The organism is Gardnerella sp. DNF01198P, from assembly GCF_049244165.1.
GTDB lineage: Bacteria > Actinomycetota > Actinomycetes > Actinomycetales > Bifidobacteriaceae > Bifidobacterium > Bifidobacterium swidsinskii.
The window spans coordinates 749,727-865,069 of record NZ_CP058382.1; the positions used below are offsets into that span (position 1 = coordinate 749,727).

Annotated in this window: 94 protein-coding genes, 1 tRNA gene, 1 other RNA gene, 2 pseudogenes and 1 riboswitch (2 of these 99 cut by a window edge); of the genes and pseudogenes, 70 read left to right on the forward strand and 28 right to left on the reverse strand. The window is 39.9% G+C overall.

Annotated features, from left to right (window positions below):
- Window positions 1–1,595, forward strand: partial view of a transcription-repair coupling factor gene (mfd, locus tag HXT44_RS03235; protein ID WP_421783165.1) — the final stretch only. 2,014 nt of this gene lie to the left of the window's left edge; the window shows 1,595 of its 3,609 coding nt (coding positions 2,015–3,609); its start codon lies off the left edge, out of view; it ends in the stop codon at window positions 1,593–1,595.
- A gap of 38 nt (window positions 1,596–1,633) precedes the next feature.
- Here the strand turns inward: mfd and HXT44_RS03240 are convergent, their stop codons facing one another.
- From HXT44_RS03240 to HXT44_RS03250, 3 genes are all read right to left on the reverse strand, one after another.
- Window positions 1,634–2,371, reverse strand: coding sequence for an ABC transporter ATP-binding protein (locus HXT44_RS03240; RefSeq protein WP_421783167.1), 738 nt, complete (start codon window positions 2,369–2,371; stop codon window positions 1,634–1,636).
- 150 nt (window positions 2,372–2,521) lie between these two features.
- Window positions 2,522–3,520, reverse strand: a complete 999-nt coding sequence (locus tag HXT44_RS03245) for an ABC transporter substrate-binding protein (protein WP_174182762.1) — start codon at window positions 3,518–3,520, stop codon at window positions 2,522–2,524.
- A gap of 154 nt (window positions 3,521–3,674) precedes the next feature.
- Window positions 3,675–4,490, reverse strand: coding sequence for an ABC transporter permease (locus tag HXT44_RS03250; RefSeq protein WP_076002797.1), 816 nt, complete (start codon window positions 4,488–4,490; stop codon window positions 3,675–3,677).
- A riboswitch (TPP riboswitch) is annotated at window positions 4,480–4,604 on the reverse strand. Its footprint overlaps the gene before it by 11 nt.
- Before the next feature lie 210 nt (window positions 4,605–4,814).
- On the opposite strand from HXT44_RS03250, the gene eno reads away from it, so the two are divergent.
- From eno to HXT44_RS03355, 21 genes are all read left to right on the forward strand, one after another.
- Window positions 4,815–6,110: a phosphopyruvate hydratase gene (eno, locus tag HXT44_RS03255; protein ID WP_004111411.1), complete on the forward strand. Its 1,296-nt coding sequence runs from the start codon at window positions 4,815–4,817 to the stop codon at window positions 6,108–6,110.
- A gap of 210 nt (window positions 6,111–6,320) precedes the next feature.
- Window positions 6,321–7,235 (forward strand): L-lactate dehydrogenase, encoded by a 915-nt coding sequence (locus HXT44_RS03260; RefSeq protein ID WP_033888758.1) that lies wholly within the window; start codon window positions 6,321–6,323, stop codon window positions 7,233–7,235.
- A 256-nt stretch (window positions 7,236–7,491) separates the two neighbouring features.
- Complete coding sequence (folK, locus tag HXT44_RS03265) at window positions 7,492–7,992, forward strand: 2-amino-4-hydroxy-6-hydroxymethyldihydropteridine diphosphokinase (protein WP_004119382.1); 501 nt, start codon at window positions 7,492–7,494, stop codon at window positions 7,990–7,992.
- 55 nt (window positions 7,993–8,047) lie between these two features.
- Window positions 8,048–9,187, forward strand: coding sequence for a dihydropteroate synthase (gene folP, locus HXT44_RS03270; protein ID WP_421783170.1), 1,140 nt, complete (start codon window positions 8,048–8,050; stop codon window positions 9,185–9,187).
- A gap of 190 nt (window positions 9,188–9,377) precedes the next feature.
- Complete coding sequence (locus HXT44_RS03275) at window positions 9,378–9,851, forward strand: FtsB family cell division protein (RefSeq protein ID WP_012914095.1); 474 nt, start codon at window positions 9,378–9,380, stop codon at window positions 9,849–9,851.
- Window positions 9,852–9,962: 111 nt separating this feature from the next.
- Entirely contained in the window at window positions 9,963–11,639 is a 1,677-nt protein-coding gene (locus HXT44_RS03280) for a DUF501 domain-containing protein (protein WP_421783211.1), read from the forward strand.
- A 42-nt stretch (window positions 11,640–11,681) separates the two neighbouring features.
- Window positions 11,682–11,765, forward strand: a tRNA-Leu gene (locus tag HXT44_RS03285).
- A gap of 233 nt (window positions 11,766–11,998) precedes the next feature.
- Window positions 11,999–13,030: a cation diffusion facilitator family transporter gene (locus HXT44_RS03290; protein ID WP_415697720.1), complete on the forward strand. Its 1,032-nt coding sequence runs from the start codon at window positions 11,999–12,001 to the stop codon at window positions 13,028–13,030.
- 112 nt (window positions 13,031–13,142) lie between these two features.
- Window positions 13,143–14,051 (forward strand): TrmH family RNA methyltransferase, encoded by a 909-nt coding sequence (locus tag HXT44_RS03295; protein WP_012914098.1) that lies wholly within the window; start codon window positions 13,143–13,145, stop codon window positions 14,049–14,051.
- A 70-nt stretch (window positions 14,052–14,121) separates the two neighbouring features.
- A complete protein-coding gene (pheS, locus tag HXT44_RS03300) occupies window positions 14,122–15,189 on the forward strand; it encodes a phenylalanine--tRNA ligase subunit alpha (protein WP_421783172.1) in 1,068 nt (355 codons plus the stop codon).
- A gap of 5 nt (window positions 15,190–15,194) precedes the next feature.
- On the forward strand, window positions 15,195–17,816 hold the full coding sequence (gene pheT / locus HXT44_RS03305) for a phenylalanine--tRNA ligase subunit beta (protein ID WP_004111426.1): 2,622 nt from the start codon (window positions 15,195–15,197) through the stop codon (window positions 17,814–17,816).
- A 256-nt stretch (window positions 17,817–18,072) separates the two neighbouring features.
- Window positions 18,073–18,612 carry an arginine repressor gene (locus HXT44_RS03310; protein WP_032842537.1) on the forward strand — a complete coding sequence of 180 codons (540 nt, stop codon included), beginning with the start codon at window positions 18,073–18,075 and terminating at the stop codon, window positions 18,610–18,612.
- Between the two features lie 274 nt (window positions 18,613–18,886).
- On the forward strand, window positions 18,887–20,101 hold the full coding sequence (locus HXT44_RS03315; RefSeq protein WP_285089365.1) for an argininosuccinate synthase: 1,215 nt from the start codon (window positions 18,887–18,889) through the stop codon (window positions 20,099–20,101).
- A gap of 38 nt (window positions 20,102–20,139) precedes the next feature.
- Window positions 20,140–21,657, forward strand: a complete 1,518-nt coding sequence (argH, locus tag HXT44_RS03320; protein ID WP_285089364.1) for an argininosuccinate lyase — start codon at window positions 20,140–20,142, stop codon at window positions 21,655–21,657.
- A 166-nt stretch (window positions 21,658–21,823) separates the two neighbouring features.
- Entirely contained in the window at window positions 21,824–23,143 is a 1,320-nt protein-coding gene (gene tyrS, locus HXT44_RS03325; RefSeq protein ID WP_004111437.1) for a tyrosine--tRNA ligase, read from the forward strand.
- A 153-nt stretch (window positions 23,144–23,296) separates the two neighbouring features.
- Window positions 23,297–24,937 (forward strand): hypothetical protein, encoded by a 1,641-nt coding sequence (locus tag HXT44_RS03330; protein ID WP_421783175.1) that lies wholly within the window; start codon window positions 23,297–23,299, stop codon window positions 24,935–24,937.
- 144 nt (window positions 24,938–25,081) lie between these two features.
- The gene (locus tag HXT44_RS03335; RefSeq protein WP_103014006.1) at window positions 25,082–26,182 is read left to right on the forward strand and encodes an HAD-IIA family hydrolase; all 1,101 of its coding nucleotides are present in this window, start codon (window positions 25,082–25,084) and stop codon (window positions 26,180–26,182) included.
- Complete coding sequence (locus HXT44_RS03340) at window positions 26,179–26,982, forward strand: TlyA family RNA methyltransferase (RefSeq protein WP_421783177.1); 804 nt, start codon at window positions 26,179–26,181, stop codon at window positions 26,980–26,982. Before HXT44_RS03335 ends, HXT44_RS03340 begins: the two co-directional genes overlap by 4 nt.
- 90 nt (window positions 26,983–27,072) lie before the next feature.
- Complete coding sequence (locus tag HXT44_RS03345) at window positions 27,073–27,996, forward strand: NAD kinase (RefSeq protein ID WP_421783179.1); 924 nt, start codon at window positions 27,073–27,075, stop codon at window positions 27,994–27,996.
- 54 nt (window positions 27,997–28,050) lie between these two features.
- Window positions 28,051–29,844 (forward strand): DNA repair protein RecN, encoded by a 1,794-nt coding sequence (recN, locus tag HXT44_RS03350; protein ID WP_004106806.1) that lies wholly within the window; start codon window positions 28,051–28,053, stop codon window positions 29,842–29,844.
- Window positions 29,828–30,508: an HAD family hydrolase gene (locus tag HXT44_RS03355; RefSeq protein WP_004106804.1), complete on the forward strand. Its 681-nt coding sequence runs from the start codon at window positions 29,828–29,830 to the stop codon at window positions 30,506–30,508. Before recN ends, HXT44_RS03355 begins: the two co-directional genes overlap by 17 nt.
- A 20-nt stretch (window positions 30,509–30,528) precedes the next feature.
- Here HXT44_RS03355 and rnpB read toward each other — a convergent pair.
- An RNA gene (rnpB, locus tag HXT44_RS03360) (RNase P RNA component class A) lies at window positions 30,529–30,902 on the reverse strand.
- 211 nt (window positions 30,903–31,113) lie between these two features.
- Here rnpB and hpf point away from each other — a divergent pair.
- Complete coding sequence (gene hpf / locus HXT44_RS03365) at window positions 31,114–31,785, forward strand: ribosome hibernation-promoting factor, HPF/YfiA family (protein WP_415685243.1); 672 nt, start codon at window positions 31,114–31,116, stop codon at window positions 31,783–31,785.
- A 187-nt stretch (window positions 31,786–31,972) separates the two neighbouring features.
- The gene (gene secA / locus HXT44_RS03370; protein ID WP_421783183.1) at window positions 31,973–34,768 is read left to right on the forward strand and encodes a preprotein translocase subunit SecA; all 2,796 of its coding nucleotides are present in this window, start codon (window positions 31,973–31,975) and stop codon (window positions 34,766–34,768) included.
- An 83-nt stretch (window positions 34,769–34,851) separates the two neighbouring features.
- Here the strand turns inward: secA and HXT44_RS03375 are convergent, their stop codons facing one another.
- Window positions 34,852–35,520: a hypothetical protein gene (locus HXT44_RS03375; RefSeq protein ID WP_004111457.1), complete on the reverse strand. Its 669-nt coding sequence runs from the start codon at window positions 35,518–35,520 to the stop codon at window positions 34,852–34,854.
- 75 nt (window positions 35,521–35,595) lie between these two features.
- On the opposite strand from HXT44_RS03375, the gene HXT44_RS03380 reads away from it, so the two are divergent.
- Window positions 35,596–36,303 (forward strand): lysophospholipid acyltransferase family protein, encoded by a 708-nt coding sequence (locus tag HXT44_RS03380; RefSeq protein WP_033888759.1) that lies wholly within the window; start codon window positions 35,596–35,598, stop codon window positions 36,301–36,303.
- 117 nt (window positions 36,304–36,420) lie between these two features.
- Here the strand turns inward: HXT44_RS03380 and HXT44_RS03385 are convergent, their stop codons facing one another.
- Entirely contained in the window at window positions 36,421–38,811 is a 2,391-nt protein-coding gene (locus HXT44_RS03385) for a protein kinase domain-containing protein (protein WP_421779264.1), read from the reverse strand.
- Window positions 38,812–38,908: 97 nt separating this feature from the next.
- Window positions 38,909–40,015: a polyprenyl synthetase family protein gene (locus HXT44_RS03390; RefSeq protein WP_421779265.1), complete on the reverse strand. Its 1,107-nt coding sequence runs from the start codon at window positions 40,013–40,015 to the stop codon at window positions 38,909–38,911.
- A gap of 194 nt (window positions 40,016–40,209) precedes the next feature.
- On the opposite strand from HXT44_RS03390, the gene HXT44_RS03395 reads away from it, so the two are divergent.
- The 8 genes and pseudogenes from HXT44_RS03395 (at window position 40,210) to HXT44_RS03430 (ending at window position 49,910) form a co-directional block, all read left to right on the forward strand.
- A complete protein-coding gene (locus HXT44_RS03395) occupies window positions 40,210–41,076 on the forward strand; it encodes a hypothetical protein (protein ID WP_012914115.1) in 867 nt (288 codons plus the stop codon).
- Between the two features lie 129 nt (window positions 41,077–41,205).
- Entirely contained in the window at window positions 41,206–42,675 is a 1,470-nt protein-coding gene (locus HXT44_RS03400) for an RNA polymerase sigma factor (RefSeq protein ID WP_174182808.1), read from the forward strand.
- Between the two features lie 106 nt (window positions 42,676–42,781).
- Window positions 42,782–45,172 carry a DNA gyrase/topoisomerase IV subunit B gene (locus tag HXT44_RS03405; protein WP_004111468.1) on the forward strand — a complete coding sequence of 797 codons (2,391 nt, stop codon included), beginning with the start codon at window positions 42,782–42,784 and terminating at the stop codon, window positions 45,170–45,172.
- Window positions 45,173–45,288: 116 nt separating this feature from the next.
- Window positions 45,289–46,476: pseudogene (locus HXT44_RS03410) on the forward strand (MFS transporter).
- A 144-nt stretch (window positions 46,477–46,620) separates the two neighbouring features.
- Window positions 46,621–46,863, forward strand: a complete 243-nt coding sequence (locus tag HXT44_RS03415; RefSeq protein WP_012914119.1) for a DUF3791 domain-containing protein — start codon at window positions 46,621–46,623, stop codon at window positions 46,861–46,863.
- Window positions 46,860–47,354 (forward strand): DUF3990 domain-containing protein, encoded by a 495-nt coding sequence (locus tag HXT44_RS03420; RefSeq protein WP_102155217.1) that lies wholly within the window; start codon window positions 46,860–46,862, stop codon window positions 47,352–47,354. Before HXT44_RS03415 ends, HXT44_RS03420 begins: the two co-directional genes overlap by 4 nt.
- Window positions 47,355–47,360: 6 nt before the next feature.
- The gene (locus tag HXT44_RS03425) at window positions 47,361–47,588 is read left to right on the forward strand and encodes a DUF3791 domain-containing protein (RefSeq protein ID WP_004111475.1); all 228 of its coding nucleotides are present in this window, start codon (window positions 47,361–47,363) and stop codon (window positions 47,586–47,588) included.
- A gap of 120 nt (window positions 47,589–47,708) precedes the next feature.
- Entirely contained in the window at window positions 47,709–49,910 is a 2,202-nt protein-coding gene (locus HXT44_RS03430) for an InlB B-repeat-containing protein (RefSeq protein WP_421783185.1), read from the forward strand.
- A gap of 36 nt (window positions 49,911–49,946) precedes the next feature.
- Here HXT44_RS03430 and HXT44_RS03435 read toward each other — a convergent pair whose 3' ends face one another.
- Window positions 49,947–52,610: a DNA gyrase/topoisomerase IV subunit A gene (locus HXT44_RS03435; protein ID WP_285089369.1), complete on the reverse strand. Its 2,664-nt coding sequence runs from the start codon at window positions 52,608–52,610 to the stop codon at window positions 49,947–49,949.
- A gap of 161 nt (window positions 52,611–52,771) precedes the next feature.
- On the opposite strand from HXT44_RS03435, the gene HXT44_RS03440 reads away from it, so the two are divergent.
- The gene (locus HXT44_RS03440) at window positions 52,772–54,031 is read left to right on the forward strand and encodes an alkaline phosphatase family protein (RefSeq protein WP_004111479.1); all 1,260 of its coding nucleotides are present in this window, start codon (window positions 52,772–52,774) and stop codon (window positions 54,029–54,031) included.
- 133 nt (window positions 54,032–54,164) lie between these two features.
- Here the strand turns inward: HXT44_RS03440 and sepH are convergent, their stop codons facing one another.
- On the reverse strand, window positions 54,165–55,373 hold the full coding sequence (gene sepH / locus HXT44_RS03445; protein WP_004111481.1) for a septation protein SepH: 1,209 nt from the start codon (window positions 55,371–55,373) through the stop codon (window positions 54,165–54,167).
- A gap of 158 nt (window positions 55,374–55,531) precedes the next feature.
- Between sepH and HXT44_RS03450 the strand changes: the two genes are divergently transcribed.
- The 3 genes from HXT44_RS03450 to HXT44_RS03460 all read left to right on the forward strand — a co-directional run bounded on the left by HXT44_RS03450 (window position 55,532) and on the right by HXT44_RS03460 (window position 58,779).
- Complete coding sequence (locus tag HXT44_RS03450) at window positions 55,532–55,825, forward strand: DUF4193 domain-containing protein (protein ID WP_004111484.1); 294 nt, start codon at window positions 55,532–55,534, stop codon at window positions 55,823–55,825.
- Complete coding sequence (dut, locus tag HXT44_RS03455) at window positions 55,826–56,305, forward strand: dUTP diphosphatase (protein ID WP_004111486.1); 480 nt, start codon at window positions 55,826–55,828, stop codon at window positions 56,303–56,305.
- A 122-nt stretch (window positions 56,306–56,427) separates the two neighbouring features.
- A complete protein-coding gene (locus tag HXT44_RS03460; protein ID WP_103014015.1) occupies window positions 56,428–58,779 on the forward strand; it encodes a RelA/SpoT family protein in 2,352 nt (783 codons plus the stop codon).
- Window positions 58,780–58,868: 89 nt separating this feature from the next.
- Here the strand turns inward: HXT44_RS03460 and HXT44_RS03465 are convergent, their stop codons facing one another.
- The 12 genes from HXT44_RS03465 to HXT44_RS03520 form a co-directional block, all read right to left on the reverse strand.
- Window positions 58,869–59,150: an HU family DNA-binding protein gene (locus HXT44_RS03465; RefSeq protein ID WP_004119480.1), complete on the reverse strand. Its 282-nt coding sequence runs from the start codon at window positions 59,148–59,150 to the stop codon at window positions 58,869–58,871.
- A gap of 206 nt (window positions 59,151–59,356) precedes the next feature.
- Entirely contained in the window at window positions 59,357–61,792 is a 2,436-nt protein-coding gene (locus HXT44_RS03470) for a lysylphosphatidylglycerol synthase transmembrane domain-containing protein (protein WP_004111489.1), read from the reverse strand.
- Window positions 61,793–61,807: 15 nt separating this feature from the next.
- Entirely contained in the window at window positions 61,808–63,250 is a 1,443-nt protein-coding gene (purB, locus tag HXT44_RS03475) for an adenylosuccinate lyase (RefSeq protein WP_004111491.1), read from the reverse strand.
- Window positions 63,251–63,312: 62 nt separating this feature from the next.
- Window positions 63,313–64,920 carry a hypothetical protein gene (locus HXT44_RS03480; protein ID WP_004111495.1) on the reverse strand — a complete coding sequence of 536 codons (1,608 nt, stop codon included), beginning with the start codon at window positions 64,918–64,920 and terminating at the stop codon, window positions 63,313–63,315.
- Window position 64,921: 1 nt separating this feature from the next.
- On the reverse strand, window positions 64,922–65,110 hold the full coding sequence (locus HXT44_RS03485) for a hypothetical protein (RefSeq protein WP_004111497.1): 189 nt from the start codon (window positions 65,108–65,110) through the stop codon (window positions 64,922–64,924).
- A 110-nt stretch (window positions 65,111–65,220) separates the two neighbouring features.
- On the reverse strand, window positions 65,221–65,811 hold the full coding sequence (locus tag HXT44_RS03490; RefSeq protein WP_033888760.1) for a DUF6466 family protein: 591 nt from the start codon (window positions 65,809–65,811) through the stop codon (window positions 65,221–65,223).
- Entirely contained in the window at window positions 65,808–66,923 is a 1,116-nt protein-coding gene (locus HXT44_RS03495; RefSeq protein WP_004111501.1) for a vWA domain-containing protein, read from the reverse strand. The genes HXT44_RS03490 and HXT44_RS03495 overlap by 4 nt, the downstream gene beginning before the upstream one ends.
- Entirely contained in the window at window positions 66,920–68,056 is a 1,137-nt protein-coding gene (locus HXT44_RS03500) for a vWA domain-containing protein (protein WP_004111502.1), read from the reverse strand. Before HXT44_RS03500 ends, HXT44_RS03495 begins: the two co-directional genes overlap by 4 nt.
- A complete protein-coding gene (locus HXT44_RS03505; RefSeq protein WP_004111504.1) occupies window positions 68,056–68,583 on the reverse strand; it encodes a hypothetical protein in 528 nt (175 codons plus the stop codon). The genes HXT44_RS03500 and HXT44_RS03505 overlap by 1 nt, the downstream gene beginning before the upstream one ends.
- A 1-nt stretch (window position 68,584) precedes the next feature.
- Window positions 68,585–69,526, reverse strand: a complete 942-nt coding sequence (locus HXT44_RS03510; RefSeq protein WP_004111506.1) for a DUF58 domain-containing protein — start codon at window positions 69,524–69,526, stop codon at window positions 68,585–68,587.
- Window positions 69,523–70,647: an AAA family ATPase gene (locus HXT44_RS03515; protein ID WP_033888761.1), complete on the reverse strand. Its 1,125-nt coding sequence runs from the start codon at window positions 70,645–70,647 to the stop codon at window positions 69,523–69,525. The genes HXT44_RS03510 and HXT44_RS03515 overlap by 4 nt, the downstream gene beginning before the upstream one ends.
- Window positions 70,648–70,737: 90 nt before the next feature.
- Window positions 70,738–71,454 (reverse strand): uracil-DNA glycosylase, encoded by a 717-nt coding sequence (locus HXT44_RS03520; protein ID WP_004106746.1) that lies wholly within the window; start codon window positions 71,452–71,454, stop codon window positions 70,738–70,740.
- 127 nt (window positions 71,455–71,581) lie between these two features.
- Between HXT44_RS03520 and HXT44_RS03525 the strand changes: the two genes are divergently transcribed.
- The gene (locus tag HXT44_RS03525) at window positions 71,582–72,250 is read left to right on the forward strand and encodes a LytR C-terminal domain-containing protein (RefSeq protein ID WP_004111511.1); all 669 of its coding nucleotides are present in this window, start codon (window positions 71,582–71,584) and stop codon (window positions 72,248–72,250) included.
- 200 nt (window positions 72,251–72,450) lie between these two features.
- Complete coding sequence (gene groL, locus HXT44_RS03530; RefSeq protein ID WP_012914136.1) at window positions 72,451–74,076, forward strand: chaperonin GroEL; 1,626 nt, start codon at window positions 72,451–72,453, stop codon at window positions 74,074–74,076.
- Window positions 74,077–74,182: 106 nt separating this feature from the next.
- On the opposite strand, the gene HXT44_RS03535 is transcribed toward groL, so the two are convergent.
- Window positions 74,183–74,476: a WXG100 family type VII secretion target gene (locus tag HXT44_RS03535; RefSeq protein WP_004111519.1), complete on the reverse strand. Its 294-nt coding sequence runs from the start codon at window positions 74,474–74,476 to the stop codon at window positions 74,183–74,185.
- Between the two features lie 51 nt (window positions 74,477–74,527).
- On the opposite strand from HXT44_RS03535, the gene HXT44_RS03540 reads away from it, so the two are divergent.
- From HXT44_RS03540 to HXT44_RS03565, 6 genes are all read left to right on the forward strand, one after another.
- Window positions 74,528–75,433: a hypothetical protein gene (locus HXT44_RS03540; protein WP_004111520.1), complete on the forward strand. Its 906-nt coding sequence runs from the start codon at window positions 74,528–74,530 to the stop codon at window positions 75,431–75,433.
- A gap of 78 nt (window positions 75,434–75,511) precedes the next feature.
- Complete coding sequence (locus HXT44_RS03545) at window positions 75,512–76,252, forward strand: response regulator transcription factor (RefSeq protein ID WP_004111521.1); 741 nt, start codon at window positions 75,512–75,514, stop codon at window positions 76,250–76,252.
- 2 nt (window positions 76,253–76,254) lie between these two features.
- Window positions 76,255–78,201, forward strand: coding sequence for a sensor histidine kinase (locus tag HXT44_RS03550; protein ID WP_421783188.1), 1,947 nt, complete (start codon window positions 76,255–76,257; stop codon window positions 78,199–78,201).
- Window positions 78,202–78,392: 191 nt separating this feature from the next.
- A complete protein-coding gene (locus HXT44_RS03555; RefSeq protein WP_012914139.1) occupies window positions 78,393–78,782 on the forward strand; it encodes a cold-shock protein in 390 nt (129 codons plus the stop codon).
- Between the two features lie 17 nt (window positions 78,783–78,799).
- The gene (locus HXT44_RS03560; RefSeq protein WP_421783190.1) at window positions 78,800–80,188 is read left to right on the forward strand and encodes a DUF3027 domain-containing protein; all 1,389 of its coding nucleotides are present in this window, start codon (window positions 78,800–78,802) and stop codon (window positions 80,186–80,188) included.
- A gap of 151 nt (window positions 80,189–80,339) precedes the next feature.
- Window positions 80,340–82,928 carry an ATP-dependent Clp protease ATP-binding subunit gene (locus HXT44_RS03565; protein ID WP_012914140.1) on the forward strand — a complete coding sequence of 863 codons (2,589 nt, stop codon included), beginning with the start codon at window positions 80,340–80,342 and terminating at the stop codon, window positions 82,926–82,928.
- A gap of 91 nt (window positions 82,929–83,019) precedes the next feature.
- Here HXT44_RS03565 and HXT44_RS03570 read toward each other — a convergent pair whose 3' ends face one another.
- The 4 genes from HXT44_RS03570 to HXT44_RS03585 form a co-directional block, all read right to left on the reverse strand.
- Complete coding sequence (locus HXT44_RS03570; RefSeq protein ID WP_421783192.1) at window positions 83,020–83,703, reverse strand: DUF4190 domain-containing protein; 684 nt, start codon at window positions 83,701–83,703, stop codon at window positions 83,020–83,022.
- A gap of 308 nt (window positions 83,704–84,011) precedes the next feature.
- Window positions 84,012–84,152 carry a type IIL restriction-modification enzyme MmeI gene (locus tag HXT44_RS03575; protein ID WP_012914143.1) on the reverse strand — a complete coding sequence of 47 codons (141 nt, stop codon included), beginning with the start codon at window positions 84,150–84,152 and terminating at the stop codon, window positions 84,012–84,014.
- A gap of 536 nt (window positions 84,153–84,688) precedes the next feature.
- Window positions 84,689–86,029, reverse strand: a complete 1,341-nt coding sequence (locus HXT44_RS03580) for a hypothetical protein (protein ID WP_421782901.1) — start codon at window positions 86,027–86,029, stop codon at window positions 84,689–84,691.
- The gene (locus HXT44_RS03585) at window positions 85,965–86,672 is read right to left on the reverse strand and encodes a cell wall hydrolase (protein WP_421782903.1); all 708 of its coding nucleotides are present in this window, start codon (window positions 86,670–86,672) and stop codon (window positions 85,965–85,967) included. Before HXT44_RS03585 ends, HXT44_RS03580 begins: the two co-directional genes overlap by 65 nt.
- Window positions 86,673–87,063: 391 nt before the next feature.
- Here HXT44_RS03585 and clpB point away from each other — a divergent pair, with 391 nt between their 5' ends.
- The 9 genes and pseudogenes from clpB to HXT44_RS03630 form a co-directional block, all read left to right on the forward strand.
- Entirely contained in the window at window positions 87,064–89,658 is a 2,595-nt protein-coding gene (clpB, locus tag HXT44_RS03590; protein ID WP_421782905.1) for an ATP-dependent chaperone ClpB, read from the forward strand.
- A gap of 281 nt (window positions 89,659–89,939) precedes the next feature.
- Window positions 89,940–90,101 carry a hypothetical protein gene (locus HXT44_RS03595; RefSeq protein WP_004136515.1) on the forward strand — a complete coding sequence of 54 codons (162 nt, stop codon included), beginning with the start codon at window positions 89,940–89,942 and terminating at the stop codon, window positions 90,099–90,101.
- A 26-nt stretch (window positions 90,102–90,127) separates the two neighbouring features.
- Complete coding sequence (locus HXT44_RS03600) at window positions 90,128–90,895, forward strand: ABC transporter ATP-binding protein (protein WP_421782907.1); 768 nt, start codon at window positions 90,128–90,130, stop codon at window positions 90,893–90,895.
- A gap of 533 nt (window positions 90,896–91,428) precedes the next feature.
- A complete protein-coding gene (locus HXT44_RS03605) occupies window positions 91,429–92,523 on the forward strand; it encodes a hypothetical protein (RefSeq protein ID WP_102155790.1) in 1,095 nt (364 codons plus the stop codon).
- Window positions 92,513–93,244, forward strand: a complete 732-nt coding sequence (locus HXT44_RS03610) for a hypothetical protein (RefSeq protein ID WP_421783195.1) — start codon at window positions 92,513–92,515, stop codon at window positions 93,242–93,244. Before HXT44_RS03605 ends, HXT44_RS03610 begins: the two co-directional genes overlap by 11 nt.
- 54 nt (window positions 93,245–93,298) lie before the next feature.
- Window positions 93,299–93,736, forward strand: a complete 438-nt coding sequence (locus HXT44_RS03615; protein ID WP_415693525.1) for a hypothetical protein — start codon at window positions 93,299–93,301, stop codon at window positions 93,734–93,736.
- A gap of 3 nt (window positions 93,737–93,739) precedes the next feature.
- Window positions 93,740–94,912 (forward strand): MFS transporter, encoded by a 1,173-nt coding sequence (locus HXT44_RS03620; protein ID WP_421783197.1) that lies wholly within the window; start codon window positions 93,740–93,742, stop codon window positions 94,910–94,912.
- Between the two features lie 229 nt (window positions 94,913–95,141).
- Entirely contained in the window at window positions 95,142–95,366 is a 225-nt protein-coding gene (locus HXT44_RS03625; RefSeq protein WP_004114701.1) for a hypothetical protein, read from the forward strand.
- Window positions 95,367–95,789: 423 nt separating this feature from the next.
- Window positions 95,790–96,591, forward strand: a pseudogene (locus tag HXT44_RS03630) (transposase); the annotation flags it as partial.
- A gap of 130 nt (window positions 96,592–96,721) precedes the next feature.
- On the opposite strand, the gene HXT44_RS03635 reads toward HXT44_RS03630, so the two are convergent.
- On the reverse strand, window positions 96,722–98,164 hold the full coding sequence (locus tag HXT44_RS03635; RefSeq protein WP_004114707.1) for a hypothetical protein: 1,443 nt from the start codon (window positions 98,162–98,164) through the stop codon (window positions 96,722–96,724).
- A 16-nt stretch (window positions 98,165–98,180) separates the two neighbouring features.
- Window positions 98,181–98,939: a hypothetical protein gene (locus HXT44_RS03640; RefSeq protein ID WP_004114709.1), complete on the reverse strand. Its 759-nt coding sequence runs from the start codon at window positions 98,937–98,939 to the stop codon at window positions 98,181–98,183.
- An 800-nt stretch (window positions 98,940–99,739) separates the two neighbouring features.
- On the opposite strand from HXT44_RS03640, the gene HXT44_RS03645 reads away from it, so the two are divergent.
- From HXT44_RS03645 to HXT44_RS03720, 16 genes are all read left to right on the forward strand, one after another.
- Window positions 99,740–100,372, forward strand: a complete 633-nt coding sequence (locus HXT44_RS03645; protein WP_421782479.1) for a sigma-70 family RNA polymerase sigma factor — start codon at window positions 99,740–99,742, stop codon at window positions 100,370–100,372.
- Between the two features lie 58 nt (window positions 100,373–100,430).
- A complete protein-coding gene (locus tag HXT44_RS03650) occupies window positions 100,431–100,652 on the forward strand; it encodes a hypothetical protein (protein ID WP_103084943.1) in 222 nt (73 codons plus the stop codon).
- 11 nt (window positions 100,653–100,663) lie between these two features.
- The gene (locus HXT44_RS03655) at window positions 100,664–100,972 is read left to right on the forward strand and encodes a hypothetical protein (RefSeq protein WP_410309497.1); all 309 of its coding nucleotides are present in this window, start codon (window positions 100,664–100,666) and stop codon (window positions 100,970–100,972) included.
- The gene (locus tag HXT44_RS03660) at window positions 100,965–102,095 is read left to right on the forward strand and encodes a DUF2800 domain-containing protein (protein ID WP_421782481.1); all 1,131 of its coding nucleotides are present in this window, start codon (window positions 100,965–100,967) and stop codon (window positions 102,093–102,095) included. Before HXT44_RS03655 ends, HXT44_RS03660 begins: the two co-directional genes overlap by 8 nt.
- 4 nt (window positions 102,096–102,099) lie before the next feature.
- Complete coding sequence (locus HXT44_RS03665; RefSeq protein WP_421782483.1) at window positions 102,100–102,648, forward strand: DUF2815 family protein; 549 nt, start codon at window positions 102,100–102,102, stop codon at window positions 102,646–102,648.
- A 227-nt stretch (window positions 102,649–102,875) separates the two neighbouring features.
- Window positions 102,876–105,779 carry a DNA polymerase gene (locus HXT44_RS03670; protein WP_421782485.1) on the forward strand — a complete coding sequence of 968 codons (2,904 nt, stop codon included), beginning with the start codon at window positions 102,876–102,878 and terminating at the stop codon, window positions 105,777–105,779.
- A 97-nt stretch (window positions 105,780–105,876) separates the two neighbouring features.
- On the forward strand, window positions 105,877–106,668 hold the full coding sequence (locus HXT44_RS03675; protein ID WP_420028014.1) for a phage antirepressor: 792 nt from the start codon (window positions 105,877–105,879) through the stop codon (window positions 106,666–106,668).
- 88 nt (window positions 106,669–106,756) lie between these two features.
- Window positions 106,757–107,029 carry a hypothetical protein gene (locus HXT44_RS03680; protein WP_421782487.1) on the forward strand — a complete coding sequence of 91 codons (273 nt, stop codon included), beginning with the start codon at window positions 106,757–106,759 and terminating at the stop codon, window positions 107,027–107,029.
- A 185-nt stretch (window positions 107,030–107,214) separates the two neighbouring features.
- Window positions 107,215–109,242 carry a phage/plasmid primase, P4 family gene (locus HXT44_RS03685; RefSeq protein ID WP_421782489.1) on the forward strand — a complete coding sequence of 676 codons (2,028 nt, stop codon included), beginning with the start codon at window positions 107,215–107,217 and terminating at the stop codon, window positions 109,240–109,242.
- Between the two features lie 397 nt (window positions 109,243–109,639).
- The gene (locus tag HXT44_RS03690; protein ID WP_421782490.1) at window positions 109,640–109,975 is read left to right on the forward strand and encodes a hypothetical protein; all 336 of its coding nucleotides are present in this window, start codon (window positions 109,640–109,642) and stop codon (window positions 109,973–109,975) included.
- Window positions 109,947–110,237: a VRR-NUC domain-containing protein gene (locus HXT44_RS03695; protein WP_421782492.1), complete on the forward strand. Its 291-nt coding sequence runs from the start codon at window positions 109,947–109,949 to the stop codon at window positions 110,235–110,237. Before HXT44_RS03690 ends, HXT44_RS03695 begins: the two co-directional genes overlap by 29 nt.
- Window positions 110,218–111,657 (forward strand): SNF2-related protein, encoded by a 1,440-nt coding sequence (locus tag HXT44_RS03700; RefSeq protein ID WP_421782494.1) that lies wholly within the window; start codon window positions 110,218–110,220, stop codon window positions 111,655–111,657. The genes HXT44_RS03695 and HXT44_RS03700 overlap by 20 nt, the downstream gene beginning before the upstream one ends.
- Window positions 111,617–112,045, forward strand: a complete 429-nt coding sequence (locus HXT44_RS03705) for a sigma factor-like helix-turn-helix DNA-binding protein (RefSeq protein ID WP_019260867.1) — start codon at window positions 111,617–111,619, stop codon at window positions 112,043–112,045. The genes HXT44_RS03700 and HXT44_RS03705 overlap by 41 nt, the downstream gene beginning before the upstream one ends.
- Before the next feature lie 143 nt (window positions 112,046–112,188).
- Window positions 112,189–114,399 carry a glycoside hydrolase domain-containing protein gene (locus HXT44_RS03710; protein ID WP_019260868.1) on the forward strand — a complete coding sequence of 737 codons (2,211 nt, stop codon included), beginning with the start codon at window positions 112,189–112,191 and terminating at the stop codon, window positions 114,397–114,399.
- A 67-nt stretch (window positions 114,400–114,466) separates the two neighbouring features.
- Window positions 114,467–114,916 carry a hypothetical protein gene (locus HXT44_RS03715; RefSeq protein ID WP_019260869.1) on the forward strand — a complete coding sequence of 150 codons (450 nt, stop codon included), beginning with the start codon at window positions 114,467–114,469 and terminating at the stop codon, window positions 114,914–114,916.
- A gap of 85 nt (window positions 114,917–115,001) precedes the next feature.
- On the forward strand, window positions 115,002–115,343 hold the 5' portion of the coding sequence (locus tag HXT44_RS03720) for an HNH endonuclease (protein ID WP_029600105.1). 18 nt of this gene lie beyond the right edge of the window; 342 of the gene's 360 nt are visible here — the first part of the coding sequence; the start codon lies at window positions 115,002–115,004; the stop codon falls past the right edge of the window.

Consider the following 115,343-nt stretch of genomic DNA (forward strand, 5'->3'; position numbering starts at 1 on the left):
CAGATATGGAAAACCCAATCCCAATGGATCGCTTAATTTGTGGAGATGTTGGTTTTGGTAAAACTGAAATTGCGTTACGTGCAGCTTTTAAAGCTGCGCAGGATTCCAAGCAAGTTGTTGTTTTAGTTCCAACGACCTTGCTTGTTCAGCAGCATTACGAGACTTTTACAAATCGCTTTGAAGGATTCCCTGTAAAAGTTGCTGCAATGAGTAGATTCCAAACTTCTAAAGAGATTGAAGAAACTTTAGCTGGATTGCAAGATGGAAGCATTGACGTTGTTATTGGAACGCATAAGCTTTTGAATCCTAGTATAAAGTTCAAAGATTTAGGTTTGGTTATTATTGACGAAGAGCAGCGTTTTGGTGTGGAACATAAAGAAACTCTCAAAGCTTTGCGCACAAACGTTGACGTATTAAGTCTTTCAGCAACGCCAATTCCTAGAACTCTTGAAATGGCTGTAACTGGTATTCGTGAAATGTCTACTCTTGCAACTCCTCCAGAAGATAGGCTTCCAGTGCTTACATACGTTGGTGCGTATGATAATTCTCAAGTTGCTGCGTGCATTAAGCGTGAATTGTTGCGTGGGGGTCAAGTTTTTTACGTCCATAATCGCGTTGAAGATATTAGTTCTGTTGCAAGTAAGATTCAGGAGCTTGTGCCAGATGTCCGTGTTGCTATTGCTCATGGAAAAATGGGCGAGAAGCAGCTCGATGCTGTTATTCGTGATTTTTGGCATAGAGATATTGATGTGCTTGTTTGTACGACGATTATTGAAACAGGTCTTGATATTTCTAATGCGAATACACTTATTGTCGATCACGCAGATAGATTCGGTTTAAGCCAGTTGCATCAGCTTCGTGGTCGAGTAGGTAGAGGTCATGAGCGTGCTTACGCTTACTTTTTGTATGATCCGTCTAAGTCTATGACACAACAATCTCACGATAGGCTCTCAACAATTGCTCAGCATACTGCGCTTGGTTCTGGTTTTGATGTTGCGATGAAAGATTTGGAATTGCGCGGAACTGGAAATTTGCTTGGAGATGAGCAAAGTGGACACATTGAGGGTGTTGGATTTGATTTGTATGTTCGTATGGTTTCTGAAGCTGTTGAAAAATATAAGGAACCTGAAAGAGTTGAGCCTGTTTGCGTAACTATTGATCTTCCCGTTGAAGCTTCTCTTCCAGTTGATTATATTGCTTCTGACAAGCTTCGTTTGGAAGCGTACAGGAAGCTTGCTGCTGCTAAGGATAATAGTGATTTGCAAGAACTTCACGATGAGCTTCTTGATCGCTTTGGTAATCCGCCTGAAGAGTTTGAGTCTTTGTGTGATGTTGCTCGTTTGCGTTTTAAAGCACGCGAGATTGGTATTACGCAAATCAGCTCTCAAGGAAAATCAGTACGAGTTGTTGGCATCGATCCAAAAGAGTCTGTGATGATGCGTTTGAAGCGTATTTATAGAGGATTGCAGTATCGTCCTCTTACTCATATGTTTATTGTTCCAGCTCCTTTTGAATCTTCACTCGGTGCTGGTTCAATGAGTGAATCAGATATTCTTAAGTGGTCTAAGCAATTACTTGAAGACTTAGCGTGGTGATTTGTAATATCTGTTGCAATATAAGTGTTAAAAAATATTTATTGCAATGCCATGCGTAGTTCGTCTTCTATTTCAACGTGATTATTTGGACGCTTTTGTGCATCAAGTTGGCTTCGATTAATATTCCAGTTTTTCTCGATGATTCCGTCTTTGATCATAAGAATTCTGTCAGAAAGTCTTACTGCTTCGGAAATATCGTGCGTGACCATTATTGTGGTCCAACCATGTTTCTGTCTTAGATTATCAAGCAAATCTTGCATGTCTAAACGAGTTAAAGCGTCTAATGCTCCGAAAGGCTCGTCTAAAAGTAGTAATTCAGGATTATGAACTAAAGCTCTAGCTAATGAGACTCGTTGGGCTTGACCACCTGAAAGTTCTGATGGCCATTTCGAACCATAATTATTAAGTTGCATATCGTTAAGAGCTTTTTCTGCAATAGATTTTAGTTCTGATTTGTTTCCTTGCATGCCGAAAACTACGTTCTTACTTACTGTTAGCCATGGTATTAATCTTGCATCTTGGAAACCTATTGCTTGATGTTGTGTGACGTTTATTGTTCCAGAATCAGGTTTGATTAATCCTGAAATAACTTTAAGAAGAGTGGTTTTTCCGCATCCTGAGCGTCCTATTAGAGATACGAATTCGCCTTTTTTAATATTTAGATTTATATCTCGTAATATTTTAGCGTTATTTTTAAAAGTCACGCCAATATGTTCTAGAGTAACGCAGTAAGAGTTATCTTTAGTCTCATAGTTTTCTTCTATTTGAGTGTTCATATTTACTCCTACTGCGTTGCTTTAAATCATGTTTATATAATCTTGTTATATAACTTTGTTTTAATTTTGATTAATCAGTTATTTATTATTTTATTTTGATATTTTATTTTGTTTTTTATGAATATGTGTTTTATGGATAAATGAATTAATTTACTTTGTGCAATCCATTACAGAATCTTTCAAATTCTTTGGAGCTTGCTTAATTAAACCATATTTCACGTATTCTTTAGCCTGAGTTTCCATCATTTTCAAACCTTTTTCATCGATTGGACGAATAGTTGGATTGTCAAACTTTTCAATTTGCTTAATAATAGTTTCGCTTGCTCCGAGCTGCTTGTAAGCGTTTCCAATAACATTGTTTTCTTTATGAGACTTTTCTGCTTCGCGAACAAGAGCCTTGTACATCTTCTTAACAAGATCTGGATGCTTTTTGGCAAAGCTCTTAGAAACAATGTGAATAGTAACGTTCATATTGCCGTACTTTTTAGCATTTACAAGCAATTTTGCGCCTGGAGTTGTCATTGCTGCAGCAAGATTCTGATCGAATGAGGAAATTGCATCAATCTGTCCAGAAGTAAATGCTGCCTGGAAGTTCTTAGGGCTCATCTCAACTTTGTTAACTTTAGAAACGTCTAAACCACTTTTATCGAATGCGCGGTGAAGCATGTAATCGCCAGTGTCACCGTTGTGAATAATAGCAACTTTTTTGCCGTATAAGTCTTTTAGTGTTTTCACTCCGCTTTTTGCGGATGCAACGATTCCTTGAGAATCACCATTGTAATATTCGAGCGCAAAAGCTACCCATGGTTGTCCTTCAGCAATCAAATCAATGAAGCGTCCAGTTCCAGTAGTTGTAGCATCTGCATTTCCGCTCATCACAGCAGTAAGACCGTCAACTGGAGTGTAAGGACCAGTGTAAACTACTTTAGATTTGCCAAATTCGTCTTGAAGGAATTTCTCATTTTTCAAAGTAGTTAAATAATTTGCTGTAGAAAGATAAGCAACTCTCATAGTTCCAGCATCTTCTTTTGAAGAAGCGTTGGATGATTTTTGTGAGCTTCCGCAAGCTGCAAGAGATACAGTTGCACAAGCAGCGCAGATTAATGCAATAATGCTCTTTTTAGAAAATCGCATTTTTAAATTAGCCATGATATACAGCTCCTTTTGTTGTTGTTTTGTTTATCTGTTGTTTGTTTGGTTGTTATTATTTGGTTGTTGAATCTAAATATTGACTAATTCTTAAAAAGCAATTTAATGCATTTTAAAAAGTAGTTAACTTTAGAAAAATGTTGATACTACTAGATTATTGGCGTGATTTTCTATCTAATCTGCGTTCGGGTATAAGAAGATACTCTAATATGTTTGCAGTAAGCTCAGATCCAAGACCTGCAATTGCGTACATAATAACGCATGCCATCATTTGATCTGGCCTAAAGAATTCTTGCGCTCTTGAAAGAATGTATCCAATTCCAATAGAAGAATTGACTGTTTCGCAAGTCACTAATGCAACCCATGCTACAGATATTGCAAATCGCAAACCTGTCATAAAACTTGGAAGTGTACCGCGAAGCAAAATAGATATAAAAATAGTAGATTTTTTAACGTGATAAACCTGCGCTAATTCGAGAAGTTTCGGATCAATATTACGCACTCCGTCGCGAATATTAACGTACATAGGTCCAAAAACGCCAACAGCTATAAGCGCTATTTTCATCGTTTCATCTATTCCGAGGAAAATTATTAATATTGGAGCTAAAGCCGGGAATGGAATTGACCTCAACATGTGGCTTGGTTTATCAACTACAATATTGCCAAGCTTACTGCCTCCCGCAAGTACGCCTGCAGGAACAGCAAAAATAATTCCTAACAAAAGTCCTAAAAGAACTCGTAAAATACTTATTCCTAAGGATTTTAATAATATGCCTTCGTTGTTTAAATCAATAAAAGCTTGTATTACTTCATATGGGGATGGCAAAGAACGGTCTTCGATTGGAGAAAGAGTTGTAAAAAACCACAAAACCAAAATGAGGATGGTTGAAATCCACACTTTACACGAAGATACCGCTTTAAATGCAATCTTCAATATGTTTTTCGCTTTATTAGGCGAACCGTAAGTCATGCGACAATCCCTTCGATAGTTTTAGCTATATCAGGTTCAACGAGTGTATTCTCAGCGCAACACTGTATGTATTGTTGTTTGGCACGATGTAGTTGCGCACCCCGTGTCTGTGGTCATTATCTCCCAAGGGTATGGACATCTATATTTGAAATCGATATTTATAAACGATATTGCTTAAAAATATACAATTGGCTAATATGACTCGAATTAAATCAAAATATTGTGAACGTTCACGGCATAAATACGCTGGTACTCAATATAACGTCCATAAAACGCACTAATCTTGGAAGAGTCATCACAACCCATAGGTATAAAGGAGTAGTTGTGGCAGCTATTGAAAGCGTATATGCACGCGAAATTTTGGATTCTCGTGGAAATCCTACTGTTCAGGTTTATTTGGAGACCGAAGATGGCGCTCAGGGTATTGGTTTAGTGCCTTCTGGTGCTTCTACTGGTGAAGCAGAAGCTTGGGAACGTCGCGATGGCGACAAGTCCCGTTATCAAGGCAAGGGCACGTTGGAAGCTGTTAAGGCTGTCAACGAGGTAATCGCACCTAAGGTTATTGGCATGGATGCCACCGATCAGCGCGCTCTTGATGAGACGATGATTGAGCTTGATGGCACGCCAAACAAGGGCAAGCTTGGTGCTAACGCAATTCTCGGCGTTTCCCTCGCTGCTCTCTACGCTGCTGCTGAATCCGCTCAGCTTCCGTTGTACCGCTACATTGGCGGCACCAATGGTCACATTCTTCCAGTTCCAAACATGAACATCATGAACGGTGGTGCTCACGCTGATTTCGCAACCGATATTCAGGAGTACATGATTTCTCCTTACGGTTTCGCGACCTACAGCGATGCTTTGCGCGCTGGTGTTGAGGTTTATCACACCTTGAAGAATGTTTTGAAGAAGGAAGGCTTGGCTACTGGTCTTGGTGACGAAGGTGGCTTCGCTCCAAAGATGAAGTCCAACGAGGATTCCTTGAAGTACATCATGGATGCAATTGCAGCCGCTGGCTATGAGCCAGGCAAGCAGATTGGTATTTCTCTTGACGTTGCTTCTTCTGAGTTCTACAACAAGGAAACTGGTAAGTATCGTTTCGATGGCGAAGAGCGCGAATCTGCTTACATGCTCGATTACTACGAGAAGCTCATCAACGAGTATCCAATCGTTTCCATCGAAGATCCATTCCAGGAAGAAGGCTGGGATGATTGGGCAGAAATCACCAAGCGTCTTGGTGATCGCTTGCAGTTCGTTGGCGATGACTTGCTCGTCACCAATCCAAAGCGTTTGGCTAAGGGTATTGAGCTTGGTGCAGCTAACTCCTTGCTCGTGAAGTTGAACCAGATTGGTTCCGTTACCGAAACCCTCGACGCTATTGAGCTTGCAACTAAGAACGGCTTCACTTCTATGGTTTCCCATCGTTCTGGCGAGACTCCAGATACCACCATTTCTGATCTTGCTGTTGCTAAGAACACTGGCCAAATCAAGACTGGTGCTCCTGCTCGTGGCGAGCGTATTGCTAAGTACAACCGCTTGCTTGAGATTGAGGAAGAGCTTGGTTCTACCGCTCAGTATGCTGGTTACAGCGCATTCAAGGCTTGCAAGAAGTATATGAAGTAATATGCTAGAGCTTTTATAAGTTCTACGTAAGTCTTGTTTAAGATCTAGACTGTAGCATAAATCGGTCAGTCGCATTCGTGCGATTGGCCGTTTTTCGTATATTTTAGCGATTTTTTGAAAAAATATATAAATTTTTCTAACATTACTTTTATTCTCATCAAAATAGTGCTATTTTTTATGGAAAACTAAAAACGGAAGGAGATGTTTCATATGAGAAAAGTCGCAGTTATAGGCATGGGAAACGTTGGTGCAGCAGTAGCGCATCAACTTGTTGTTGGCGGTCACGCTGATGATTTGTACCTTTATGATACAAACGAGGCAAAGGTGAATGCCGACGCATTGGATTTTGAAGATTCAATGGATAACGTGCCTTTTAACGTTAATATTACGGTTAATGATTATGAAGCATTAAAAGACGTAGAGGTAATCGTAAGTGCCTTAGGTCACATAAAGCTTTTAGACGTTCCTCATCCAGATCGTTTTGCAGAGCTTAAGTATAATCGTAAGGAAGTTGCAGAAGTTGGTGCAAAGATTAAGGCTTCTGGATTCCACGGTGTTTTAATCGACATAACAAATCCTTGCGACGCTATTTGCCAGCTTTACAAGGAAGCTACTGGTCTTCCTTACGAAAAGATTATTGGAACTGGCACTTTGCTTGATTCTGCGCGCTTGCATCGTGCAGTAGGCAAGTTCTTTGGCGTGCATCCAAAGGCTGTTAAGGGATATAGCTTAGGAGAGCACGGTGATTCGCAATTCGTTGCGTGGTCTACTGTTAAAGTCTTTGAGCAGCCTATAACAGAGCTTATTAAAGAAAAGAACATGAATTTAGACGCTATTGATGAGGAAACTCGTGAAGGTGGTTTTACTGTGTTCTACGGAAAGAAGTACACAAACTACGGTATTGCTGCTGCTGCAGTTCGTTTAGTGGATGCAGTTCTTTCGGATTCTAAAGAGCAAATGCCTGTTTCAAACTATCGCGAAGAATACCATTCTTATCTTTCATACCCAGCAATTGTTGGTAGAGAAGGAATTGTTAAGCAATGCCAGCTTGATTTGACTCAAGAAGAGTTGCAAAAGTTGCAGCATTCTGCAGATACAATTTTGAGTAAAGCTCAAGCAGAATAGATAAGTCAAAAATAAAATAACTAAAAAATACTACTTTTGAATCTAAAATATTTTTACAGATTTTAGATAAAAGCGTATTGAAAAATGTCGTTGTAGGTTTGATTGCTCTTCAAGAGTATTGAATTTACAGCGACATTTTTGTTATAAAAATTTTTGATATTAGATTATTTATTGTTTGAATTCATAAAGTTGGCTAGTCCTAATTGTTTATGATATATACTTTTAACTATAAATGACATTATTTTTTGGGGGAAATATGATTTCTAGTGCATACATAAGTGTTGGAAGTAATATAGGTGATAGATTACTTAATTTGCGTCAAGCTGTTTCGCTATTGAAGCAAAATTCGCATATAAGCAATATTATCGTTTCTTCAGTGTATGAAACTGAACCAGTTGGTGACGTAGTGCAAGACAGTTTTTATAACATTGCTTTACGCTTGGACACTGATTTAACAGCTTTTGAATTGCTTGATTTTATTCATGATATTGAACAGCGTCTTCACAGAAAGCGCATAGTTCGTTGGGGTCCTCGAACAATCGATTTGGATATTATTGATTTTGGTGGTCAAACTATAAAAAGTGAAAATCTTACGATTCCGCACAAAGAAAGAGATAATCGCAGATTTGTATTAGTTCCTTTGCTTGAAATAAGCGCAGACGATGCAAATTATCATGAACTTATACAAGATAAGCTTAATAAAACTAGCGACACTAATTGGATTAATATTATTGAAAGTAGTGAAGTTTTTAATTAGTTTGGAATATAAATTTAGTTTTTTAAATATGAGGTTTTAGAAAGAAAGACTACAAATGCGAATTATTGAAAGCAATTTGGAGAATGCGTCTTCTAAAAGTATTGCAGATATAGCGTTGCTGCAGGATCTTTGTGTAAATCAAAAAATTTTATGCACGTGGGAAAATATTAGCGAAAACGATTTAAGCAAAGTAGCTGATTTTCTCGATCATTTTGATACAGCTATCAAAGTTTCCGAGTCTTCTATTGACTTCATTTTGCCGCTTATTGCTCTTAAACCTTTTATGCAAGAGTGCGAAAAAGCATGGTACGAAGATCAAGAATTACTTGCAAGTTTGCGCTCGCTATTAAAGCAAAAAGCAATTGTGTGGAATGCAGGGCGATTCTGCTTTGATACACTTGACAAGCCGATAGTTTACGCGATTTTGAATATTACTCCTGACTCATTCTATGATGGCGGCAAGTACCAAAGTGAAGACGAAGTAAATAGCCATATTAAAGAAATAGTTGAAGCTGGTGCTGATGTTATAGAAGTAGGCGGTCAAACTACAAAACCTGGCGGTTATTTAGAAATTACTCCAGAAGAGGAAATAAGTCGCGTTATGCCTGCTATTAAGTATATTCACAAAAATTATCCTCAAATTGCTGTAGCAGTAGACACTTACAAGTTACCTGTAATGGAAGCTGCAATTGAAGCTGGCGTAGATATTATAAATGATGTTCGTGCGTTTGATTCTCCAGAAAAAGTAAAGCTTATGGCAGATTCTAACGTTGGATTAGTAACAATGCATAGCAATAGAGATACAGAATATGACAATTTAACAAAGGTTATGTGTCAATTCTTTAGCGATAATTTAAAAATGCTTGTTGATGGAGGAGTTGACTTAAATAGGATTATTCTTGATCAAGGAATTGGCTATGCAAAGGTTGCTGATGGTGAACAAGATTATGCAATGATGCGCAATATTAATCAATTGCATCGTTTTGGTCGACCAATACTGGTTGCGATTTCTAGAAAAGGCTTTGGTAAGAAGCTTTTTAATTTAGATAAAGAAGATCGTTTGCCTGTCACTTTAGTTGCAGAAACAGCGATGTTTATGGCTGGTGGACGTGTAATACGTGCTCATGATATTGCAGAAACAAAGCAATTAGTTGAAATGATCGATGTTATTAATAGAAATTACTGGTTTAAGTAGAAAAATTTGAATATTTTTTTGCAGTTTTGTTCGTCAGTTTTTTTAATTTTAATAACGAATAAATGTGAGTTACTGTAAATGTAGCGTGACTGTAAATGTGGCACAACAGCATTTTGCATCTAAAAGCGCGTAAGATACTAGCGGAATGTATGATGTTTTCACGTCGAATACATCAAGTAATTTAGAGAGTATGGTTATGAAAAAGCGTCGTAAAACAGCATTAGGTGAAGATGTAGCACCATTGCAACAGCGTCGACTACTTTCAGGACCACTTGTGTTTTTATTTATGGTTTTTGTAGTTACTGTTGGTTCAATTGAGTGCATTTCAACAGTTAGAAATTATGCGTTAAGCTTATCTGAGCTTCATGCACTTCAGCGTGAAGAAAGTGATTTACGTGAACAAAAACGTACGTTGGATAATAATATTGACCGATGGAAAGACAAAGCATACGTTACCGCTCAAGCTAGAGATCGTCTCGGCTTTATTTTTCCCGGTGAGCAGGCTGTTCGCGTAGAGCATCCTGAAGCAGTAACTGGAAAAGTTCCGAATGAATTTGCTCAAGAAAATAGCGAAACTAAGACTCATTCAGTCTTGCCTTGGTATAGTGACTTAATGTATGCAATACATAAAGCAGACAAACCAGATACTGTGCCATCCTTATAACATATAAACTGATAAAATATATAAACTGATAAAGTAAAAGATTATTTATTTGTAAAACAGCTTTAACAGGAGTAGAAACGCATGGCTAACAGCCAAGAAAGTTCAGATAAAATGCAGAACAGTAATAAGAAATATATTCCAGAAGAAGCTGTGAAACGTTTATTTACTACACCTGCAAGTGATGCTGAGCGTACAATTGTTGAAAAGCAACTTGGAAGATTCCCTAGAGGAATGGTAGCTGTTGGTGCGCGTTGCGTTTGTGGTAGACCTCTTGCTGTTATTACTAGACCATGCTTAGAAGATGGCACACCATTCCCAACTACATGCTACCTTACCAGTCCTGAAGCTGTAAAAGCGGTGTCTCGCGTAGAAGCAGACGGTATTATGCGAGAATATAACGAGCTATTACAATCGGACGAAGATCTGAAGAAACAATATGAGCGTGCGCATAAGTATTATTTGGAATTCCGTCATGAATTAGCTGTGTCTTTGGGGGATAGTGAAGAGCATATTAGTCAGATGAGCGCTGGTGGAATGCCAGTTCGTGTTAAATGCTTGCATGCTTTGCTCGCGCAAACATTGGTAATGGGCAAAGGTGTAAATCCGATTGGTGACATGGTGCTAGAGCGCATTAAAGATGAGTTTGATCCTAACGTGTGCCGTTGTACTACTCCGTGGAGCGATGATGCATATGCTACTGAAACGGAAGTTGTTGTGGAAGACGAAACGATTGCAAAAGATAAAACTGCAGAGGGCGAAGCTGTGAAAAGTGACACGACTACTTGTGCAGAAAAAACAGTACAGGTTGCCGCAATTGACTGTGGTACGAATTCTATTCGACTAAAAATTGCGCAAGTTTCTGAGCATGGGATGAAAGATATTGTGCCTCGTATGCTTCGCGTCGTTAGACTAGGTCAGGGAATTGACGAAACTCATCGTTTTGCAGATGACGCTTTGGAGCGAGTGAGGGATGCTGCGCACGAATTTGCGCAAGTTTTGAAAGAACATCCAGTTGATGCGATTCGTTTTGTGGCAACTTCAGCTACACGAGATGCTGAAAATCGTGAGATTTTTGAACAAATGATGATTGATGAGCTTGGTGTTCGTCCTGAAGTTATTAGTGGTACTGAAGAGGCAGCTCTTAGCTTCCTTGGTGCAACAAGCGTTGTGTCTCGCGATGAGTTGCAGCCACCGTATCTCGTAGTTGATTTAGGTGGAGGTTCTACTGAGTTAGTGCTTGGAGGGGATGGTGACTGCTTGCCAGCGCACAAGGTTTCTGCGGCGTACTCCATGAATGTTGGTTCCGTTAGAATGACGGAAAGGCATTTGCATACTGATCCTCCTACTGAAGAGGAAATTCAAGCTGCGATTGAAGATATTGACAAGCATATTGATGACGCTTTCAAAGTTGTCCCTGCAGGGCGAGCTCGTACTATTATTGGCGTTTCTGGAACTGTGACAACTATGGCTGCTTTGACTATGGGATTGCAGCATTATGATCATACTGCTGTCGATGGTGTGCGTATTGGATTAGAGCAGGCTTATGCTGTTAATAATCGATTTTTGCGTATGCCTAGGGACTGCAGGCGCACGTATGCGACGATTCACCCAGGGCGTGTGGATGTTGTCGGCGGTGGAGCAGTGATTTGGAGCCGTGTGTTGGAGAGATTAGCAAAAGCTGCGTATGAGGATCACGGTGGGGTTTTGGATACGTTTGTTGCAAGTGAGCATGGTTTGCTTGACGGAATTACGCTTGATTTGGGAAGAAAGTTACTCGCCACACGCTGAGCTTGTTCTTTGCTTAGATATATGGCATAATAAGTGATTGCTGCCTCTGTGGCGGAATTGGCATACGCATCAGACTTAAAATCTGACGCCCTTACGGGCTTGTGGGTCCGAGTCCCACCGGAGGCACAAACAAAGCGCTGCACAGTTTTTAGCTGTGTGGCGCTTTTGCTTTTCTGTTGGTTTTACCTATAACTCATAATGCATGCATGTTGACAGCTTGTGATTACATAGTCATAGACAAAGTAATTGATAATAGTGAACCCCGGCTTAGGCTGGGGTTCATTGCGTATAAGGCAAAATGCGAATGATATTGAGAAACAATATCGTCCAAATATTTTAATATTTTAGGAGGCTGGAAAGTGCATAATCATAACGATGTAATTCGAACTAGTGACACTGATTCACACTCAAGCAGTGCGAATGCAAATGCCAACTCTTTCGATACTAATTACAACAATGCCAACGCAGCTTCCCAAGCAGAAGCAATTCACGCAAGTCATGCGCATCAGCATCGTTTGCTTCTTACGCTTTCTCTTACTGCAACTGTGTTTTTTGCTGAGGTAATTGGTTCTTTCATAACCAATTCTTTGTCGCTGCTTATAGACGCAGGTCATATGCTTACAGACATTTCCGTTCTTGCAGCTTCAACAGTTACTGCAATTCTTATGCGTCGTCGTCCAAATAGTAAGCGCACGTGGGGTTGGGCGCGTCTTGAAGTTATTACAGCTGCTGCGGGAGCTCTTATTTTACTGCTTGTAGGAGTGTATGCTCTTGTTGAAGCTGGAATGCGTCTTTTTGGTAGTGGCCATCAAGGCATTCACGATGTAAATCAGCTGCTATTCTTTGGTATCCTTGGTTTAGCTGCGAATTTAGGTTCTCTTGTAATTCTTATGTCTCAATCGCAAGACAATATGAATATGCGTGCTGCTTTTCTTGAGGTTATGAACGATGCTCTTGGATCTGTTGCAGTTGTAGTCTCAGCTATTGTAATGATGAGTACAGGTTGGGCAGGTTTTGATGCTTTAGCTGGCGGTATTATTGCGCTTCTTATGATTCCTCGTGCGTTAAAGCTTCTTAAGAATGCTGTTAAGGTTCTTCTTGAGCAGACTCCTGAAGGTCTTGATTTAAACAAAGTTCGTGAACATCTAGAGCATGTTCCTCATGTTCTTGCAGTTCATGATTTGCACGCTAGTACTGTCTCTACTGGTATGCCGATTTTTATGGCACATGTTGTTGTGGATCCTAATATGACAATGTCTCAATGCTCTCATGTGCTTTCTCAGCTTCAGGACTGCTTACGCGAACATTTTCCTGTTTCTGTGTCTCACACTACTTTTCAACTTGAGCCTAAAGGCTATACAACTTCCAGTGCTTCAGAGCATCATGAATAGAGTTTATAAGGTTTTGCTTATAAGTTTTGTTGCAATGAATGTGGCAGGTTTGCATAAATCTGTGAATGTGTATTTCCTGTGTCGTAATCGTTTTTGAAGTAAAGTTATATTTATGCCGTTAAAAGAACTAATTGATAATACTCACAGTGAGCGCGTGCGCAGACTCGTTTCTTTAGGTCGCGCAAAGTCGCATGATTTGCAGCGTTTTTTAGTTGAAGGTCCGCAAAGTGTGCGCGAAGCTGTACGTTATGCCACAGATTCGTTATGTGATATTTATGTTACTAAAGATGCTTGTGAAGGTAATGAAAAGAAAAGTTCCCAATTTTCTTCTTTGCGGGAAATAGTTAAAGAAGCTTTATCTCGATCTTGTTATGTTCATCCTGTTGAACCGAGTATTATGCAAAAAATTAGTGCTGATTCACAGGGAATTGTTGCGGTTGCTAATTCGAAATCTTTAGATGATATCTATTTTAGTGAGTTTAAAAATTTGCAACAATCAGCACAAGTAAAATCAAAAAACGATTTTAAGCCTCTTCGTATTGCAGCTTGCTGGCAGGTAAGAGATCCTGGCAATGCTGGTGCTATTATTCGCGTTGCAGATGTTGCTGGATGCGATGCTGTTGTTTTTGTTGATGATTGCGTAAGTCGTTGGAATTCTAAGCTTGTGCGTTCGACTGCAGGTTCACTATTTCATCTTCCTGTAGTGCAATTAAGCGTTCAAGACTGGTTCGAATGCGCTGCAAAATCAAATATTCGAATTATTGCAGCTGATATTTACGGAACTGACAAGATTAAACCTGTGCCATTTCCAAAAATTTTAGTCAATTCCGAGGTTATTAGCAGTTCTTTGGCTATTTTATTTGGCAATGAAGCTAGAGGCTTACCTAAAGAAGTATTGCAACAGGTTGACGATATTTCAATAATTCCAATATATGGAAAAGCAGAATCAATGAACCTTGCAACAAGTGCAGCAGTAATGCTTATGGGCTTGGCTATGTCGAGTCATGAGCGAAAAATATAACTTTGGGCAATATTTTGCAATATCGTATATAAACAATGAATATACGTATAATACAGATAGGAAGGGTGCTGTGACCGATAATAAGCCATTCGATATTAAAGCTGTAACTAAAGCAGTAAAAGAAGGTATTGCTAGCGTTACAGCTGCTCAAACTATGGAAGAGCTGAAGGCTGTTAAAACTAAGTATGCTGGCGCGCAGTCAGTGATGACTGTTGCAAGCAAAGCAATTGGTTCTTTGCCTGCAGATCAAAAGAAGGAAGTTGGCAAGGTGATGTCAACTTTGCGAGCTGATTTTGGTCGAGCTTTTGCAGAAGCTACAGAGCGAATTAAAGCCGTTGAAGAAGCTAACATGCTTTCTGCAGAGACTGTAGATATGACTCTTCCAATTAATCGTAAGCCTTTAGGTGCTCGTCATCCTATTGCTCGTATTATTGAAGATTTTGAAGACTTCTTTGTGTCTATGGGTTGGCAGATTTCTGCGGGTCCAGAAGTTGAAACTGAATGGTTTGATTTCGATGCATTGAACTTTGGACCGGATCATCCTGCGCGTCAAATGCAAGATACTTTCTACGTTCAAGGAAATCAAGCTAAGGATGCCGCAGGCTTTGTTGGTTCAAATATGGTTTTGCGCACGCAAACTTCTTCTGACCAAGTACGTGCGTTAATTGAGCGTGGAGTTCCTCTGTATATTGCTTCTCCTGGTAGAGTGTTCCGCACTGATGAACTGGATGCAACGCATACTCCAGTTTTCCATCAATGTGAAGCTTTGGCTGTGGATAAGCATTTAACAATGGCTGATTTAAAGGGTGTTCTCGATCGTTTGGCTGTTGCTATGTTTGGTCCAGATGCAAAGAGCCGTTTGCGACCAAGTTACTTCCCATTTACTGAGCCTAGTGCTGAGCTGGATCTTTGGTTCCCGGATAAAAAGGGCGGTCCAGGTTGGATTGAATGGGGCGGATGCGGAATGGTGAATCCTAATGTCCTTAAATCTGCTGGTTTAGATCCAGAAGTTTATACTGGTTTTGCTTTCGGAGTAGGTTTGGAGCGAACTTTGCTACTTCGACATGACATTAACGATATGCATGATTTGATTGAAGGCGATAAGCGCTTCAGTGAACAGTTTGTGATGGGGGAGTAAAACTCATGCCAATGGTAGATATTGACTGGCTTAAAGATCATGTTGAAGTGCCAGAAGGTTTAACATACGAACAGCTTGCTAAAGATTTAGTTCGTGTTGGTTTAGAGGAAGAAGAAATTCATACTTCTCAAGTTACCGGTCCAATTGTTGTCGGTTACGTAGTTGACGCAACCCCTGAACCGCAGAAAAATGGCAAAACTATTAATTGGTGTCATGTTGATGTTGGAGATAAATACAACGATGTTGACGAGAACGGCAAGAAAGTTCCTCGTGGCATTGTTTGCGGTGCTCCTAATATGGCTGCTGGTGAAAAGGTTGTTGTGACTCTTCCTGGTGCTGTTCTGCCTGGAGATTTTAAGATTGAGCCGCGTAAGACTTACGGTCATATTTCTGACGGTATGTGTGCTTCAGAGCGTGAGCTTGGTTTGGGAGATAGCCACAATGGCATTATTTTGTTGCGTGAATATGGCTTCTCTAAGGCTGAATATGATGAGTTGAAGCCTGGCGACGATGTAATGGAGTTGTTGCATCTTAATAAGCCGATTTTGGAGATTAACATAACGCCTGATCGTGGATATGCTTTCTCTTATCGTGGTGTTGCTCGTGAATATCATCATTCAACTGGTGCTGTTTATACGGATCCTGTTTCAAAGTTGAATGAGCAGGTATCGCAAATTAATGATGAAGGTCACAAGACTTCAGATATTGACGTGAGTATTGAAGATACTAATCCAATTCATGGTGTACCTGGTTGTGATCGATATTATGCGCGTGCTGTACACGGTTTTGACTCCACTTGTGCAAGCCCACGTTGGATGCAGCGTCGTTTAACGCGTGCAGGTATGCGCAGTATCTCTCTTGCTGTTGATATCACTAATTATGTCATGCTTGATTTGGGTCAACCTCTTCATGCTTATGATTTAGACAAAATTGAAGGTCCAATTGTAGTTCGTCGTGCACATGAGGGCGAACATCTTACGACTTTGGATGGCAAAGATCATGAATTGCATGTTGAGGATTTAGTTATTTGCGATTCTCCTCGTGGAAACCATGGTTCACGCGTGCTTGGCTTGGCAGGTGTTATGGGCGGCATGTATGGCGAAGTTACGAGTGAAACGAAAAATATTTTGATTGAGGCAGCTCACTTTGATCCCGTTTCAATTGCTCGTACTGCTCGTCGACATAAGATTCCTTCTGAGGCTTCTCGTCGTTTTGAGCGTGGCGTTGATACCCAATTGCAGCCAGCAGCTGCACAAATGGCTGCAAATCTTTTGGAACAGTTTGGTGGAGCTAAGCCATCTACATCGCCGTGTGATGTCAATAATACTCAGTCGCGAAATGTGATTGTGTTTAAAGCTAATGAAGTGCAGCGAGTTGCCGGTTTGGATGTTGATTTGAATCGCATTAGCGATATTCTTACCGATATTGGTTGCTCTGTTGCTGGTGGTGGCAATGGATCCTTCTCCGTTCTTCCTCCAACTTGGCGTCCTGATTTGAATGAGCCTTGCGATTTAGTAGAGGAAATTGCTCGACTTGTTGGATATGATGAGATTCCTGTTAAGGTTCCTGCTGTTCCTGTTACTGGTCGAACTGGCTTAACTGCGCAACAGCAAACTAGACGAGCTATTGCTTATGAGTTAGCGGAAACTGGTTTTGTTGAATCTTTAAGCTATCCATTTGTTGGTGAGGAAGATATTAAAGCTTTCCGTCAAAATGTGGATGAAGTTGCTGAAGTAAGTGTTCGTATTGCTAATCCTTTAGCTGGAGACAGGCCTTGGCTTCGTCGTTCTGTTTTGATGACTTTGGCTGGTACTGTTCGACGCAATCTTCATCGTGGTTTAACAGATATTTCCATGTATGAGCTTGGTCATGTGTACTTTAGTGATCCAAATGCTCCTGCAATTCCTGCATTACCTGGTTCTGTTAGACCTTCTAATGCTGAGCTTGCTGCGTTGGATGCTGGATTACCGGAACAACCTTTGCATGTTGCTGCTTTGCTAACTGGTCATGCTGAAGAAACTGGTTGGCTTGGTACTCATAGAGATGTTGATTGGAGCGATGCTGTTGAAGCACTCCAGCGAGTTGGTAAGAGAATTGGTGTTAAGTTCATTCTCGAACAGTTTAAAGCTCAAGATGCTCCATCTTCTTGGCATCCTGGTCGTAGTGCTCAAGTTTGTGTTCTTGCTGAAGATGGTTCAAGCGTCAATCTCGGTGTTGTTGGCGAATTGCATCCACATGTTTGTGAAGCGCTAGATTTACCTAAGCATTCTGCAGCATTCGAGCTTGATTTAACTGAATTGTTTAAGAATATGATTATGAAGCCTGTTCAAGCTAAACCAATTTCGACTTTCCCTCCTGTAAAGCAAGATTTCGCTTTCACTGCACCAATTGAGTTGAAAGCGAATGAATTGCAGTCTGCTATTGAAAAGTCTGCTGGAGATTTGCTTGAATCTGTTGAGTTGTTCGATGTGTATGAGGGTGAGCAGCTTGGAGAAGGTTTGCGTTCTCTTGCTTATTCCGTAACGTTCCGAGCAAATGATAGAACACTTTCTGGCGAAGAGATGGAAGAAGTTCGTAAGAAGATTACGGATGCTGCTGAAGTCTTGCACGCAACTTTGCGAGTGTAAAATATAATATATTTTAGTTAATGCGATTGTGCATACGTTCTAATAGTAGTATGCATAATCGCATTTATTGTATTATTAACTCTTTTTCTTTTTATGTAAAGTAACATCTATTTTTTAAATAAAATATAGCATTTTCATGCATAATAGATATGTGTGACGAAGAACACATAAATAATTTTTTATGCATGTAGATATGTATACATATATTCGTATATATTTAATTGAAAATATGTTTATGAAAGGTTTTGATAAAATTATGATGAATCCAGAAACGGATGCAGAATCAAATAACGAAGTGTCAATAAAACAGCAACGTCCTGCAACAAAAGCAGCGCGTTTAAACGCTATTGAACAAGCGTTACTGGCAGAAGTGATTACTTCTCAATCTCAACTCGCTAAAGTGTTGGCGCGTCATGGTTTTAATGTTACTCAAGCTACTTTGAGCCGAGATTTAGATGAGTTAAATGCCGTTAAAATTCGATTGACGGATGGCAGGATTGCGTATGTGCTTGGCGATGGTACTGGCAATCGTCATGCTATGGATACTGTGCGAATTGATCAGCAAGTTGCTCGCACTTTAGCAGGTCTTGTCACTGAAGTTGGACATGCAAATAATATTGTTGTTATTCACACTCCATCAGGCGCTGCACAATATGTTGCAAGTGTTATAGATCGTCAGCCTTTGAAAGGTATTTTAGGATCAGTTGCTGGAGATGATACAGTTATTATGGTTTGCGTTTCAAATGAAGAAGCTGAAAATCGAGCAAATTGGATGCTTTCAGTAGCTTCTCGTTAAACAATTTATTAAAAAATATTGTGGCTATTTAATTAAATATTGTATTAAAAAATAATTTTGCAGTAACGAAAAGATTTATACGCGTGCAGTGCATTGTTGAGCTGCGCGCGTTTTTACATGTATAACTATAATTGATATATTTTTTATATTTTATAATAACTCTTCGAAGATGATAAAAATATAATAATTTTTTGGCGCATCTGTTGATTTTATTTTAGATGTATAATATGCTCTTTATTGTTTATTTATTCAATACATGACCTGGGAGGTCACAATGACTAATAAAAAACGTATTGTCTTGGCGTATTCAGGTGGCCTCGATACTTCGGTAGCAATTCCATACCTTAAAGAGCAAACAGGTCAAGACGTTGTAGCTGTGTCGCTAAATGTTGGTCAAGGCGGTGAAGCGCTTGAAGTAATTAAGAATCGTGCTTTGGCTTGTGGTGCAGTTGAGGCATATGTTGTCGATGCTCGCGAAGAATTCGCAGATAATTATTGCATGCTTGCATTAAAAGCTAACGCAATGTATGAAGACGTGTATCCATTGGTTTCTGCTCTTTCTAGGCCTTTGATTACTCGCCACTTAGTGAATGCAGCTCATCAATTTGATGCAGACACAATTGCGCATGGTTGCACCGGCAAAGGAAACGATCAGGTTCGTTTTGAAGTTGCAATCCAATCTTTGGATCCAGAATTAAAAGCTATTAGCCCAATTCGAGACTTGTCACTTACTCGTGATGTTGAAATAGAATTCGCTAACGAGCACAAGCTTCCAATTGAACAAAGCAAGAAAAGCCCATATTCGATTGACCAAAACGTGTGGGGTCGTGCAATTGAAACCGGTTTCCTAGAAGATCCATGGAATGCTCCGACTGAAGAGTGCTATTCTTATACGCAAAATCCTCTTGAATCTCAAGAACCGGATGAAGTTACAATTACTTTTGAAAAAGGTATTCCAGTCGCAATTGACGGTCATAGCGTAACGCCTTTGCAAGCAATTGAAGAAATGAATGCAAGAGCTGGAGCGCAAGGAATTGGACGAATCGATATTATTGAAGATCGTCTTGTAGGAATTAAATCTCGTGAATTGTACGAAGTTCCAGGTGCTCAAGCTTTAATTGTTGCACACCAAGAGCTTGAAAATTGCTGCCTGGAGCGTGAGCAGCATAGGTTAAAGCGTGCTCTTGATAAAAAGTGGACTGAATTTGTCTATGATGGTCAGTGGTTCTCTCCAGTTGTGCGTTCTCTTAACGCATTTATTAATGAAACTCAAGAGCATGTTTCTGGAGAGATTCGAATGACTATGTATGCTGGCAAAGCTGTAGTTACTGGACGTCGTTCTGAGGAATCATTGTATGACTTTAATTTAGCAACGTATGATTCTTCAGATACATTTGATCAGCGTGCTTCCAATGGATTCATTGAAATCTACGGATTGTCTAGCAAGGTTGCAGCAGCAAGAGATATGCGCGTTGCAAACAACAACTAATACGATATATATATAAAAAGATATAAAGGTAATAAACTATGCACGATGCAACAAAAGCAGCAGCCGCAGAACTAGAAAATAATGAAAGTAATAATACTAATCACCCTATTGCATTGTGGGGTGGACGATTTAGTTCAGGTCCTTCAGCAGAGCTGACGAAACTAAGCAAGTCCACACAATTTGATTGGCGATTAGCGGATGATGATATTGCTGGTTCTAGAGCTCATGCGCATGCGTTGCATCGTGCAGGTCTTCTTAACGAAAAAGAGTATGCTGATTTATCTTGTGCATTAGATGAATTGCAAAAGCATGTAGATGACGGAACTTTCGCACCCATTGAGGAAGATGAAGATGAAGCTACAGCATTAGAGCGCGGTTTACTTGAAATTGCTGGAAATGAGCTTGGCGGAAAGCTTCGTGCAGGTCGCTCTAGAAATGATCAAATTGCAGCTTTAATACGTATGTTTTTGCGTAGGCATGCGCGCATTATTGCATCATTATTGTTGTCAGTTTGCCAAGCGTTGCTGAATCAATCAAAAAATGCAAAAGACGCGGTGATGCCGGGTCGCACTCACATGCAACATGCTCAACCAATTTTGCTTGCGCATCAGTTAATGGCACATGTTTGGCCGCTTTTACGAGATGTAAATCGCTTCATAGATTGGGATTTGCGTGCAGATGAAAGCCCTTATGGAGCAGGAGCTTTGGCAGGCAATACTCTTGGTCTTAATCCAGAAGAAGTAGCTAAAGAGCTTGGTTTTTCTAAAGTTTGCGCTAATTCTATAGACGCAACTGCAAGTAGAGACTTAGTCGCAGAATTTTCATTCATCGCAGCAATGATTGGCGTTGATATATCACGATTAAGTGAAGAAATTATTATTTGGAATACTCAAGAATTTGCATTTGTTCGTTTAGATGATGCTTATTCAACTGGCTCATCGATTATGCCTCAAAAAAAGAATCCAGATATTGCTGAACTTGCTCGCGGTAAAGCTGGTAGATTAATAGGCGATTTAACTGGTTTAATGGCAACTCTTAAAGGTCTTCCTACTGCTTATGCTCGCGATTTGCAAGAAGATAAAGAAGCTGTTTTTGATCAAATTGACACTTTAGAAGTGCTTCTTCCAGCTTTTGCTGGAATGGTAGAAACTATGAAATTTGATCTAAATAGACTTTATGAACAGTCTTCTACTGGTTTCGCTCTTGCTACAGATATTGCAGAATGGCTTGTAAAAAAGGGTGTTCCATTCCGTAATGCTCATACTTTGTCTGGTTTGTGTGTAAAGCGAGCTGAGGAAATTGGGGGAGATCTTGCTGATTTAAGCGATGATGATTTTTTAAATATTCTAAGCGGTTTTGTTGATAGCGCAGAAATTGCGAATATTAGAACAATATTGACTAGTGCTGGATCTGTGTCTGCCAGATGCGGTCGTGGCGGTACAGCCTTCGCGCGAGTTAAAGAGCAAATTGTAGAGGCTGAAAATGCAATGGATAATTATTATAAATTTGCAAATTCAAAAAGCGATGGTTCTGCTTATATCTCGCCTATAAAATAATTTTAAAATTAGATTATTAGCTGTCACGTTATAGTGCCAAATATTGTACTTTATGATATTTGGCACTTTTTTATTATGCGTGTCGTCATGTGCTGCAAAAATTGAAAGGCTTGTGGACGCGCAAAGCGCCCGATATTTATCGGTATTCTGTATTAAGGAGATACGAATGGCTCAGGTCAGGAACTACAAGGAAGCAGGTTTTGCTTCTTTGTTTGAAGAGCTTAAGTGGCGTGGATTAATTTCACAATCTACTGATGAGCAGCAGCTTGCTCAAGCGCTTGACGGAGAACCATTAACGTATTATTGCGGTTACGATCCTACTGCTGCTTCATTGCATATTGGTAATCTTGTGCAGCTTATTAATATGCGTCACTTGCAGGCTGCAGGTCATCATCCTATTGCTTTAGTTGGTGGTGCTACTGGTTTGATTGGTGACCCTCGTCAAAGCGGAGAACGCACTCTTAATTCTAAGGATATTGTGGCTGGCTGGGCTGAACGCTTGCGTAAGCAGATTGGTCAAATCTTGCCTCTTGATGGTGAAAATCCTGTTCGTTTTGTCAGCAATTACGACTGGGTTTCTAAGATGTCTGCTATCGACTTTTTGCGCGATGTTGGTAAGAACTTCCGAGTTGGAACAATGCTTTCTAAGGATATTGTGGCTCGTCGCTTAAATTCCGATGAAGGTATTTCTTTTGCTGAGTTTAGTTATCAAGTTTTGCAAGGCAACGACTTCTTGTACTTGTTTGATAATTACAACGTAACTTTGCAACTTGGCGGTTCGGATCAGTGGGGTAATCTCACTTCCGGCATGGATTTGATTCGTAAGGTTCGTGGCACATCCGTAAACGTGTTTACTAGCCCGATTATTACAGATAATCAAGGTCGTAAGTTTGGTAAGTCAGAAGGTAATGCCATGTGGCTTGATCCTTCTATGCTTAGCCCTTATCGCTTCTACCAGTTCTGGTTCAATCAGCCTGATGATGAAGTTGTTAAGTTGCTTAAGGTGTTCACTTTCTTGCCAAAAGATGAAATTGAGCGTTTAGCTCAGCAAATTCAGGATGATCCTGGAAGTCGTGAAGCTCAGCGCGTGCTTGCGTGGGAAGTTACAAGTTTCGTTCACGGTGAAGATTTAACAAACCAGGCTATTGAAGCTTCTTCCGCTTTGTTTGGACGTGGTGATCTTTGCAATATTGATGAGCAGACTCTTGAAGCTGCTTTAGATGGTGTTAAGGTTAAGGCTGAAGACGGTAGTTTAGATTTCGCTAAGGCTAAAGTTGCAGATCGTGTTGTTGAGGCTGCAGTTGCCGCTGGTCTGTTCCGCACTGTTTCTGAAGCTCGTCGTGCTATTGAAGCAGGCGGTTTGTATCTGAATAATGAACGTGTAAGTGGTGTCGACGATGTGTTAAGTGAGGGCTCTTTCTTGCACGGTCGTTTCGCTTTGCTTCGCCGTGGCAAGAAAGCTATCGGTGCCGTAGAGCGCGCTTAATAAATGTTTGTGATGTATTAAAAAATACATCTGTTGTAAGCTTGCTGCTTGATGTATGCTATAGCTTGCTTCAGCAGATGTTTAGTTGTTTTATGAATATAATTAAAATGTGATTTTGTAATAAAATTGCACATAGATGAGAGGTATGCCAGAATGGGCGAAGAACGCGAACACTCGCGGAGTGGTAAGAAATCTTTTGGTGAACGTGGTGGATTTGGTCATCGCAATGGTGGTAAAAGTAGCGAGCGTCGCGGTGGTTTCCATAAGGATGGTTTCCATAAAGGCGGTTTTAAGAAGGGTGGTTTCCGCCGTAATGATGATGACCGTGAAGAGAGCTTCCACTCTGGCGTAAAGCGTGATGGTGATCGTCGTTTTAACCGTCATGACGATCGTAAAGATGACCGTCGCGGTGGTTTTAAGAAGAATGGTTTTAAGAAGGACGGATTCCGCTCAGAGAATCGCGATAATGATCGTCGCTTTGATCGTAACCGTCATTTTGATCGTATAGATGATCGTAAAGATGACCGTCGCTCTAGAGATTTTGAACATTCTGGTGAAGAAGGTGGCAACCCACGCTACAAGAAGTTTGATGGTGAACATCGTTTTGATCGTCGTGACAATCGCAGGGATAGTCGTCGTGAGAACCATCGCAATGGCGATTTCCATAAAGATTTCCATAAAGGCTCTAAGGGTGGCTTCCGTGATGACCGCAGAGACGATCGTCGCGATGAGCGCAGAGATAATGAGCGTCGTTTTGATCGTCGTGACGATCGCAGAGATGATCGTCACGCAAATTCGCGTAGTAACTTCCGCTTTGAAGATGGTCCACGCCGCAATTCTGACGGAACTGTTTCTTATCCATCTCAAAATCCTTATACAGCACGTCGCCCTGGTGAACCTAAGATGCCAAAAGGTTTGGAATGGGCAATGCTTTCTAAAGAAGATCGCGAGCGTTTGCGCGGTCTTTCAAAGGAACACGCTGAAAATATTGGTCTTCATATTCTTGCAGCTTATACTTTGCAAGAAGAAAATCCTGAACTTGCATTAGAACATGCAAAGTGGGCTGCTAAGCAAGCTTCTCGTATTGATTTTGCTCGCGAAACTTTAGCTTTTGTGGCCTATCGTCAGGGCGATTACAAGCTTGCTTCTAAGGAATTCCGCACTGCAATGCGAATGAATGGTTACCTTGATTATTTGCCATTTATTGCCGATTGCGAGCGCGGTATGGGCAATCTAGATAAGGCTTTAGAAATTTGCATGTCAGATGAAGCAAAAACCTTAAGGGGAGAAGTAAAAGCCGAAATGTTCCTCGTTTATGCAGGCGTTTTGGCTGATACTGGTCATGCTGATAAGGCTATTGAATTGGTTCATGCAATGGGTCGTTCAAAGGGTCTTCCTGGGGAGTATCGTATGCGTGCAGTTCAAGCAGAACAATACTTCTTGGAAGAAGCTGGTCGTAGTGACGAAGCAATTGAATTAGAGTCTTTGCTTGATAAGCTTGAGCAACAGTATGCTGATGTTGATGACGAAGATATAAATCCTGATGATATTGTTATCGACTATGATTTAGAGCATTTGAATGATGACATGATGGATGAAATTGGCATGAGTGAAGATGATGCTCAATTTGCTCCTGATGAAGAATCTGATGAATATGCTGATGAAGAATCTGAAGCAACTGAAGATTCTGAAGATTTAGAAGACTCAGAAGACTCAGAAGAGACAAGTAACTCTGAGAATGCGGATAATACGGATACAATCGAGATGAGTGCTGTTCACGCTGACGAAGAGTAGTTCGTAACATTTGAATATTTGCGCCCGGCTGCTTTTAAGTAAGCCGGGCACTTGCTGCTTTGAGAGTTGATATTTATAAAATATATTTGAAAAATTTGAATCTAAATTAAGTGCAGTGTTTAGCAAACTTAAATGAGGTATAGTATGCAAGTTGAAACGAAAAAGAATTTTTCTTCATGTAATCGTCCGTTAAGCGATGCATTTCGTTTAGCACTGCTTGATTTAGATGGTGTTGTATATCGTGGTGGAAATGCTGTTGAATATGCGTCTGATTCCATTTTGTTTGCGCAAAAAAATGGAATGGCAATTGAATATACAACTAATAATTCTTCGCGTTTCCAATCTGTTGTTGCAAAACAACTGGAAAGTTTTGGCTTAAAAGTAGAACCATGGCAGATTATAACGTCTTCTGTTGTTGCAGCAAGGATGGTAGCTCGCAATGTTGAGAAAGGATCTCAAGTTCTTGTTCTCGGCACTGAACATTTGCGTCAAGAAGTGCAACGCGTAGGATTACAACTCGTAGATTCGTGCGAAGATAATCCTAAAGCTGTTATTCAAGGCTGGTATCCTCAAATGACTTGGCAAGAAATGGCGGAAGTTTCTTTCGCTGTTGAGCATGGTGCAAAATATTTCGTTACTAACCGCGACTTAACTATTCCAAGAGAGCATGGTATTGCTCCTGGATGCGGTTCCATGATTCAAGCTGTTATTAATGCTACGGGTGTAGAGCCTATTTCGTCTGCTGGAAAACCAGAATCTGCAATGTATGATGAAGCAAGGTTTTTGGTTGCTGCTAATGCTAAGCATGATGATTCTGAATGTGAAGAATACACTGAAAAAGACGAGTATGGGAATCCTGTAATTAGTATTGAGCATTCATTAGCAGTTGGAGATCGTTTAGATACTGATATTGAGGCTGGAACAAGAGGAGGCTATGCTTCATTACTTGTTCTTACTGGAGTTACAGATCCTCGCATGCTTATGCTTGCGCCAAAACATTTGCGTCCAAGTTTTGTTTCTAAAGACTTGCGAGGATTAAACGAATCTCATAACGCTCCTGAACGCGTTAACGGTAGTACTTTTACTTGTGAAGATGCTATAGCAAGAGTTGTGAATAATAATATTATTGAAGTTAACAACACTAACGATTGCAATGCTTTAAGAGCTGCTTGTGCGCTGGCATGGAGCTTGCAAGATTGCGGTGAAAATATGGAAAATTATACTCTTCCGGAGTTTTCCTTATGACTGTGAATGAGGATTTAAGTAAACTTTCAAATAGCAATATTTCACAACGCTTAGATTGCGCTTTGGTTAGTCGTGGTTTAGCAGAAAGTAGGACAACTGCTCAGCGTTTAATTCATGCTGGCGTAGTGAGTGTTGACAATCGAAATATTACGAAATCCTCATTTTTAGTAAACAATTCACATACAATAACAATCGACGAATCAAAAAATACGCAATTTTGTATTAGATACGTTTCTCGTGGAGCACTTAAGTTAGAAGGTGCTTTCGAAGCGTTTTCTAAAAATGGTTTAACTACTTCCAAATCAACTAAAGCTCTAGATATAGGTGCATCAACGGGCGGTTTTTGCGACGTTCTTTTGCAAAGAGGTGTTCATTCTGTAATAGCTTTAGATGTTGGTCATGGTCAATTACATCCAAAAATAGCTAACAATTCACATGTAATTGAAATGAGCGGTGTAAATATTCGAAATGTGTACGAAGAAAACTTGCCATATAAGCCAAATCTTATAGTTTCGGACGTTTCTTTTATTTCTCTAACGCTTGTTATTCCAGTAATTTCTAGAATAGCTCAATTGCATGCAGATATTGTGCTTTTAGTTAAGCCGCAATTTGAAGTAGGAAAAGGAAACCTTGGAAAAGGTGGAATAGTAACTGACGAAACTTTAAAAATTAAAGCTTTAGAAACAATAAAAAGTTGTGCAAATCAAAATGGTCTAAAGGTTATCTCCTCTTGTGAATCTCCTATTGAAGGAACACATGGCAATACGGAGTATCTTCTTTATGCGCGTTACGAGAAATAAGTTAATCATTGAATGTTTAGCATTTTTCAATATGTATCCTAACAATTACAATAGTAGTAGTTGTGTTTAAACAGTACGAAGGGGCTGTATATGCAGGAACATTTCGATACTAATTCCGCTTCGGCGGCTCGTCGTGCTCTTGTAGTTACTCACGCTAGGATCGATGTTCACAGTGATGTGGTAAATCAAGTCAAGACTCAACTTATTAAAGCTGGATTCGTTGTTGACGTATTCAACAGTGCTTCTGTGTCTGATTTTGCTAAAAAAACTACTCGTATAGTTGACGAAAATACGGAAATAGTTGTGGTACTTGGGGGAGATGGCACCATGCTTCAGGCTGCTGAGTTAGTGCATTGTACTACTGTTCCAATTATCGGCATAAATCTTGGTCATGTTGGTTTTTTGGCAGAATTCGAAAGTTTTCAAATTAATGATGCTATTCGTAGAATTGCAAACAAGGATTACACTATTGACAGGAGAATGGAAGCTCATGTAGATGTTTGGCTTCCTGGTGAAAGTAAGCCTTTAAGTGATTGGGCGTTGAACGATATAACTCTTGATCGCGAAGACAGAGGTCGAATGGTAGAACTTTCAATACGAGTAGACGATGTTGAAATGTCATCTTTTGGTTGCGATGGTGTAATAGTTTCAACTCCTACTGGTTCCACAGCTTACGCATTTTCAGCAGGTGGATCAATTATGTGGCCAAATGTAGAAGCATTGCAATTAGTGCCATTAGCTGCTCATGCTCTTTTTGCGCGTCCTCTAATTATTGGTGCCGGTTCTACTTTTACTATTGACATTCTTAATGAATCGTCTTCTGGAGGTTGGATTTGTTGCGACGGTAGAAGACAGCGTGCGCTCCCTCAGGGATCAAGGATTCAAGTTCGTCAATCAAAAGATGAGCTATTATTAGCTAGACTTTCTGGCGCTCCTTTTACGAAGCGTTTAGTTACAAAATTTGATTTGCCAATAGTTGGATGGCGTGAGCACAATAATAATTCTTTAAACTGAATTATTTAAGTAGAAAATAATATTAAATATAGCATTTATAAAACGAGGTACAGCGTGCTTGAAGAGTTAGAAATACGTAATCTTGGGCCAATTTCACATGCGCTTATTACTCCTTCGTCTCACATGACAGCTATTACGGGCGAAACAGGTGCCGGAAAGTCAATGCTTTTAAGTGCTATCAAGCTTATTTCTGGATCCAAAGCAGAAGTTGCAAGGATTTCTCCAAATGCTAAAGAAGCGTGGGTCCAAGGCATATTTAGTATTCCTAAAACAAGTGAATTAGTAGATGCTGTTGGCAAATCCGGTATTGAATTAGAGCCTTCAGAAAATGACGAAAATAAATCAGATATGTATGTTTCTAGAACAGTACCACAAGAAGGTCGTTCAAGAGCAACAATTTCTGGTTTCGCAGTACCAAAAACAGTTCTTGAACAAGTATGTTCTCGATTGATAGTGATTCATGGACAAAGTGACCAATTACGCATAGCAACAAATTCAAAACAACGCGAATTACTTGATACTGTATCTAAAAATAGTGAATTACTTAAGCAATACGCATGTGCGTATCAAGCGTGGAAAGATGCTAAAGATGCATGTAACCGACTAGAAAATCAAGCGTCTTCTTCACGGCAACGTGCAGATTACCTTAGAGAATCATTAGCGCGAATACGAGATGTGAATCCTTTCCCTAATGAAGATAAGGAATTGCGCGCAAAAAGAGAAAGAATTGAGAATTCTGCTCAAATTGTCAAAGCAGTGAGCATTGCGCTCGCATCCCTTGATTCCAGTCAAATAGATTATGGTGCTTCAGAATCATCTGAAGATGCTTGTTTTCTTGTAGATAAAGCTTCTCAAGCATTACGAAATATTCGTGTAGATGATTCTTTCAATTCTATTGCAAATCAACTTGACGATATTCATGCTCAACTTGACGATATTGTAATGCAGCTTGCTCAACAGTTGGATATCGATGTAAGTGAAAAAGATTTAGATGATTTAAATTCTCGTATTCATGATCTTACTGATTTAACTCGTAGGTGGGGGCCAACATTAGATGATGTACTTGATTGGTCCGAAAAAGCTCAGTTTGAACTTGAAGATTTAGATGATTCTCCTGAAGCTATTGCCAAAGCGCGTGCTAAATGTGCTCAACGATATGATGATGCTCTTAAACTTGCTGAAGAATTATATAAAACTCGTTTAAATGCAGCTCATGATTTTGGCACTTTAGTTAGTGAAGAATTAAACTCTTTGGCTATGCCAGGTGCTCAATTAATTATCACTGTAAATAAGCGTTGCGAAGATTTATCTGGTTCTATTCCGCTTGATGCTAACGGATGTGATGATGTAGAGTTTTTGTTCCGACCATTTCCTGCTTCTTCAGATTTGCCGATGAGCAAAAGTGCTTCTGGTGGTGAATTAAGTAGGCTTATGCTTGCAATTGAGCTTGTTATTGCGAAGTTGACAGATTGCGACGAAGAAAATATGACATTTATTTTCGACGAAGTAGATTCTGGTGTTGGTGGTGTTGCGGCAGTAGAGCTAGGTAAACGTTTGGCTCAACTTTCTAAACATGCTCAAGTTATTGTTGTTACTCATTTAGCTCAGGTTGCTTCTTTTGCAGATGTACAATTTGCAGTACAAAAAAATCTTGTTGAAAATGGCGATAATAGCGAGAATAGCTCTTTTGCTAAAGTTGCAAATACTTCTGTTATTGAGCTTAATGATTTGATGCGTGAACAAGAGATTGCTAGGATGCTTGATGGAAGTGAATCAAAAACTTCACTAGAACATGCTCGTGAACTATTGAATGCAAGTAGGAAGATCATTGATGGATTTACAAAATAATTCGTCTATTGTTGCAGCGATTTTTGATTTTGACGGCACATTACTTGATTCTTTAAGCGTTTGGGATGATATTGATCGAGTAAGTTTTGCGAAACGTGGTATGAGCGTTCCCTCAATCTTTGCTAGTACAACTGCAACAATGAATCCTAGACAAATTGCAGAATATGTTATTAAAAATTACGGGTTCACTGATGCTCCTGAAGCTTTGATGAAGGAGTGGTCAGATATGGCTTTTGACGCTTATGCTAATCATCTTCCGCTAAGAAAAGGCGCGTATGAATATGTGCATTATTTGCATTCTAATGGTGTAAAGCTTTTTCTTGCCACAACCCTTTCTAAACGCTTGTGTATTCCAGCTTTAAAAAGAGTTGGTATTTTTGATTGTTTTGATTTTCTTCATTTTGGAGAAGATTTATCTGAAAAAGGTAAGCATAGTCCTAAAACTTATATCGATATAGCTAATCAACTTAAAGCAGATCCAGCTAAATGTGTAGTTTTTGAAGATTCTGCTACAGCTTTATGTTCAGCTCAGCAAGCTGGTATGCAAACATGCGGGGTAGTTGATAATTCAAACGTAAAAATTGATTTAGATTCGTCGTTTAATAAGTGTTTAGCAGTATTCTCTGATTTTTCTTTCGCTCCAAAAATCAGCGATATAAGTTGAAAATATGCTATTTGGTTGAGTTGATGAGGTTTCACATACCCCGGGTTTTGTCGCATACACAAGTGCATGCGGATGGCCATCCATCTCGATTTGACGTTACCGCCAAACTCTAGCAGTCTACCCGAAGACTTGAGCGAGCAGCTCTAAAGCGTCTTCTGCTTGACCTTGCTCCCAATGAGGCTTGCCATGCGGCTTACTGTTGCCAGAAGCCCGGTGGTCTCTTACGCCGCCGTTTCACCCTTACCCGAACGAAACGTTCAGGCGGTCTATTCTCTGTTGCGCTATCTCTCAGGTCGCCCTGGGCGGACGTTATCCGCCATTGTGCTCTGTGGAGCCCGGAAGTTCCTCAGCCACTCCGAATGAACATTGTGACCGCGGCCATCGTGAAACCTCAACCTTCCCAATTATAGCAGATGATATTAATATCGTAAAAAATTCGTTATTTTATAAGAAATTCCGTAATAAACGTTAATTTTTTTATTTTAATTTAATAAATCGCTAGGTTTGTATGGATTTAGCAGATATAATAGAAGAACCGACGGCATCGTGGCAGTCGGGTTGTACAAATCGAACTTAAGGTTCGAGTCTATATGGGGAGGTTTCGCATGGAAATCGTCATTACTGGTCGTCATACGCAGATTAATCAAAGGTTCCGTGACGTTGTAGAAAGTAAGATGAATCGTGTGACCGCCATTGCGCCTGATGCGCAGCGCGTGCAAATCGTGTTGACTCATGAAGGCAATCCAAGGCAGGCTGACACAGCAAAGCGAGTTGAAATTACTGTTGTTGCAGGAAGCACAGTGATTCGCGCAGAAGCTTCTAGCACTGATCAATTTAGTGCATTAGATATGGCGCTTGATAAGTTGACGCTTCGTTTGCGTCGCACTCGCGATCGTCGTAAGGATCATCGCCGTGGATATACGGAAATGACTCCTGTAGACATGGGTGCTGTAGAGCCTGAGATTGAGACTACTATTGAAGAGCCAGAAGAAAATGAGGTTAATAGCGCAGATGCTGCTGTTGCTTCTGATTTAGGTCCTGGTGAATCTGTGGAAGTAAGTGTTGGCGACACTCCTATTGTGATTCGTCGTAAGCTACATATTGCAGAGCCTATGAGCATAGATGAGGCTTTGTATGAGATGGAGCTTATTGGGCATGATTTCTTCTTGTTCGTAAACAAAGAAACTATGAGACCATCTGTAGTATATCGCAGACATGGTTGGAGCTATGGCGTATTTGAAATTGATACACCTGAAAATGTTGCTAAGCAAAAGTAATAATTAAAACACATCTAAAATGCGCGAATAAGTGCGCATGCCCGTCTAGCACAATGTTGGGCGGGCATTTTTATGTAGTAATCAGACGCGCTAACTTATAAAAATCGTAGCCGTCGCGTAATATAGGCACAGTTTACGTCTATGTTGGCTAGGCCGTCGTCATAGACATGACCTAAGGGAGCAAAACGTGGTAGATATCGTCGATAAAGCCTTGCGTATGGGTGAAGGCCGTCAATTGAAGCGCCTTGAGAACGTAGCAAAGGCTGTGAATGCGTTGGAAGATGAAATTTCCGCGCTTTCCGATGAAGAATTGAAGGGTCAAACTGCTAAATTCAAGCAGCGTTTAGACAATGGTGCAAAGCTTGATGATTTGATGCCTGAAGCTTTCGCTACTGTGCGAGAGGTTTCAAAGCGTACGCTTGGCCAGCGTCATTTCGATGTGCAGCTTATGGGTGGTGCTGCATTGCATTGGGGCAATATTGCAGAAATGAAAACTGGTGAAGGTAAAACATTGGTTGCTACTTTGCCAAGCTATCTGAATGCTTTGGAAGGCAAAGGTGTGCACGTTGTCACAGTCAACGATTACCTTGCTAGCTACCAGAGCGAGCTTATGGGTCGTATTTATAGATTCCTTGGCATGAGTGTTGGATGCATTATTACAGACCAGCAGCCGCCAGAGCGTCGTAAGCAATACAATGCTGATATTACTTACGGTACAAATAATGAGTTTGGCTTCGATTACTTGCGTGATAACATGGCGTGGGAAAAGAGCGAGCTTGTGCAGCGCGGTCATCACTATGCAATTGTCGATGAGGTCGATTCCATTCTTATCGATGAGGCTCGTACGCCACTTATTATTTCAGGTCCTGCTGAAGGTGATGTAACTCATTGGTATCGTGAATTTGCAAAGCTTGTTTTGAAGCTTACTCGCGATGTTGATTACGAGATTGATGAAAAGAAGAAAACCGCAGGTATTCTTGATCCTGGCATCGCAAAAATTGAGGATTACTTGGGCATCGATAACCTTTATGAGCCAAGCAATACAGCTCTTATTGGTTATTTGAATAACGCTTTGAAAGCTAAGGAGCTTTTCCTTCTAGATCGTGACTATGTTGTTACAAACGGCGAAGTTTTGATTGTCGATGAGCATACTGGTCGTGTTCTTCCAGGTCGTCGTTATAGCGAGGGCTTGCATCAAGCAATTGAAGCTAAGGAAAACGTGGAAGTCAAGGCAGAAAATCAGACTTTTGCTACTATTACTTTGCAAAACTACTTCCGCATGTACGACAAGCTTGCTGGTATGACTGGTACTGCTGAGACTGAAGCTGCAGAGTTCATGGGAACTTACAAGCTTGGTGTTCTTCCAATTCCTTCCAACCGTCCAGTAATTCGTAAAGATAAGGACGATTTGATCTTCCGCACAAAGAAAGAAAAGCTTACTGCTATTGTGCGAGATGTTGCTGAGCGTCATGCAAAGGGTCAGCCTGTGTTGCTTGGTACAGCTTCTGTTGAATCTTCTGAGATTCTTTCTTCGCTTCTTGACGTTGCTCGCATTCCTCACCAGGTTTTGAATGCTAAGCAGAATGCTAAGGAAGCTGCTGTTGTTGCTGTTGCAGGTCGTAAGGGTGCTGTAACTGTTGCTACTAACATGGCAGGTCGTGGTACCGATATTATGCTTGGCGGCAATGTTGAGTTCCTTGCAGATGCTAAGTTGAAGGCTGAAGGATATTCTCCAGACGATACTCCTGAAGAGTATGAGAAGCGTTGGCCAGGCGTTTTAGCTGAAGTTAAAGAGCAAGTTAAGGACGAGCACGAAGAAGTTAAGAATCTTGGTGGCTTGTATGTGCTTGGTACTGAGCGTCACGAATCTCGTCGTATTGATAACCAGCTTCGAGGTCGTTCTGGTCGTCAGGGTGATCCTGGCGAGTCCCGCTTCTACTTAAGCTTGGAAGATGATTTGATGCGCCTGTTCAACACTCAGCTTGTTGCTCGTGTTATGGCTAAGGGATTGCCAGAAGGCGAACCAATTGAGTCTAAGTACGTTTCTAACGGTGTGCGCACGGCACAGAAGACTGTTGAAGCTCGTAACTTTGAAATGCGTAAGAACGTTTTGAAGTATGACGATGTTATGAATAAGCAGCGTACTGTGATTTATGCAGAGCGTCAGATGGTTCTTAAGGGTGAAGATATTCACGAGGACATCTTGAAGTTCATCAGTGACACCGTAGAAAGTTATGTGCGTGGCGCAATGAACGGTTCTGATAAGCCAAAGAATTGGGATTTGGACGGCTTAAAAGATGCTCTTAACTCTGTAATGCCTGTACTTCTTGATTGGGATCAGGTGCGTGAAACGATTATCAATCTTAAGGGCGAAAAAGCTGTTTCTGCTTTGCGTGATTTGATTGTCGACAGTGTAGTAAAGGTTTACTCTCTCATCGAAGATCGTCTCGGCGCTGATCCACTTCGTCAAATTGAACGTCGCGTTGTTCTTTCTGTTCTCGATCGCAAGTGGCGTGAACATCTTTATGAGATGGATTATTTGAAGGATGGTATTGGTCTGCGTGGTATGGGTCAGCGTGATCCGCTCGTTGAATATCAGCGTGAAGGCTACCAGATGTACAATTCGATGATTGAGGCAATTAAGGAAGAAAGCATTCAGCTTCTATTCCACATTGATATCAATCAGATTGCTTCTACTGAAGATATTTCTTCTGACGATGAGCTTGATGAAGATGTTGCACAAGCTTCGTCTGAGGTAGAAGCTGAAGATCAGGCTGCTGGTATTGTTGGTCCTGCACCTTTGAGCCATGCTGAGGGAGATGTTCCGTTGAGCATGCGACCAAAGAATGAAGAATGGAAGACTCCATGGTCTGATGGTCGTACATTCCCAGGAACAAATAAGAATGACGAGTGCCCATGTGGTTCTGGTCGTAAGTACAAGCTTTGCCATGGTCAAAACGAATCTGAAAATGAAGCTGAGTAACTTGAAAGCTGCTAAGTAAAATAAATAAAAGGCGGTGTGATTATAATCATGCCGCCTTTTTATTATATTCGATTGATTATTAGCTATACTCGAGCACCATCTCCATAATCGCTGTAATCTTCTTTATACGGATCAGGTTTTTTGCGATTCATAAGTAATCCTGCTCCACTAAGTAGCATTAATAGGCCGCATATAATACCAACAATGTTTGCTATAGCAGGAATAAAAGCACTTACAATAACACCGAAGATACCTATAACAAATAGAATCCACAAAACTACATTAACTAAAGATACGTTATAAAATTGTGGATTTGGGGGCACAAAATCATCTCCATAGTCTTCCATAGTCTTATCTAAATCAAGCCAACTTGTGCGTGTATTATCACGAGGACCTTTAGCAGTTATGATCGTGTGAGGGTCTTGCATTCTAGTAGGAATAATATAGGATTTATGGCTGCTTAGATTTTTTAAGCTAAATTTATTTTTTATAGCATTTTTTTGATTTTTAGAATTATTATCGCTTGCTATACTGTTGCGTTCTTTCTTTTTTTCTTCTTTCTGAGCATGCTTTTCAAAGCTTTTTGCGCTATGTGAATTAGCAATATCATTCATATCGTCAGAATGCTCTGCAATAAAAGATGACCAATCATCATCAAAATTTCTATTGTTTTGTTTTTGATTATTCTTTAATGATTCTGACGTTAACTCGTCATCACGGCGAGGGTCGTTGGTATTCTTAGAAGAAGTCATGAACTATACTGTAGCAAGTCTTCCTGATTCTATGCTTAAAATGTTCGAAATTGGACTTGCAAGAAAGGATATGGTATGTTGTACTGGTTCTTCGTGAAGGGACTTGGGGGTATTGCCTGCATGAGGATTCATCCATCAGCGCAAGGTGTTAAAAATGTACCTAAAAAGGGTGGAGCTATTATTGCTGCAAATCATCTTGCTGTTATTGATGACGCGCTTCTGCCATTGACTTGTCCTCGTATGATTCACTTTATGGGTAAAGCAGAATATTTTGAAGGCAAAGGTTTAAAGGGTCGTTTCAAGAAGTGGTGGTTTACTTCTGTTGGCGTTTTTCCTGTAGATCGTTCTGGAGGCGCAAAATCGCTTGGTGCCTTGAATCATGCTCGTGAAATATTAGAAAAAGGTCAGCTTTTTGGTATTCATATTGAAGGTACAAGAAGTCCAGACGGTCGTTTATATCGCGGTCATACTGGTGCTGCACGTCTTGCTCTTGAAACAGGTTGCCCGATTATACCAGTTGCAATTATTGGAACTAGAGAATTGCAAGTGCATGGTCAAGTTATTCCTGCAAAGGGTAAAACTAAGGCGATTTATGGCGAGCCTATTCAAGTAGAGCGTGTTCGTGACGAAAGCGAGATTACCCACGAGCGTTTACGTGAAATTACAGATAAAGTAACTAAGTCTATTCAGCAAATGAGTGGTCAAGAATACGTTGATGAATATGCTCAAACTGTAAAAGAACGTATGCGTAAAAAACGTGAAGAAAGTAATGAAAATAAATAATATAATTCTAATGCTATTAGGCTAGCGTTATTAGATATTTAAATTTTATTTATATTCAAATATGTAAGCGGCGAAAGTTATTGAGCTTCCGCCGCTTTTATAATACTTAAAACACGCTTATATTACTGTAAGAGTGATAATAGAAGGATTTCCATTAGAATCCTTCAATGGTACTTCACTTCCAGCTCCAGGGGATTGGAAGCGCACTACGTGCATTAAATCACCAAGTGGAGCAGAAATACGAACTTTTAGCCCTAGATTTTCAATAATCCTTTTAGCTTCATTACTGTTCTTTCCGCAAACGTTTGGCAATGTAACAGTTTTTGGACCTTTTGAAACAACAACTTTAACACTATCGCCCCAATGTAAGTCAGAACCAGCTTCAACGGAAGCGCGGATAATCTTACCCTTTGCTACAGTATCGCTATTTTCTTCTTCGTACTTTACATCCAGCTTAGCGTCAGTTAAAGCTAAGTCAGCTTCACTCTTTGTTTTCCCAACAATATCTGGCATTTGCACAGGCTTAGGTCCCTTGGAAAGTAAAACACTTACTTCTTCGTTATGGTTCATGCGTGTGCCAGGTTTAGGGTTAATATCAATTAAGCTGCCAGCTGGTATGTCTATAGAATACGTATCTCCTGACTTATCGTGAACAATGTTAGTAAATCCTGCTTTACGCAATGTTTTCAAAGGATTTTTGCCATTGTAAGTCTTTGGATCTGTAATATCGTCCGGGATTGTAGCCTTACGAATTCCACGCGAAATCACAACATTAAGAGTGCTATTATTGTGCTTTTGAATATGGCTGCCGACGACATCAGGATTTGTTGAAACTACTTTTCCTTCTGGCACATCGTCACTATAATCTTTTGAAACTTTGTAAGGAATTCCAGCAATTTTAAGCGTGTGCTCATATTGTTGCCAATTGACATCAGTTATTTTGCAAGATGCATAATTTTTGCATTGAAGGTCGTCGGGCTTAGGCAGCGTCCAATAACTGCCAGGACCTAAGAAATACCAAAAACCACCAATAGCAGCAATTGTCAATACTCCAGCTGCGCTTAAACCTACAATAAGGAAAACACGCTTTTTAGAAGAACGATTAGGCTTGTTTCCTAAGTTTTTTTCCTTATTTGACATGCCAAACGGTTTTGCTGCATTTAAGTTGTTGTTAAAATTGCGAGAGCTAATAGCAATTGTTGGCATATTGCTATCGTCAAATTCTTCTAAAGGATTATCTTGCGAATTGTATGACACATCTTCTGTATTAGTAGCATGCCATTGCATAGCTTGTGTTTTTTGAAGATTATTCGCATCGAAAGCACTGTCGGACTTCGCTAGTGAATTGTCTATTGCTACATTATTGACTTCAGGATTATGTAGATCATTATTTGTGTGTGAATCGAGTTCACTTACAGAATTATCTCTAGGTATTGCAACAGTTTCGTCTGTAGCATTTTGCAATAAAGAGTTGGAATTAGCAGAAAAATTAGAGCCTGAAGTATTTATTGCTCGTGTAGCATCTGAGTCATTATTAGGATTCAATTTGTCCGAATAATTTGCTTCAGGGGAAACACGCAAATTATTAATAGGAGAAAAGTCTGTTTCTTCTGAAAACTCTTGTGGTTCTTCTGCTTTGTATTGCCAATCTTCAGAGTTTAATTGTGTAGAAAGTGCACGTAATTTTGCTAATGCTTCACTTGCATCTTTAGGTCGTTCGTTCATGTCGCGAGCAGTGAGGTTTGCTATGAATTGTGCAACTTTTTCGCTAATTCCAGGGCAAGCTGTAGCAATTGAAGGAGTGTTTTCATGCACATGCTTGAAAACAAGCGTAACAGGATTATCTGCAGTAAAAGGCACTCTTCCTGCAAGCATTTCCCAAGCCATCATGCCTGCTGAATACAAATCACCTTGAGGAGTCGCAAGATTATGCTCAATAAGTTCAGGAGCAAGATAAGCTGCTGTGCCAAGAAGTAATCCTGTAGAAGATAGTGTTGCTTGCGAAATTGCTCTAGCTAAACCGAAATCAGTAATTTGAACATGACCTCGATCGTTAATTAAAATATTTTCCGGCTTAATATCTCTATGTACAACTCCAGCATTATGTGCAGAAGCGAGACCATCCAAAGTTTCTGCAAGTAGACGCAGCGTATCTCGCACACTGAATGTGCCTTGCATATTCATTTCATAACGCAAATTAACGCCATGAACATATTCCATTACGAGATAATCGAGCCCGTCATATTCGCCTGTATCATAAACTTGTACAATATGTGGATTTGCAATTGCTGCAGCAGAAGTCGCTTCTCTGCGGAATCTAGCAATAAATTGCTGGCGATGCACCCCTTGAGCAAGTTGAGTGTGCATGATTTTAATTGCTACAGGTCTATCAAGGCGTTCATCTTCTGCTTGATACACAGTAGCCATGCCACCCTGAGCTATTTTGCGCACAATGCGATAGCGATTTTCAATGCGCATACCTGGCTGCGCCTGCGTAGCTTCATCCATTGTCACAATCCTTATACGCGTAAAACCATTTTTACTACTTACGAGTGTACAAGCAAGATAGTAAAGAAAGCTAATTTCGAGCGTTATTTGCTAAATATTATTGTACATTACGCCATGCTTCAGGTATAAATCGTTTGCTAATTTCATGCAAAATAGCTTTTCCACTGTCGCTCAATGTACTTGATTCGATTGCTTGTTGTGAATCATTCCACAGATTCTCAATTCGCTTTTTTGATTTTTCAATAGCACCAGAAGTATGGTAAATCTGTATTATTTTATTTACATCATCTTCGCTTCGAGTACTACTCGTGTAAGCTTTTAATAGTATTTCTCTTTCATTATCGTTTCCGTATTGCAAAGCATCTGCAAGAAGAACCGCACGCTTACCTTCTCTAATATCACCGCCAATAGGCTTACCTGTAATCTTGCTATCCGAAACAATATCAAGCAAATCATCAGCAATTTGGAAAGCAACACCTAACGAATTGCCAATAGAATTAGCAAGATTGTATGCTTCAGTTGGTTGCATATTTGCTGCAAGAAAGCCGAGAGTTAATGGAGCAACAGTAGTGTAACTGGCTGTTTTCCATCTAAAAACATTCAAAGATGATTCCGCAAGTTGTATTGGATTATCTAGTTGCATCATTTCTATTGACAAATCCAATACTTGACCAATACCAACATTTCTTTGCATAGACGCAAATGCTGCTAACAATTCCTCGCCATAAGTAAAATTCTTCGCACGATTTCTTGCAATATCGAAACTTTCTGTGGCAAGTAGATCTCCCAGCATTAAACCTAAGCCTGTGCCAATATGCTTATTATTGCAAGCTTTACTTAATGCACAATACGCACTAGGCTTTCCACGTCTTAAATAAGATTCGTCAATAATATCATCATGAATTAATGCAGCTGTTTGAAATACTTCTAGAGCACAAGCTATGTCAAATACAGACTGTTCATGGATTTTTTGAATATTGGTTTCTTTTGATGCAGCGCAAAATGCTGAAATCGTAAGAAGAGCTCTAAGACGTTTTCCGCCTTCGCTTGAAACAATAGCTTGCTTTATTACTTGCTGTAGTATTTGCGCACATGTGGATGAAAGATTATTTTCTAATCCCGTATTAAATTGCTGAGAAATTAAAAAAGTAATTCTAGATTCAATATCGTTAAGACTGTAATTGTTGCCTATAAATGTGCTCATATTATGAAAGTTATCCACAGGGCTGAACATTACAAAACGCAGTTATTATTATGGTTTAATAAGCTTTTCACCGCGGAAATAGTTTTTTATTGAATGCTGACTCATATCTTGAGAAACTTCAATATATCAAAAATGCTATTGCATAGTTTGATTATCAAAATAAAAAATCATGTAAAAAATGAGGGGGAGTATGCATGGAAATTGTAGAGGATGATTTGAAAACGAAGATATCGCATAATTGTATTGATGACTTTGATATGCAAAGTCTTATGCAAATTTATGGTGAAAGTGCTAATTCTTTTAATGGTTGTTTAGATTTTGCAGGTTCAGAAGATTTTGAAAGTTTTGCTGGAAGAGAAATTTCAGATATTAATGGGACTATATATCCTTCCAAAGAGTGCAGCTTTTTTATGACTTTTTCTAAGGAATATATTTACAACAACTGTAGTGATAGTGCGCAATGGATTAAAGGATTAGAATATTGGGTTCCGGCAGTTTCGGAAGCTTTTATAGAAAATGTTGATCAAAATGGCAAGCAATATGCTATTAGAGATATTGCAAGCAGAGCACTTATGCGATGGTACAACATGTTTGCTTACGATGAAAAAATGTTTGGATATGATTTAGTAAATCTGCCAATAGCAATGTTGCATAATATTAATGTTCGTGATGCAATGCTTATTTCTATTCTGGATGAAAATCAAGAATGGTATGACGAAAAAACTTTGTCGGAATTTGCTTGGTGCCCTCATACACCTGAAGTATCTCGTAATTTGCGGCATTGTTTAGAAGCAAAATTCACTCAAACAAATAATAAGCCTGATATAAAGAGAGCTATTTTCGCGTGCAAAATTTTAAAATCTATGGCTATTATTACTAGAAGCATTCCAAAATTATCTGTGCAAGTTTACGCTTTGTTAGCTTATATCAGCTGGTGGTTTAGGCTCGGAGAAGTAAAATATTATTGTGATTGTGCATTGCGCATTGATCCTGATTGTTCTATGGCAAAAATAGTGTGTGGAGCATTCGAAAATGGTCTTGAGCCAGCATGGATTGAATAATTCGCCACGCCGCAAAAATTAGTTGTGGAATAATCGTCTTGCTTAAATGGTTTACTACTTAAGGTAAAACTTGCCCTTGCATGAACTATGCCTATATGCGTTACAAGGGGATAATACAGGAGGAACAGTTTGACGAGTGAAGTTGGATTAACGGTCGACAGCGACGAAATGCAAGATGATACTAAGCCTGTAAAAACTCGCAAGGCTAGCGCTGCGCGTAAAACCAGTACTCGAACTTCGTCAGCTGATAGCAAGACGCGCAGTTCTCGCTCAAAGAAAACTGAAGACAACAAGATTGATACTGAATCAGTATCGGCTGATGCTGAACATGACGAAACTGAAGATAGCGTAGACATTGAATCTCAAGATCAATTATCTATTCACGATCCTTTAGATGACGATTCACATCTTGATGTTGATGATGAACATTTGAATCTTGATGATTTGGACGATATTCAGCCAGAAGATATATCTGATGTTGACGATTTAAGCGATATTGACGTTGCAGATGATCTTGATGATGAAGAGTCTGAAGATCTTGATGAAATTGATGATCACGACGAAATTAAGCATGATGCTCCGCAAGTGCCACAAGCAAAAGGCGCATTTGTTGTACGTGATGATGACGATGACGATAATCTAACTCCATCTGGTAATCCTAAGCGTCGTGTAATTGCTACAGGTGCTACTGCGGATCCTGTTAAGGATTATTTAAAGCAGATAGGTAGAGTTAGTTTGCTTAATGCTGAGCAAGAAGTTGATTTGTCAGAGCGTATTGAAGCTGGATTGTATGCTCAGCATTTGCTTGATACTCAAATTGATCAAATGGAGTTTAAGCGTAAACGTGAGCTTAAGTGGGCTGCAGCAGATGGCAAGAAAGCTAAAGATCATCTTCTTGAAGCAAACTTGCGTCTTGTTGTTTCTCTTGCTAAGCGTTATACCGGTCGAGGCATGCTTTTCCTTGATTTAATTCAGGAAGGTAACCTTGGTTTGATTCGTGCAGTTGAAAAGTTCGACTGGAAGAAGGGCTTTAAGTTCTCAACCTACGCAACTTGGTGGATTCGCCAGGCTATTACGCGTGCTATGGCAGATCAGGCTCGTACTATTCGAGTTCCAGTGCATATGGTTGAGGTTATTAATAAGCTTTCTAGGGTTCAGCGTCAAATGCTTCAAGATTTAGGTCGTGAACCTACGCCGGATGAGCTTGCTCGCGAACTAGATATGCCAGTAGAAAAGGTTCAGGAAGTACAAAAATACGGTCGTGAGCCAATTTCTTTGCACACTCCTCTGGGCGAGGATGGCGATTCCGAGTTCGGTGATTTGATTGAAGATACTGACGCAATCGCACCGTCTGATGCTGTTGCGTTCTCGCTCCTTCAAGAACAGTTCAGGCAAGTTTTGGAAACTTTGGCTCCTAGGGAGGCTGGAGTTATTAAGATGCGCTACGGCTTGGAAGATGGTCAGCCAAAAACTTTAGACGATATTGGTCGCGTTTATGGTGTTACTCGTGAACGTATCCGTCAAATTGAGTCTAAAACAATGTCTAAGCTGCGTCATCCTTCTAGATCGCAAACTTTGCGTGACTTCTTAGATCAGTGATTGTGTGAAGTTATATTACAAAGTGTCGTATTGTTGCTTTTGCGATAGTACGACACTTATTGCTTAAAATAATCGGTTGTAAGTTTAATAAGTGCAAGGGGTAGAAGTGGTCTCTCATAAAGAGCAATATGATGCTGATAGCTTGACTGTGCTTGAAGGCTTGGATGCTGTAAGAAAGCGTCCAGGCATGTATATTGGCACTACAGACAGTCAAGGCTTAATGCATTGCCTTTGGGAGATTATTGATAATGCGGTTGACGAGGCTTTGGCTGGTGCTTGTGACCATATTATTGTTACTCTTCACGATGATGGATCTATTGAAGTTGCAGATAACGGTCGTGGTATTCCAGTAGATGTTGAGCCAAAAACAAAGCTCACTGGCGTTGAAGTTGTTCTAACTAAGCTTCACGCTGGAGCAAAGTTTGGTAACGCTTCTTATAATGCTGCAGGCGGTTTGCATGGTGTTGGATCTTCTGTTGTAAACGCTTTAAGCTTGCGTTTAGATGTTGAAGTTGATAGAGACGGTAAAACGCATCATATGGCGTTCCATCAAGGGCATCCTGGTGTGTATAGCGATGCTGATCCAGAGCATCCATCTCCAGCCTCTCCATTTAAGCGTACGCGTAAGAACAAGCCTACTGAGCTTGAAATTATCGGCACTGTTTCGCCAAAAACTACCGGAACTCGTGTACGCTACTGGGCGGATCCAGAAATTTTTAATTCGACTGCGCATTTCAGCTATGAGCAGCTTATTGCTCGCGTGCGTCAAACAAGTTTCCTGGTTCCAGGCTTAAAAATTACTGTTATTGACGAGCATGTTCCTGAAGGCGAATCTGCAAATATTGAAGAAATTGATTCTACTAAAGATGATGTTGCAGAAGATAATCTTCTTGAAAACCAGTCTGATAATAGCGATAACTCTGTGTCTGAATTTGAAGAATTAGAATCTGAAACAACATTAGAAGATGAAGATGATTCTGAAGATAAGACTGAAAATATCGCGAATGAAGATGAGACTGAAGATGAGGTTGAAGATGCTGAATCTGAAGAATCAGTTGCACAATCTGTTGCAAATGCTCAGTCTGCTAACTCAATGCAAAATAAGCATCATCCTCGAGTAGTTGAATTTTTGCATAATGGTGGCGTTAAAGATTTCGTTGATTTTCTTTCAAAAGGTGAAGCAGTATCGGATATTTGGCGTATTTCTGGCGAAGATACATATGTAGAAGAAACGCAAGCTGTTGATTCTGCAGGAGATTTACACGCGCAGCAAGTAACTCGAAAATGCGGCGTTGACATTGCAATGCGTTGGGTAAACGGCTACGATTCAACGATTATTAGTTTCGTAAACGTTGTTGAAACTCCTGGCGGAGGTATGCACGTAGACGGATTCTTGCAAGGATTGACTAAGCAAATTCGTAAAGCTGTTGAAGACAACGCGCGCAAACTAAAAGTAAATCTTAAAGATTCGAATACGAAAATTGAGCGCGATGATATTACAGCAGGATTGGTAGCAGTCGTAACTGTTCGCATTGCTGAGCCTCAATTCCAAGGTCAAACTAAGGATGTTCTTGGAACTGCTCAAGTTAAGCCAATCGTTACCAAAATGACTGACGCTCAATTCGGTGAGATGATTACCGGTTCTAAGAGAGGATTCAAAGAGCAGTCTTCTAGAGTTTTGGAAAAAATTGTTTCCGAAATGCATGCGCGTATTCAAGCGCGTAAAACTAAGGAAGTTACCCGCAGAAAGAACGCTCTTGAGTCTGCTTCAATGCCGCCGAAACTTTCTGACTGCCAGCCTGGAAACGACGATGTTGCAGAACTTTTCATCGTCGAGGGCGATTCTGCACTTGGCACTGCAAAAGCTGCTAGAAACTCTGCTTTCCAAGCTCTTCTTCCAATTCGCGGTAAGATTTTGAACGTGCAAAAGGCAAGTCTTGCACAAATGCTTTCCAACAAAGAGTGCGCTGCAATTATTCAGGTTGTTGGAGCAGGATCTGGCGCAAGTTTCGATATTTCGCAAGCGCGTTATAACAAGATTGTTATGATGACTGATGCCGATGTTGACGGCGCGCACATTCGTATTTTGCTGCTGACGCTGTTCTATCGTTATATGCGTCCGCTTATTGAGCACGGTCATGTTTATGCTGCAGTGCCGCCTCTTCACAGAATTGCGCTCGCTGGAAAGCGCAAGGGCGAGTATATTTACACGTATTCAGACGACGAATTGGCTGGAAAGCTTGATGATTTGCAAGCTAAGGGCATTGATTTTAACAGCGATATTCAGCGTTACAAGGGCTTGGGTGAGATGGATGCAGATCAGCTTGCAGACACAACCATGGATCCTAGAACTCGCATGCTTCGAAGGATTCGTATGGAAGATGCTCAGCAAGCGAGTGAAGTATTTGATTTGCTAATGGGCGATGATGTTCCTCCGCGCAAGCAGTTTATTGTTGATAACGCAGACGACTTCGATCGTTCCAAAATCGATACCTGATATCGGCATGTTGTTTGCATTGCTTTATGTTGCCTTGTATATTTATATTCCTTTATATTGCTTTATAAAGTCGCGTTGGTATTACAAATATGAAGTACTAAGGTTGGGGAATTTTTATGGTTAACCTTCTTCTTGCTGTTATTTATCTTGCTTTTATAAGCTTGGGTTTGCCTGATGCTCTTCTTGGAGCTGCGTGGCCTACGATGAGTCATGATGTTGGTGCGCAAATTTCTTGGGCTGGCGGAATATCAATGGTTATTTCTGCAGGAACAATTGTTTCTGCGCTGCTATCTAATAGGTTTACGCATAAGTTTGGCCCTGGGAAGGTTACGCTTATTTCAGTTGCTTTAACAGCTTTAGCGTTACTAGGTTTTTCTTTTGCTCCGAATTATCTTGTGCTTATTTTTCTAGCTATACCATACGGTTTAGGTGCTGGAGGAGTGGATGCGGCTCTTAATAATTACGTTGCAATTCACTATGAAAGCTGGCACATGAGCTGGCTTCACTGCATGTGGGGAATTGGTGCTTCCGCAGGTCCTTATGTTATGGGTTTCGCACTTTCTCACGGTCAGCGTTGGCCTGCAGGCTACCAGTATATTGCTGTTATACAAATTGCTCTCACTCTTGTGTTATTCATAAGTTTGCCGCTGTGGAAAAATAATAATAAAAAGGCAGAGACGCATAATCTTACTGAGGTAAAGAAACAATCTTCTGGGATGCTATCTTATAAGGAAGTTTTGCGCATTCCAGGAGCTAAGAATATTCTTATTATGTTCTTTTGCTATTGTGCGTTGGAACAAACTGCAGGATTGTGGGCTAGTAGTTACATGGTTTTGCATGGAGGAGTTAGCCGCATTGTTGCGGCAGGTTGGGCAAGCTTGTTTTATGTTGGCATTACAGTTGGTCGTTTTATAAGCGGATTTCTTACTATGCGTTTTAACGATGCAACGATGATTCGTATTGGGCAGTGCGTAATGCTTATGGGCATTCTGGTATTGTTGCTGCCTTTGCCGAATCATATTTAGCTTATTGCAGGATTTGTAATTATTGGACTAGGCTGCGCTCCAGTTTACCCATGCATTATTCATTCCACGCCGCATTATTTTGGTGCAGATAAGTCTCAAGCTATTGTTGGCATGCAAATGGCAAGCGCATATATTGGGTCTATGGTAATGCCTGCGATTTTTGGACTAATTGCGCAGAATGTTTCTATGGTGCTTCTTCCGGCTTATTTGCTTATTCTTCTCGCTGTAATGACTTTTATGCACGTGCGCTTGCTTCGAACTTGCGTAACTCGAGTCTGAAAGTATTTGTGTGCGCGATTGCTTATATTTTTTTGATGTAGACTTGTGTTAGATGTGTTATGTGTGCTAGGTGTGTTAGAACTTGTTGTATACGCATTATCTAGTAGATGTATTTCTAATAATGTTTTTACAAAAGGAGGGGTTATGAATGATATTAAGCAAGAAGTCTTTGACAAAGATAAGCTTGATTTTGCAATATTTTGTATTGAAAATGTTGCTAAGAAGCTTAATCAAAACCCTCGCGATACGTATGATGCTTTGACTAAGAAGAGTAATATTCTTATGTCTTATATTGTTCCATCTTATGACGTTTTGCACACTCAAGGCAAAGAGTATATTACAAACGATATTATTTCCTTCATGCGCGAAAAAGGTGTAAAAGTATGATTGTTTATCACGGTTCTTTTATGCCTGTTGAATTTCCAGATGTATTGCATTCGCGTAAAGATGTTGATTTTGGCGCAGGATTCTACGTTACATCAATATGTAGCCAGGCTGATAATTGGGCGAAGAAATTTATTCGCAAGGACAAAGATGCTTTTGTTTCTTCTTATAATTTTGACAATAATGTTCTTAATGAATTATCTGTTCTTAAGTTTGATTCATATTCTGAAGAATGGCTTAATTTCATACTTAATGCTCGTTCTGGAAATGATGCAAGCAGTTTTGATGTAGTAATTGGCGGTGTAGCAAACGATAAGGTTTATAACACACTTGAATTGTTTTTTGATGATTTAATTACTAAGTCTGAAGCTTTAGGCAGACTAAAATATGAAAAACCTAATAATCAAATATGTTTTAGAAGTCAAAAAGCTATTGATTTGTGTCTTACATACATAAAAAGCGAGTGTGTAAATAGTAAGTTTTTAGGGGAGTGATGGATTTTGAAGGCGAATCCTATTTTGTTGCAAAAGAAGTATGCTAGGGTTGTAAGTCTTCTGGCTGAGCGTGCTGGGTTGAGTTATGAGCAGGCGCTTGACGTGTTTTACCATTCTGTTACTTACGATTTGATGCGTAATGGTATTTCGGATATGCATTGTATGAGCGACGGATATTTGGTTCAAGATTTGCTTGATGAGATGCATAATTCTAAAATGTGTGTTAATGCATGACTTTTGTAATAAATTAAACGATTGTGTGATATACCATGCTTGCATTTGTATTTCGACTATAAAGCGTACAATGTGTATACGTTTTTACATTATCTCGTTATCTATTTTTTAAGAGGGTAAATGAATAAGAGAACTGGTCTTATGTTGACTGCCACTATGATGGGTATTGCTACTGCTGCTTGTGCTTTCTGCATGGGGCAAAGTGCGAATGCTGCCGAAACTTCAGCTTCTTCTGGTGTTAATACGACTGTAAATTCTTCTACAAATAATTCTTTTACCACAGCTTCTAATACAGAAACTTCCTCTACAGAAGGTTCTTCTTCCGTAACTTCTTATAACGCAGCTTCTAATACGCCCAATGGGGGGGCTGCTTTAGATAGCACTTCCGCAAAACCTTCTGGAAATACTGTACCTTCCAAGTCTAGCGAAACTGCAAAAACTGCCGAAACCACAAAATCTACTAAATCTTCTAAAGCTTCTGAATCTGTAACTGATGCTGAAAATTCTGAAAATGCTAGACTTACACAAGCTCTTATAGATGTAAGCAATACTAATCTTCAAACAAATAATCGTGAAGATAGAAGCGTACACGCATCTGCAGAATCTAAAGCAGCATCAACTGATTCGGGTACTACAGATGATGCATCTTTAACTTGGACGAAGGACGACTTTAACATTTCTGACGATGGTACAACTATTGGAGGTAGGAAAAATGTTTATTATCCGGAGACCGGTCAAACGGTAAATGAGTATGTGGACGGACTTAGTGCCAAAGGCAAGGAGAAACTTAAGAAAAATCATCATGTTGTGATTCCTGAGGGTATTGAGGTAATTCATGAATGTGCTTTTACCGGTCAGGCTGACAAAGTCGGGAATAAGCATAAACACGTTGACGGCGAGACTTATATTGAGGGTGTCACTCTTCCGCAATCTCTTAGAATAATAGAATATGGAGCTTTTGGTTGGAATAAAATTAAAGGAACCGTTGTTATTCCAAAAAATGTGGCTTCAGTAAGCGATGCAGCCTTTGTTGCTAATGAAATTGAAAAAGTTGTGTTTGAAGGCGTGCTTGATGATAAGGGAAAAGAGCACGATACAGATACTAATCCGTATTATCTTGCTGGAGTTGGTAGTGTTGCTTTCCAAGGTAATAAAATTTCTGAAATTGTCGTAAAAGGTAATTTAGGACAATATAAGTTTCGCTCAGGGGAAAATGATTCACCGTTTGACAATCAAAATCCTGGACCTTTCACTATTGAAGTGGGAGAGGAATACAAAAGTCCTATCAAAATTACGCAAGAAAGCGCTGGTCATACAATCAGTGTTATGGAGGGTTTTGAGGAGAATGGAAATCCTGTAACGATTGACCTCTCACCATATTTTAAGAAAAATGCTGATGGCAAATATGTAGCTGTAAAAACTGGCACACTTGAAGGTCAGTGCATTTTTTATGACTTTGTTCAGCGTGTGCCTAGGATGATTGGTAGATCGCATTTTACGTACAACATTGTTCCTAAAGCTACGATTTACACAGTTACTTTTGTAAATGGCGCTAATTCTCATTATGCTTCTGTGCAAGTTAAGGAAGGCAAAAGCATAAACGATAAGAGTGTTGATAGTCAGTCTATGCCTAAAGATCCTACGAAGATTGGGTACACTTTTGAAGGGTGGAATGAAGATCAAGACGGTACTGGTGCAGTGTTCCTTGCCAGCACTAGTGTAAACAAAAATTTGAAAGTTTACTCTATTTTTAAGAATTACTTACCAGTTATTACAGTTCAGAATAAGACTATTACTGAGGGTGATTCACTCGATTTGAATAGTCTTGTTGTGTCTGTTAGTGATATTGAGGATAATTCTATAGCAACTAAGGTTAAGCGTATTAGTGACGGTGGTTTTAATAACAATGTTCCAGGTGTTTACACTATCACGTTTAGCGTAACGGACAATGGCGGTGCTACTGCAACAACAGTTGCAACAGTAACTGTTAATAAGAAGCCAACGCCTCTAATTCCACCAGCTCCTGCGCCGGAGCCGGAGCTAACTCCAACTCCTGTTCCACTTCCTGAGTCGTCGGCCCCTGTTGCTCCAGGTCCGATTCTGACACCCTCTGAGTCTGAGACAGAACCTGAGTCCGCTCCAGCTCTTTCGCAACCGGAGCAACCGGAAGCTAAGCGCGTTGTTAAGCATCTTCCTAAAACTGGCTCTTCAGTAGCTATGGTAATAAATTATTTGTTTGCATCTGTGACTGCAGGAATTTTTGCACTTGTAGAAGCTAGAAAATCACTTCGCAGATATTCCAAGCATGCTCGCAAAAACTAGCTTTAAAAAGTGTAAAACTAGCAAGCAAAAACATTACTACCCAATGTGCGCAATTGGGGAAACAAGCTCAGTTCCAGAAGCGTCCCTACGCATATCTGGTTTAGGTAACTCAACATTGCTTCCGCCTTCCGTAACTGCTTGCAATGGATAGTATCCAACATATGCGTGTATCAACGTATCTTGACCTTTAAGGAATCTTTGCGAGCGCACGCCACCAGTTGCGCGACCTTTTGTTGGGTACATGTCAAATGGAGTAATCTTTGCAGAACCGTTTTCGGTTCCAGGAAGAGCTTCACTGTCTCCAGCAACGGTGAATACAACTGTCCCAGAAGCGGAGAATAAACCATTTTCACCTTCTTCGTAATGCCACTCTATTGATTTTTCTGGCACTACTGCGAAGGTTGCAACTTTAGCACCTTCTGCTAAACGAATGCCTGCCATTCCGCCTGCTGTGCGTCCTTGTGGTCTAACTTGTTTAGCGTCAAAGGTAAGTAATGACGAATCACTACTAATGAACACGAGTCTGTCGTTGTCTTTTGCTGGAGCTGCGGCAATAACGGTGTCGTCGTCTTTTAAGTCAATTATGCTCCATGAATCCATGGTAGTTGGAGCTTCAAAATTCCATCTTTTAACTACACCGTTTCGTGTTCCAATTGCAAGTGGAGTAGCGTTTTGTGAGGCATCAAATGCTATTGCTGAAACTACGCGTTCTCCTCTTACTGGATCCGTGCTTTGTGTGGAAGTTAGCAGTTCTTGTGCTTTTACTCCGTGGTTGAGCAGCGCAGGTTTTCCTTCTTCATAGTTAAGTTGTGGCAAATCTGCAACATGAGCTAGAACTAGTCGACCAGATGAAGTAACAAGAGCACAAGTTGAACGCGTTGTTGTTGCAAACATTGTTTTACAAGGAGTGTTAAATACGTTGTTGTTGTGCGAATTCCAATGTTCTAACACTGCAATGCTTGTTCTGGCAATTAACCCTGAAGTGCTTAATGCTACTGCGCAAGGTTCGTCACTTAATTGCATTGCAACAGAAGATGCGTCAGCTTCTCCAGTTTTACGAGCTGCATTAGCTGCTGCAGCCAAATCTGCTTGAGTTGAAGTAATTTTATTTGCTGATTGCACAGCTTTAATCGCAATATCCTCACTGTTTTTATTTATGCTGGAGGCTACTGGAGTAAAACTACCATCTTCATTTTCGTCAAGCAAAATTGTTCTGCGTGGAGTATCCCATTGTTTAACTGCAGAATCCATATCTGCTATTACGACGTTGTCGAGTTTAGCTTCAGAACTTAATATTTGATTTAGCTCTTCAATTTTTTTGAGCAAATCGTCGCGTTCAGCTTCGAGCTCTATTCGGCTCATTTTAGTAAGTCTGCGAAGACGTAAGTCAAGAATATACTGTGCTTGAATTTCATCAAGATCGAATACTTTAATTAACTTAGTTTTTGCACTATCTGCATCTTCAGATGAACGAATGACCTGAATTACTTCATCAATATCAAGAAGTGCAAGAAGCAAGCCATCAACCAAATGTAAGCGTTCTTGAGCTTTTTTGCGCCTAAATTCGCTGCGTCTGCGTACCACGGTTCTGCGGTGAGAAATCCAAACGTCTAATAGCTCTCGCAAGCCCATTGTGTGAGGTCTACCGTCAACAAGTGCAACATTGTTAATAGTAAAGCTCTCTTGCAAAGGAGTGTGCTTAAAAAGTTGAGCAAGCACAGCGTTAGGATCAAAACCTGTCTTAATCTCAATAACAATACGAGTTCCGTTATGTCGATCTGTTAAATCAATAGCACCTGAAATACCGTCTAATTTTCTTGATTTAACTCCTTGAGAAATTCTTTCCAAAACTCGCTCTGGGCCAACCATAAACGGAAGTTCTGTAACAATAATAGCTTTTTTGCGAGCAGTAATATTTTCGATATGTGTTGTAGATCTTGTAGTGAATGCTCCGCGACCTGTTGCGTAAGCTTCGCGAATGCCATTTCTACCAATGATAATTCCTCCGCTAGGCCAGTCAGGTCCTGGAACTAGTTTCATAAGATCATCTAGGGTTGCATCAGGATGTTTCATAACATATTTTGCTGCAGCAACTACTTCTCCTAGATTATGTGTTGCCATATTAGTTGCCATGCCTACAGCAATTCCAGAAGCACCATTTACTAAAAGATTTGGAATAGCTGCAGGAAGCACAGTAGGTTCTTTTAGTTTATTATCGTAATTTGGTACGAAATCAACTGTGTCTTCGTTGATATCCGCGTTCATACCTAGTGATGCAGGAGCTAAACGTGCTTCGGTGTATCGAGAAGCTGCTGGACCGTCGTCAAGAGAGCCAAAATTACCGTGTCCGTCAACAAGCGGCAAGCGTAGGGAAAATGGTTGAGCTAGACGAACCATTGCCTCATAGATTGCAGAATCACCGTGAGGATGAAGTTTACCCATTACTTCACCAACAACACGCGCTGATTTCATATAAGCATGATCAGGACTCAAATTCATATTGCCCATTTGATACACAATGCGTCGCTGCACTGGTTTCATTCCGTCTCGTGCGTCCGGTAAAGCTCGAGCATAAATAACTGAATAAGCATATTCCAAGAAGGATTTGCTCATTTCTTCGTTTAATGGTGTTTCAACAATATGCTCTTTAACTTTTCTTGGGTCGAAAGCTTGCTGTGTTGAGTGATGGCGTGAGGGCATATTTAGAACTCCTTGAATGACATTACGGCTATCAATCTTACCAATTTATATGCACAAACAGCATGTTTTTGCTGAATTTTTCAGCAATTTGACTAGTTATTTATATAAATATTTGTTATTCGCGTTTTGTTCAATGCAATATAAGTGGTTCAATAGTAAGTATGAGTGCTGAAATACCGTCTGAAAATGATCTTTTGCAATTTGTTGGTAATGTTAAGTACGGTGATTTTTCTAATTCCGCAGTTAATGAAAATTTTTCTTACGATTTTAATGAAAAAAATCTTGGTGGAGCGTTACATATATCTTCGGTTCTTCCAGCTTTAAGTGATGCAATAGATGCTCCTGTTAAAACAGCTATTCATAACGATCCACACGCTTTGCGAGAAAGTCTTGGTTTCCCTAAATCTAATTCTGCAATTGTAGTGTTAATAGATGGTTTAGGATACTGGAATATTCTTATGCGCAAAGGTCACGCTCCTTATTTACGATCCTTGCTTAACGAATCAATAAATCAACGACCAATTAGCACGTGCGTTCCAAGCACAACTGTTGCTGCAATGGCTACTTTTGGAACAGGCACATGTCCTGGTCTTACTTGCATGACCGGTTACACGCAAAAGAATTCTCAAACTGGTAAACTTGCGCAGCTTATTCAATTTAATGATGCGCCTGATCCGCTAGTTTTGCAGCAAGAGCCGACTATATTTGAAAGTTTAGTTTCTAATGGAGTCCGTGCAGATAGCGTGGGATTACCAAAGTTTGAAAATACTCCTCTTACCAAAGCTGCTTTTCGTGGAGCAAATTATATTACTGCTGGAACTCCTAGAGCTCGCATTCTTAAGGCTGCTAATAACAGTAAAACTCCAGGTTTAACTTATATGTATTTACGTGACGCTGATAAAACCGGTCATAATTATGGTTGGGATTCTCAGCAGTGGGTTTCTGTTTTTGAGCAAATTGACGAGCAGTTGCGTCTTTTGCGAGCAAATTGTGCTCCTGGAACATTAATTGTTATTACTGCAGATCATGGGATGATTAAATCCGATCCCAATAAGCGAATTGATATTGCTAAACATGATGAGCTGATAAAAGGCGTATCGATGGTTGGCGGTGAACCTCGTTCTGTAATGTTGTATGCTAACAGTGACGCAAATCCTGAAGATATTATTTACCGTTGGCGTGAATATTTTGGAACTAATGCAATTGTACGCAGTAAAAAACAAGCCATTGACGATGGTATTTTTGGTTTAGTAAACAACAGGGCAGAGGATGTTATTGGCGATGTTATTGTGCAAGCTTGTGGAGCTTACACAATTGTTGATTCTCGCATTCAATCTGATAAAGCTATGAGTTTACCTAGCGTTCATGGATCGATGACTCATATGGAAATGGATATTCCGTGCCTCATAGATTTAGTGTAAGCGATTTTTGCTTCTATTATTGAAAATATTTTATAAATCGTAACTTAGCAAATAAAATGTGTGACACTCAAATTTTATTAAGAGTGTCACACATATTGTTAATAAGCGAAAAATTTATTTTTAAACTTCTTATTTAGCTTTCGCCAAATAATATTTCATCCCAGCTTGGTACTGCTGCTCTTCCAGCTTTACGTTTATTGTGCTCAGAAGATGATTTTTCTTGGCCATTAGTATTAATTTCTTGATTATTTTTAGCAGAATTTTGATTACTTTCAGCAGCATTTTTTTGCAAATTCGTACTAACAATATCTGCTTTTTCAGCATTTTGAACTTTCGCAGCCAATGATTTTTGTGCTTCATTAGACGCATTGACGATTTTGCTATTCGTTTCGTTTCTATTAATAAATTCAGCATCTGGTTGTATTAGCGAAGTCTGCTGAGGATTATCTTCTTTAATAAATTGCGTATTTGTTTCAGTAGAACGCTTAGAATAGCCTTTTTCTAATACTTGCTGTATGTCAGAATTATTGTCCTGATTTTCGAAGGAAGATTGGGCTTGTGCATCTGCAAGTTTGTCACTGTTTCTAAGTTCCCATTGAGAAACAGCTCGTTCGATTCTGGCAGAACGAATAGAATTTCCTGGAAGCTCTTCAGTGTTGAATGGGAAATTAATGCTTACAGTGTCTCTATAAGCTCCACCATATGGAGATTGTTTAGAAGTATCCGCTGCATTAACATCTTCACCAAGCAATAATCTAGACGAAGGGTTCGCGCATGTAACAGAGTTGTCATGCATGTTCCATGTCCACTCAGCTTTAATAGTGCGAGTAGCAGTTTTGAAAGTAGCAGTAATTCGCCATGGCTCTAATCCTCTGCGCGTTGCTTTCCATTGCACTGTTTCCATGCCAATATGTGCTTTAGCTAATGTTCTTTCAATTAAATCTGCAATAGTGCGCATATTGCTTTGTTTAGGAGCAGGTACTAGAAGGAACTGCTCAATTGCATACTGCTTTTCGGTTTCAACGCCTGCAGAAAAACGCCTAACTTGTGCTTCACTAACGTTGTATCTTTGCGCCACATGTGAAGGTGCAACTCCTGCGCGAATCAATGCCTGAATTTGCGAAATAGGCAATGTTGCATTAGATTGTATAGAATTTGTGCCAGCATCTGCTGAGTTATGTTCATCGCTGTTTTTACTCGTAATTTTATGTGAACCAGCGATGGCGCGTTCCAGCGTGTCGTCCACTTGAATACGTAACGGCGTGTTTTCACAAATGAAAATCAAATTACCGTCTGCGTCAATATGGTCGAAACTCGCCTCTTTTGGCGGATTTTCAAGCATTATGCACCACTTTCTTCGCTTTTAACAATACTATTTATATACTTTAGTCCATACACTGCATTCTTTACCATTTTATTTAAAATAAAAAATGTGTAATATACGGGGTAGCATTCGTGTATGCTATGCGCGTAAGTAGCTTTAAAAACGAAAGGACCATAATGGCACAGGATTATGATTCTCCTCGTAGCAAAGATGAGGACGAAGAGTCGTTGGAAGCTTTGAGTAAAGGTTCTCAAAATTCAAACAGCGATATTGACGATGATGAAAATGCTATTGCTGAAGACTACGAGTTGCCAGGTGCTGATTTAAGTAACGAAGATGCATCCGTAACTGTTATCCCTATGCAAGGCGATGAATTTATTTGTTCTGAATGCTTCTTAGTTAAGCATCGCAGCCAGTTAGCTGAAACTAATGCTGATGGTCAGCCTGTTTGCAAGGAGTGCGCAGCTTAAATGGCATATGACGAGACCTATACTGGCCCCGAACAGGTTGAGGTATTAATTAAGTATCTCGATGATGAAACATCTACATTACAGCCGCTTTGCTACGCGCATGCAGGTGATGCAGGTGCCGATTTAAGAACTACCCAAGATTTTACTTTGCGTCCTTTCCAGAGAGCGCTTGTTCCTACTGGAGTTGCTATAGCTTTACCTGCAGGTTATGTTGCTTTAGTGCATCCTCGTTCTGGTTTAGCAGCAAAACAGGGTGTGACTGTGCTAAATGCACCTGGAACAGTTGATGCCGGGTATCGTGGTGAAATTAAGGTTCCTCTTATTAATTTAGATCCTGAGAACACAGTGCAATTCCATAAAGGTGATCGTATCGCTCAAATGGTTATACAACGTTATGTAGAAGCACGATTTATTCCCGCATCTAAATTACCTGAATCTGATCGCTCTGATAAAGGTTTTGGCTCCACTGGCGTACAATAATCTTTTTATAAATATCCGACCGGTTTTTAAAACTGAGTCGGATTTATTGTATGTATTTTTTGTTTTGGTAGTGTATTGAGCGAATTGCAGGTAGGATAGTAAAAAGTACCAGGAGGTGCCAAATGGGTGAACTTCAAGAGGATATAAAAGGATCCAATAGGCTCGGATGTGAAATCAGCGAAGATTCTCAAAATCCATTATTGCCAATATTGAGCATGTGCAAATGGCATCATCCTAATGAGGATATGAGCATTCTTCATAGAGCTTATGATCGTGCTGTAAAGCAGCATACAGGTCAAAGACGCAAATCTGGTGAGCCATACATTATTCATCCTCTTGCTGTAGCTCAAATTCTTGCAGATCTTGGAATGGGACCAATTGTTGTTGCTTCAGGATTATTACACGACACTGTAGAAGATACAGATTACACGCTAGAAGAATGTCGAGCTGAATTTGGCGATACTGTAGCAGGTCTTGTAGATGGTGTTACAAAAATATCCAACATGGAATATGGCGAAAGTGCTCAAGCAGAAACTATTCGTAAGATGGTTGTTGCAATGAGCCGCGATGTGCGAGTGCTTGTAGTAAAGCTTGCGGATCGTTTGCATAATGCTCGTACTTGGAGGTATGTTAAGCCATCAAGTTCACATAAAAAAGCAAGAGAAACTCTTGACGTATATGCGCCTCTTGCTAACCGTTTAGGCATGAATGCAATTAAAACTGAACTTGAAGAGCTGAGTTTTAAAGTATTGTATCCAAAAATTTATAATGAAATTGTTGTTTTAGTTGCTCGTAGAGCAGGTCAGCGTGAAGTTTATTTACGACAAATTCTCGAAGAAATTAATGCAGATCTTGCAGAACAACATGTTAAAGCATCGGTAAAAGGTCGACCAAAAGATTATTTCTCTATTTACCAAAAGATGATCGTTCGAGGTCATGATTTTGCTAATATTTACGATTTAGTTGGTGTGAGAATAATAGTCGATTCTATTCGTGACTGTTATGCAGCATTAGGTGCAGTGCATGCTCGATGGAGCCCTGTTCCAGGACGTTTTAAGGATTACATTGCAACTCCAAAGTTGAATATGTATCAAAGCTTGCATACTACAGTTGTAGGCCCTGGTGGAAAGCCAGTAGAGATTCAAATACGCACATGGGATATGCATAGGCGTGCTGAATTCGGCATCGCAGCTCATTGGAAGTACAAAGCTAATGGTCAGGCTGGTCGCGCTTTAAGTAAGCCTGATAATGATGATTTAAAACGCGAAAATAATATTGATGACAAAAAAGAGCTTAGCGAAGCAGATAATCTTAAGTGGATTCAACAGCTTGCTGATTGGACTAGTGAGACTCCAGATTCAGATGAATTCTTAGGTTCATTAAAACAAGATCTTGGTGCTTCTGAAGTTTATGTTTTTACTCCAAAGGGGAGTATTGTTGCGCTTCCGCAGGATGCAACTCCTGTTGATTTTGCATATTCTGTGCATACTGAAGTTGGTCACCGCATGATGGGTGCGCGTGTAAATGGACGCTTGGTTCCTCTTGATACGAAACTTTCAAACGGTGACACTGTAGAGGTGCTTACTTCAAAGTCGGATACAGCTGGACCATCTCGCGATTGGCTGAGTTTTGTAAAATCTCCTCGTGCTCGAAATAAAATACGTCAATGGTTTAGCAAGGAACGCCGCTCTGAGGCGATTGAAGAGGGCAAGGATGAGCTAACTCGCGCTATGCGTAAACGTAACTTGCCTTTAACTACTTTGATGACGCAGCAGGCATTAATTGGCGTTGCTGATGAATTGAATTTGCCTACTAATGTTGAGTCTTTATATGCGGCTATTGGCGAAGGTCAAGTTTCTACACAGAATGTTATTTCGCGTTTAGTAAAAGATGCGGGCGCTGATGAAGTTGCAGAAGAAGTAGAACAAGAAGCATTGCCTTTACGCCATGTTGAGCGCAGCCATAAGTCTAACGGTGCTTTGGGAGTATCAGTTAAGGGTGTTGGAGACGTTTGGGTCAAGCTTGCAAAATGTTGCATGCCAGTTCCAGGAGATATGATTATTGGTTTTATAACACGAAACCAAGGTGTGTCTGTGCATAGGACTGACTGCCAGAACATGCTCGATTTGCAAAAAACTCAATCAGAGCGCGTTATTCCTGTTCAATGGACTAGCGATAAAGGCTTGTTCTTGGTTAAGGTCCAAGTTGAAGCATTGGATCGACAACATCTTCTTTCGGATGTTACTCGCGTTCTTTCAGATCATGGAGTAAATATTCTTTCCGGAACTATTGCTACAGGCGATGACCGTGTTGCAACAAGTCAATTTACCTTTGAAATGGCAGATCCTCAGCACTTAGCAACTCTACTTGCTGCTATCCGTAAAATTGAAGGCGTTTTTGACGTTTACCGCATTACGGGAGCAAAAGATAGCGCAGAGCCGCGTTTGCGAAAAATGGAACGAGGAAATCTATAAAAGATGGGCACCCCAGCTTTGGAGTGCCCATCTTTGTTTTTGCGCAAATAGTATTTGTTTAATGTAATAAATACGAAAAACGCTTAATTTCAGGCAGTAACAGCCTTCTTCAACAAGGAGCCAGCGGAAATACGTACACCGTAAGAAGCTGGAATCTTGATGGTTTCACCGGTACGCGGGTTGCGGCCAGTGCGCTCAGCACGCTTTACGCGTTCTGCGGAGAACAGACCAGTAAGCTTCAAACCTTCACCGGACTGTAAAGCCTCAACGAACACATCCTGGAATGCGTTGACGGCGGCTTCGGCCTGTGCCTTGGTCAGGTTGGACTTCTGTGCGATCTTAGAAACGAGATCAGACTTGTTGTATGCCATGCAGCATCCTTTGTGTCAGGGGACCTTCTCTTCAAAGGTCACGTTCATACTAGATATTAGTACATTTTCCCTACAAATGTAGCCATTTTTGCATTTTTTCTTAATATTTTTTATTTATTTTTTGCTGTTTTTTATTTAAAACGCACTTGCATAGAAACAGATACGATATTTGCTAATAAAAATACACAAATGTTTGTAAATCTCACTTATATAAGCTCATTATTGCTGAGCCACTTCATTGCAAACGCGCCTAACGGAATTCTCAACCAGTAGAACATAAGCCTATACAGAAGAGTGGCAGACAAAGCAACTGTTGGAGGAACACCTACAGATGTAAATGCGAAAGTAAGAGAAGCTTCAACAGCACCCAAGCCGCCTGGCGTAGGCACTGCCGATCCAGCAGCGTTAGCAAGTAAGAATAGTAAGATTGTTTCCCAAGGATTTGCGTAATATCCAAATGCAAGCAAAGAAATCCAATAACCCAATCCAATGCATGAAACAAGCACAATAGCACCAAAAGAGCCTGCAATAAGTTGCATAGGATGTGAAATAAGTTCCTTAATTTGATGGCCGTAATCAGATAATATTGGCAAATAATGCTTTCGAATTGCTTTACGAGCGGACGGAATAACCATTAAAACACAAACTATAAGTGTGATTATTCCAATGAAAGTAATGAGCATATGAGTAGGAATCATTCCAGAAAGCACATTTTTACCAGTGAAAACGCCTATAGAAAGTAATACTAAAGTTGTCATTAATGCTTGAATAAGCCATACTGCACTAGTAATTGCTGTAGCTTGAGCTGAAGTGTACCCGCTTTTCTTTAATAATTGCATATTTACAAATGCAGGACCAACACCAGCAGGCATAGAAACTGCTGTGAAACCAGTAGCTGCTTGAGATGCAAACAAAACATGTGCAGAAGGTTTTTGATCATCCATGAATGAGCCGAGAGTAATTGCAGATCCAATCCAAGCAAACATGCTGCAAGCAAAGCACATAAATACCATTACATTATCTGCGTGACGCAAGGCAGCAAATACTTCCTGAGGATGCCACTGTGTAGCAATAACAGCGACAGCAACAATCGAAAGAACCAAGCTAACAAAGAAACGTATATTGAAGCGCGCTAAACGCACAGTATCATAATCTTCTTCATCTGTGTGTAAAGCAACTATTTGACTTAACTTATTGCAAAGATTTTGGAAAACTTTTTTATTCCAAGATGGCAAAGATCTCGTGGAAGCAGGAATAGCAGCTTTCTGCATAAAAGGCAATAGTGCAGATAACTTTTCTGCACCCCATGTGTTAATAGCAGCTTTAAGAGCAGTGTCAATATCTGTGCAAGATGCAATAAGCGTTAAAAGCTGAACTTTATCAAGTGCAATATTTGTATCATCGCTGGCAACGTCGCCGTTTTGCCAACCTGCAATAACTGGTGTTCCGTCTTCAAGCCTAGCAATAGTTTCAGGAGTGATGCGTCTATGCGTAATACCGCGAGTGTTAGCAGCATCTACATAACGCATTAATTTTGCTGCATCATCAATAGTTAAAGTGTTCAAATTGCAAGGCAGTAGAGCGTTAGAAGCGTGAAAAACCATTATTGAAGATTTATCACTGTCGCTTACTCCATAAACATTCGCTGTTGGCAAATGCATATTTCGTAAAACAAGAAGCATAGAAAGGTGGTGATGAACAGAATGTCTAGCAGAACGATCTCTACGAGTTGGTATATCTACTAAACGCACCCACTGCCATAATTGATTTAAATAACCTGGTAAATGAACTTGATTATCTAATACTGAAATTACATAACGTATGCCGTGGATGTCTGTTGCATCATACAATCTTGAATTTTCAATTAAATCGTCATCAAGACTTGAACGAAGAACTCCAGTATGATCAGCTTGCTGAGTTCTACGAGTTAATTGAGTAAGATTATCTATGCCAATATTTTTTAAAGCAAGAACAATATCGTCACCCCAAGCACCCTTACTGCGTGTGCCTTTTGCGAAACGAATAAGCGTACCAATTGCTCTTCCTAAGCAACATGATACAAGAATAGCAGAGTAGGAATCCCAAGATGAAAATAGAAGTATTGCTGTAACAATGAATAAAGCATTCCAGCCCCACATTACATGCTTATATTCGCGTCTAGGACCACTAACTGTAAGAAAAGCAACCAGAACAGCATACATGTCTGGAAGCAAATCAGCCCAAGTGTTATTAGACCGCATTTGTAAAGATTCAATCAAAGCTATATTGTGTGTAGAAAATATCGCAATAGATAACAGCCATACTGAACCATAACTTATAAACAGCGTAATAACAGAAATAGCGGTATCAATCCAACGCCTGTCAGAAACCATGTGTGCAATAACTTCTGCAACAACAATAAGAGTAAGACCTTGCTGTATCAGAACAAATGAAAGATTATTAAAAGATAATCCTATAATTTGAGTAGCACTTCGTGCATCAATCTTCATAGCATCAGCCGTTGCTGATAAACACATTGACGACAACAAAGTAAAAACGCCAATTACAACTGATGATATTGCATACAACAAATCAGCCCAACTACGTACTAAGCTAGGCTGAGTATCTTCAATAACAAGATTTGGATTTATGCTAGATTGCATGGCTTTACCGTCTACTTAATCAATAAAGTCCACCAATTGTGAAGCAAATCCAGTGTAAGATTCTGGTGTCATTGCTTGCAAACGAGCTGCAGTATTGGCATCAAAGTTACGAGATTTAATGAATTCTTCTACGTCACTTTGTGAAATATGGTGACCACGCATTAATTCTTTTACTTGCTCATATGGTCGTTCCATACCAGGTACGCCAGCAATTTCTTCAGCACGCATTGCTGTTTGAATTGGCTCTCCAAGAACTTCCCAATTTTCGTCTAATTCTTTTGCCATAAATTCTTTATTAGGATGAATAGACTTCAAACCGCCTAAAAGATTATTCAAAGCAAGAAGAGCATAACCGAAAGCTGAGCCAACATTCCTTTGAGTAGTAGAATCTGTAAGATCACGCTGCCAGCGGCTTTCAGTAAGAGTTGCACATAATGTGTCAAACAGTGAGCAAGAAATCTCAAGATTAGCTTCAGCGTTCTCAAAACGAATAGGATTAACCTTATGAGGCATAGTAGAAGATCCTGTAGCTCCCTTCACAGGAACTTGCACAAAAATACCTCTAGAAATATACATCCATACGTCAACTGCAAGATTATGCAGAATATGGTTTATGTGACTTACAGTGCTATAAAGTTCAGCCTGCCAATCGTGGCTTTCAATTTGAGTCGTTAATGGATTCCATTGAAGACCCATTCTATTTTCAACAAACTCTTGAGATACGCTAATCCAATCAACTTCTGGGAAAGCAGCTAAATGAGCTCCAAAAGTTCCTGTAGCACCATTCAACTTTCCTAAATACTCTTGAGTATCAAGATGACGAAGTTGACGACGCAAACGATATGCAAACACTGCCAATTCCTTACCTAAAGTAGTTGGAGTAGCAGGCTGGCCATGAGTTAACGAAAGCATAGATAAATCTCTATATTCGTTAGCATTCTTAACTAAATAATCAACTATCGCTTCTAAATTCGGACGATAAACGTTTAAAACAGCTTGCTTTACGCAACGCGCAATAGAAAGATTATTAATATCTTCACTTGTGCATGAAAAATGTACTAAAGTTTTTAAATTTGAAAGCTCAGTAGCACGACCAAGCTTATTTTCTGCTTCGTCTAACGCATCGTCAATGTAGTATTCAACAGCTTTAACATCGTGATGAGTAATAGCCTCATGCGCAGCATGACGAGCAATTCCTTCAGCATCAAAATTTTCAGGAATAGAACGCAAATATGAGCATTCTTCATCAGTTAAAGGATTAACACCCTTAACAATTGGCTGGAATTGATTAGCTTCATAACCATTTGCGAGAAGAATCATCCACTCAACTTCTACACGCATGCGCTCGCGATTTAACGCAGGTTCGCTTAAATATTCAACGAGTGCGGATGTTTGATTATGATAACGCCCATCGAGAGGAGTCAGAGCTATTGCAGGAGAAATATCGGTAAGCTTCATAGTTTTAAGGTTACATCATGCTGCGAATTAGCTTAATTTTACTCAATAAGAATTTAATTATTTTATTTTTTCATTACTCCTTGCCACAATGTAGTACTTTGCAATTTGCCATTAATAGTATTCTGAAAATGTCGATCTTGCTCGCGCACACTTTTAGATCCGAGTTGAAGAGCATCTTCATAAGCTGCAGTATGGTAATGCAAATCATGAGTTAAAGTTCCTTCTTCTGGAACGTCATTAACGAATATTCCGTCATTATCGAATTTTTTAGTCGAATATTGTTTGCCAGAAAAACGCGTGACTCCAGGAGGTAAAGAACACTTAGATTCTTTAACATGAATTGCATGACCGTGAATAGTCACCCAATTATTTCTACGAGGATTCTCTTTGCCATCTAAAGAAGGCACAATCTCATCGTCCATCTCAATACTAGTAACCCAAGTTTTCTTAGGAATTGGATGATTTGCAATAGGAGATCCAGCAGTAACAACATGCTGTATGTTGTATTGCTTAGCGTAATCGCTTGCAATGCTTGCTGCAACAATACCTCCTTGAGAATGTCCTACTAAAGCAACAGGCTCGTTAGATTTAATTCCAGAACGTTTCATAGCTTCTACAACCATTCGAGTGCTATCAGCTTGTTTTCTAACTAAAGAACTATGACTCATTACTTCTGCGTTTTGTGCCCAACCAAAAGGAGAGTGTGCTTTACCGTCAGTTCCTGGAATTATTACTAACCATGACGAACTGCCATCGCTGCGCCTAAAACGTTGAATTGCAATAGTAGCAGCATCTGGATTAACAAGTGGTGGTCTAACGCCCAAATTTTCGCTTCCAAGTTCCGTTAAATTTTCTAAAGTTTCAAGCAGATTACGTCCAGGTCTAGCAAGAACAGATTCAGGTTTTCTCCACATCTCATTTACTTTAGTGAGAAGTAAATTATTACCTTGCTTTCGATCATTAATAGGCGCGCTTACGAAGCTAAGAGCACTAGAAATAAATGGAATAGCTTGTGATAAATATTTTTGAGCATTGGATAAAAAGTTTAGTGAGGTTTCACGCTCTTTTTTATTTATGGGGCCTTTCGCATTTCCGGCAATAAATATTGGCAAACTTGTAATAGGATTTAAAATAAGGTGCTGCGATAGACCTCGAATAATTCCTTGTTGTATATTCTTAGTTGCGTAGGACCATCTAGCAAGATTTTGGAAACCTGAATGATTTTTATTATCTTGATTAACGGCGAGACCTGCGGAGAATAAAACATGTAAAGCAAAAATAGGGTTTGCAAGAGCCAAGAAAGAAATTTTATTGTCTAACTCGTCTTTTGCACGAAATTCTGCATCTTCATACAAATTATTTGCTCTTGCAATAAGAAAAGCAAGATTTTCTAAATTTTGAGACATTAAATAACATTTATGAGCATATTCATGACATATGCTTTCAGTTAAAAATGATTGCGAAGAATCATGAATATATGCTCCTGATTCTTTTTGTATACCATAATTTTGACCGGCAATAACCATCGCTGCATTAAGCCATAAATTTTTTAGCGTAAGTAATTCTTTAGCAATATTATTGAGTTTTCTGGAAAAACTAATATACGCTTCTCTATCAGCAACGCTAAGCGTCATTCCACCTACAACAGAGGACTTAACTTTCCAAGACATACTATATTCCTCCGCGAATGTTATATAACGCATACGCTTGTGCAGAAATATTTTTCATACTATGACGAAAATGTTCGGCTGCAAGCCCTTGCCAATCTTCTAATTCAGTCGCTGCGGATTCTGCCATAACGCAGCGAACGCACTCTTGAGTGCGTTGTATAAGCCATTGCCATTCGTAATATGTGTGCATAATCGTTATTACACACGTTTATTAATGAAAAGTCACTAAAAAATATTCAATGTGGTTAAAAGGTTATTAATGCTTATTGCTTCGCTTATAGATAATCGTTGAAGATTTAATTACCAAGGCTTATTGCTGCTTTCATCAGTTTTAGTACGTTTTTCTGTCTTTTCTAAACCTTGCTGGTCTTCTTGATTCTGTGAAGATTGAGAATCCACATGATCGTTCTGTTTTAGCAAGTTTTCAACTTTATTGCGCTGAGTATTGTCCAACTGAGGCTTAGACGAATCTGACTGCTTTTTATCTTTAGAAGAATTGTTAGAATTATCGTTTTTAAAATGATTGTTATGCTTTTTCGGTTTCTGCTGCTTATTAGTATTGTTTTGATTCTGCTTTAATTTTTCTGTTAACTTTCGTGATAATTCAGCATTTTTGTCAATACTATTTCGAAGTTGAGGAAGCAGTATCATTTCTTGAGATTTAGCATCATCAAATTGCGCATCAGTTTGCTGTTGCTGAGTTAAAAGCACATTCTTGTCGCTATCTATACTCTTGGAAGATTTTATGTTGGAAATAAGGCTATCAGTAGCAGCATTATATGTGTATTGTGCTCTCCAATTTACGATAGCAAAATACGCTACGAATATCGCAATAATCAAGAATAAGAATGTAACAATGCGAATAATTGTGCGACTAGACATGTGCTTCATACTAATTTCCTTGAAGTTATAAACCACGACATTAATTCCCAAATTAAAAGTATCGACGCAAATATTGCAAACGGCCAAATAATTGGTTCAGGTCTCAAACGAGGTTTTGCTGTCTCGTTCATTCTCCATTGGTGTGAAAGAATTGGTTTTGCTTCGTCTCCAAATGTTACGTTTAAAGATGAGTGCATATACTTGCCGCTAAGCTCATCGGCAATATTTCGCAAGTTCTTTTCATCAAGCTTTGAAATTCCAGGATTTCCTGTAGCAGGATCAATAACCCATTGATTAGAGGTATTGTCTTCGCTGTAGTCGTCAAGTTGCAGCTGTGTTTTTTCCAAAGGTATTTTAGCTCCTTTAGATGAGCCTATTCCAATAACAAATGCGTTAGTAATATAAGCTCTGAGCGATGAAAATGTGCGGCGCTTTCGTTGTGTTGTTTCCTCACCATCGCTTAAAACATACAAAACTGTTGTATCATCTGGATGAGCATCATGTATAGCTTTTGCAGTAAGCAAAGTTTGATCTATAGGAGCGTCAAGACTAGTTCCAGTAGCTACGCTAGTTGGTTCAGTTCGTAAAGTATTTATCCAATTGTCAACTGCTCTAGCATCAGGCGTTAATGGAACATCGACAGACGTAGAAGCACCAAAAGAAATAGCAGCAAAACTTGAGTTAGCATAGGATTTTGTTATTTGACGAATAATATTCCTTGCTGCATCAATACGCTCAATCTTACTATTTTTTGCATAATCAGCGTCTTTTGCTCTCATTGAACCTGTTATATCTAGAGCAATAATCACGTTTGTTGCATTTACTGCTCTTTGTAAAGTTGAACGCATAATACTTGGAGATAGCACGCAAATTATTAGCATTATGCATATGCCAATACGTCTTAATCTCATGCAAAAAGTTTCATCACTTGATCCTGGTTTCCTACGTATAGGCACAATTTCAAAAAACATTGCTGCCAACAAAACTAATATTGCAATAATCGCAATAATCCAGCCATATGATGGAGAAAAAACCAACTGACCTGCTTGAGAAGTGTCAGAAGCTTCAATTTTAGCGTGTGCAAACAGTAGGGTAGTAGCAGAAAATAGTGTTGTTGTCATCGCTTCATCCTCTTTGCAATAGCTAGCCAAATCACAACGCTAAACACAGTAAGCAAAACCCAAAGACCAGGATCGTCGCTAAATGCAGACTGAGCAGCGCCTTGAGGAATTGCAGTATGTCTTTTTTCAATTTCTTTTACTAAATTAATAACAGAATCAGAATTGCGTTGAGAAAGGAAAATTCCGCCATGAGATTCAATAAGCTGTTTCATTTCTAACGTAGCATCATCATTCTCATTCTGTTTTGCGCCAGAATATAACCCGTCGACAGTAATTTTAGCTTGCTTTGTTAAATCTAAAGCTTGCTTTAATGAGTAAGTTTGTTTTCCAGAAACAACATTATCTGTAGCAAGAACAATGGAAGAACTTCTATTAAAACGGCTTTGTATTTTATGGTTATTATGAGCAGAACCATAAATAAAACCTGGAAGCATTGCTGCGCAACTAACTAAACCGTCTCCAATAAGAGATGTTGCGTTTTTGCGATTTTGAGTTCCTTCAAGCCAGTCAGAAATTTCCTGATATTGGCGTTGTTGTAAACGATTAATACGACTTTGCGATTGAACTCCGCCAAGCAAATTTGCAGCATATTGCAATTGTTTTTTAGCTAGTCGATAATCGTCAGTCAGTGGAAAAACTGTTCTAGATGTGGAGTTAAAAATGCTTAATCCAATGCGTTCACCCTGAAAATGCTCAATAAAATTAAGATACGCTTGAATTACTTCGCGATCATATGGTAAAGCAGAACCTGAAACGTCTAAGCATAAAACAATGTCTCTAGAACTAACTTGCTCGTTCGCATTAAACACTCGGGCTGGTCTAGAAGCAACAGCAAGCGAACTGCATAAAGATACTACCAATGCAGCCGCAGCAAACCTTCTAAACATTCGCCACATATACCATGAATGACTAGTAGTAGTTCCTTGTAGATCATTGTCAAAAGTAAAAGTATAGAATTTTCGCGTAATATTACTAGTTTGACTCTTATACTTCTTTTTTAAAATATTGCTACGAATGGAATCTAAAATTAGTAAGATAGCAAAAATTGCTACAGAAATAACAACGCCTGCAACAAAAAGCAAAGGCCATTGCCATCTCCATGGCCATATGTATTCCCAAACATTATTACTCATCAACGTTTGTCCTTCGTTTGCCAGCCTTCAAGCAATACTAAAACCCATTCAGCAGCCTGCTCAACAGTAGTATTTCGCGCTTGCTCGTTTGCTTTGCGATCAGCAAATTCTGGAGGATACAAAGCAGATATTGTTTGGCGTAACATATCAGCACCTTTTTTATTGCGCCATTTCAAACGCAAAGAAGCCAATTCTCCCAAAGTGTGAGTTTGAATATCTTCACCGCTCATCTTCGAAACATAAGATCTAGCAATAGAAGCCAATTCTGCACAAGCCTGATCTTTAGTAAGTTCATTGTTATGATACTTCTCAACAATCGCATCAATATCTTTACGCCAAGCTTGTTTGTTTACATTATGAACGTGAACTGCTTCTGTAGAGTTGCTACTTTCAGTTAATTTTTTTGGCTTTTTAAAAGAAAAATATAAAACCGCAAAAGCAATAAAGATAACAACAAGCGATGCAGAAAGTAGTATTAAAAAAAGCGTTTCATCATGTAAAGGCTTTTGAATATCTTCCAGGCTCATTCTATTCAACCTCCTTGTTAAATGAGTCAGCAAGATAATTTGTACGGCTCACTTTTTGTGCAGAAATATGGAAAACTTCTTCACTTGAAGAACCATAAATTATTGAAGATTGAACACCAAGCAGCATATCGTATAAAGCGTTTATTCTAAAATTTCTACGAGCTTCGACTTCATTTTTATTTGATTCTTTTTTCAAAAACGCCGGTACTTTACGTAAAGTAATTCCATCAAATATTTGCAAATCAATTGCAGAATCAAAAGGATTAATAGGAGAGACAACAATAACTACAAGCTTATGATTTTGCGTAATTTTACGCAAAGATTCAGAGTTATGAGCTTGTAATGCATACTCATCAGTTATTAAAACTACCAGACCATTATTGTCAATATTTTTTAGTAACGAAGTAAGCAACGCATCAATGTCTCTGGTATTCCTACGAGTATTAAGCAACGTATAATCTAGATTTCGCTCAAAATCAGAAAGATTACTAGCAGAATGAACATTGATAACGTTTTTTCCATCTGCACACAACAAAGAAACAGCATCATGACGTTTTAAACTCAAAGATGCAAAAAAGCATGCAGAGTTAGACGCAACTTCATACAGAGATTCTCCAGAAACACAAGCTCCATTCATATTGATGCTTGTATCTAAAGCAATCCAAGTATGAGAAGACGAAGTACGCTCTCTAGAAGACACCATAGGTTGTCCAGTTCGAGCACTCGCAGACCAATTCATCATGCGAGCTTCATCTCCTGGCTGCCACGCGTGTATGTCAATAACATCACCTGTGCCAAAACGTCTGTGCGAAGGATGGTCTCCCTCTAATAAGCCTAAAGCTTTACGCGCAATAGGCAAATCAATTCGCTGATCCAAAAGCTCAATTTTGCGACGCACGGCTTTAGCAGGTTCAGATAATACTAACCGCTTCGTACGCATCATGGCACAGGAACCGTCTTAACTAATGCATCAATTACTTGATCTGTAGTAATAGAATCAGCTAAAGCTTCAAAAGTTAAAAGTATGCGATGCCTTAACACTTCATGCGCAAACAATTTAATATCTTCAGGTATCACATAATCGCGTCCAGAAAGTAAAGCGTGAGCTTGAGCAATACGAATAAGTGCAATTGATGCACGCGGGCTAGCTCCCATACGAACCAATGAATTAATTGTAGGAAGTGGATGCGTACCTTCACCGCGAGAAGTTGCAACAAAATCAACTACATATTTCATAACTGCTTCAGAAACGTGTATGCGACGCGCTGCAGTACGCATAAAAACAACATCTTGCAAACTTATGCGTTGAGTATTTAGCTTTGAAGGATCAACGACATCCAATCCGCGTTGAGTAAGTAATTGCAGCATACGAACTTCCTCTTCAGGATTAGGGTAAGTCATAACTGCCTTTACCATAAAACGATCCATTTGGGCTTCTGGAAGATTAAATGTTCCTTCTTCCTCAATTGGATTTTGCGTAGCAATAACCATAAATGGTTGAGGCAGAGGAATTCTTTCGCCTCCAATAGTTGTTGCTCCTTCTGCCATAGCTTCAAGCATTGCAGATTGAGTTTTTGCATTTGAGCGATTAATCTCATCCAACAAAATAACATTTGCATGGATAGGACCAATTTGCGTAGTAAAATGTTGAGAAGCAAAATCAAAAACTTGAGTACCAACTAAATCTGCTGGCATTAAATCCGGAGTACACTGCACACGACGGAAACTACCTGACATAGCTGTTGCAAGAGTTTGAGCAGCAGTAGTTTTTGCGAGACCTGGTACTGATTCAATAAGAATGTGTCCGCCTGCAATAAGAGTAAGAATAAGAGACTCTCGTAAAGCGTCTTGACCGACTAAAGTTTGTGCAAAACGTGCGCGCAAAATATTTGCAATTTGCTGACAACGACGTATGTCATCACTCGAAATAGTTGCAGTGACTTGCGCACTTGCATTAGAAACAGCAGACGGTTGAGGTACAGCTGATCCAATGCCAAGCTTAGAAGCAATTGAAGTTTTATCGGTTAACGGTTTCTTCTGTGGTTGCGGTGGAAATAATGCCATAAGAGACATTTTAACCGATATGCAGTACTGACATGTTCAAAAATGGCATTTTTATTGTCTTTATAAGATAATTTGCAATATTTAAGACAATTAGATTTCTTGAGAATCTAGGGACCAATTAATTGGCGAAACTCCCATATTAATTAAGGCCTGATTAGCTCTTGAAAATGGATGCGATCCAAAGAATCCTCGCATTGCAGAAAGAGGACTTGGGTGCGCTGAAGTAATAAGAGTTGCATTCGTCAGCAAAGGAGCCAAACTTTGCGCATTACGACCCCATAAAATAGCTACAAGCGGCAATGGATTACCATTGCAATCAGTTCTATTGTTTAATGCTCGAATAGCTGCATCGGTTACAGGCTCCCAACCTTTTCCTTGGTGGCTATTTGCCTTACCGGCCTCAACAGTTAAACATCTGTTAAGAAGCATCACACCCTGCCTGGTCCACGGTGTTAGATCTCCACTTTTTGGAGTTTCTACACCTAAATCGTTTACTAATTCTTTATAAATGTTTATGAGACTTTTTGGCAGTGGGCGCACTTTTGCAGCTGTGCAAAAACTTAAGCCTACTGGATGGCCCGGCGTTGGATATGGATCCTGGCCAACAATTAAAACTTTAATGCTTTTTAGTGGAATAGAAAAAGCACGCAAAATGTTGTGGCTAGCAGGAAGAATATGATGTCCGCTTTCTATCTGCTCTCGCAAAAATACTCCCATTGCGCGTATTTGTGGCTCAACTGGCTTTAATGCTTCAGCCCAATCAGGATCCATTAGCTCGTTTAAAGGTTTAATATTTTGAGGATTCATATTGCTACTGTATGTCAAGGCATACCATAAAAGGAAACCAATCAAATTTTCTAAATTTGTGCTTTGTGCTAAGCATTAGATAGTATAGATTCATTATTGTTTAAATGATTTTATAAGGAGTGCAATTATGGCGCGAAATAATCAGAACGTGTCGTATACGCCTGATGCTTTTGATGAGCCACCAGAGGGACCGATTGGAGTTCATCGTGGAAATCCTGCGTGGTATGCCGTAATACTTCCTTATTTTGTTGCATTAATTGTTGCAGCGGTTGTTGGTGTTTTGGTTTGGGCTATCGCTTCTGGCGAAATCTCACATCTTCCGTTGCCTTGGAATCATCAGCAACAATCATCTCAATCAGCATCGTCTTCTAAGACTTCTGAAAACAAAAAGTCGGTTAAAAGCGACGAAGATAAATCTTCTGAAGGCGAAGATGACGACGATAATAAATCTGAAGAAAATAAATCAGATAGGAAAGATGCTGGTGACTCTAAGGATAATTCAGCAAATGATTCTAAGACGCAAACTTCACTAGATAAATCAGTTGCTGTGAAAGTTCTTAACGCAACCAAGATAAGCGGTCATGCTGCTGCTGGCGCAGATAAGTTAAAGCAAGCGGGATACGCAAATGTGACAGCTGGAAATCCAACTGGTAAAGTCCCAGGCGAGTCTGTTGTTTGGTATAAAGACGATTCACAAAAAGCTGCAGCTGAAGATATTGCAAAGACTTTAGGTATTAGTGCTGTCGAAAATGAAAAACAAATCGTTTCTCCGATTGTAGTTGTGCTTTGCAAGTAATATTTTTCGCATAAAAATAACCGGTTAGAATTATTTTCTAACCGGTTTTTATGTATAAACGCCAAAAAAGTTGGCACTCGGGTACATAGAGTGCTAATCTTCAAATTAGCACTCAAGCCTTGAGAGTGATAATAAGCAGCTGACGGCTTATTACTCAAGATTGCAGTGAAAAGTTCATAAATAACGTATGTGGAGGAACTATGGCAAAGATTATTGCCTACCAGGAAGACGCCCGCCAGGGTATGCTCGCCGGTTTGGATAAGCTTGCAGACACTGTTAAAGTTACACTTGGTCCAAAGGGTCGCAACGTTGTATTAGATAAGACTTACGGTGCACCAACTATCACAAATGATGGCGTTTCTATCGCTAAGGAAATCGATCTTGAAGATCCATACGAGCGTATTGGCGCCGAACTTGTTAAGGAAGTAGCTAAGAAGACTGATGATGTTGCAGGCGACGGTACTACAACTGCTACTGTTTTGGCACAGTCTTTGGTGCATGAAGGTTTGAAGAATGTTGTTGCAGGAAGCAACCCAATCGCTCTTCGCCGCGGCATCGAAAAGGCTGCTGAAGCAATCGTCAAGGAATTGCTTGCTTCTGCAAAGGATGTTGAGACCAAGGAACAGATTGCTGCTACTGCTACGATTTCTGCAGCTGATCCTGAAGTTGGCGAAAAGATTGCTGAAGCTTTGGATAAGGTCGGTCAGGATGGTGTTGTCACAGTTGAAGACAACAACAAGTTTGGTCTTGACTTGGACTTCACTGAAGGTATGCGCTTTGATAAGGGCTATATTTCCCCTTACTTCGTCACTAACGCTGACGATCAAACTGCTGTTCTTGAAGATCCATACATTTTGCTCACTTCTGGCAAGGTTTCAAGCCAGCAGGATATCGTCCACATCGCTGAGCTTGTTATGAAGTCTGGCAAGCCATTGCTTATTATTGCTGAAGATGTTGATGGTGAAGCATTGCCAACACTTGTTTTGAACAAGATTCGTGGCACTTTCAACACTGTTGCTGTTAAGGCTCCAGGATTCGGCGATCGTCGTAAGGCTATGCTTCAAGATATGGCTATTTTGACCGGTGCACAGGTTGTTTCTGACGACCTTGGCTTAAAGCTCGATTCTATCGACGCTTCTGTGTTTGGTCACGCAGCTAAGGTTATTGTTTCTAAGGATGAAACAACTATCGTTTCTGGTGCTGGATCTAAGGAAGATGTTGATGCTCGCGTGGCTCAGATTCGCGCAGAAATCGAGAACACTGATTCCGATTACGATCGCGAAAAGCTTCAGGAGCGTCTTGCTAAGCTTGCTGGCGGCGTTGCTGTTATTAAGGTTGGCGCTGCTACTGAAGTTGAAGCTAAGGAGCGTAAGCATCGTATTGAAGATGCAGTTCGTAACGCTAAGGCTGCTATTGAGGAAGGTTTGCTTCCAGGCGGTGGCGTAGCTTTGGTTCAGGCTGCTGCAAAGATTGAAAAGTCTCAAGCAATCACAGAGCTTAAGGGCGAAGAAGCGACGGGTGCTGCAATCGTGTTCCGCGCTGTAGAAGCTCCAATCAAGCAGATTGCTCAGAACTCTGGCGTTTCTGGAGATGTTGTGCTCAACAAGGTGCGTGAGCTTCCAGAAGGCGAAGGCTTCAACGCTGCAACCAACACTTACGAAGATTTGATGGCTGCTGGCGTTACTGACCCAGTTAAGGTAACTCGTTCTGCTCTACAGAACGCTGCTTCTATTGCAGGTTTGTTCTTAACCACTGAAGCTGTGGTTGCTAACAAGCCAGAAAAACCAGCTGCAGCACCACAAGCTGGTGCCGACATGGGCTACTAAATTAAAAGTTGTAAAAATTTTATAGCTGAATAGCTCATAGTAAATGGCGGTATGCTCACAAGTAAAGTATACCGCCATTTATATTTCATTAGATTATTCAGACTATTCAGCCCATTCCAAATAGGGAAGTAGCTTGAGCTTCCGCATCAAGATACACTCCTGACGCATGTTGCATAGCTTGCTGAATTGCTTCTAATGATTGTTCCATTTGTTGTTGCGCCGCTCGCCACTGCTGAGCGGTCGACGCAAATTGTGTAGCCGCCGATCCAGTCCACACGCTCTGCAATTGCTGTAAATTGGTATACATCCCGTTGACTGCATCTCTAATTGCACTAACCGAGGTTCCAACGGCTGCCGCAGCCTGCTGAATTTGCTCTGAATCAACTCGAAATTGTGCCATATTTCCCCTCCATTTGTTTTGCGTCTAAATAAACGCTTTTTATAAATTATTTTGCGAAACATTCCAAATAAATTAAGCAAGGATTTTTATAATGCTACTTTTACTTGTGTGATGTCACGCTATTATGAATATATGCCATCAAAAAACTACGAAAAAGATTCATGCACCAATGTGGTTAAAAGCTTAACTTGCACGCGTATTGCAAATTTTAACTACCAGCATTCTCATTCAAAACTATTTTTAGCTAAACGCGTATTGCTTTTATTAATGGCATTTTTATTTAGTTTTTCTTTTATTCTTCCAACTCTTCCAATAAATTCGCTCATATTTTCACCTTTAAATAGAGTAAATACAATTAATGCATATGCTGAAAGTAATGAGCAAAATTCTGGAATAGTTGCAACAGACTCAATAACAGACACAGAAAATTTGCTTGGGGATTCTGTCAGTAAAGTTGCTGACATGATTGAGACAACAAAAAAGCGTACAGGAGTAAATGTTAGGCTCTTATATTTGTCTACTTTTGGAAATACAAAAAATCCATCAAAATGGGCTAGTGATTTGTTGATTAGTACGCTTCCAGCTAAAAATACTGTGCTGCTTGCAGTAGCAACTCATGATGGAAGATTAGTTGTAGCTGTTTCGCCTAATTCCGATGAATGGCTCAAAAATAAAAATACTGTAGACTCGTTATCCGATGCAGCTTATAAGCCATTAGTAAGCACAACTGGAACGCATTGGGATCAATCTGCAATAATGATGATGAAACAAATAATGCGTGCAAAACGTACGTCAACAACTTCTTCTGCAAGTCTTATTTCTACAATTATTATGCTATTAATATTGTTGGCATTATTCTCAATAGTCGCGATTATTCTGTTTAGAAAGAATCGCATACAACGTCAAATACTTGCTGGTGTTAGAAAAGCTCGTAGAAGGCACGCTCGTCACAGGTAGACAAAAATATTCGATAACTTGTTTTATTTTCAGCAATTATTCAGGAAACATTCAGCTTGATAAGTGATGCTAATCAATATGAGTAAGAACGTTGAAGCATCTATTGTCGTGGTCGATGACGAGCCATCAATCCGTGAACTTTTGGTAGCATCTTTGCATTTTGCTGGGTTTGAAGTAGAAACTGCTGCATCCGGCTCAGAAGCTGTTGAAGTAATTGAACGAGTAAATCCAAATCTTATCGTTATGGATGTTATGCTCCCAGATATTGATGGTTTTACTGTTACGAGGCGTATTCGTCAAAATGGAATTAAAGTTCCTGTATTGTTCCTAACTGCAAGAGACGATACACAAGATAAAATTATGGGTCTAACCGTTGGTGGAGATGACTACGTTACAAAGCCATTCAGCTTGGAAGAAGTAGTGGCAAGAATACGAGCAATTCTTCGCAGAACACAAGAACCTGATGAAGAAACTCATATTATAAAAGTTGCGGATCTTGAGATTAACGAGGATTCTCATGACGTAACTCGATGTGGCGTGCCAATCGAACTTAGCCCAACTGAATACAAACTACTTCATTATCTTATGGACAATGAAGGTCGAGTTCTGTCAAAAAGCCAGATTTTGAATCACGTATGGCAGTACGATTGGGGCGGAGACGCAGCAATCGTTGAATCTTATATTTCTTATTTAAGAAAGAAGATTGATGGCATTGAAATTACTGATGATTCAGGAAAACAGCAAAAAGTAGTTCCTCTTATTGAAACTAAACGTGGCATCGGTTATATGATTCGAGAGCCTAAGGCAGGTCAAGCCTGATCATGCAATCTAGTAATAATAACTACAATAACGCTGAATCAACTATTAGCAACAGCACAAATAATAACTCTAAAGATGATTCAGATGTTAGAACTGCTGGAAAAAGTGTTGCGATAGAGCTAAGTGAAAATAACAAAAAAAACAAAAAGCCTCGTAAAACCTGCTGGCTACGTCGTCGCATAAATGCAATACCACTGAGTACGCGTTTAGTTGCATGTACTCTCGCTATTTTAACTGTAGCCGCTTTTTGCATATCACTATCAATTCAGCAGCTCGTAGGAAATTATTTGCTAGAAAAAACTGATGTACAATTAGCAAGTCAAGCGCAATTTGTTTATGACAATGTTGATTCATTGCGCATGAAAAACTCAAATCAATCTTCAGTAGGTCCAAATAATTACTTTATGCAAGTTAGAGATACGCATAATAAAATTATTTCTACTCCATTAATACCAATTAAAGGATCGGTTGTTTCGGTTCCTAAACTTCCTGCAGACGGTTTTGATAGTAAAAAAATTGTTACCCACAAGCCTTACACAGCACCTGCAATCGTCAAGGGGAATACTAATAAAGTCGATGCAATCACTAAAAAGGCTGCAACAGCTCCATGGAGAGTTTTAGTATTAACGTGGGGTCAAAAAAATAGCTATAATTCAGAGTTAAGTGTTAGCGGTTATGTCTATATTGCTTTATCTCTTAGCGATCAAATTGATACCGTTAGCACACTTACTCGTTACTGTATAATGGTGAGTATTGCAGTTATTTTGTTTGGAGCAGTATTTTCAGCAATTATTATTCAATCAGCTTTAAGACCGTTAAAACGAATTGAAAAAACAGCTTCAAAAATTGCTTCTGGAGATTTAAGCAAACGAGTTCCATCTGCTCCTGAAAATACTGAGGTTGGATCTTTAGCAGCTTCTCTTAACTCTATGCTTGCTCGTATTGAAAGAGGATTTAATGAGCAAGAAGATATGACAGAAAAAATGAAGCGATTCGTTTCAGATGCAAGTCATGAATTACGTACTCCATTAGCTGCAATTCATGGATATGCTGAGTTATATACAATGTGGCGCAACATGCCAGGAGAGCAGGAGAGAGCAGATGACTCTATTGCCCACATTAAGGCTTCTAGCGAGAGAATGACTGAACTAGTAGAAGATTTGCTTTCTTTGGCGCGTTTTGATGAGGGTCGTGGAATTAATATTTCACAGCAAGTTAGCTTATCTCCAATACTTTCTGACGCGGCTAATGATCTACATGCTCTTGATCCTGCTAGATCCGTTCAACAAGGCTATTTAACTATTTCGGATGAGTGGAAGCTTATGAGTTGCACAAATTGCGATTTTGAGCGTAAGCTCCAATTCCATGTTGGTATACTTCCAACTGTTACGCTACTCGGTGATGGTGCTAGATTACGCCAAGTAATGACAAATATCGTAGGAAATATTCATAGATACACCCCTGTTGATTCTCCTGTAGAAATTGCAGTAGGAGTTATGAAGGCGTCTATAACTCCAAATGAATTATCTAAATTACCTTCTGTAAAAGAATCACTGAAGGAGTTTTTGGAAGCAGCGGAAGTCAGCCAATCTACTGATACGGGTCATAAGTATGCTGTAATTCGAGTTGTTGACCATGGCCCTGGAGTTCCAGAAGAATCATTGTCTAGAATTTTCGAGCGTTTCTATATTGCTGACCCATCAAGAGCTAGAGAAAAAGGTGGAACTGGCTTGGGCATGGCAATTGCGCAATCTGTAGTAAAAGCACATCATGGTTTTATTTGCGCAACTATATCTTCTCCATTAGAAGCATCGACCAATTCTAAAACTAATCTTGATGACACTATGGATGGGTCTGAGCAAATAGATGTTAAAGCTCATGGCCTAACTCTTACTGTAGTTCTGCCAGTTAATGAAATCGATGAGCCTTCTAAAATTGTTAGCGATTAAAATATTGGCATTAGCAACACTTGCGTAGGTTAAAAAAATTTTATTGCCCGCGTGTATGCGCTACAATGTAATAAGGAAACAAGTAATAACAATATTTGGTACACTATCTATAAACCTATCGCATATGCTGATACTTTATGCCTTGTGCACTTCAGCGTGCGAAATGAGAATTATTTGGAGTGAGGTGTGTTATGCCCAATGGGCGCGTGCGTTGGTACGATACGCAGAAGGGGTACGGCTTTATTGTTGGAGATGATGGTAAGGATGTTTTCTTGCCAGCAGCAGCATTGCCAGTTACTGTAAAAAGTTTACACAAGGGTACACGAGTTGAGTTTTCTGTAATTGAAGGTCGCAAAGGACCACAGGCTATGGGCTTGAATGTTATTGCAACAGCACCATCGCTTGTAAAGGCTACTCGTCCTAAAGCCGAAGATATGGCAGCTATTGTAGAAGATCTTATTAAGCTTCTTGATTCTGCTGGTAATGGTTTGCGTCGACGTCATTACCCATCAACTGCTGAAAGCAAAAAACTTGCTACATTGTTGCGTGCAGTGGCAGATAATTTTGACGTTCAGGAATAGTGTCTGGAATATTATTTATGACTGATGAAGTGATGGATCCACAAGAACTAGCTAGAAGTATAGCTGTGGAAACTTCAGAACGTACTGATGCAGTAGGAGATTTTGTATCTTCTATAGAGCTTGGCAACGGAGTTACAGACTTTCGTTTCGTAAGCAATTTAGTTGGGTATGAAGGCTGGCAGTGGTCAGTTACGTTGTATCATGATGAAGAAACGCAACGTTGGACCGTGAACGAATCAACGCTTGTTCCTACTGAAAATTCTTTGCTTTCACCACCATGGATTCCGTGGAAAGACCGCTTGAAACCAAGTGATCTTTCTGTAATGGACTCTATTGGCACATCTGAAGACGATTCTCGACTAGAAGATGGCTTCCGCCAAGTAAATAATATTGATGATAATAATTCTGAAAAGAATATAGAATCAACAAATTCAGATGATCATTCTGAGTCTAAAACTGAAGATGACGCTAAAGCTAATACTAGCGAAGAAGATGCAGACACAAACGCAAACGCAGAAAAAGATATTAATCAAAATCAAGAATCTTGCGATGCAAATAATGATTTTGACGAAGATCTTGAAGAAGCTGTTTCAACGCTAAGACTGTCTCGCAGACGAGTAATGACTGCGGAAGCAATTTCACAAACAGCTAAACGCTGGTACGCAGGTCAACATGGCCCAAAGTCGTTATCTACAAAAATTGCCGATGGCAAAGCATGTTCATCATGCGGATTCCTCATTCCTCTAGCTGGAAGTTTAGGCTCTATGTTTGGCGTATGCGCAAACATGTGGAGCCCAGACGATGGGCGAGTTGTATCGCTTGATCATGCTTGTGGTGAGCATTCTGACATTGAACCACCTGAGCCATCGCAGCTTTGGATTCAATCTGAACCTGCATACGACGATTATCATATTGACATTTTGCAACAAACTCCACGAGATGAGCGAGCAGACGTTGAGCTTATTGAGGAAGCAATCGAAGACAGTAAGATGCATCGTCGTAAGCGCAGAAAATTAGATTCAAAATTGCGCAACAAAAAAGAAGCCTCAACAGACAAAGATGAACAAAATAATTTATCTGAATCTGATTTAATAGACAATTCAACTATTGACGAAAAATCATATGAAAATAATGATGACAAAAATCGCGAAATTGAAGTTGAAAATCAAACTGAAAAAATTGAAGAGACTGTAGCTAATGAATCTGAAAAATTTGAAAAATCCCAAAAAGATACAGATTATCCTGATTCTTCAGAAGTAAACTTAGTAGACGAAAATTCTGTTACAGAAGAAATACCGTTAACAGGAAAAGTGGAAGAGTCACAAGAATCTGAAGACACTTCAAAAACTACAGCATCCACATCAATGCGATTATATAAAAGAAAATCTCGCAGACAACATAAGTAATTATGCAAGAAACGAGAATATGAATATTTAGGTTCATCATTCATGATTATTGTGATGCTATGGAATGCTGTACGAATGAATAAATATATACGACGCTTCGCGTCATGGCGACTCGTTACCATGGAATGAAAGAAAAGAACGGAAGGTAGTTATGTTTGAACGGTTCACTGATCGCGCACGACGCGTGATTGTGCTAGCTCAGGAAGAGGCTCGCTCACTTCAGCACAATTATATTGGTACTGAGCATATTTTGCTCGGGCTTATTCGCGAAGGTGAGGGCATTGCCGCGAAAGCGTTAAGCTCAAAAGGCGTAGGCCTAGAAGGCACTCGCAAACAGGTTGAAGAGATGATCGGCAAAGGCACTGTTTCGCCTGCTGGTCATATTCCTTTTACGCCTCACGCTAAGCAAGTGCTTGAACTGAGTTTGCGCGAAGCTCTTCAGCTTGGTCACAGTTATATTGGTACTGAGCATATTTTGCTCGGGCTTATACGCGAAGGCGAAGGTGTGGGCACGCAAGTACTTATAAAGATGGAAGTTGATCTTGGAGACTTGCGAAGCACTACTGTTGATTTAATTCGTGGAGATAATGCTCCTAATGGTAGCGAGAAGGGCGAGTTAGCTAATGCTGGAAGTGTGCAAGATAAGCGAAATCAATCCGGCTCTGCTCTTCTTGATCAATTTGGACGCAATTTAACATTTGAAGCTCAAGAAGGAAAGCTTGATCCTGTTATAGGTCGTTCTGAAGAAATTGAACGCGTTATGGTTGTACTTAGCCGACGCACGAAGAATAATCCTGTGCTTATTGGAGAGCCTGGAGTTGGTAAGACTGCAGTTGTAGAAGGTCTCGCACAGAAAATCGTTGAAGGCGATGTGCCGGAAACGTTAAAAAATAAGCAAGTTTATTCTCTAGACTTAGGTTCAATGATTGCAGGATCTCGCTACCGTGGCGATTTCGAAGAGCGCTTGAAAAAAGTGCTTAAAGAAATTAAAACACGCGGCGATATTGTGCTTTTTATTGATGAGATTCACACTATTGTTGGAGCAGGTTCTGCTGATGGAGCTCTTGGTGCATCCGATATGCTTAAACCAATGCTTGCGCGTGGAGAGCTACAGACAATTGGTGCTACTACTACTGACGAGTATCGCAAGTATATTGAAAAAGATGCTGCTTTGGAGCGTCGTTTCCAGCCGATTCAAGTTCCAGAACCTACAATTGCTGAAACAATCGAGATTCTTAAAGGATTGCGTTCTCGCTACGAAAATCACCATCATGTAACTATTACCGATGGAGCTTTACAGTCTTCTGCTGAGCTTTCTGATCGTTACATTCAAGATCGTCACCTTCCAGATAAGGCTATTGATCTTATTGATGAAGCTGGTGCGCGCTTGCGTATTAAGCGCTTGACTCAGCCGCCTGAGCTCAAAGAATTAAACCATAAGATTGCTAAGATTTCTGAAAAGAAAGATGAAGCAATCAAGCAGCAAGATTTTGAAGAAGCTGCCAATCTTCGCGACGATCAAGAAAAGCTTGAGAATGAAGCTGCAGAGAAGGAAAAGGCTTGGCGCGAAGGCGAGTCTAATGTCAAGATGGTTGTTGATGAAGACATGATTGCTTCCGTTGTTTCAAGCACTACAGGCATTCCTGTAGTAAAGCTTACTCAAGCGGAATCACAGAAGCTTCTTCAAATGGAATCTGAACTTCACAAGCGTATTGTTGGTCAAGATGAAGCTGTGTCTGCTTTAGCTCGCTCGATTCGTCGTGCTCGAGTTGGTTTGAAGGATCCTAAACGTCCTTCTGGATCGTTTATTTTTGCTGGTCCTACTGGAGTTGGTAAAACTGAGCTTGCCAAGGCGCTTGCAAACTTCTTGTTTGATGACGATAATGCCTTAATCAGAGTTGACATGTCAGAGTTTGCAGAAAAGTATGCTGCGTCTAGGCTTTTCGGTGCTCCTCCTGGATATGTTGGATATGAAGAAGGTGGCGAGCTTACTGAAAAAGTTCGCAGAAAGCCATTCTCTGTGGTGCTTTTCGACGAGATTGAAAAAGCTCATCCAGATATTTTCAACACGCTTTTGCAAGTACTCGATGACGGTCACTTAACAGACGGTCAGGGTAGAAAAGTGGACTTTAAGAATACGATTATTATTCTTACCACCAATCTTGGTACTCGCGATATTGCGAAGGCTGCAAATACTGGCTTTACACTTGGAAATAACGCTGATTCCACGTATCAGCGCATGAAAGATCAGGTTAATTCTGAGCTTAAGCGTCATTTCCGTCCAGAGTTCTTAAACCGTTTGGACGACACTATTGTGTTCCGTCAGCTTACGGAGCCAGAAGTTCGTCAAATTGTTGACATGGACGTGAAGTTGCTTAACGACAGGCTGTTTGATCGTCACATGTCTCTAGAAATTACGGATGCCGCTAAGAATTTGCTTGCACAGAAAGGCTTCGATCCTTTGCTTGGTGCACGTCCGTTGCGTCGCGTAATTCAGCGAGATATTGAGGATACTATTTCTGAAAAGATTTTGCTTGGTGAACTTTCTGACGGCGAACACATTAAGGTGGATGCTGAAGGCGAAGGATTGCTGGGGGAGTTCACAATTAAAGGCGAAAAGTTTGAGACAATAGACACAACTGCTGCTGTTGCTACTGAAGAAAATAAGTCTGAAGAAAATAAATCTGAGGATAATAAGTCTGAAGATAGCGAAAAAGAAGATAGCAATAAGAATAAGTAAAGTTACACAATAACTAACTGAATACACTAAAAGCCCGGCGCGTAAACTCGTCGGGCTTTTTGTTTGAATAAATTTTATAAAAACGTATAAATTACTTAGCAGTTGTGTCAGACGCAGTGCACATTACATTAGCAGAAGTTCCAGTTGCGTTCTTATGAGACACTTCTTTGCCATCAACAGTAATTGAACATTCAACTTTGTAATTGTCTGGCGTTGGATTATCAACGTCTATTTTTGGCGATGCCATGATTGTCCAATCCTTTTGAGCATCCTTGCCAGTAAAGACTTTCTCCCAAACACCATTATTTGTGCTTTCATTGCTGTTAGAACCAGAAACTAATAAGTTAATATCAGTTGGAGCAGTGCCCTTAACTTGAATCTTCATCTCTTTAGCATTCTCATTGGCAATACCTTTTGCCATATTGTCTAGCTTTTTACTTGCTTTATCTAAGCCAGACTTAGCTTTATCTATAGAAGCACTAAAACTTGCTTGCATAGATAAAGTAATTACTATTGAAAGGATACCTAGAACAAGACCAGCGATTACCATTCCATGACCACGCTTGTGTCCTTTTTTACCAGTTGATTTCCAAGAGCATCCAGCAAAAATTATAGCAAGAATTCCAAGCACAAAGCACATATTATTAATAATTGAAACTACAGAAAATACAATGCTAATAATACCCAATACAAGCGCAGATACTCCAAGCCCACTCAAATGCTTGTTATTGTTATCATTATTCACTGGAGACATTTCCATATTCTCCCCATTCATCTTTCTTCCTTTCTTAATTCGATTTGAAAATTATGCAAAATTAGAGTCAGCCCCAAAATTTGCATACAACACAATAAAGTTTATTCACTTAAAAAAAAAAGCAATATTTTTTTCGAACTATGTGGATAAAAGGTTCAGTTACGAGTTTCACAATTCAACTGCGTATTGTTTCAGAAGAATGAATATGCTAGAAGGTCACACAAAACTTGTGACCCTCTGCTAACAGCAATCAACACTTCTTAATATAAATCCTGACTTGTAGAAACTACAGATTGGTTTTTCGTTTTATAGGTTTGCTTATATTAAATTCATTCCTTAGTCATGCGAATATAGGATTTGAAGAGAATTTCTAGGCGCTCGTCGTTATTAGAGCAAGGCTTTGTAGCACCAAAAGCAACATCTACTATTTTATCTAGCTCGTCATGAGCTTTGCGCAAATCTGTTGGCATGTATGTTTGGTCAGTTTCTTAACTCTTGTGTGCAATGAAACTTTTCCTTCTGAACTCTGAAACTATTGCTTTCTGTGTTATATATCCCAACACTCACCACGTCGAGAGTGTCGTATTGATGTCAAAGGCTTAATAGGTGGGTGCAAGTTTGCCCTTGTGTAACAAGGCTTAGCGAGGGCTATCGTTAAAAGGTTTAATGCGAAGCAGCTTTAAGCTGGGTTTTCGCGGTTTTTGAGTGCAATTTTGCTGTATAAGGAAACATGTCAACGCTCTAGGGTCGAGTGCACAGGATGTTAACGTTAAAAAGTGCACACACTTTGCACCCAGCTAGAAGTTAGGAAATGTTAATTAAGCACGATTAATGCACAGTATGATGAAATACTAGTTCGCTAATTAGTGAGTTTTCTCTATTTATTGATCGCAAAACATAGGGAAATTAGGCAAGAAAAAAGACGATAGATTTTTTCTTTTTTCTATCGTCTTACAAATTTAGTATTCAATTTTTCAGTTCGTCAAACTGTAATTTGGCAAATCGTCTACATTTGTGGATTAATTGCAAAATCGCTGAAATGACATCCATCTACTTTCCCAGCAAGAAGATTACTTGTTGTGTTATCAAAATGCACAGTTTGTTGTAGTTTGAAATTCTTTTTGTTAAGAAAATACAATGTAGATTGTGGTGTCTTTTCTCCATTTGCGTTATCTAAAATTGCTATAGCATTTTTAGTGGTTTGCATCCAATATCTTTTTGGATTGAACTTGCTTGAAGTATTTACTGGGATGGTAAATGTAATTTGCGTTTTCCCAGTAATTGTATTAATTTTATACAGCACGCCTGTGCCTTGGTCGAGTGCTAAGAGCTCGCGATCATTGAGCATTGTCCTATTCCCATATGAAATATTTTCAAAATCGTGTTTTTCCCCATAGTTATAGGCTATGCGCTTATTTTGCAAGGTTAGCGGTATAAAATCAAATTTTCCTGATTGCGTATTCCACCGATTAATACCGTACGTGGTGAAAGTAAATTCAGGATCGTCTTTTTTATATTCCGTTGTGTCTCCAATCGAAATGATGGTGTTGCGAATGCAAGGAGCTGTATCGTTTCCTATCGTAGAAAAACTATGTACCGTCGTTTCAGAATTTTTGAGTATATGTTTTACGGGTATTGAATCTTGGAGTTTTTTTATTACGAATCCATTTGTTCCATTAAAACTATTAGTTCCATTGTCGCTGGGGCTAATGGTGTACGTGCCACTCTCGCAAGCGCTCGATACATCATATATACGTGATTGCATAATATCTGTATTTCGCGGTTTGCCAAGGGTAATACTATTGAATTCGAGTTGATTTTTCCTAGTGCGAGTAAAACCGTGGTCAAGAACACTAATAACTTCGTGCTGATTATTTTCAAAAATTCCAGCTTGTGCAGCAGGTAATTTTTTGTGATGTTTAATTGCAATACGCATGTTACTTTTTTGGGCAAGGAAATAGTCAAATTTAGCATCTACGAAATACAAACCATCAGTGTTCCATAATATGCTAGGAGATTCAATGGCAGAAGTGGTAATAGTTTGAGAAGTTCCATCGTTGTTGAGTAATACGATGAATCCATCTCGCTTCTTCTCTTTGCCGGCAGTCATGTCACTTATTGCCACAGCGCCAACGGCATGTGAAAGATTTGCTTGTTTATAACTAATTTGTGTAGGCATCTGCTGCCAAAACAGTAGAAACAATATAGCTGATGCGATGACGGTGGCAGAAAAGCACAGTAAAACAATAATTATCTTCTTGCTTAATTGTTTCATCTTGTCATCAAAGCTTTCTGTATGTTGTGGCTTTTGTTGTTTTTTCAAGATCCCAAGGCCAGACGAGTTCATCGTCGCCATCGTCAATGTCTATTCCAGCGCCATATTTATAAGAAGCCCAGACTAATTGCGCGCAATGTAGTCCTCCCCAGTCGTTTTTATGCGGTTGGAAGAAAGCACTATTATATCCACGACCGATATAAGTTCGAGCTCGATCTGCAGCTTTTGCTCTATTGGCATTAGATGTATTAACAGAACGTATTATTGCTCCTGGAGCTACAAGAGTCTCGGAAGCTAGTTTTTCTCTAGCTACTTCTCCTGGTCCTACTGCCTCAACAATTTTATTTTTTTGCGAGTAAATGTCTGTGTGACCATGTAGTCCTGCAGGAGTGAAATAAAAATCACCACGATGTTGAGCGTTTGGTAGCGCTATAGTTGCTTGGCTGGAAGATTTATCTTGTTGGTATTTATTGATATTTGGATTTTGCAATAATTCCATTTCTGCATCGAGCGCTTTTTCTTTGCTCCAATGATGATATTGAGCTATTTCTTGCACGCTTTTATCTAGCTTTTCTTTATTTACGTAATAGGGTAACGCATTTGCAAAATTTGATAATTTATCATCATATGATTCTTTGGCAAAAGCGGAAGATGTAGGCCATAGTACGCATAAAACAGCTGCAATTGTAATTGTTTTAAAAAGTTTCTTATTCATAATAGCCTCATTGTTATTGTGGATAATTTTACCTGTAATATGTCGCCGACGATATATTTATATTGTAGATTATTTGCAGAAGTCAGTCTATAAAATATTCGTAAAACATTGCAATTTCACCTTAAATATGCAACATGTGATTGATTTTAGGGAATAGCCCTTAATCTTGATTTCAAAACTTGAGTCTAGTACACTCAAGTTTTAGGAATAAAGTTATAGAAAAATCTGTTATACGTATCAGATACATGAAAGTGAAAGCTCGTTAGAACTCGAAAGTATCGTCAAAAAGCTTGAAATTGCAACGAGAGTTGCAATAAAGGTTGCAACAAAAGTTGCAGCGATTTGACTTAACTGAAATGTGTTTTACAGCTTTCGTGGAAGTGAGGTAGATATGGAACAAAAGTTTACAACCTTAGCGCAAGACGCATTAAGTGATGCTGTGCAAAGTGCGGCTGCAGCTGGCAACGCGCAAGTTGACACTTTGCATTTGGTGGATGCTTTACTTCGTCAAGAGCAGGGCGTCGTTCGCGCGCTTATTGCGCAAACGGGGGCAGATGCGCAACAAATCGGTGCTGAAATTCGCAACGCATTAGTGTCATTGCCTTCATCTACTGGCTCAACTACAACTAAGCCAGATGCAAGCCGTCAGCTTTTGGCTGCGCTAAGCCAGGCAGAAAAAGAAATGCGCGCAATGGGAGACGAATACGTTTCTACGGAGCACATGCTTATTGGCATAGTTGCGAGCGCGCCGAATGCAGTTGCGGATATTTTCAAAAAGCACAACGTTTCCGCAGACGCGTTGCGAAAAGCTGTGCCAACTGTACGCGGAGGCACAAAAGTTACAAGCCCAGACGCGGAAGGCAACTACAAAGCACTCGAAAAGTATTCTGTTGATATGACTGCGCGCGCTCGCGAAGGAAAGCTCGACCCAGTAATTGGACGAGACCAGGAGATTCGCCGCGTGATTCAGATTCTTTCTCGCCGCACGAAGAATAATCCTGTGCTGATTGGCGAGCCGGGCGTTGGAAAAACGGCAGTTGTAGAAGGATTAGCTCAGCGAATCGTTGCAGGGGATGTGCCTACGACTTTGCAAAACAAGCGTCTTATCAGTCTTGACTTGGCTTCGATGGTTGCAGGTTCGAAGTATCGCGGCGAGTTTGAGGAACGCTTAAAAGCAGTGTTGAAGGAAATTCAACAATCAGACGGTCAAATTATTACGTTTATTGACGAAATTCACACTGTTGTTGGCGCGGGATCTGCAGAAGGTTCAATGGATGCTGGCAATATGCTTAAGCCAATGCTTGCGCGCGGTGAGCTGCGCTTGGTTGGCGCGACTACGCTTAACGAGTATCGTGAGCATATTGAAAAGGATTCTGCGCTTGAACGCAGATTCCAGCAAGTGTTTGTTGGCGAGCCATCTGTTGAAGATACGGTGACGATTTTGCGTGGACTTAAGCAACGTTACGAAGCGCACCACAAGGTGACGATTAGTGACGATGCAATCGTAGCTGCAGCAACGCTTTCAAACCGCTATATTACCGGTCGTCAGCTTCCAGATAAGGCGATTGATTTGGTGGATGAAGCGGCAGCTCACTTGCGTATGGAGCTTGATTCTCAGCCAGAAGAAATCGATGAATTGCAGCGCAAAGTTACGCGTCTTGAAATGGAGGAAATGCAATTAAAGAAAGCGGAAGATGCTGCTGCGCGCGAACGCTTAGAAAAGTTGCAAGAAGAATTAGCTAACTCGCGCGAAAAGCTTGCTGGATTGAAAGCGCGTTGGGATGCGGAAAAGGCTGGTCACAACAAGGTTGGTGATTTGCGAGCGCAACTCGATGCTAAGCGCGTAGAAGCCGACAAATTCACGCGTGAAGGCAATTTGGAACAAGCAAGCCGTATTTTGTATGGCGAAATCCCAAGCATTCAAAAAGCTTTGGAAGAAGCGGAATCGCAGGCTGCTAATGCTAAAAGTGAAGCGAAAGAGCCAATGGTTCCGGATCAGGTTGATGCTGATTCTATTGCAGGAGTCGTTAGCGAATGGACGGGCATTCCTGTTGGTCGCTTGATGCAAGGCGAAAATGAGAAGCTGCTCAACATGGAAAAGGAGCTTTCTAAGCGTGTGGTTGGTCAAAGTGAAGCAATTCAGGCTATAGCGGATGCTGTGCGCAGAAGCCGTGCTGGAATTGCAGACCCGAATCGCCCAACTGGTTCCTTCTTGTTCTTGGGTCCTACTGGCGTTGGTAAGACGGAGCTTGCTAAGGCTCTTGCTGACTTTTTGTTTGACGACGAGCGTGCAATGGTTCGCATTGATATGAGCGAGTACATGGAAAAGGCTTCCGTATCGCGGCTTATCGGTGCTGCTCCTGGTTACATTGGCTACGAGGAAGGCGGCCAGCTTACTGAAGCTGTGCGTAGACGTCCGTATTCTGTAGTGCTTTTTGACGAAGTCGAGAAGGCACATCCAGAAGTATTCGACGTTTTGTTGCAGGTTTTGGACGATGGTCGTTTGACTGACGGACAAGGTAGAACGGTTGATTTTACGAATACGATTTTGATTATGACATCAAACTTGGGTTCGCAATTCCTTGTACAAGAAGGCTTGGACGATGCTGCTAAACGCAAGGCTGTTATGAACGCTGTTCACGCTGAGTTTAAGCCAGAGTTCATTAACCGTTTGGATGAGCTTGTTATGTTCCATCCGTTGAGCCGCGAAGAGCTTGGTGGAATTGTGGATATTCAAGTTCGTCAAGTGGCTGCACGCTTGAGCGACCGCCGTATTAGCTTGGATGTGAGTGATTCTGCTCGCGCTTGGCTTGCGGAGCATGGCTATGATCCAGTTTATGGTGCTCGTCCGTTGCGTAGATTGGTTCAAACGGAAATTGGCGATCAACTTGCGCGATTGTTGCTTTCTGGAAAGGTGCATGATGGTGCACGCGTAGTTGCGGATTGTGAGAATACTAGCGACCATGTGACCCTAAAGATTGCGTAGTGCCTGCATTCTTCAATGTAGTCAAATAAAACAAAGCGTGCTGTTTGTTGGATTATTCCCCAGTAGACAGCACGCTATTTTTTTATCTAAATAAAAAATATTTGTAGAATGAACTTGAAATAAAAAGGTGGAATTCCCCCTTAATTTTTCGAGTTATTGCTGATAATTGGCATTATCGAATATGCGTATCTTTTAAAATTTTAATTGGTTTTTGTAAAAATCTATTTTTTTTATATTGAATTATTATAAAATGCGTGTATGTATTCAAGGCTGAATACGTTATGAAGCAGATTGAAAATGGAGATACGAATATGTTCGCAAAGGAAGGATTTGCAATAGTTGCGCGTTCTACTATTGCTTATGCTATGCCAATGTCAGCTTATGCTCAGATGAGTGGTTCTGTAGTTGGAATAGACAGAGAAAATATACGAAGTTGTAGGTAAGTAGTCTAGTTATTAAGTGGTGAGATATGCAAGAATCATATACGTGCTCAGATGTGCAACTTGTTAATGTGAATTTTTCGTATGGGAAAAAACAAATTTTGCATAATCTTTCTATAGATTTATCTTTTGGCATATGTGGTCTTTTGGGGCCAAATGGTGCTGGGAAAACTACTCTGCTTAACGTTATAGCGACGATTTATGCTCCCTCTAGTGGGAAACTTTTTGTTCATGGCTTTGACGTAACTGATCGTGCGGAAAGGGCTAAAGCTCGGTCAAATATTGGTTATTTGCCACAATCATTTGAACTTATGAATGCATCGAGTGTGTTAAAAAATGTTCAATATGCCGCATGGGCGCGAGGTTTATCGTGGAACGCTGCGTATCAGGCTGCTTGGAATGCTCTCAAACAGGTTGGCTTGGAAAAACAAGCACATCGCATAGTTGCTAAAATATCAGGAGGTCAGCGTCAGCGTGCTGGTATTGCTTGTGTGATTGCTAGTCAGCCTGCAGTACTAATACTTGATGAGCCTACTGTTGGTTTAGATCCTGAGCAGCGTATTGATATTCGTAATTTTCTTAAGTCTTATTCGCAAAAGCATACTATTATTGTCAGTACACATTTAGTAGAAGATTTAGCAGTAATTGCGGATCGGGTTATAGTTCTTAATGAAGGAATTATATTGCTTGATGGGAAAATGGATAATCTTCTTCAATATGCTAATCGTGAAGATCTTATGGTAACTCCATGGGAATCAGGGTATAGGCATTTGCTATCTAAATTTCATAAAAATTAGTAGTAGCAGTAACTAGATATGTATAGTTTCTTATTTCGTTAATGTGGTAGCAAGTAGGGATGTGATTAAATATGCGTCAATATTCTAACTTTTTAACTGAATTCAGATTTTTTACGAAAAGTCATAAGAAGTGCACAATTATTTCACGTATTATGTACCCATTATCTCTAATAAGCAGTTGTATTTTTAGCTTATTTTTGATTGCATATCCTATTTTTTTGGGTGTGGCAAATTTTTTAGCGCATAATAATAATTATGCGCTTTGGTTAAGAATTGATGTCACGTGGATGCATTGTTTGTCTGATATTGTTGCTTGCATTTTTGGCGCATGGTGTTCATGTAAAGCTTGCTCGCCTAGATGTTTGGTTAATTCTGCGTGGTGTGCAGGAAAATCAGCCAGTCGTTACGCTATTCCTATACTAAAAGGCGCTATACTGTGCAGTTTGTTATATTGCGTAAGTATATTGCCAACAGTAATTCAGAGTGATGTAAATATTACAAATTTTCCGTATTTTCCACTATTATGTGGAGGCGTGACGCCAAGTGCATTTTTTGCAATTGGTTTTGCTTTAGGAGTAATTATTGGCAATCGTTGGGCAATTGTATTCTCAGCTTTATTATCTTTTGCAATAATTTGGTGCTGTATTTATGGTGTCATTATAATGCATAATGGCACCATACCTCAGGGAGATATTTTTCCTAGATATTGGGGTAGTAGTTTATATGCAATACTTCCAGTGTCGGATGCTGGTATTGGTGCTGAGCCTGGTTTGCGTATGAACCCATGGTTGGTGACTTTGCGCATATTCTTTGTGTGTGTTGTTATCGTTTCATGCATTCTTTGTTGCGCGCATATTAGATATTTTTGGCAAAAGGGATCTTATTGGTGCATAAAAGCAATAAGTATTTCTTTAATTATGCCAATAGTATGTGCTTGTTGTATAGCTATGTGGGGTCCAAAACCTTGGATTCGCTCTGGACCTTTTGTGCCTCAGTGTACGACGTTTAAAGATACTGCTTTTTCTGTTTGTGTACATCCTGAAGAAGCTTATATTCGTAAACTTCGTGCTGTTAAACATCTGAAAACTGTTGCTTCTTGGTTTCCTAAGAATCAGAGAGATTCGCAAGGCAAAGGAATTGTGCTTGTGCTTGGAAATGCGTTTACTCCAACAAATACTGAAAAATCTTGGAATCTTACTAATAGTGGTTTAATAAAGTTACGTAATCTTAAAGCTACTGTTATTCAACAACAAACAGATACATTTGTTAGGCGTTCTGAGAAATATGGTGATATGACTGGTATCGCTCAAGAAGTGTTACAAAAATTTGTGCCTGCAAAATGTGCATCAAGTGCTATGAAAGAAGTATATGTAAAAAAGAATCTTGATTCAAACGCTTCTGTTACAGCATTTTTGCTTGCTCAGCTTCCTTCTCGTATAAGTAATGATGTGTATGGGTCATATGGATTTATTCCAGGTGAAGCAAACGATAAAGTGGCTATGAGTATTAATAATGCTGATGATGCTAAGCTGAAGCAATTTGTAAAAAATCATGTTAAAGAACTTAATCAATGCCGCATAACTCCACAACAAGTCTTATCGGAACTTGGTGATAAGCATGAAAAATAATTTTCGCGCTTGGCTTGAAGGTAGGCATTATATTTTTGCAATTATTGCAATTTTATTGTCCGTAGTCCTTCCCTCTTTAATGCTTATTATATTCAGATCATTTGTAACGCAGTTGCCAGTTTATGTTGGTAATATTTGTTTGCCGGATTCTGCTAATGTGCATAATGCGGTAGAAGGTATAACGTTTCAATGTCAATCTGGCAGTAGTGTTGTTAATTTCGTTGTTCCTCTGTATGAAGTTATTGTAGTTGGGCTTATTACCACGGCATTCGTTTGCCTTGCTCCGATTATGGTATCGTGGGAACGTTTCGTGATGAAAAGGCTGCGAATATATGCATTGAGTGCTGCTTTATTGTGTTTGTTTGTTTCATTCGGCGCTTCAGTGTTAATTGTTCGTATAATAGACTTGCAGCTATTTAGTACATTGCAGATGATCTTAGGTAATGCGTGGATTGATATCGTGCTCATAATGATTGGATTAGCCTGTTTTGGAAGGTTTTACGGCCTTGCATTTGGTGTCTTTTTAGCGGTGATGAACATTGCCACACAAGGTTTGCAAAGTAAAATTGGATTGATTTTACGATGGTATCCTTCTGGAACTTTGCCTGTAATCCCTGGACAATCCATATTGTTATATGTCGTTGTTGTGCTTACTGTAATTGCAGTTTGCCTATGGAGTGGCACATGTGGACGTGGATTGCTTTATTTTGAACGCGCTTAAAAGACGCGTCTAATTATATTTCAAAAGTCAACTCAATAGTGTTTAATAGAACGTATGTTCGATAATATTGTGATGCTTGTTTTAATGGTGGTTGCTATTGTAATCACCGCCATTGTTGTGCTGGCTATTGTTAAGCACAACTCTGGAACGCAAGGCGCTAATGGCGTAAACCAGCGCGAATTTAACGAATTACGCTCGCAGTACGAGCAAGCGCGCGCTCAAGCACAAGAAAATGGCAATCAGGCTATACGATATCGCACACAAGCAGAGCAGCTTGCTGAACGATTGAAATTTGTGGAGTCTGAGCTGTTAAAAGCGCAGCAAGCAGAACAATTGCGAGTGAATCGCGAAGAACAATTGCGCGCAGAGCGAGAAGAACGCGAACGATTAAATCGTGAAAAAACTTTGAAAGAGCAAGGTAAAGTCTTGGAAGCGCTTGCTCCAGTAAAAGACAATTTTTCTATGCTCGGCAATCAAGCGTATGAAGGCTAGGTTTTGCCTTCGATTATTATTGTGGGTTTGCCAGCTTGGGTGATTGGTTTTCGTAAGACTTTTATGACGGTTGCCGATTTTCTTTCGCCATGCTCTGGTTGGATTGTTGATAAGCTTGGCGGTTTTCGCGCTCTTGCAATGACTGAAGGCGTAGAAGGCGTGCTCAGTTTGCTGCCGCTTCTTATGCTTGGCTCTCCTGCGTGGAAGTGGTCGCTTGTGGCTCTTTCTTGCGCATTGTTGATTACTGGTCAAGTGATTGATATTGCTAGCGAAGTTTTTGAAGTTGATGCTGCCGGCGGCGATGACGGCATGATTGTCAACTACAGCGGCATTGTGAGCGTTTTGGCGAGTATTACAGGAACGTTGCTTGGCTCGCCGCTTGGGTCTTGGATTGCAAGCTGGTCGATTCCTGCGGTTTTGATTTTCTCGTCCGTGACTTCTTTTGCGGCTTGTGCTACGCGATTTATTATGAAGCAAGATATATCGCGAGCGTCTTGTGCAGAAGAGGAAGCGTTGCAAGATGTAGAGAATGAATCGTCAGAATCGCAAGAAAATCAAGAAAAGCAGACTGAACTGGAAAATAAAGCAGATTCCAAATCTACAGCTAAGCAATCTACGAATCCGTTACTCAAGAGTAAAATCATGCTTCTTTTGGGATCTCTTTTGGTTGCTTTTATTCCTGCATGTTCTGTTTCTTATATTCTTCTCGGTATCGGTAAGCAATATAGCTCTCAATCTTTAACGATATTGTATATTTTCACTGGTGTAGGAAGCGTGCTCGCATCCGTTTTGTATGCGCACTCTTCTCAAAAACTCGGTTTAAGAAAAGTAGCGATTTTAGGTATTGCTGTGAGCTTACTTGCTTATTGCTTTATGTTTATTAATCTTTTTCCAATGATGTGGTTTGCATTCTTCCTTGAATCGATTGGTGGAATGTTACTAGTAGAGCCGATTATTGTTGCGCGTCAGATTCTGTTTAAGGGGAGTACTCTCGCTAAGTTTTCTGGTTGGGTGCGCCTCGCGTTTGCGATTGGTGCTACTAGCGGATCTTGGATTGGATTTGTGTTCTCATCTTTGCTTCAATGGCAACTTTTGCCTATACTTGCGCTGATTTTTACTGCCGGTTTGCTTGTTGTTTTGCCTCAGTTACCAAACACTAGCTATGCTACAGACTAGGGATGTAGTTGTGATTTTGAGTATTCTAATTGTAGTCTATTTGCATAATTTAGTATTTTGGGGAATAACCCTATTTCTATTTGTTACAAGTAAAACTTAGAACACCTTATACATTTTATGTGTTATCAAAAATAACAACAACAATTGTATTGCAAAAAATTATGGAATAGGATGAGTGTTAAACCTATTTGGTGTGCGACTCCGTGGAGTAAGTGAGGAGGATATTCTTATGTACAAGGTTCTTATGTTCGTGCTGAAGTTGGTTATGTTTACAGCTGTGAATTTTATGTTCCTTTACTTGTCGATGGTGGTATACGGCCATGATTTTGGTGTGATGTTCAAAACGTATGGGAATGCGCTCGGTCCGTTTACGTTCATGCTTGCTTTGATGACAACGATGTTGTTGCCTAATGAAGGAACTATTTTTGAGGGTAAGCGGCAAAAAGTGTGCTAAAAAACCGAGTTATCGTTGAAATACCAAGGAAAACTTGCTGTAGTTAAGCTAAAAAGGCTTAACATTTAGTATTACTTGACATTGAAAACAAAAGGGGCTTAGGACAATTTTTAGACATTTTGTGCAACCATAGTACGATGTTCCATAATTGTCTTTTAAGCCCCATTTTAACTCTGTGGTTATTATAAGAATCAATTGCTTGACGTAAAATTCTTCTGTAGTACCCCAGTTATGTTGCAATAAGGTTTTCTCTTGCCAGAATCAGGCTATCTTCTTGATATTAAAAACCATAAATAGATTCAAAAATGCATGTTTAGACCATTTGAGCCAGTCTGTTTCATTATAACTATTCTCTTTAACTACTCTAATCTTGCGCTCTAAAAGTCCAATACGTTGCTTAAGTGGAATTATTTTGCCAGTTGTTGCATTAGAGAAAATACTGAAGCATATAAGAGTTTACTTAATAATTTATTAGCTCTTACTGTTGTTATTACTGATGGGAACGCTGGAGCGTTGAGCGCTATTAAACAAGTTTGGCCAGAGACTCGAGTACAACGCTGTTTAGTACATGTTAAACGTAATATACGCGTATTAACTACAAGCAAGCCTAGGCTGCAATCACATAAGGCTTTGTGGGGTTTAGCTAAAAAGTTAGTTAAAATCAGAACGTTGAAAGAATCTGATTTATGGGTTAATTTACTACAGAAATCTTATAACCAGTGGAAAGATTGGCTTAATCAAAAAACGTTCCGTAGGAATGTTTCTGAAGAAAATATTCCTTCTTGGGTAAGAAGTAATCAACAATGGTGGTATACGCACCAGACAGCAAGAAAAGCTTATAATCTGCTTGCTAGACAAGTTAAAAAATGGTACGCTATTTACCTTTCTTGATCCTCTACTATTAGAGAAAACGAGCGTTCCTATTCCTAGTACTACTAATGCTTTAGAAGGTGGTATAAATTCACAGATAAAGAAATTGGTAAGTGTTCATAAAGGATTATCTGAAGATCACATGCGGAGAGCTATAGAGTAGTGGTGTTACTTCAATAGTGAAAATCCTTCAAATCCTAAACAATTTATAACTTCTGAATGTTTTAAACCAAAAACTAAAAAAATTATTATTGATGATAATCCAATTGGACCAGCTCATTTAGACACTGGATTTGACTTATGTAAAGCTGACTATCATCCAGATATTTCAATCAGAAAAGGGACTATGCGTTAACGACACGCCGACTAATAGACACACTTTTTTGCCGTTTACCCTTAGTTTCCCCTACACGCACGACAGAATAAATCGGGCTTGACACTGCAAAATCATTCACGAGCATCAAGCCCAATACGTCAATTGCCGATCATTGCAACCATTTTGGATTCACAGCTGGAATTCCCGGATATAAATTCGTATTTTTCTGAGCTGTCAAATAGAGAAAATCTTTATTAACTTTTATTTTTTTCAATAATTTTCCAGTCTTCCTATCAAATCGTTCGATAACAAAATCTTTCAAATCAGAGGTATCGATAATCGATGGTATACGAACTATTTCATGGTTTCCTACCAGCAAACGATAGTTGACGCCCGCTGACGACTCTTGACGCGTAGTTTTATCTAACAATCGGCGAAGAACACCTGTTTGCGTATCAAGAGTAAACACTCGTCCATTCTCGGTATCAACAATATGAAGAAGCTTTTCATCGTATGCCTGTGCGTTTATGTAACCAGCAATCTCATAAGAGACCGTGGTCGGACCATACAACACTTGACCTTTGCTGTTCTTCAATGGAATTGTTGTTATTTTACCAGTTTTCACATCCCATCGCACAAGAAAATGTTCCTGAATAGTTTTAACATCATCAGCAGAATCGCTGTGTTCTACTGCCATATCCTTTGTGCGAGCAGACGATGGACCATACGAATATAAGAAAGTAATCACACCATTGTTGCATCGTGGGCTATAAGCAGCATCAATTACTCCTGTAGATTCATTTTCTCCTTGATATAATTGCTCACCCACCATGTCTTTTTCATGGTGCCGCGATACCTCATTTAGGCCAACATTTGCTTCATTGACCATGCGATACAATACAACTTCATGCTTGTCTGTTTGAGCAATTGCATACGCTTGATTGCCACAGGTAGAACAAGTTTTAATAAATAGGCTCTCTGAAAATTGTATTGTTTGCTGCTTACTCTCACCTTTAGAAGTCGTAGAAAGAATCTTATATGTTGTTTTACCTCTATGCTTCATCATGCTTTCGTCATACAGATCAACAAAACCGCCATTAGCAAGAGAAAATGCAAAATTCTGACGTTGCACCTTTTCTATAGAGTTTACCGTAGGTTTTCCAGCGTTCACTGGTATGAAATAACTATCACGGGAATCTGTATAGTGAAGCGCCTCAGTATTCCAAATTGGCGTTTGGCCTTCTATATTGCTCACCTTATGCAGCTTAAAACTGCCATCTTCATAAACAATTGACATAAATGCGTTGCCATTGGGAATAAGAGATGTCTGAGGGTTATGCAGCGGGATTGCAACAACCGCATGCTGCAACCGAAGATTTTCAAATTTCTCCGAATGAGCAGATACTGTATATTCTGTCGATAAAACCCAATGAAAGACACCTATAGTAACGGCTGCAATTACAGCAATTATACCTATAACCCCGAAAATCCAGACTACTACTCTATGAGTTTTATTCCCAGTTGTGAATGAAGATTGAGGTGCAGCATTACGCACATAATCATCATTCACTCTCTTGTGAGCTTCAGATTCATGAATAAATTTTTTCCACATAATGACCGCACCTCAACTACTGAACATATTGATATTCCCTAACATATCCAGAATTTTTAATATCATATGGCCACACATATTCACCACTACCAGTATCCAAATCAATACCAGCACCATAATAATATGCAGCCCACACTAATTGAGAACAGTTAAGACCTCCCCAATCATTTCTATTAGTATCAGTAATATCTGCATTGTAACCCCTACCAATATAACCAATTGCCCGACGCGCCGCTTTATCGCGGTTTCCCTGGGAAGTTTTTACTTCAAGAATAGAGGCACCGCCGGCTGCGACACTATTTTTCCTTGATACTCGATGAGCATTCTGGAACATCCCTACTGCTTCGACAATATCATCACGATTAACATAAATTCCAGTATGCCCATGCTTCCAAACGAAAAATGATGAATTATTAGAAACAAAAATATCTCCTGTATGACGAGCTCTTGGTAACTGTGTATTCCCACTTCTTACAGAGAACCTCGCAGTATCTAACACTGAATCACGAACCGATTTCTCCACCCTACTAGCAATCGAGTCAGGGCTCTCACCAGTGCGACGCGAGGTCTCCTTTATCTGCTCATCAATTTCTTTTTCACTGAGTGTGTGATTCAGATAAGTTGATATATCCCCCAGTCTTTGCTGATAATTCTCATTATTATCTTGTCCAAATGCCAATGGGGAAAAAGTAAATAAACAAGCAGCAGAAACAACTACAGATAGACTTCGCATTATTATATTTTTCATAATATCTCTTTCTCGATAAGAAGGCATACTATGCATCTTTACAATAGTAAAACACCTTGCTCTTATTGTACGCTTCTATGAAAAAATATGCAATACTCTTTCCCTGCAATCTCGTGTATACGACCTCGTATATGTGCGTATTTGTCAGGTTTTTGAAGAGCCTTTTTAGCATAGTAATAACTTGAACGTTTTATCTGAAGTGTTTTAATCAGAAGCTCTAACGGTAATACTAAAAGTAGTTAGGCCTATAACACTTTTTGCGGAGTGAGGATTTCTGATATTAATACGGTTGGGATTATATTAGATTTGTTGGGATTGTATTAAATACAGTTGGGACTTTATTAGCTACGGTTGGGACTCTATTAGAGCGTGGCTAATGCTCGTTTTGTTTTCTAAAACGGGTGTTCTTTAACGAGAAGGGGGGTGAAAACATTGTTAACGCTTAAACCTCAAAGCACGTAGCTTTCAAGGCAAGTGTGGTTTTTACATGTCAAACTGTTATAAAAACGAGATTATTCCACTCTTTTTTACACTCATGATACGGGTTTTAAGAAAGAGCGGGTAAATGTTATAAGAATTTTTGGAACAATTAACAAGATTGTGGTTAATGATTAATCAATAAGACACTACTAATAAACAGTTAAAGCCTGATTAGCTATAGGGCGATGAGATACGTCAATAGGATCCTCATGGTTTTTTCATGACTCCTATGAAGTACCTCTATTCTACTATGGCTGTTTTTCAGGTATTAGAGTCGGTACTTCATAAAGTATCGGCTCTTTTTTGTATGTGTCTTCACCCTACCGCTGCAGGCGGGAAGGGTGAGCATGAGGACTCGCAAAACTAATAGCAATGATCGAGCAACATATAAGTATACAAGTTGTGTTCGTAATGAAGATGGTAGTTATAGTGAAGAAACTATCGAAATTAAGCCAGGCGAAAATGGTGTAACTGAAGCGGATATTAAGATGCTTCACTCAATGGATGATAGCGAAGTTTATTACAACAATAAGAACCTGCGTCCAGGTAGAACTGCTGAAGAAAAAGCTGAGATTAGGGCGTGGAAAGAAGAATATATCCGGCGTTTTAATCTTAAGCACGGTTATGAGCCTAACAAGGATGATGTTGAGTATGCTGCTGAAGAGCATTTTCCACGTAACTATAATCTTTCGCTTGACTTCGATGCAGATGGTGAGCTTGAAGTAGATAAAAGTCATCTTGCTGAAGCTCTCAGTACTACTGATGATTATGGTTTTATTACCAACGATTATGGTTTTGAAATGTCAGAGAGAACAGAATCTATGCTTTCAGTGCTGACAGATAAGCAGAGTCAAGTAGTAAAACTGATGTTTGTTGAAGGATACACTCAATCAGAGATTGCGAGCATGCTTGGTATTTCGTCTGCTGGCGTGAAAAAGCATTTGGATAAGGCTCTCGAAAAGCTTAGAAAAACGCGTTAAAAAATTCTAGAAATTTTTTAGGAGGAGGTTAAAAACTCCTCCTTTTTCTTTGCCTGTGATGTGTAAGGAAGAAACCCCTTACAGAAAGGAGGCAAAACTCGTGAAACACAAGATCGTTATTAACGTCACCGGTGAAAACGGTGAGAAGAAACAGGTTCTACGTGGAGCTGTGATGCGATTACCTAAGCGTTTTATCCGCTGGCTGTTTGGTGATTACTCGCAAGTCTACCTATTAGATCCCGGAAAGAGCGTTCAGTCAGTTGATGTCAAAGAAGTTTAAGGAGGAAAACCGTGAACAAGGAAATATTGAGAGAAGTCATCAAAGACTTGGAAAACTTAACAGCTCATCTTAAAGCACTATTTGATGATGCTGGTGCTTCTGGTGCTGGTTGTAAAGAAACAGCTCTTAATAATAAGGAGTCTGTTAAAAAGGTGAGTTTAGAGGATGTGCGAGCGGTTTTAGCAAAGCTTAGCCAACATGGTAAAACCGCGGAAGTAAAAGCGCTTATCGTCAAGTTCGGGGCTAACAGGCTTTCAGAACTTGATGAAAGTAAGTACGCTGAGCTTCTTGAAGAGGCGAAAGGTATGACAAGTGACTAAGCATGCTTTACTTTCCCCATCTTCTGCTCACAGGTGGATTAAGTGTACTCCGAGTGCTGTTTTAGAAGAAAAGTTTGAAAACACTACTTCTGTGGCGGCTGAGGAAGGAACGGCGGCACATGCGTGGTGTGAGTACAAGCTGAATAAGCTTCTTAACCGTCCGTGTGAAAAACCGTCAACAGAGTATGACTCAAACGAGATGCAGGAATGCTCGGATGCTTACGTGGATTTCGTGTTGGAAAAGTATGAGCAGGCAAAACTTAACTGTCAAGATCCTATTATTCTCATCGAGCAGAAAGTTGATTTTTCAGCTTACGTGCCGGAAGGGTTTGGAACAGCGGACTGCATTATTGTAGGCGAAAAAACGCTGCAGGTTATCGACTTTAAGTACGGTCAAGGCATGCTGGTTGATGCTTACGAGAATCCGCAGATGAAATGCTACGCGCTTGGAGCTTTAACGCTTTTCGACAGCTTGTATGAGATACAAAACGTTGAGATGAGTATTTTTCAGCCAAGACGAGACAACGTATCAACTTTCACACTACCTGTCACGGAGCTTATCTCTTGGGCTGAAAGCGTGCTTAAACCAAAAGCAGAGCTTGCTATTAAAGGCGAAGGCGAATTTGAAGCAGGTGACTGGTGCAGGTTTTGCAGGGCAAAAGCTACGTGCCGTAAACGTGCGGAAGAAAACCTTAAACTTGCAGAACTTGAGTTCAAAGAGCCATCTGTTTTAACAGATAGTGAGATTGAAGAAGTGCTCACGCTTATCCCACAGTTAACAAAGTGGGCTGATGATGTTTTAGCGTACGCCACAGATTCCGCTATTAACCACGGCAAAGAGTGGAGCGGTTTCAAACTCGTAGAAGGCAGATCAGTTCGAAAGTTTAAGGACGAGACAGCGGTTATTGAGAAAGCAAAAGCCGCAGGCTTTACTGACATTTTCAAAACTAGTCTTATTGGTTTAACAGAAATGCAAAAGCTGATGGGCAAGAAAAAATTTGAGGATATTCTGGGCGACCTCATTATAAAACCGTCCGGGAAACTTACGCTCGTACCAGACTCTGATAAGCGAGCAAAAGTTAATGTTTCAAACGCAAATCAAGAATTCAAAAAGGAGAATTAGTACTATGTCTAAATTAAATAACACGAAGGTTATCACCGGCAAAAACACACGCCTTTCCTATTTTAACGGTTGGGAGCCAAAGTCTATTAACGGCGGTCCTGAAAAATATAGTGTTTCACTGCTTATCCCTAAAAGTGATGTTGAAACAGTAAACGCTATTGAGAAAGCTATTGATGCTGCTATTGAGGAAGGTGTCGGCAAGTTCGGCGGTAAGAAACCAAACAAGCAAGCAATTAAACTCCCGCTCAGGGACGGGGATATTGAGCGTGATGATGAAGCGTATAAAGGACATTACTTTATTAACGCGAACTCAACCACGGCTCCGCAGATTGTAGACAAACAGGTAAAACCAATCATGGATCGCAGTGAAGTGTATTCAGGCTGCTATGCGAGGGTTTCCATCAACTTTTACGCGTTTAACTCTAACGGTAATAAGGGAGTTGCTTGCGGTCTTTGCAATATTCAAAAAATTCGAGACGGTGAGCCACTCGGCGGACGTAGCCTCGCAACCGATGATTTTACGACTTTAGAAGATGATGACTTTCTAGCATAAGGAGCGTGAGTTAATTATGGAAATTGTTATAGCGGTTTTTATTTCAGTGTTTATAGGAGTATTACTTCTTGATTTCACGGTAAAGAAACTCGTGAGTCTTTACGTTGATATTAAACACATTCTAAATAGGAATTAGAAGATTCCTGAAAATAGGATTTAGAAGATTCTATATAAGTGGGGTGGCAGGTTTTCTGTCACCTCTTTTATTAACTTTGAGGTGATGTAATTTGGAAAATTTGAGTGTGGATTTAGAAACGTTTTCGAGTGTAAATCTTGGTAAATGTGGTGTTTACAAGTATGCAGAATCGGATGATTTTGAGATACTGCTTTTTGGTTACAGTGTGGACGGTAGTGAAGTTCAGGTCGTTGATTTAGCGCAAGGTGAAACCATACCCGAGGTTGTGCTTTCTGCTTTAACAGATGAAACAGTAACCAAGTGGGCGTTTAACGCTCAGTTTGAAAGAGTCTGCTTATCACGCTACCTGCGAGATAAAGGCATCAATATTAACCCTAGTCAGACAGTGAAAAGTGAAAGCTTGTTTTTAAACCCAAGCTCTTGGCATTGCACAATGATCTGGTCAGCCACCCTGGGGCTTCCCATGTCGCTTGAAAGCGTGGGAGCAGTACTGGGGCTTGATAAGCAGAAACTCACTGAGGGTAAGAATCTTATTAAATATTTCTGCCTGCCGTGTAATCCTACGAAAGTAAACGGTGGAAGAACAAGAAACAAGTATTTTCACGATAAGGAAAAGTGGGAGCTGTTTAAATCGTATAACAAGCGTGATGTGGAAGTTGAGATGAGTATTCAAGAAAAGCTCTCACTCTTTCCCGTGCCAGACTTTTTATGGCAGGAGTTTTATCTCGACCAAACTATTAACGACCGTGGGATTGAAATAGATTCTCTTTTCGTTGAATCAGCCATAAAACTCGACCAGGAGGTGAAAACGCATCTCATGAGTGAGCTTAAGCATATTACGGGTTTAGAAAACCCGAACTCCGTGTTACAAATGCGCTCTTGGCTTAAAAAGCATGGTCTTGAAATGGAGTCGCTTGGTAAAAAAGAAGTCGCTAAAGAGCTTAAAACAGTGGGTAAAGAGTTGGCGGAAGTTTTACGGCTTCGCCAGCAGCTTGCTAAATCCTCGGTGAAAAAGTATACGGCGATGAAAAACGCTGCCTGCACGGATTGTCGGGAGCGTGGCATGTTTCGCTTCTATGGTGCAAACCGTACAGGAAGATTTGCGGGAAGGCTCGTGCAATTACAAAACCTGCCACAAAATCATTTGCCTGATTTGGCGGAGGCTAGAAGTCTTGTTAAACAGGGAAATGTTGAAGCGTTGGAAATGCTTTATGAGGATATTCCGGATACCTTATCCCAGCTTATTCGCACTGCTTTTATTCCACGCACGGGATTTAAGTTTATTGTTGCAGACTTTTCAGCGATCGAAGCGAGAGTCTTGGCTTGGCTTGCGGGTGAAAAATGGCGTATGCGAGTATTCGCGGAAGGTAAAGACATTTACTGCTCGTCAGCATCTCAAATGTTTAGCGTGCCTGTTGAAAAGCACGGGGTAAACGGGCATTTGCGGCAGAAAGGTAAGATCGCGGAACTTGCTTGTATTGCTGAAGGTGAACTTGTACTCACAGATGAAGGGCTTGTTCCAATTGAAGAAGTCACTACAAAACAAAAAGTGTGGGACGGAGAAAACTGGGTCAACCATAACGGAGTTGTTTTTAAGGGTGTAAAGGAGGTAATCGAGTATGAAGGACTTAGAGCAACACCAGACCATCTCGTCTGGGTTAAAGGGAAACCGAAGCCAATACGGTTTATTGAATCCGCCATCTGCAAAACACATCTCATACAAACCGGAGATGGTCGGAGAACAATACGGCTGGGTGAAAATCATCAGTGCAGAGAAACACTGGAATCAAAAGCAAAACCACTGTTATGTACTGACACAATGCGTAGGGTGTGGAAGCGTCCAATGGCAGGACTTAAACAGTCTAAAGTCGGGCAAATCAAAAGGGTGTCAAGCTTGCTCGCAGCCGAAACAAATACCAATATGGCTAGAAAAGCGGCTAAGTGCTGCGAAACAGCGATGCATCAATCCAAGAGATCCAAATTACAAAAACTATGGTGCAAGAGGGATAAAGTGGTGCTTCCATTCTGTTTTAGAAGCAGGCTTGTGGATTTTACAAGAGGTAGACAATGTGCGAAAAGACTGGGAATTAGATCGGATAAATACAAACGGCAACTACGAAAAAGGAAATATCCGCTTTGTTCCAAGAATAGTCAATCAAAACAACAAGCAGAACGCTATCCTAACACGGTGGGAGCAACAATATTGGCCATACGCAAGATCGGTAGTTACAAGAATGCTATCGAAAGGAATAGGCAGAGAAGAAATCATATCAAGAGCAAATACAGCTGTAGAACAACACAGAAAAAACTGGCGTTTAATCGAAGCAAGGCTCGAGTTTATGACATACGAAATGCCGGACCAAATCATCGTTTTACCGTATCGGGAAAGCTCGTGCATAACTGCGGCTACGGTGGTGCAGTAGGAGCATTAAAGGCAATGGGCGCTCTTGATATGGGTTTACATGAAGATGATTTGCAACAGTTGGTTAATGATTGGAGATCTGCTAATCCACATATTGTTTCACTGTGGTGGGATGTGGACAGAGCGGTAAAACAGTGTGTACACGAACACGCATCTGTTCGAACACACAATATAGTGTTCACTTACAAGAGTGGGTTTCTTATCATCAAACTGCCTTCGAAAAGATGCCTTTACTATGTGAAGCCACGCGTGGAAGAAAACAAGTACGGTGGTGAATCAGTCACCTATGAGGGTGTGGGGTCTACTAAAAAATGGGAGCGGCTGGAAAGCTACGGGCCTAAATTCGTGGAAAACATTACGCAAGCTATAGCTCGTGACATTCTACTTTACGCCATGCAAACGCTGAAAGAATATCGCATCGTCGCTCACGTGCATGATGAAGCCATTATCGAAACCGATAAGAATGTGAGTGTTCAAAGCGTGTGTGAGCTCATGGGAAGAACACCACCTTGGGCGGAAGGGCTTGTTTTACGAGCTGACGGCTACGAGTGCGAGTTTTACAAAAAAGATTAAAAAAATTTTAGGAGCAGGGTTAAAAACCTGCTCTTTTTCTTTGCCTGTGATTTAGAAGGTAATACCGCCTTCAGAAAAAATCATAGGAGGTAATTTTATGAATGAGTTACAAGTTTTTAAGAATGTAGAGCTTGGATCTGTTCGCACAACAGTAGTAGATGGTATTCCTTATTTTGTGGGTAAGGATGTGGCTGAGATTCTTGGTTATCGTGATACATCTGATGCTCTGAAAAGGCATGTAGATGAAGATGATAAGCTGACTCGGTGTTTCACCGACTCAGGTCAGAACAGAGAAATGTATGTTATTAATGAGTCTGGTTTATACAGTCTTATTCTTAGAAGTCAGCTTCCTAAAGCTCATAAGTTTAAACGATGGGTTACATCACAGGTTCTTCCGAGTATCCGTAAGCACGGTATGTATGCGACAGATGAGCTTATCAACAATCCTGATATGGCTATCGCTGTTTTTAACGCATTGAAAGAAGAGCGTGCTAAAAGAGAGGCGTTAGAGCTTACGACTGCTGTGCAAAAACAGCAGATAGCTGAGCTTAAGCCAAAAGCCAGCTATTACGATGTTGTGCTTAAATGCAAAGACATAATCTCTATGCGTGTGATTGCAAAAGATTATGGCAAGTCAGCACAGTGGATGAATAACTTTTTGCATGAACTCGGTGTGCAGTATAAGCAGTCTGATATTTGGCTTTTATATCAAAAGTATGCCAATCAGGAATATACGAAATCTCGCACAAATACATACGAGGATTCTAATGGTGTTACACACTCAAAAATGCATACTTATTGGACTCAGAAAGGCAGGCTTTTCATCTATCACCTCATGACACAACACGGAATCTACCCGTTGATTGAACAGGAGGCTAAAGATGAGTAAGTCTTATAAAAAACATTTAGAAACAACACCGAATTTTAAGCCTATCGTCTACATTTGTGCTCCCTACCGTGGAGATAAGGAGAAAAACGTGCAACATGCTATTCGGTGTGCGGCTTACGCGTATTCACGCGGAGCAATCCCAATCACTCCACACCTGCTTTTCCCGTTCATGGATGATGAGAATCAAAAGCATAGAGGGGATGCAATGTTTATGGACATTATCCTCTTAGGCAAATGCAACGAACTATGGGTGTTCGGGGAGAAAATCACAGGCGGCATGCAAGTAGAAATCAATCTGGCAGAAAAACGCAGGCAGCCGATTAAGTATTTTACGGATAAGGATTTAGGGGGTGAATATTGATGCTTGAATGCAAAATTTATACAGCTTCCTGTGTTGGAAACAGTAGTAACTGCTTGTATCCTGACGAAATAAAAGTCTGTGATCGAGATAGTTTTAATAAGGCTATCTCTTTTGACCATGTCACAGCACAATTTACTAACAGTTATAGGTCTAAAGATAATTTCATTTCATCTACCTGTATTCCGATGGACTGTGATAACGACCATTCTGATGTTGGTAAAGACTGGGTGACACCTTTTGATGTTGCTTTAGCGTTTCCGAACGTGTGCTTTTACGCGTCTTATAGTAGAAACCACATGAAAGACAAGCATGGGAAATGTGCAAGACCACGTTTTCACGTGTATTTTCCAATTGAAGAAGTAAGCGATGCTAAAGCTTATGTGGAGCTTAAAACAAAGATTCAATCAGTATTCCCGTATTTTGACAGCAATGCTCTTGATGCGGCACGTTTTCTCTACGGTGTTAAAACTCCACAGGTAGAACTTTACGATGGTGAAAAAACAATCACTGATTTCCTCTCGGAAGAAGATTTCAGTGAATTTGATGCAGAAACAGAAGAAATACCATCAGGGCAGAGAAACTCTAGGCTTAGTCATATCGCAGGAAAACTCATCAAACGTTATGGTGCTACAGATGAAACACATGAGAAGTTTTTGAGTGAAGCAGAACGGTGCAATCCTCCTTTGCCTGATGCAGAATTATCTAAAATCTGGTATTCGGCTAAAAAGTTCGGGCTTAAAGTAGCAAGTCAAGAAGGTTATATTCCGCCTAGCGAGTATGGCAAAAGCTATGAGGAGTATAAGCCGGATGATTTAACAGATATTGCGATGGCTGAGGTTTTTGCCAAACATAACAAGAATAAGGCTGTTTATACGATGTCTGCCGGCTGGCTTTACTGGACGGGCAAGAAGTGGGAAGCATCTGAGCTTAAAGTTATGAAACTTTACATGCTTATTGCTAAAAAGGTTTTGAAAAATGCTGGTATCGAGTTTAAGACAGCTTACGAAGAGTTCGTTCAAGCTGAATCATCAGGTGATAAAGAGCAGGCGGATAAAGCGAAAAGTGAAGTGAATCGGGCAAAGCAGTATCTTTCGTTTGCTAAGAAGATGAATGATCACAGTAAAGTGTCCGGAATATTAAAGCTTGCTAAATCCATGCTGGAAGTTGCAAACGAAGAACTGGATCGTGATGCTTTCATTCTAAACACGCCTTGCGGAATCGTGGATTTAAAGACTGGAGAGCTAAAAGCACATGATCCGTGTTTGTACTGCACGAAAATGACCGCTGTTTGCCCTTCACGGGACAACGTGGGATTGTGGCAGACAACGCTTGATATGGTTACCGCAGGCGATAAAGAGTTTCAAACATTTCTTCAAAGCCATGCGGGTAGTACGCTTATAGGTCAAGTGTTTGAAGAATCGCTTTTGCTAGTGTACGGGTCAGGCGGTAACGGTAAGTCGACCGTGTTTAACGCGGAAGCACATGTGCTTGGAGATTATGCGGGGAAAATACCTGCAGAGTCTTTAACCACTCGGGCTAAAAACGTGAAAGTGGATTTAGCGGAGCTTTGCGGTAAAAGGTTTATTCTTGCCTCGGAAACTGAGGAAGGACAAAGGCTTTCTATTTCCATGCTGAAACAGATAGCAAGCGTGGATGATATTTCAGCTGAGAGGAAATATTATGCTCCTTTTACGTTTACACCAAGCCACTCAACTATTCTCTACACGAACCATCTGCCGAAAGTCGGTTCAAACGATAAGGGAACGTGGCGGAGAATCTTTGTCGCACCGTTTACGAAAGAAATCAAGAATCCGAAAACAGACTATGTTGATGAACTTTTGCAAAAAGCAGGTGGGGCAATACTTCAATGGATGATTGAAGGAGCCAAGATTTATATCCAAAACAGTTATAAATTCCCTACTTGTAAGGTGGTAGAGCAGGCTAAGGACGCTTATCGTGCTGAAAACGACTGGATAGGCCATTTCATCACTGATTATTGCATTAAGGGCGTGAATGAAACGGAGATGAGTAGGAGTCTTTACTTGTCTTACCGCCAGTGGGCAAACCTTAACGGTGAATATGTTAGAAACGATAGGGATTTTTCTAAGGCTTTACTGTTAGCGGGTTATAGCAAAAAACGGACGGGTAAAGGCTACCAGTGGTGTGGGCTTTCCATTAATCCGAATTTGCAGGCACAGGAGGATTTTCTTTGATGGAAAACACGGTAAAACTGAAAGATACTTCCTGAAAAATGTATTGGCGTGTAGGCAAATGTTTTACATGGTAAAAACTGGGTTCAGAGAAAAATGTTCTATAGGATTTTTTCATACACGAAAATAATCTTTGCCTACACGCTACCATGCACGTTTTCAAGAAAGAAAAGCCTGATAAATAAGGTTTTTGTATTATAGTGTACCCTTTTTCTTTACTTTTTATATAAGAGAAAAAAATAAAAGAAATATAAGTGTATATAGAGAAAAGTAAAAGATGGGTCTGAAGCATACATGGCTACACAAATAACATTCGCCTGATGTAAACGGGCAAAACCAACGAGTGAAACAACTCTATTCAATAAATGAAAAATAAGATTTGAGAAAGGTGGAATAAACCATGATTAACAAAAATGAGAGAACAGTAGAAACCTACAAGCAAGCAGGAGCAACAATGCGACTGACTAAGAGTCTGATTGACCAATTAGTGGTCGATATTAGCCCGGTGCTTTTAGCGAAAGATCAAGACAGACTGCTGAAAGCCATGAACATGATTGATGAAGTATCTTCACACGCTGAGGACAATATGTTCAAAGATCACCCACAATTAAGCAATCACTATATTGATGTGTTTTACGGTGATGTTTCTGATGAGCCGAGAAACGAAGTTGATAAGAAAATCATTGAGATGGCAAAAGAGGTGTCTGATGGGCTTTTTACGAGAAAAGGAAACTGAGCGAAAACTCGTTCGTGATGTTAAAGCTGCGGGAGGCATGGCTATAAAGCTTACGAGTCCTTCCGTTGACGGGCTTCCTGACAGGCTCGTTTTACTTCATGGCGGAAAGATTGGTTTTGTCGAGCTTAAAGCACCAGGTAAAAAGCCTAGAGTCTTACAGGTGAAACGGATGAAGGATTTACAGGCTTTAGGTTTTAAGGTTTTCGTGGTTGATGAGAAGAGTCAGATTGGAGGTGTTGTTGATGCGATACGAGCCACATGAGTATCAAAAGTATGCGACTGATTTTATTATCACACACCCAGCGTCAGCGGTTTTGCTTGAAATGGGACTTGGTAAGAGTGTGATAAGTCTTACAGCAATTAACGACCTGATGCTTGACTCATTTGATGTTTCCAGGACTCTGGTTATCGCTCCTCTTAGGGTTGCAAACACTACGTGGCCTTTAGAGTTAGAAAAGTGGGAGCATTTAAAACACTTGACTTATTCTGTGGTAACAGGCAGTGAGAAGGAGCGGATTCAAGCACTAAAAACGCCTGCTCACGTTTATATTATTAACCGTGAAAACGTGGAGTGGCTGATAATGAAAAGCGGCCTACCGTTTAATTTTGACATGGTTGTGATAGATGAGCTTTCAAGTTTTAAATCATATCAGGCGAAACGTTTTAAAGCATTACTGAAGGCTAGGCCGAAAGTTAAAAGGATTGTTGGTCTTACGGGAACTCCTTCTTCTAATGGGCTTATGGATTTGTGGGCTGAGTTTAGGCTGCTTGATATGGGTGAAAGACTAGGCCGCTATATTACGTATTATCGGCAGAACTTTTTTGATCCAGATAAGCGTAACCAGCACATGATTTTTTCTTATAAGCCTAAAGATGGTGCTGAGAGTTTAATCTATAAACAGATAGCTGATATTACGATTTCGATGAAGTCGAAAGACTATTTGAAAATGCCAGCGTGTGTGATAAACGAGGTGAAAGTAGAGTTATCCGGAAAGGAGCGAAAACTCTATGATGAGCTGAAACAGGATATGGTGGTGTCGTTGGAAGGTAAAGAAATTGATGCGATTAACGCAGCGTCTCTTTCAAATAAGCTTCTTCAAATGGCAGGCGGCGCGGTTTATAACGAGTGTAAAGAAAGCGTTCATATTCATGATCGTAAGCTTGATGCTTTAGAGGATTTAATCGAGGCTGCTAACGGTAAACCGGTGCTTGTAGCTTACTGGTTTAAGCATGATCTTGAGCGGATTAAGAATCGTTTTAACGTGCGTGAGATTAAAACGAGTGCTGATATTGCTGACTGGAATGCCGGCATAATTCCTGTAGCATTGATTCACCCGGCTTCCGCGGGTCATGGTCTTAACCTACAGGCTGGCGGTTCAACTCTTATCTGGTTTTCCCTGACTTGGAGTTTGGAACTTTACCAGCAGACGAACGCCAGGCTTAACCGTCAAGGGCAAATCGACACGGTTGTAATCCATCACATCATCACTAAGGACACGATTGATGAGGATGTGATGAGGGCTTTAAGCATGAAGGCTAAAGTGCAGGATGCTTTAATCGAGTCGGTTAAAGCAAGACTATCAATTAACGAAGTGAGGGAAAGGGGTTCTAAAGAGAACTTACCTCAAAATGGAGGTAAGAATGAACAAAAAAGAATACTTACGGCAAGCCTATCTTCTTGATAAGCGGATTAAAGCTGACATGGATGAGGTAGTAAGACTGCGTGAGCTTGCTACAAGTGTTTCTTCATTAAGATACGACAGGGAGTATGTGCAGACGACTCGAAGTATAGAAGCTCCGTTTGTGAAAGCTCTTATAAGGGTTATGGATTTAGAAGCAAAGATTAACATGGAGATTACGATGCTTATCAGTTTGAAAGAGCAGATTTTGGATGTGATTTCTAAACTTGAAAGCGTGGATGAGCAGATGATTTTACGCTACCGTTACATGAGTAACATGACGTGGGAGGATATTGGTAAAGAACTCCATGCTAGCAGAATGACGATTATAAGGTGGCATGGTAAAGCGTTAGAGCACATGGTTTTACCAGATAATCTAATCCAAATCTGAAAAAATGGTACGGTTTGGTACGCTCTGATACGAGATGACACTGCCTTCTATATGGTATTATATAGTTAGCAAAAATTATAAATACTAAGCCTTGGAAGAGTAATCTTTCAGGGCTTTTTTCATGCCTAAAAGGAGGGCACAACATGGATCAGATGGTATTACTAACACAGCAATGGTTAAACAAAACCTATGGTGATAAGCCTGGGTTTGGTTCAGTTATTACTGATGGGAATACTGGTTGGGATACAATTAATGGGCTTATTCGTGCTTTGCAGATTGAGCTTGGTATAACAGCAACAGCAAATAATTTTGGTGCTGGTACAACACGTAAATTTAATCAACGTTATCCACATGGTGTTAAGCAACAATCCGATAGTGATAAGTCGCAAAGTAATGTTTACTCGATTATTCAAGGTGCTTTATGGTGCAAGGGTTACTCTACTGGTAATGATATTACACAAAACTTTTATGGTGGTACTGGGAATGCTATTAAAGAGTTGAAGAATGATATGGGCATTGGTGGTGATTCTACTGTCACAATTGATGTAATGAAAGCTCTTCTTTCTATGCAGCAGTTCGTTTTACTAAAGCGTTACGGTGGTATTGACGTTATTAGGATTATTCAACAAACTATTAACCGAACCTATAAGGATTATACAGGTATCATTCCTTGTGACGGCTTGTATGGTCGAGAAATGAATACCGCACTTATCCAAATTTTACAGTCGTTAGAAGGCTATTCGCCTGATGATGCCACGGGTAATTTTGGACATGGTACACGAGGTAATTTGAAAACTATTAGCAGGCAAAACGCTTCTTCCTATGGTAAGTGGGTATGGCTAGCAAAAGCTGTACTTAATTGTATTAGATATGATTGTCTTCAAAATGAGAATTGGGATGATGATTTTGCTGAGCAACTCACTAAATTCCAGAAAGACTATAAGCTTCCAGTCAGCGGAGCACTTGATGTTAACACGTGGATGTCGTTGTTAACTAGTAAAGGCAATCCAGACAGAGCTGCCAAGGCGTGTGACTGTGCAACGGTACTAAATGCTCAACAAGCTAAAGATTTAAAAGCGGCAGGATACCAGATTGTTGGAAGATATTTGACTGGGTATGTTGGAAAGTCAACATCTAAAGCTCTAACTTTAGATGAAATTAAAAACATAAAAAACGCTGGTCTTTCCGTATTTCCAATTTATCAAGATGGAGGATATTATCCTGAATATTTTGCGAATCCTAACCAGGGAACTGTTGATGCACAGGTTGCTATTTCCGCTGCAAAAAGGATTGGTATTCCTTCTGGTAGTACAATATACTTTGCTGTTGATTTTGATGCTTATGGATATCAGCTGGACAGCATGATTTTACCGTATTTCAAGAAGATAAGTTTACTATTCAACAGTTGTGAAAATATTAAGAAATACCAAGTTGGTGTATATGGCCCAAGATTAATCTGCTCAAAAGTAAGCAAAGCAGGATATGCTAAATATTCGTTTGTAGCGGATATGTCTACTGGTTTTAGTGGGAATTTAGGTTATGCAATTCCTAACAATTGGGCGTTCGACCAATTTAATGAATTCTCTTTCCAATCTAGACCGACTTTTGCTCTTGATAAAGATGCATATTCTGGAAGAGATAAAGGTATCGCAAAATTTGATAGTGTAACAAAAATGACGAAAGGCGAACTAGAAAAGGAAAATATAAAAGACAAAGTAAATATTGCAAGAACACAGTTTGTGTATGATGTAGTAGAGCCTCTACATCTGCTAAATCAGCTTACTAGTTTTGGTCTTTCATATAATAAAGAAATTATTCTTAGTTATACTGAACTGCCTACTATTAGTATTCAAACCTCGGTAGAAGCAGTAACAGAATTGATGACAGTGCCTAATAATTCCTACAACGTTTCGATAGAACTAAATAGTGATGGTTCTCTAAGTGCTGCATGTGAAAATAAAATTTCTAAAATTGCTAAAGATATTAGAATTATGAAGGGCGGAGACATGATTCAAAAATCTATAGCAAATATTGCAGCATCAGTAAAATCGGGTGATATTGCATTCACTGGAAAAGTTATTTCTCCAAATCAAGTGGAGTTAGCTATTGAGGTAATGTCAGAAAATCTATTACCAACATTAGATGATGTTGATGAACATATAACGGTGATTGTAAAATACTTAATTACATTTCGTGATTTTACAATAAAGGTTCCTGAAATTCCTGAAGATGTTGTTGAAATAGGTGTAGCAGTAGCGGGAGTAGTTGCTATTTGTGCTTTTGTTCCAGTATTAATTACAGGTATTTTGGGATTCTTAGTAACATTAGGGTTGGTTGTTGCTGCTGATGCATAGAATGCATGAAAGAGAATAGGATCTGCTTTATGATAAGGTAAAGTTAGATATTAGAATTTGGTGGAGTATGAATAAGATAAGTAAAAAAGCGAAAGTGCTGATATTTTGTATTTCAATAGTTGTGGCTATCGTTTGTTTTATCACCTTATTCTTGCATCGTATTGATAATAATGCATTTAATGCTCAAATTGATAGTAAAGAGAAAATAGCTTCATATAGGGCTAACTATAACTACATAGATGTATATAAGCAAAAAGATAAAATAATTATCAACACCTATTCTGATAGTAAGTTTGACGAACCAAATCGGATTGTTGTTCCATTTGAAGGTAAATTAAGTAAAAGTGATATTCTAGTAAAGTGGAAAACCGCAAATGGTGATGTTATTGAGCAAGATAGTGATAGTATCCTTGCGGCGAGTATCATCATTGAGAAAAATGGAAAAACTATATGTAATGAAAACATAAATTTTTGTGAAAAAGGCTGGAAAGTATTAAACGATGTAATTGGAAAATAGTGATATAGTTTTGTAAATGATTTTGTTAAAAGCTCTTTGAGATTATCTCAAAGGGCTTTTTTCATGCCCGAAGGGAGGATAAGTCTTGCCAAGAAAACCTAAAAGACCGTGTTCTTATCAAGGCTGTCCGAACCTAACTGACGGCAGGTTTTGTGAAGAACACTTAAAACAAGAGAACAGACGATACGAAAAATACGAGCGTCCTTATGATGCTCACAAGCGTTACGGTAGAGCATGGCAGAAAGTAAGGGATTCTTATGTGAAAGAGCATCCTTTCTGTGAGCTTTGCTTTAAGAATCGTGTGCTTGTTCCTGTTGAGCAGGTTCATCATATTAAACCGATTGCTGAAGGCGGAACGAATGAGAGGAATAATCTTATTTCTCTATGCAAATCCTGTCACTCTAAAATTCACGCTAAGCGTGGAGAT

Bases quoted from the DNA above. Each gene is read 5' to 3' on its own strand.
- HXT44_RS03240 (WP_421783167.1), bottom strand. From the start codon at position 2,371: ATGAACACTCAAATAGAAGAAAACTATGAGACTAAAGATAACTCTTAC.
- HXT44_RS03245 (WP_174182762.1), bottom strand. From the start codon at position 3,520: ATGGCTAATTTAAAAATGCGATTTTCTAAAAAGAGCATTATTGCATTA.
- HXT44_RS03250 (WP_076002797.1), bottom strand. From the start codon at position 4,490: ATGACTTACGGTTCGCCTAATAAAGCGAAAAACATATTGAAGATTGCA.
- HXT44_RS03260 (WP_033888758.1), top strand. From the start codon at position 6,321: ATGAGAAAAGTCGCAGTTATAGGCATGGGAAACGTTGGTGCAGCAGTA.
- folK (WP_004119382.1), top strand. From the start codon at position 7,492: ATGATTTCTAGTGCATACATAAGTGTTGGAAGTAATATAGGTGATAGA.
- folP (WP_421783170.1), top strand. From the start codon at position 8,048: ATGCGAATTATTGAAAGCAATTTGGAGAATGCGTCTTCTAAAAGTATT.
- HXT44_RS03275 (WP_012914095.1), top strand. From the start codon at position 9,378: ATGGTTATGAAAAAGCGTCGTAAAACAGCATTAGGTGAAGATGTAGCA.
- HXT44_RS03280 (WP_421783211.1), top strand. From the start codon at position 9,963: ATGCAGAACAGTAATAAGAAATATATTCCAGAAGAAGCTGTGAAACGT.
- HXT44_RS03295 (WP_012914098.1), top strand. From the start codon at position 13,143: ATGCCGTTAAAAGAACTAATTGATAATACTCACAGTGAGCGCGTGCGC.
- pheT (WP_004111426.1), top strand. From the start codon at position 15,195: ATGCCAATGGTAGATATTGACTGGCTTAAAGATCATGTTGAAGTGCCA.
- HXT44_RS03310 (WP_032842537.1), top strand. From the start codon at position 18,073: ATGATGAATCCAGAAACGGATGCAGAATCAAATAACGAAGTGTCAATA.
- HXT44_RS03315 (WP_285089365.1), top strand. From the start codon at position 18,887: ATGACTAATAAAAAACGTATTGTCTTGGCGTATTCAGGTGGCCTCGAT.
- argH (WP_285089364.1), top strand. From the start codon at position 20,140: ATGCACGATGCAACAAAAGCAGCAGCCGCAGAACTAGAAAATAATGAA.
- tyrS (WP_004111437.1), top strand. From the start codon at position 21,824: ATGGCTCAGGTCAGGAACTACAAGGAAGCAGGTTTTGCTTCTTTGTTT.
- HXT44_RS03330 (WP_421783175.1), top strand. From the start codon at position 23,297: ATGGGCGAAGAACGCGAACACTCGCGGAGTGGTAAGAAATCTTTTGGT.
- HXT44_RS03335 (WP_103014006.1), top strand. From the start codon at position 25,082: ATGCAAGTTGAAACGAAAAAGAATTTTTCTTCATGTAATCGTCCGTTA.
- HXT44_RS03340 (WP_421783177.1), top strand. From the start codon at position 26,179: ATGACTGTGAATGAGGATTTAAGTAAACTTTCAAATAGCAATATTTCA.
- HXT44_RS03345 (WP_421783179.1), top strand. From the start codon at position 27,073: ATGCAGGAACATTTCGATACTAATTCCGCTTCGGCGGCTCGTCGTGCT.
- HXT44_RS03355 (WP_004106804.1), top strand. From the start codon at position 29,828: ATGGATTTACAAAATAATTCGTCTATTGTTGCAGCGATTTTTGATTTT.
- hpf (WP_415685243.1), top strand. From the start codon at position 31,114: ATGGAAATCGTCATTACTGGTCGTCATACGCAGATTAATCAAAGGTTC.
- HXT44_RS03375 (WP_004111457.1), bottom strand. From the start codon at position 35,520: ATGACTTCTTCTAAGAATACCAACGACCCTCGCCGTGATGACGAGTTA.
- HXT44_RS03380 (WP_033888759.1), top strand. From the start codon at position 35,596: ATGTTGTACTGGTTCTTCGTGAAGGGACTTGGGGGTATTGCCTGCATG.
- HXT44_RS03385 (WP_421779264.1), bottom strand. From the start codon at position 38,811: ATGGATGAAGCTACGCAGGCGCAGCCAGGTATGCGCATTGAAAATCGC.
- HXT44_RS03390 (WP_421779265.1), bottom strand. From the start codon at position 40,015: ATGAGCACATTTATAGGCAACAATTACAGTCTTAACGATATTGAATCT.
- HXT44_RS03395 (WP_012914115.1), top strand. From the start codon at position 40,210: ATGGAAATTGTAGAGGATGATTTGAAAACGAAGATATCGCATAATTGT.
- HXT44_RS03415 (WP_012914119.1), top strand. From the start codon at position 46,621: ATGAATGATATTAAGCAAGAAGTCTTTGACAAAGATAAGCTTGATTTT.
- HXT44_RS03420 (WP_102155217.1), top strand. From the start codon at position 46,860: ATGATTGTTTATCACGGTTCTTTTATGCCTGTTGAATTTCCAGATGTA.
- HXT44_RS03430 (WP_421783185.1), top strand. From the start codon at position 47,709: ATGAATAAGAGAACTGGTCTTATGTTGACTGCCACTATGATGGGTATT.
- HXT44_RS03435 (WP_285089369.1), bottom strand. From the start codon at position 52,610: ATGCCCTCACGCCATCACTCAACACAGCAAGCTTTCGACCCAAGAAAA.
- HXT44_RS03440 (WP_004111479.1), top strand. From the start codon at position 52,772: ATGAGTGCTGAAATACCGTCTGAAAATGATCTTTTGCAATTTGTTGGT.
- sepH (WP_004111481.1), bottom strand. From the start codon at position 55,373: ATGCTTGAAAATCCGCCAAAAGAGGCGAGTTTCGACCATATTGACGCA.
- HXT44_RS03450 (WP_004111484.1), top strand. From the start codon at position 55,532: ATGGCACAGGATTATGATTCTCCTCGTAGCAAAGATGAGGACGAAGAG.
- dut (WP_004111486.1), top strand. From the start codon at position 55,826: ATGGCATATGACGAGACCTATACTGGCCCCGAACAGGTTGAGGTATTA.
- HXT44_RS03460 (WP_103014015.1), top strand. From the start codon at position 56,428: ATGGGTGAACTTCAAGAGGATATAAAAGGATCCAATAGGCTCGGATGT.
- HXT44_RS03465 (WP_004119480.1), bottom strand. From the start codon at position 59,150: ATGGCATACAACAAGTCTGATCTCGTTTCTAAGATCGCACAGAAGTCC.
- HXT44_RS03470 (WP_004111489.1), bottom strand. From the start codon at position 61,792: ATGCAATCTAGCATAAATCCAAATCTTGTTATTGAAGATACTCAGCCT.
- purB (WP_004111491.1), bottom strand. From the start codon at position 63,250: ATGAAGCTTACCGATATTTCTCCTGCAATAGCTCTGACTCCTCTCGAT.
- HXT44_RS03480 (WP_004111495.1), bottom strand. From the start codon at position 64,920: ATGTCTTGGAAAGTTAAGTCCTCTGTTGTAGGTGGAATGACGCTTAGC.
- HXT44_RS03485 (WP_004111497.1), bottom strand. From the start codon at position 65,110: ATGCACACATATTACGAATGGCAATGGCTTATACAACGCACTCAAGAG.
- HXT44_RS03490 (WP_033888760.1), bottom strand. From the start codon at position 65,811: ATGAAGCACATGTCTAGTCGCACAATTATTCGCATTGTTACATTCTTA.
- HXT44_RS03495 (WP_004111501.1), bottom strand. From the start codon at position 66,923: ATGACAACAACACTATTTTCTGCTACTACCCTACTGTTTGCACACGCT.
- HXT44_RS03500 (WP_004111502.1), bottom strand. From the start codon at position 68,056: ATGAGTAATAATGTTTGGGAATACATATGGCCATGGAGATGGCAATGG.
- HXT44_RS03505 (WP_004111504.1), bottom strand. From the start codon at position 68,583: ATGAGCCTGGAAGATATTCAAAAGCCTTTACATGATGAAACGCTTTTT.
- HXT44_RS03510 (WP_004111506.1), bottom strand. From the start codon at position 69,526: ATGATGCGTACGAAGCGGTTAGTATTATCTGAACCTGCTAAAGCCGTG.
- HXT44_RS03515 (WP_033888761.1), bottom strand. From the start codon at position 70,647: ATGGCATTATTTCCACCGCAACCACAGAAGAAACCGTTAACCGATAAA.
- HXT44_RS03520 (WP_004106746.1), bottom strand. From the start codon at position 71,454: ATGAATCCTCAAAATATTAAACCTTTAAACGAGCTAATGGATCCTGAT.
- HXT44_RS03525 (WP_004111511.1), top strand. From the start codon at position 71,582: ATGGCGCGAAATAATCAGAACGTGTCGTATACGCCTGATGCTTTTGAT.
- groL (WP_012914136.1), top strand. From the start codon at position 72,451: ATGGCAAAGATTATTGCCTACCAGGAAGACGCCCGCCAGGGTATGCTC.
- HXT44_RS03535 (WP_004111519.1), bottom strand. From the start codon at position 74,476: ATGGCACAATTTCGAGTTGATTCAGAGCAAATTCAGCAGGCTGCGGCA.
- HXT44_RS03545 (WP_004111521.1), top strand. From the start codon at position 75,512: ATGAGTAAGAACGTTGAAGCATCTATTGTCGTGGTCGATGACGAGCCA.
- HXT44_RS03550 (WP_421783188.1), top strand. From the start codon at position 76,255: ATGCAATCTAGTAATAATAACTACAATAACGCTGAATCAACTATTAGC.
- HXT44_RS03555 (WP_012914139.1), top strand. From the start codon at position 78,393: ATGCCCAATGGGCGCGTGCGTTGGTACGATACGCAGAAGGGGTACGGC.
- HXT44_RS03560 (WP_421783190.1), top strand. From the start codon at position 78,800: ATGACTGATGAAGTGATGGATCCACAAGAACTAGCTAGAAGTATAGCT.
- HXT44_RS03565 (WP_012914140.1), top strand. From the start codon at position 80,340: ATGTTTGAACGGTTCACTGATCGCGCACGACGCGTGATTGTGCTAGCT.
- HXT44_RS03570 (WP_421783192.1), bottom strand. From the start codon at position 83,703: ATGAATGGGGAGAATATGGAAATGTCTCCAGTGAATAATGATAACAAT.
- HXT44_RS03575 (WP_012914143.1), bottom strand. From the start codon at position 84,152: ATGCCAACAGATTTGCGCAAAGCTCATGACGAGCTAGATAAAATAGTA.
- HXT44_RS03580 (WP_421782901.1), bottom strand. From the start codon at position 86,029: ATGAACTCGTCTGGCCTTGGGATCTTGAAAAAACAACAAAAGCCACAA.
- HXT44_RS03585 (WP_421782903.1), bottom strand. From the start codon at position 86,672: ATGAATAAGAAACTTTTTAAAACAATTACAATTGCAGCTGTTTTATGC.
- clpB (WP_421782905.1), top strand. From the start codon at position 87,064: ATGGAACAAAAGTTTACAACCTTAGCGCAAGACGCATTAAGTGATGCT.
- HXT44_RS03595 (WP_004136515.1), top strand. From the start codon at position 89,940: ATGAAGCAGATTGAAAATGGAGATACGAATATGTTCGCAAAGGAAGGA.
- HXT44_RS03600 (WP_421782907.1), top strand. From the start codon at position 90,128: ATGCAAGAATCATATACGTGCTCAGATGTGCAACTTGTTAATGTGAAT.
- HXT44_RS03610 (WP_421783195.1), top strand. From the start codon at position 92,513: ATGAAAAATAATTTTCGCGCTTGGCTTGAAGGTAGGCATTATATTTTT.
- HXT44_RS03615 (WP_415693525.1), top strand. From the start codon at position 93,299: ATGTTCGATAATATTGTGATGCTTGTTTTAATGGTGGTTGCTATTGTA.
- HXT44_RS03625 (WP_004114701.1), top strand. From the start codon at position 95,142: ATGTACAAGGTTCTTATGTTCGTGCTGAAGTTGGTTATGTTTACAGCT.
- HXT44_RS03635 (WP_004114707.1), bottom strand. From the start codon at position 98,164: ATGTGGAAAAAATTTATTCATGAATCTGAAGCTCACAAGAGAGTGAAT.
- HXT44_RS03640 (WP_004114709.1), bottom strand. From the start codon at position 98,939: ATGCCTTCTTATCGAGAAAGAGATATTATGAAAAATATAATAATGCGA.
- HXT44_RS03645 (WP_421782479.1), top strand. From the start codon at position 99,740: ATGAGGACTCGCAAAACTAATAGCAATGATCGAGCAACATATAAGTAT.
- HXT44_RS03650 (WP_103084943.1), top strand. From the start codon at position 100,431: ATGTGTAAGGAAGAAACCCCTTACAGAAAGGAGGCAAAACTCGTGAAA.
- HXT44_RS03665 (WP_421782483.1), top strand. From the start codon at position 102,100: ATGTCTAAATTAAATAACACGAAGGTTATCACCGGCAAAAACACACGC.
- HXT44_RS03675 (WP_420028014.1), top strand. From the start codon at position 105,877: ATGAATGAGTTACAAGTTTTTAAGAATGTAGAGCTTGGATCTGTTCGC.
- HXT44_RS03685 (WP_421782489.1), top strand. From the start codon at position 107,215: ATGGACTGTGATAACGACCATTCTGATGTTGGTAAAGACTGGGTGACA.
- HXT44_RS03690 (WP_421782490.1), top strand. From the start codon at position 109,640: ATGATTAACAAAAATGAGAGAACAGTAGAAACCTACAAGCAAGCAGGA.
- HXT44_RS03695 (WP_421782492.1), top strand. From the start codon at position 109,947: ATGGGCTTTTTACGAGAAAAGGAAACTGAGCGAAAACTCGTTCGTGAT.
- HXT44_RS03700 (WP_421782494.1), top strand. From the start codon at position 110,218: ATGCGATACGAGCCACATGAGTATCAAAAGTATGCGACTGATTTTATT.
- HXT44_RS03705 (WP_019260867.1), top strand. From the start codon at position 111,617: ATGAACAAAAAAGAATACTTACGGCAAGCCTATCTTCTTGATAAGCGG.
- HXT44_RS03710 (WP_019260868.1), top strand. From the start codon at position 112,189: ATGGATCAGATGGTATTACTAACACAGCAATGGTTAAACAAAACCTAT.
- HXT44_RS03715 (WP_019260869.1), top strand. From the start codon at position 114,467: ATGAATAAGATAAGTAAAAAAGCGAAAGTGCTGATATTTTGTATTTCA.